The sequence below is a fragment of the Kitasatospora sp. NPDC018058 genome (assembly GCF_044327205.1).
Lineage (GTDB): Bacteria > Actinomycetota > Actinomycetes > Streptomycetales > Streptomycetaceae > Kitasatospora.
The window spans coordinates 1-92,851 of record NZ_JBIRFA010000032.1; the positions used below are offsets into that span (position 1 = coordinate 1).

General features: G+C 72.7%; 81 protein-coding genes and 5 pseudogenes. 57 read left to right on the top strand and 29 right to left on the bottom strand.

All coding sequences use genetic code 11. The annotated features are described in order from the left end of the window. The 3 genes and pseudogenes from ACH4E7_RS33145 to ACH4E7_RS33155 form a co-directional block, all read right to left on the bottom strand. Positions 1-93: pseudogene (locus ACH4E7_RS33145) on the bottom strand (transcriptional regulator); the annotation flags it as partial. Between the two features lie 468 nt (positions 94-561). Then, positions 562-1,086 carry a MepB family protein gene (locus ACH4E7_RS33150; RefSeq protein ID WP_396252857.1) on the bottom strand — a complete coding sequence of 175 codons (525 nt, stop codon included), beginning with the start codon at positions 1,084-1,086 and terminating at the stop codon, positions 562-564. Positions 1,087-1,193: 107 nt separating this feature from the next. After that, positions 1,194-2,744, bottom strand: coding sequence for an MFS transporter (locus ACH4E7_RS33155; RefSeq protein ID WP_396252858.1), 1,551 nt, complete (start codon positions 2,742-2,744; stop codon positions 1,194-1,196). A 323-nt stretch (positions 2,745-3,067) separates the two neighbouring features. Between ACH4E7_RS33155 and sigK the strand changes: the two genes are divergently transcribed. The 6 genes and pseudogenes from sigK (at position 3,068) to ACH4E7_RS33185 (ending at position 8,878) form a co-directional block, all read left to right on the top strand. Next, complete coding sequence (gene sigK, locus ACH4E7_RS33160) at positions 3,068-3,661, top strand: ECF RNA polymerase sigma factor SigK (protein ID WP_396252930.1); 594 nt, start codon at positions 3,068-3,070, stop codon at positions 3,659-3,661. Next, a complete protein-coding gene (locus ACH4E7_RS33165) occupies positions 3,658-4,629 on the top strand; it encodes a MerR family transcriptional regulator (RefSeq protein WP_396252859.1) in 972 nt (323 codons plus the stop codon). Before sigK ends, ACH4E7_RS33165 begins: the two co-directional genes overlap by 4 nt. Positions 4,630-4,717: 88 nt before the next feature. Then, a pseudogene (locus ACH4E7_RS33170) lies at positions 4,718-5,169 on the top strand (NAD(P)H-binding protein); the annotation flags it as partial. A gap of 119 nt (positions 5,170-5,288) precedes the next feature. Continuing rightward, a complete protein-coding gene (locus ACH4E7_RS33175; RefSeq protein ID WP_396252860.1) occupies positions 5,289-6,608 on the top strand; it encodes a cryptochrome/photolyase family protein in 1,320 nt (439 codons plus the stop codon). A 405-nt stretch (positions 6,609-7,013) separates the two neighbouring features. Beyond that, entirely contained in the window at positions 7,014-8,279 is a 1,266-nt protein-coding gene (locus ACH4E7_RS33180; RefSeq protein WP_396252861.1) for a molybdopterin-dependent oxidoreductase, read from the top strand. Positions 8,280-8,281: 2 nt separating this feature from the next. After that, entirely contained in the window at positions 8,282-8,878 is a 597-nt protein-coding gene (locus ACH4E7_RS33185) for a hypothetical protein (RefSeq protein WP_396252862.1), read from the top strand. Positions 8,879-8,985: 107 nt separating this feature from the next. On the opposite strand, the gene ACH4E7_RS33190 is transcribed toward ACH4E7_RS33185, so the two are convergent. From ACH4E7_RS33190 to ACH4E7_RS33210, 5 genes are all read right to left on the bottom strand, one after another. Then, entirely contained in the window at positions 8,986-9,822 is an 837-nt protein-coding gene (locus ACH4E7_RS33190) for an anti-sigma factor family protein (protein WP_396252863.1), read from the bottom strand. After that, the gene (locus tag ACH4E7_RS33195) at positions 9,819-10,379 is read right to left on the bottom strand and encodes a sigma-70 family RNA polymerase sigma factor (RefSeq protein WP_396252864.1); all 561 of its coding nucleotides are present in this window, start codon (positions 10,377-10,379) and stop codon (positions 9,819-9,821) included. Before ACH4E7_RS33195 ends, ACH4E7_RS33190 begins: the two co-directional genes overlap by 4 nt. 57 nt (positions 10,380-10,436) lie before the next feature. After that, positions 10,437-11,447, bottom strand: a complete 1,011-nt coding sequence (locus ACH4E7_RS33200; RefSeq protein WP_396252865.1) for a DUF1996 domain-containing protein — start codon at positions 11,445-11,447, stop codon at positions 10,437-10,439. Positions 11,448-11,519: 72 nt separating this feature from the next. Beyond that, the gene (locus tag ACH4E7_RS33205) at positions 11,520-12,146 is read right to left on the bottom strand and encodes a hypothetical protein (protein WP_396252866.1); all 627 of its coding nucleotides are present in this window, start codon (positions 12,144-12,146) and stop codon (positions 11,520-11,522) included. Between the two features lie 211 nt (positions 12,147-12,357). Beyond that, positions 12,358-12,975: a TetR/AcrR family transcriptional regulator gene (locus ACH4E7_RS33210; RefSeq protein ID WP_396252931.1), complete on the bottom strand. Its 618-nt coding sequence runs from the start codon at positions 12,973-12,975 to the stop codon at positions 12,358-12,360. A gap of 67 nt (positions 12,976-13,042) precedes the next feature. On the opposite strand from ACH4E7_RS33210, the gene ACH4E7_RS33215 reads away from it, so the two are divergent. Further along, complete coding sequence (locus ACH4E7_RS33215; RefSeq protein ID WP_396252867.1) at positions 13,043-14,377, top strand: alpha/beta hydrolase; 1,335 nt, start codon at positions 13,043-13,045, stop codon at positions 14,375-14,377. 402 nt (positions 14,378-14,779) lie between these two features. Here the strand turns inward: ACH4E7_RS33215 and ACH4E7_RS33220 are convergent, their stop codons facing one another. Next, positions 14,780-15,343, bottom strand: coding sequence for an EF-Tu/IF-2/RF-3 family GTPase (locus ACH4E7_RS33220; protein WP_396252868.1), 564 nt, complete (start codon positions 15,341-15,343; stop codon positions 14,780-14,782). Between the two features lie 211 nt (positions 15,344-15,554). Here ACH4E7_RS33220 and ACH4E7_RS33225 point away from each other — a divergent pair, with 211 nt between their 5' ends. Then, on the top strand, positions 15,555-15,854 hold the full coding sequence (locus ACH4E7_RS33225; protein ID WP_396252869.1) for a DUF4193 domain-containing protein: 300 nt from the start codon (positions 15,555-15,557) through the stop codon (positions 15,852-15,854). Positions 15,855-16,115: 261 nt separating this feature from the next. Continuing rightward, positions 16,116-16,543, top strand: a pseudogene (locus ACH4E7_RS33230) (VOC family protein). A 247-nt stretch (positions 16,544-16,790) separates the two neighbouring features. Here the strand turns inward: ACH4E7_RS33230 and ACH4E7_RS33235 are convergent. After that, positions 16,791-17,744 carry a trypsin-like serine peptidase gene (locus tag ACH4E7_RS33235; RefSeq protein ID WP_396252870.1) on the bottom strand — a complete coding sequence of 318 codons (954 nt, stop codon included), beginning with the start codon at positions 17,742-17,744 and terminating at the stop codon, positions 16,791-16,793. Between the two features lie 485 nt (positions 17,745-18,229). Then, the gene (locus ACH4E7_RS33240) at positions 18,230-18,694 is read right to left on the bottom strand and encodes a hypothetical protein (protein ID WP_396252871.1); all 465 of its coding nucleotides are present in this window, start codon (positions 18,692-18,694) and stop codon (positions 18,230-18,232) included. Positions 18,695-18,946: 252 nt separating this feature from the next. Here ACH4E7_RS33240 and ACH4E7_RS33245 point away from each other — a divergent pair, with 252 nt between their 5' ends. Continuing rightward, positions 18,947-19,435, top strand: coding sequence for a GNAT family N-acetyltransferase (locus ACH4E7_RS33245; protein ID WP_396252872.1), 489 nt, complete (start codon positions 18,947-18,949; stop codon positions 19,433-19,435). After that, entirely contained in the window at positions 19,432-20,175 is a 744-nt protein-coding gene (locus tag ACH4E7_RS33250; RefSeq protein ID WP_396252873.1) for a hypothetical protein, read from the top strand. The genes ACH4E7_RS33245 and ACH4E7_RS33250 overlap by 4 nt, the downstream gene beginning before the upstream one ends. A gap of 104 nt (positions 20,176-20,279) precedes the next feature. Here ACH4E7_RS33250 and ACH4E7_RS33255 read toward each other — a convergent pair whose 3' ends face one another. The 5 genes from ACH4E7_RS33255 to ACH4E7_RS33275 form a co-directional block, all read right to left on the bottom strand. Next, positions 20,280-21,485, bottom strand: coding sequence for a sensor histidine kinase (locus tag ACH4E7_RS33255; RefSeq protein WP_396252874.1), 1,206 nt, complete (start codon positions 21,483-21,485; stop codon positions 20,280-20,282). Continuing rightward, positions 21,482-22,243, bottom strand: coding sequence for a two-component system response regulator CseB (gene cseB / locus ACH4E7_RS33260; RefSeq protein WP_396252875.1), 762 nt, complete (start codon positions 22,241-22,243; stop codon positions 21,482-21,484). Before cseB ends, ACH4E7_RS33255 begins: the two co-directional genes overlap by 4 nt. Continuing rightward, a complete protein-coding gene (locus ACH4E7_RS33265) occupies positions 22,240-23,082 on the bottom strand; it encodes a hypothetical protein (protein ID WP_396252876.1) in 843 nt (280 codons plus the stop codon). Before ACH4E7_RS33265 ends, cseB begins: the two co-directional genes overlap by 4 nt. Before the next feature lie 160 nt (positions 23,083-23,242). Continuing rightward, positions 23,243-23,989 carry a class F sortase gene (locus ACH4E7_RS33270; protein WP_396252877.1) on the bottom strand — a complete coding sequence of 249 codons (747 nt, stop codon included), beginning with the start codon at positions 23,987-23,989 and terminating at the stop codon, positions 23,243-23,245. Positions 23,990-24,062: 73 nt separating this feature from the next. Then, positions 24,063-24,536: a hypothetical protein gene (locus ACH4E7_RS33275; protein ID WP_396252878.1), complete on the bottom strand. Its 474-nt coding sequence runs from the start codon at positions 24,534-24,536 to the stop codon at positions 24,063-24,065. A 307-nt stretch (positions 24,537-24,843) separates the two neighbouring features. Between ACH4E7_RS33275 and ACH4E7_RS33280 the strand changes: the two genes are divergently transcribed. Further along, the gene (locus tag ACH4E7_RS33280) at positions 24,844-25,149 is read left to right on the top strand and encodes a hypothetical protein (protein ID WP_396252879.1); all 306 of its coding nucleotides are present in this window, start codon (positions 24,844-24,846) and stop codon (positions 25,147-25,149) included. Between the two features lie 54 nt (positions 25,150-25,203). Here ACH4E7_RS33280 and ACH4E7_RS33285 read toward each other — a convergent pair whose 3' ends face one another. Further along, a complete protein-coding gene (locus tag ACH4E7_RS33285; protein ID WP_396252880.1) occupies positions 25,204-25,848 on the bottom strand; it encodes a hypothetical protein in 645 nt (214 codons plus the stop codon). A gap of 186 nt (positions 25,849-26,034) precedes the next feature. On the opposite strand from ACH4E7_RS33285, the gene ACH4E7_RS33290 reads away from it, so the two are divergent. Next, positions 26,035-26,325 carry a TetR-like C-terminal domain-containing protein gene (locus ACH4E7_RS33290; protein WP_396252932.1) on the top strand — a complete coding sequence of 97 codons (291 nt, stop codon included), beginning with the start codon at positions 26,035-26,037 and terminating at the stop codon, positions 26,323-26,325. Between the two features lie 105 nt (positions 26,326-26,430). Here the strand turns inward: ACH4E7_RS33290 and ACH4E7_RS33295 are convergent. Further along, positions 26,431-26,973: pseudogene (locus tag ACH4E7_RS33295) on the bottom strand (NAD(P)/FAD-dependent oxidoreductase); the annotation flags it as partial. A gap of 241 nt (positions 26,974-27,214) precedes the next feature. Here ACH4E7_RS33295 and ACH4E7_RS33300 point away from each other — a divergent pair. From ACH4E7_RS33300 to ACH4E7_RS33315, 4 genes are read left to right on the top strand one after another with little or no spacing between them, the layout of a single operon-like run. Next, positions 27,215-28,120: an ABC transporter ATP-binding protein gene (locus ACH4E7_RS33300; protein WP_396252881.1), complete on the top strand. Its 906-nt coding sequence runs from the start codon at positions 27,215-27,217 to the stop codon at positions 28,118-28,120. A gap of 5 nt (positions 28,121-28,125) precedes the next feature. Then, the gene (locus ACH4E7_RS33305) at positions 28,126-28,863 is read left to right on the top strand and encodes an ABC transporter permease (RefSeq protein ID WP_396252882.1); all 738 of its coding nucleotides are present in this window, start codon (positions 28,126-28,128) and stop codon (positions 28,861-28,863) included. Next, complete coding sequence (locus ACH4E7_RS33310; protein WP_396252883.1) at positions 28,860-29,969, top strand: sensor histidine kinase; 1,110 nt, start codon at positions 28,860-28,862, stop codon at positions 29,967-29,969. Before ACH4E7_RS33305 ends, ACH4E7_RS33310 begins: the two co-directional genes overlap by 4 nt. Then, positions 29,966-30,568: a response regulator gene (locus ACH4E7_RS33315; protein ID WP_396252884.1), complete on the top strand. Its 603-nt coding sequence runs from the start codon at positions 29,966-29,968 to the stop codon at positions 30,566-30,568. Before ACH4E7_RS33310 ends, ACH4E7_RS33315 begins: the two co-directional genes overlap by 4 nt. Positions 30,569-30,601: 33 nt before the next feature. Here the strand turns inward: ACH4E7_RS33315 and ACH4E7_RS33320 are convergent, their stop codons facing one another. Beyond that, entirely contained in the window at positions 30,602-32,623 is a 2,022-nt protein-coding gene (locus ACH4E7_RS33320; protein WP_396252885.1) for a radical SAM protein, read from the bottom strand. Positions 32,624-32,927: 304 nt separating this feature from the next. Here ACH4E7_RS33320 and ACH4E7_RS33325 point away from each other — a divergent pair, with 304 nt between their 5' ends. From ACH4E7_RS33325 to ACH4E7_RS33430, 22 genes are all read left to right on the top strand, one after another. Further along, a complete protein-coding gene (locus ACH4E7_RS33325) occupies positions 32,928-33,992 on the top strand; it encodes an LLM class flavin-dependent oxidoreductase (protein ID WP_396252886.1) in 1,065 nt (354 codons plus the stop codon). 38 nt (positions 33,993-34,030) lie between these two features. Next, the gene (locus tag ACH4E7_RS33330; protein ID WP_157597197.1) at positions 34,031-34,198 is read left to right on the top strand and encodes a thiomuracin/GE37468 family thiazolyl RiPP peptide; all 168 of its coding nucleotides are present in this window, start codon (positions 34,031-34,033) and stop codon (positions 34,196-34,198) included. Between the two features lie 60 nt (positions 34,199-34,258). Next, positions 34,259-34,426 carry a thiomuracin/GE37468 family thiazolyl RiPP peptide gene (locus ACH4E7_RS33335; RefSeq protein ID WP_153464076.1) on the top strand — a complete coding sequence of 56 codons (168 nt, stop codon included), beginning with the start codon at positions 34,259-34,261 and terminating at the stop codon, positions 34,424-34,426. A gap of 121 nt (positions 34,427-34,547) precedes the next feature. After that, a complete protein-coding gene (locus ACH4E7_RS33340; protein ID WP_396252887.1) occupies positions 34,548-36,530 on the top strand; it encodes a hypothetical protein in 1,983 nt (660 codons plus the stop codon). Further along, positions 36,523-38,172, top strand: coding sequence for a TOMM precursor leader peptide-binding protein (locus tag ACH4E7_RS33345; RefSeq protein WP_396252888.1), 1,650 nt, complete (start codon positions 36,523-36,525; stop codon positions 38,170-38,172). The genes ACH4E7_RS33340 and ACH4E7_RS33345 overlap by 8 nt, the downstream gene beginning before the upstream one ends. After that, positions 38,169-39,782 (top strand): SagB family peptide dehydrogenase, encoded by a 1,614-nt coding sequence (locus ACH4E7_RS33350; protein ID WP_396252889.1) that lies wholly within the window; start codon positions 38,169-38,171, stop codon positions 39,780-39,782. The genes ACH4E7_RS33345 and ACH4E7_RS33350 overlap by 4 nt, the downstream gene beginning before the upstream one ends. After that, the gene (locus ACH4E7_RS33355; RefSeq protein ID WP_396252890.1) at positions 39,782-42,409 is read left to right on the top strand and encodes a lantibiotic dehydratase; all 2,628 of its coding nucleotides are present in this window, start codon (positions 39,782-39,784) and stop codon (positions 42,407-42,409) included. The genes ACH4E7_RS33350 and ACH4E7_RS33355 overlap by 1 nt, the downstream gene beginning before the upstream one ends. After that, positions 42,402-43,442, top strand: a complete 1,041-nt coding sequence (locus ACH4E7_RS33360; RefSeq protein WP_396252891.1) for a lantibiotic dehydratase C-terminal domain-containing protein — start codon at positions 42,402-42,404, stop codon at positions 43,440-43,442. The genes ACH4E7_RS33355 and ACH4E7_RS33360 overlap by 8 nt, the downstream gene beginning before the upstream one ends. Before the next feature lie 3 nt (positions 43,443-43,445). Further along, positions 43,446-44,861 (top strand): nitroreductase family protein, encoded by a 1,416-nt coding sequence (locus ACH4E7_RS33365; RefSeq protein ID WP_396252892.1) that lies wholly within the window; start codon positions 43,446-43,448, stop codon positions 44,859-44,861. A gap of 145 nt (positions 44,862-45,006) precedes the next feature. Then, on the top strand, positions 45,007-46,860 hold the full coding sequence (locus ACH4E7_RS33370) for a TOMM precursor leader peptide-binding protein (RefSeq protein WP_396252893.1): 1,854 nt from the start codon (positions 45,007-45,009) through the stop codon (positions 46,858-46,860). Next, positions 46,857-49,283, top strand: coding sequence for a lantibiotic dehydratase (locus tag ACH4E7_RS33375; RefSeq protein ID WP_396252894.1), 2,427 nt, complete (start codon positions 46,857-46,859; stop codon positions 49,281-49,283). The genes ACH4E7_RS33370 and ACH4E7_RS33375 overlap by 4 nt, the downstream gene beginning before the upstream one ends. Then, a complete protein-coding gene (locus ACH4E7_RS33380; RefSeq protein WP_396252895.1) occupies positions 49,280-50,386 on the top strand; it encodes a thiopeptide maturation pyridine synthase in 1,107 nt (368 codons plus the stop codon). The genes ACH4E7_RS33375 and ACH4E7_RS33380 overlap by 4 nt, the downstream gene beginning before the upstream one ends. Before the next feature lie 27 nt (positions 50,387-50,413). Beyond that, complete coding sequence (locus tag ACH4E7_RS33385; RefSeq protein WP_396252896.1) at positions 50,414-50,851, top strand: ATP-binding cassette domain-containing protein; 438 nt, start codon at positions 50,414-50,416, stop codon at positions 50,849-50,851. 89 nt (positions 50,852-50,940) lie between these two features. Next, positions 50,941-51,402: a winged helix-turn-helix transcriptional regulator gene (locus tag ACH4E7_RS33390; RefSeq protein WP_396252897.1), complete on the top strand. Its 462-nt coding sequence runs from the start codon at positions 50,941-50,943 to the stop codon at positions 51,400-51,402. Between the two features lie 112 nt (positions 51,403-51,514). After that, positions 51,515-54,094, top strand: a complete 2,580-nt coding sequence (gene valS, locus ACH4E7_RS33395; RefSeq protein ID WP_396252898.1) for a valine--tRNA ligase — start codon at positions 51,515-51,517, stop codon at positions 54,092-54,094. A gap of 538 nt (positions 54,095-54,632) precedes the next feature. Next, on the top strand, positions 54,633-55,457 hold the full coding sequence (locus tag ACH4E7_RS33400) for a hypothetical protein (protein WP_396252899.1): 825 nt from the start codon (positions 54,633-54,635) through the stop codon (positions 55,455-55,457). Between the two features lie 5 nt (positions 55,458-55,462). Then, positions 55,463-56,938 (top strand): NADH-ubiquinone oxidoreductase-F iron-sulfur binding region domain-containing protein, encoded by a 1,476-nt coding sequence (locus tag ACH4E7_RS33405; protein ID WP_396252900.1) that lies wholly within the window; start codon positions 55,463-55,465, stop codon positions 56,936-56,938. 101 nt (positions 56,939-57,039) lie between these two features. Further along, on the top strand, positions 57,040-58,140 hold the full coding sequence (locus ACH4E7_RS33410) for an alanine racemase (RefSeq protein WP_396252901.1): 1,101 nt from the start codon (positions 57,040-57,042) through the stop codon (positions 58,138-58,140). Positions 58,141-58,403: 263 nt separating this feature from the next. Next, entirely contained in the window at positions 58,404-58,616 is a 213-nt protein-coding gene (locus ACH4E7_RS33415; RefSeq protein WP_396252902.1) for a hypothetical protein, read from the top strand. Between the two features lie 25 nt (positions 58,617-58,641). Beyond that, positions 58,642-58,998 carry a UBP-type zinc finger domain-containing protein gene (locus tag ACH4E7_RS33420; RefSeq protein WP_396252903.1) on the top strand — a complete coding sequence of 119 codons (357 nt, stop codon included), beginning with the start codon at positions 58,642-58,644 and terminating at the stop codon, positions 58,996-58,998. A gap of 320 nt (positions 58,999-59,318) precedes the next feature. After that, positions 59,319-60,383, top strand: a complete 1,065-nt coding sequence (locus tag ACH4E7_RS33425) for an NAD(+)/NADH kinase (RefSeq protein WP_396252904.1) — start codon at positions 59,319-59,321, stop codon at positions 60,381-60,383. Between the two features lie 115 nt (positions 60,384-60,498). Then, the gene (locus ACH4E7_RS33430; protein ID WP_396252905.1) at positions 60,499-61,620 is read left to right on the top strand and encodes a DUF485 domain-containing protein; all 1,122 of its coding nucleotides are present in this window, start codon (positions 60,499-60,501) and stop codon (positions 61,618-61,620) included. Between the two features lie 88 nt (positions 61,621-61,708). Here ACH4E7_RS33430 and ACH4E7_RS33435 read toward each other — a convergent pair whose 3' ends face one another. Continuing rightward, positions 61,709-62,740, bottom strand: a complete 1,032-nt coding sequence (locus ACH4E7_RS33435; protein ID WP_396252906.1) for a LysR family transcriptional regulator — start codon at positions 62,738-62,740, stop codon at positions 61,709-61,711. A 332-nt stretch (positions 62,741-63,072) separates the two neighbouring features. Here ACH4E7_RS33435 and ACH4E7_RS33440 point away from each other — a divergent pair, with 332 nt between their 5' ends. The 10 genes from ACH4E7_RS33440 to ACH4E7_RS33485 all read left to right on the top strand — a co-directional run bounded on the left by ACH4E7_RS33440 (position 63,073) and on the right by ACH4E7_RS33485 (position 73,631). Then, positions 63,073-63,702, top strand: coding sequence for a DUF4142 domain-containing protein (locus ACH4E7_RS33440; RefSeq protein ID WP_396252933.1), 630 nt, complete (start codon positions 63,073-63,075; stop codon positions 63,700-63,702). A gap of 80 nt (positions 63,703-63,782) precedes the next feature. Further along, positions 63,783-65,192, top strand: coding sequence for a DUF1996 domain-containing protein (locus tag ACH4E7_RS33445; protein ID WP_396252907.1), 1,410 nt, complete (start codon positions 63,783-63,785; stop codon positions 65,190-65,192). A gap of 152 nt (positions 65,193-65,344) precedes the next feature. Then, entirely contained in the window at positions 65,345-66,070 is a 726-nt protein-coding gene (locus tag ACH4E7_RS33450; protein WP_396252908.1) for a hypothetical protein, read from the top strand. After that, positions 66,067-67,503, top strand: coding sequence for an NADH-ubiquinone oxidoreductase-F iron-sulfur binding region domain-containing protein (locus ACH4E7_RS33455; protein WP_396252909.1), 1,437 nt, complete (start codon positions 66,067-66,069; stop codon positions 67,501-67,503). Before ACH4E7_RS33450 ends, ACH4E7_RS33455 begins: the two co-directional genes overlap by 4 nt. A 118-nt stretch (positions 67,504-67,621) precedes the next feature. Then, positions 67,622-68,665, top strand: coding sequence for an SCO0930 family lipoprotein (locus ACH4E7_RS33460; protein WP_396252910.1), 1,044 nt, complete (start codon positions 67,622-67,624; stop codon positions 68,663-68,665). Further along, positions 68,662-69,138: a hypothetical protein gene (locus ACH4E7_RS33465; protein ID WP_396252911.1), complete on the top strand. Its 477-nt coding sequence runs from the start codon at positions 68,662-68,664 to the stop codon at positions 69,136-69,138. Before ACH4E7_RS33460 ends, ACH4E7_RS33465 begins: the two co-directional genes overlap by 4 nt. A gap of 538 nt (positions 69,139-69,676) precedes the next feature. Beyond that, positions 69,677-70,498, top strand: coding sequence for an RNA polymerase sigma factor (locus ACH4E7_RS33470; protein WP_396252912.1), 822 nt, complete (start codon positions 69,677-69,679; stop codon positions 70,496-70,498). Positions 70,499-70,793: 295 nt separating this feature from the next. Next, entirely contained in the window at positions 70,794-71,324 is a 531-nt protein-coding gene (locus tag ACH4E7_RS33475) for a hypothetical protein (protein ID WP_396252913.1), read from the top strand. Positions 71,325-71,839: 515 nt separating this feature from the next. Then, positions 71,840-72,520: a GPP34 family phosphoprotein gene (locus tag ACH4E7_RS33480; protein ID WP_396252914.1), complete on the top strand. Its 681-nt coding sequence runs from the start codon at positions 71,840-71,842 to the stop codon at positions 72,518-72,520. Between the two features lie 199 nt (positions 72,521-72,719). Beyond that, a complete protein-coding gene (locus ACH4E7_RS33485) occupies positions 72,720-73,631 on the top strand; it encodes a hypothetical protein (protein WP_396252915.1) in 912 nt (303 codons plus the stop codon). Positions 73,632-74,089: 458 nt separating this feature from the next. Here the strand turns inward: ACH4E7_RS33485 and ACH4E7_RS33490 are convergent, their stop codons facing one another. From ACH4E7_RS33490 to ACH4E7_RS33505, 4 genes are all read right to left on the bottom strand, one after another. Beyond that, a complete protein-coding gene (locus ACH4E7_RS33490) occupies positions 74,090-75,553 on the bottom strand; it encodes a lyase family protein (RefSeq protein ID WP_396252916.1) in 1,464 nt (487 codons plus the stop codon). Further along, the gene (locus ACH4E7_RS33495) at positions 75,546-76,733 is read right to left on the bottom strand and encodes an MFS transporter (RefSeq protein WP_396252917.1); all 1,188 of its coding nucleotides are present in this window, start codon (positions 76,731-76,733) and stop codon (positions 75,546-75,548) included. Before ACH4E7_RS33495 ends, ACH4E7_RS33490 begins: the two co-directional genes overlap by 8 nt. 32 nt (positions 76,734-76,765) lie before the next feature. Further along, on the bottom strand, positions 76,766-77,425 hold the full coding sequence (locus ACH4E7_RS33500) for a GNAT family N-acetyltransferase (protein WP_396252918.1): 660 nt from the start codon (positions 77,423-77,425) through the stop codon (positions 76,766-76,768). An 84-nt stretch (positions 77,426-77,509) separates the two neighbouring features. Then, complete coding sequence (locus tag ACH4E7_RS33505; RefSeq protein ID WP_396252919.1) at positions 77,510-79,291, bottom strand: FAD/NAD(P)-binding protein; 1,782 nt, start codon at positions 79,289-79,291, stop codon at positions 77,510-77,512. 550 nt (positions 79,292-79,841) lie between these two features. On the opposite strand from ACH4E7_RS33505, the gene ACH4E7_RS33510 reads away from it, so the two are divergent. Further along, positions 79,842-81,368, top strand: a complete 1,527-nt coding sequence (locus tag ACH4E7_RS33510) for an FMN-binding glutamate synthase family protein (protein ID WP_396252920.1) — start codon at positions 79,842-79,844, stop codon at positions 81,366-81,368. A gap of 48 nt (positions 81,369-81,416) precedes the next feature. On the opposite strand, the gene ACH4E7_RS33515 is transcribed toward ACH4E7_RS33510, so the two are convergent. Continuing rightward, on the bottom strand, positions 81,417-82,628 hold the full coding sequence (locus ACH4E7_RS33515; protein ID WP_396252921.1) for a citrate synthase: 1,212 nt from the start codon (positions 82,626-82,628) through the stop codon (positions 81,417-81,419). A gap of 139 nt (positions 82,629-82,767) precedes the next feature. Here ACH4E7_RS33515 and ACH4E7_RS33520 point away from each other — a divergent pair, with 139 nt between their 5' ends. Next, positions 82,768-83,919 (top strand): citrate synthase/methylcitrate synthase, encoded by a 1,152-nt coding sequence (locus ACH4E7_RS33520; protein ID WP_396252922.1) that lies wholly within the window; start codon positions 82,768-82,770, stop codon positions 83,917-83,919. A gap of 276 nt (positions 83,920-84,195) precedes the next feature. Here the strand turns inward: ACH4E7_RS33520 and ACH4E7_RS33525 are convergent, their stop codons facing one another. Both ACH4E7_RS33525 and ACH4E7_RS33530 read right to left on the bottom strand, forming a co-directional pair. Continuing rightward, positions 84,196-85,770 carry a sialidase family protein gene (locus ACH4E7_RS33525; RefSeq protein ID WP_396252923.1) on the bottom strand — a complete coding sequence of 525 codons (1,575 nt, stop codon included), beginning with the start codon at positions 85,768-85,770 and terminating at the stop codon, positions 84,196-84,198. Positions 85,771-85,928: 158 nt separating this feature from the next. After that, complete coding sequence (locus ACH4E7_RS33530) at positions 85,929-86,375, bottom strand: DUF4231 domain-containing protein (RefSeq protein WP_396252924.1); 447 nt, start codon at positions 86,373-86,375, stop codon at positions 85,929-85,931. 170 nt (positions 86,376-86,545) lie between these two features. Here ACH4E7_RS33530 and ACH4E7_RS33535 point away from each other — a divergent pair, with 170 nt between their 5' ends. The 6 genes and pseudogenes from ACH4E7_RS33535 to ACH4E7_RS33560 form a co-directional block, all read left to right on the top strand. Continuing rightward, complete coding sequence (locus tag ACH4E7_RS33535; protein ID WP_396252925.1) at positions 86,546-86,722, top strand: protoglobin domain-containing protein; 177 nt, start codon at positions 86,546-86,548, stop codon at positions 86,720-86,722. Between the two features lie 370 nt (positions 86,723-87,092). Beyond that, positions 87,093-87,512: a TOBE domain-containing protein gene (locus ACH4E7_RS33540; protein WP_355671621.1), complete on the top strand. Its 420-nt coding sequence runs from the start codon at positions 87,093-87,095 to the stop codon at positions 87,510-87,512. Positions 87,513-87,608: 96 nt separating this feature from the next. Beyond that, positions 87,609-88,592: an aldo/keto reductase gene (locus tag ACH4E7_RS33545; RefSeq protein WP_396252926.1), complete on the top strand. Its 984-nt coding sequence runs from the start codon at positions 87,609-87,611 to the stop codon at positions 88,590-88,592. A 243-nt stretch (positions 88,593-88,835) separates the two neighbouring features. Beyond that, on the top strand, positions 88,836-90,161 hold the full coding sequence (locus ACH4E7_RS33550) for a peptide ligase PGM1-related protein (RefSeq protein ID WP_396252927.1): 1,326 nt from the start codon (positions 88,836-88,838) through the stop codon (positions 90,159-90,161). Positions 90,162-90,184: 23 nt separating this feature from the next. After that, a complete protein-coding gene (locus ACH4E7_RS33555; protein ID WP_396252934.1) occupies positions 90,185-91,129 on the top strand; it encodes a zinc-binding alcohol dehydrogenase family protein in 945 nt (314 codons plus the stop codon). A gap of 145 nt (positions 91,130-91,274) precedes the next feature. Beyond that, a pseudogene (locus ACH4E7_RS33560) lies at positions 91,275-91,528 on the top strand (helix-turn-helix domain-containing protein); the annotation flags it as partial. A 145-nt stretch (positions 91,529-91,673) separates the two neighbouring features. On the opposite strand, the gene ACH4E7_RS33565 reads toward ACH4E7_RS33560, so the two are convergent. Both ACH4E7_RS33565 and ACH4E7_RS33570 read right to left on the bottom strand, forming a co-directional pair. Continuing rightward, on the bottom strand, positions 91,674-92,027 hold the full coding sequence (locus ACH4E7_RS33565; RefSeq protein WP_396252928.1) for a hypothetical protein: 354 nt from the start codon (positions 92,025-92,027) through the stop codon (positions 91,674-91,676). A 120-nt stretch (positions 92,028-92,147) separates the two neighbouring features. Further along, complete coding sequence (locus tag ACH4E7_RS33570) at positions 92,148-92,348, bottom strand: hypothetical protein (protein ID WP_396252929.1); 201 nt, start codon at positions 92,346-92,348, stop codon at positions 92,148-92,150. Positions 92,349-92,851 lie beyond the last annotated feature (503 nt).

The following is a 92,851-nucleotide window of genomic DNA, read 5'->3' on the forward strand; positions in this document are numbered from 1 at the left end:
CAGCAGCCGGTACAGCTGCATCCGCAGCGGGTTCATGAACGCCCTCAACCGTGACAGGTCGGTGATCTGCTCAGGCTTGTGCTTCGGTCGCATGCGCTCACCGTAGATGTGAAGCGAAAATTTCGCAATAGTCGCTTCGGAGTTGCCTGCCCGAGCAGCCCGACTCGGGGTGCCGCCGACGACCGTGTCGCCGGCCTCACATGCGGGTGATCTTTGGCCGTTCGTCCGCGTTGACCCGGGGTTGTCCGGCATGACGCGGGGTCATGGGGCGGCAGCCGGTGGGCATGGGCGAGCTGGTGGAGCGCTGGGCGGTGCTCGGTGACGAGGCGGGCCAGGTCGCGGGGAAGCCTGGCGGGACGCGCGTGGGTTTCCGTTGCTACTGAAGCTCGGACGCGCAGACGTGCCGCAGGACGTGCGGCGTCAACTTCTCGGCTCAGGAGGGAAGATGAGCTTCAACGGCCGTGCTCGGGCCGTTCCGAGGTGCGTCGTCGCCGACCCGTCGAGAGGCCCCGCCGGCGCTTCTGCGTTCGGGCGGGAACAGCAGGGCGCCGGAGCGGGTACCTACGGCCGGTAGAGGGCGTGGGCGTGCGTCAGGTCGGCGGGCCCGTCCGGGCCGATGTGAAGGAAGTAGTTCACCTGCCATGCCTGTGTGCTGCGGGCCTGCCGGTTGGTCGTGGTCACCCACGGCGGGTAGACACGGAATCCCCGCTTCCCGCCGGAGCCGTTGCGGGACACGATGTCGTGCCCGCACAGCACCTCGCGGGGGAACACGAACTGTCCGAAGCCGTTCTCGTCGTGGCTGCTGATGACGAAGAGGTCCACCCCGTCGGCGGCGTCGAAGGGCCGGATCGGCCCCTCCTGGGACCGCTGCCACACGGTGACGAACTGGCCCGCCTTCGTCGGGGTGGTCCTGGCGACGCGGAACCGGACCGAACGGCCGTCGATTGTGAACCCGCAAGCCGCGTATTCGGCGCTCTCCGGTTCGGGCACCGGCGGCGAGCAGGTGAAACCGCTCGGGTCGTACACCCGTGCCTTCGCCGCCAACAGGTCATCGTGGAACCCCGCCCACGGCTGATTCGTCACCATGCCGTCATCCTGCCACCGCGGCCGCCCGCGCTCCGGCGGCCCACTGCACGTCTGCATCGCGGGTGCGGCTGTGCGGTTGAGATCCGGACGGAGGGCGGAACACTGGACTACGCGTCTCCTTCCGCATCTCGCTCTGACGGGCCGATGGGAGCCGACGACGGTCGGACTTTGATCACGAACATCGTGATGACGGCAGCCAGTGCCGCGAAGACGAGGCCCATCTGGAAGGCGCGGAAGATGCCGTGCACCAGCACCTCAGAGGAGTACGGTGCGGGCAGCTTGCCGGTCGCCTTGAACTGGAGGGCCTGCTGCGGGGTGGCCTGCTGGAGGAACTTCCCGACCTGCTGGCGGGCCTCGTTGCGGCTGGCCGTGCCGTACACCGTGACCAGGATCGACAGGCCCAGTGAACCGCCCACCTGCTGGGTGGTGTTGAGCATGCCGGTGGCCGCGCCGGTCTCGTGCGGGGCGACCTGGGAGACGACGGTGAGGATCGTCGGTACGAAGATCGAGCCCATCCCGAAGCCGAACAGCAGCGTCGGCCCGAGGATGCCGGGCGCGTAGGTGGTGTCGATGTCGATCCGGGTCGCCCAGGCGACTCCGGCGAGGACCAGGACCGAGCCGGTGACCAGGAACGGCTTCGGGCCCCAACGGATCTGGTTGCGGGCGGCGAACTGGGCGGTGGCGATGGTGGCCACGCTGATCGGGAGGAAGGCGAAGCCGGCCCGCAGTGGGCTGAAGCCGAGGACCTCCTGCACGAACAGGGTGATGAAGAAGAAGATGCTGAACATCGTCGCGGCCACGCAGAGCATCAGCCCGTACGCGCCGGAGCGGTTGCGGTCGCGCAGGAGGTGGAGGGGCGTGATCGGCTGTCGCGCGCGCTGCTCGTTCGCCACGAACGCCGCCAGCAGCACCACCGCGAGGCTGAAGGCGGACAGGGTGACGGCGTCGGTCCAGCCGTGGTCGGAGGTGCGGATGAACCCGTACACCAGCGAGACCATGCCCGCCGTGGCGGTGATCGCGCCGGTCAGGTCGAAGTGCCCGGGGTGGCGCTCGGATTCGTCGATGTACAGCGGCGCCAGCAGGGCGATCGCGATGCCGATCGGCACATTGACGAAGAACACCCAGCGCCAGGACAGCCAGGAGGTCAGCATGCCGCCGAGCAGCACGCCGATCGCGCCGCCCGCGCCCGCGACGGCGGAGAAGACCCCGAAGGCCCGGTTGCGTTCGGGGCCCTCCTCGAAGTTGGTGGCGATCAGTGCCAGCGCGGTCGGCGAGGCGATCGCTCCGCCGACTCCCTGCAGGGCCCGCGCGGCCAGCAGCCAGGCGGAGTTCTGCGCGACCCCGCCGAGCAGCGACGCGAAGGCGAAGACCAGGACGCCGACGATGAACACCCGCCGGCGGCCGAGGATGTCGCCCGCCCGCCCTCCGAGCAGCAGCAGGCCGCCGAAGGTCAGCGTGTAGGCGTTGATGACCCAGGACAGGTCGGTGGTGCTGAACTTCAGCGCCTGCTGAATGTGGGGCAGCGCGATGTTCACGATCGTGATGTCGAGAACGACCATGAGCTGGGTGGCCGCGATGACGGTGAGGGCTATCCCTGGGCGCCGGCCCCGACGTGCGGTCGCGGGCGGAGGCGTGGCCAGGGCACGCGAGGTGGCCATGGCGGGTTCCCCAATGGCTCGGGAGCGAACGATGGGCAAGGCACGGATCGGTACACCACTACTGACGGTAGTCCTGGGAGATAGGGAACACAACCGTTCATTACGGACAAGCGGCGATTTCCGGACAATCGCTCCACGGTGCGGGCCGCGGCGACCTCGTCACGGTGCCCACCGGCTGGGGAAACGCTGCGAAAACGATGCGAGTGTCCTCCGGGCCGCGGCTGCGCGACGGTCGAACCGTGCAGGCAACCACCGACCGGCCGCTCGCCCGGCCCACCGTCCCCGAGAACGCCGACGACGGACGGGCCCGGCTGCGTGCGCTGATGGCCCGTATCGCCCGCGCCGACGAACCGGCCTTCGAGGACCTCTACAGCGCCACCGCCGGCGCCGTCCTGGGGCTGATCCTGCGGGTGCTGCGCGACCACGCGCAGGCCGAGGAGGTCGTCCAGGAGACGTTCTGGCAGGTGTGGCGGGAAGCCCCGCGCTACCGCCCCGAGCGCGGCGAAGTCCTGCCCTGGATGCTCACCCTGGCCCACCGGCGCGCCGTCGACCGCGTCCGCTCCGCCCAGGCCGCGGCCGACCGCGACCGCACCGTCGCCGTGCGCGCCTACACCCCGGAATTCGACGAGGTCGCCGACCGGGTCGAGGGCAGCCTCGACCGCGACCGGGTCCGGCGGGCCCTGGCCGCGCTGACCGACGTCCAGCGCGAATGCCTGCTGCTGGTCTACTTCGAGGGCTGCACCCAGGCCCAGGCGGCCGCGGTGATCGGAGCACCCCTGGGCACCGTCAAGACCCGCATCCGCGACGGCCTGGTGCGCCTACGCGACCAACTCGGCGACGTCCCCGTGGCGCCGGCCCGCCCGTACGCGCGTCAGCGGACCGGGCCCCGCCGCCAGGTCGTAGGCTCGCGGCCGTGACCGCCCCGAACAGTCCGACCGGCCCGAACGCTCCGACCGCCCCCGCTCAGCCCGGACTGACCACCGGGGCCCTGGCCCGCCGGCTCGGGGTCTCGCCCACCACCATCCGTTCCTGGGAACGCCGTTACGGCATCGGCCCGGCCCACCACGCCCCCGGACGGCACCGTCGGTGGGAGCCGCACGACGTGGCCGTCCTGGAGGAGATGTGCCGCCTCACCGCCCGCGGGGTGGCGCCGGCCGAAGCCGCCCGCAGCGCCCTGGCCGCCTCCCCGGACACGCCCCCGACCGGTGGCGGGGCGGCGCCCGGTCCCGGTGGCCGCACCCTCGCCGTGGGCACCGTCCGCCCTGAGTGCCGGGGACTGGCCCGGGCCGCCGTACGCCTCGACGCCCCCGAAGTCGCACGCATCCTGCGCCGCAGCGTCGAGGACCTCGGCCCGGTCATCGCCTGGACGGAGGTCATGACCCCGGCGCTGCGGGCGGCCGGGCGCACATGGGCGGCCGAGGGCGAACGCTACGTCGAGGTGGAGCACCTGCTGTCCTGGCACGTCGCCGCCGTCCTGCGCCGGGCCGCCGACCGGCCGGACCCGGCGCCCGGTCCGGCCGCGCTGCTCGCCGGCATGCCCACCGAACTGCACGCCCTCCCACTGGAGGCGGTCGCCGCGGGGCTCGCCGACCGCGGCCTGCCGTTCCGCATGTTCGGCCCCGCCCTGCCGCCAGAAGCGCTCGTCGAGGCGGTCCGCCGCACCGGACCGCCCGCCGTCCTGCTCTGGTCCCAGGTCGCCCGCACCGCCGACCGGGCCCTGGCCGCACGCGTCGCCCACCTCACCTGGGGCCCGCACGGCGCGCGCACCCGCCCCGTCGTCCTGGCCGCCGGACCGGGGTGGTCCGGCACCCGCCGCCCGCCCGGCGCCCTGCGGCCCCGCGACCTCGCCACCGCCCTCGACCAGCTGGAGGACCTGCTCCGCTGAACCCGATCCGGCCCCCGCCCGCTCCGCATACGAGGCGCCCCGCCCGGCGGAGCGCGGGGACACCCCCACCGCACGGAAGGAGCGGACGGTGGACGATCGAACCCGTACCGGGCAGCGCTGCCTGGTCACCGGAGCCACCGGCTACATCGGTGGCCGACTGGTATCCGAACTGCTCTCCGCCGGACACCGGGTGCGCTGTCCGGCCCGCGACCCCGGGCGGCTGCGCGACCAGCCGTGGCGCGCCGAGGCGGAGGCGGCCACCGGCGACGTCACCCGGCCCGCGACCCTGGACGGCGCCTTCGAGGGCGTCGACATCGCCTACTACCTGGTCCACTCCCTCGGCACCGGGCCCGGCTTCGAGGACACCGACAGACGCGCCGCGCGGGCGGCCGCGCAGGCCGGGTGAGCCGGATCGTCTACCTCAGCGGGCTGGTGCCCGCCGGAGTGGCCGAAACCGCGCTGTCGCCGCACCTGCGCTCGCGGGCGGAGGTCGGCCGCGTCCTGGCCGCGGACGTCCTTCCTGCACGCGTTCTCGCCGCACGTGCTTGCTGCGCGGCCCTGCCCGTACCCGGACCAATCCGCGGTGCGATCGGCTCCGAAGGCTCGGTGCAGAGCAGCGCGGGCCGCCGGTGCGGCCCGCACCAGCGAAGGGCCCGCCCATGACCGTCTCGATCGCCTTGTTCACCCAGGACCTGCGCCTGCACGACAACCCCGTGCTGCACGCCGCGCACACCGCGTCCGACCAGGTGGTGCCCCTGTTCGTCCTCGATCCCGGCGTCGAGGCGGCGGGCTTCGCCACCCCCAACCGGCAGGCCTTCCTGGCCGACTGCCTCGCCGACCTGGACGCCTCGCTGCGCCGCACCGGCTCCCGGCTGACCGTACGCCGCGGCGGAACCGCCGAGCAGACCGCCCGAGTGGCCGCCGAGACCGGGGCCGCGACGGTGCACGTCGCCGCCGGCGTGAGCGGCTTCGCCCGGCGGCGCGAGGAACGGCTGCTCGCCCTGTTCGGCGACCGCCTACACGTCCACGACGCCTCCGTGACGGTGGTCCCACCGGGCCGGATCACCCCGGTCGGCCGCGACCACTACGCGATCTTCACCCCCTACCACCGCGCCTGGCTGCAGACTCCCCACCGGACGGTGCTGGACGCGCCCCGGGTCATCCGCACGCCGAGCGGCATCGGCAGCGAGAACCTGGTCGTCAACGGCCCCTTCTCGCCGGCCCTGCCCCCCGGCGGCGAGGTCGCGGCCCGGGCACGGTGGCGCCGCTGGGACGTCGACGAGTACGCCGAGGCGCACGACGACCTCGCCGCCGACTCGACCTCCCGGCTCTCCCCGTACCTGCACTTCGGGTGCCTGTCGCCCACGGAGCTGACCGCCCGTGCCCTCCGACGCGGCAGCACCGGGGCGCAGGCGTTCGCGCGGCAGCTCGCCTGGCGCGACTTCCACCACCAGGTCCTCGCCGCCCGCCCCGACGCCGCACACCGCGACTACCGCACCAGGGACGACCACTGGCACCACGACGAGCACGAGGCCGAAGCCTGGCGCCAGGGCCGTACCGGCTACCCGATCATCGACGCCGGGATGCGTCAACTCGCCCACGAGGGTTGGATGCACAACCGGGCCCGCCTCCTCACGGCGAGCTTCCTCGCCAAGACCCTCTACCTGGACTGGCGGATCGGCGCCGCCCACTTCCTGTCCCTCCTGGTCGACGGCGACGTCGCCAACAACCAGCTCAACTGGCAGTGGGTCGCCGGCACCGGCACCGACACCAGGCCCAACCGGATCCTCAATCCGCTGCGCCAGGCCGACCGTTACGACCCCGACGGGTCCTACGTGCGCCGGTGGCTGCCCGAACTCGCCCACCTGCCCGGACCGGCTGTCCACCGTCCCTGGCTGCTCGCCCCCGACTACCCGGACCCGATCATCGCCCCGGACGCCCTGACAGTCCGGCTGCGTCGCGCCCGGGAGCTGGACTGAGCCCTCGCCGGACGTCGTCCGGCAGAGCAACGTCGAGTGGCGCGGGCCTCGGCCCCCTGACCGAGGCCTCGGCCCGCCGACCGAGCGAGCTGCGGGCCGGCCCGCTCACCGAGGACGGTCGTACGGCGCTCACCTGAGGCGACGTCGGCGCCAGGCCGCGCACGCGAGGCGCACCCGTCCGGGTGATGCTGGCCCCGCCCTGTGCGGCCTCGCCGGGGCCGCCGCGCCGCGGGTGGTTGGCTGTCCGGCGAGCCTCGGCCAACCGGCTTGTCCCAGGGCTTGAACGCGGTGCCCCCCTGCCCGGCAGGGGCCGGTGAGCCGCGCTCCGAGGTTCTCCCGTGCGGCTGGAGGTGGTCCGTGGTCACGGCTCGGCACCGTGGTAGATCGCGCGGGCGGCGCGGACCGGTGTCCGCGCCGCCCGGTCCGTTCCGACCCGGGTTCTGGCGCAGCCCGATCCGCGGGCCGTGGCTGACCTCGGTGTTCGGGCTGGTGCTGCTCGTCGGGATCCCGGTCCTCTTCGTGACCGGGGCGCTGTCCTACGCCGCCTACAACCCCGACCTCGGCCCGCTCAACGACCAGACCCCGGACAAGGGCCTGTTGGGCTTCTACCTGTTCGACTGGCCCACCCGCCCGGTCTGGCTCTACCGGCTCACCCAGGGCGTCCATGTCACCCTCGGCATCGTCCTGGTGCCGGTCGTCCTGGCCAAGCTGTGGTCGGTGATCCCGAAACTGTTCGAGTGGCCGCCCCTGCGCAGCCCCGCCCACGCCCTGGAACGGCTGTCGCTGCTGATGCTGGTCGGCGGTGCCGTCTTCGAATTCGCGACCGGCATCCTCAACATCCAACTCCACTACGTCTTCCCGGGGTCCTTCTACACCCTGCACTTCTACGGGGCGTGGGTGTTCATCGCCGCGTTCGCCGTTCACGTCGCCCTCAGACTCGGCCGGATGCTCAGCGCCCTGAAGTCCCGTTCCCTGCTGACGGAACTGCGCACCGGCCCCGCCGACACCCGGCCCGAGCCACCCGATCCCGACGGCCTCGTCGCGGCCGCCCCCGCCCCGCCGACGATCGCCCGACGCGGCGCGCTCGCGCTGGTGGGCGCGGGATCCCTGGCCCTGTTCCTGGTCACCGCCGGGCAGAGCATCGGCGGCCGCCTTCGCGCCACCGCACTGCTGGCACCGCACAACCGGAACCCGGAGGACGGACCGAACGGCTTCCAGGTCAACAAGACGGCCGCCTCCGTCGGCATCTCCGCGGAGATGGTCGGCCCGGACTGGCGGCTGGAACTGCACGGCCCCGGCCCGGTGCAGGTGCTCACCCGGGACCAACTGCTCGCGCTGCCCCAGCAGTCGGCCTGGCTGCCGATCGCCTGCGTGGAAGGCTGGTCCACCGAGAACCAGCACTGGAGCGGACTGCGGCTCGCCGACCTCGCCACCCTGGCCGGCCGGCCCGACGCCGCGGACGTCCTCGTGGAGTCGGTCCAACCACCCGGCCCCTACACCTCCGTGGTGCTGCGCGGCAACCAGATCCGCGACCCCCGTTCGCTGCTCGCCCTGCGCGTCAACGGAGCCGACCTCTCACTCGACCACGGCTACCCCGCCCGCGTCATCGTCCCCGCCAACCCCGGGGTGAACAACACCAAGTGGGTCCACCGACTCACCTTCAGGACGTGATCGTGCGCCACCCCGCACCCTTTGCCCGCTGGCCCGGCTGGCCGCGCTGGCCCGGCTGGCCCCGCTGGCCCGGCTGGTACGGCGCAGGACCGATGCACCTGCTCGCGCTCCTCGCCTCCCTCGCCCTCACCGGCTACGCCGTCGAGCGCCTGGTGGCCGTACGGCCCCTCGCGGTGGCCCTCTGGTTCGTCGGCGCGGCCGTCGTCCACGACCTCATCCTGTTCCCGCTCTACTCGCTCGCCGATCTCTCCGCCCGGTCCGTGCTCCGCCACCGCCCGGAGCCCGCGCCGACCGTCACCTGGATCAACTACCTACGGGTGCCCGCATTCCTGTCCGGCCTCCTGTTGCTCGTCTGGTTCCCCCTCATCCTCGACCTGTCCGCGCCCTACCCCGGCGCCACCGGACTGTCCGAGGACGTCTACCTCGGCCGATGGCTCGCCATCACCGGCATCCTCTTCGCCACGTCCGCCGCCGGCCTCGCGCTCAAGCTCCGTGGCACCCGCCGCACCCGCCGCACCCGGCGGCCCGGCCCCGACAAGCGGAAGCCACCACCTCCCCCCGCCCGAACCCGGCCGAACGACACGAACGGAGGCACATGACGCCGCCCTCCCCCCCGCCCACGGCCTCCGCCCGGGGGCCCCCGGCCCGGGGGGGGCCGCCGACCCTGGGGGGGGCGGACGCACCGGGACGACCCGGAGCGTCCGCCCTACACCGGGACCGTCACGAAGGTCTGCCCGGACTCGTTCACGACCGATACCGAGGCCACGTCCTCCGGCGCAACGATGGCCGAACCATCCAACGTGGTACCGGACTTGGCGCCGACGGCGGAGACCAGCCAGCTGCCCGCGTCCACCGTGGCCCCGCCCCTGCCGTTGACCACCAGATGGCAGCGCTGGCCGGCCGGGATGCCGGTGACCGCCGCGTTCACCCGCACCCAGCCCATCGCCGGGGTCACCGTCAGCGTCATCCGGGTGCCGGTGGCCGGATCCGTCACGGAGCCGGTCCTGGTCCCGGCGGGGGGCGGGGTGGCGGCGGCGCTGCTCGGGGCCGGGCCGACGGCCACCGGCGGTGCGGAGTCGGCGCTGCGGCCCAGCGCGATCCCGAGGACCAGCGCCGCGACCACCGCGGCGGCCGCGGTCGCGCCGATCCGGGCCCGGCGCCGACGCAGCGCCGAGCCGCGTTCCGTCCGGGCCTGCCGCAGGGTGCGCTGCAGCAGCAGGTCGCCGCCCTCGGGCGGACCGTCGACGAGCAGTTCGGGCGGCACCTCGCCCAGGACGGCCTCCAGCTCCCTCAACTCGGTCACCTCCTGACGGCAGGTCGGGCAGTGGGCCAGGTGCCGTTCGAGCGAGGCCGCCTCGGCCGGATCGAGCGCGCCCAGCACGTAGGCGCCCACGAGCTCCGCGCTCCGGTCGTGCGGCGTCGTGTTCCCGTCGTCCGTGGTCTCCCTGGTGGCGCGCCCCGGGTACGTGCCGTTCGCGCTGGTGTCGTTCGTGTCCATGCCGTTCGTGTTCGCGTCGTCCGTGTTCGCGTCGTCCGTCGTCACACCGACACCTCCTGCCACGTCCCCGTCCTGCCGGTGTACGAGCGTTTGAGTGCCCGGAGCGCGTAGTGCGCGCGGGACTTGACCGTTCCGGCCGGAACCCCCAGCTGCTCCGCGGCCTCGGTGACCGACAGGCGCTGGAAGTAGATCGAGCGCAGCACCTCGCGGTGCTCGGGCGAGAGCCGCTCCAGTGCCTGCGACATCACCAGCGTCTCCACCACGCCCTCGGCGTGGTCGTGTTCGACCGGCACGGTGGCCGTCTCCTCGGAGACCTCCGCCACCTCGGCCGGGCGGGCGGCCCGGGCCCGGAACCGGTCGGTGATCAGGTTGCGCTCCACGGTCAGCAGCCAGCCGCGCACCGACCCGCGGGCCTCGGTCAGCGCCTCCGGGTTGCGCCAGGCCCGGATCAGGGTCTCCTGGACGGCGTCCTCGGCCGCCGCGCGGTCGCCGGTGAGCCGGATGGCGTAGGCGAGCAGTGCGCCGCCGTGCTGCTCGTAGAGCGTCCGGATCAGTGCCTCGTCGGCGGCGTCCTGCCGCGCGCTTGGTCGTGTCCTCGCCATCCGCCATTCCTCCGTCGTCGGGTGCCACGTTCAGCACGTACGCGGGGGCCGTCCGGTTCAACCGGATTCCCGGCAGCTGCGGTCCTCGTTCAGACAGGCCACCACGTCGGCCATCTGCCGGTCGGTCATCAAGTCGATGAATACTGCGTGGTCGGTGAGCGGGCTGTGGTGCTGCTCGGGGAAGGCGTCCAGGGCGAAGGCTCGGGGCGGCGGCGGGCGGTAGCCGACGGTCACCCGCAGGTGCGGGATCGGGAAGGTGTCGTGCGGGCAGACGCCGGCGGCGGAGGGGAACCGTACGTGGGAGCGGTGGCCCGGGCTGTCCGTGCCGCGCCCGTCCCAGCAGCTGGGGAAGTCCAGGGTGCGGGTGAGGAGGCTCCCGGCGGGGCAGAGCGGGTAGCGGTCGGTGGTCGTGCGGTCGGCGAAGCCCGTGCAGCCCCAGCGGGCGCCGGCCTCCGCGCCGCCGTCGGTGGCGGCGGTCGGGTCGCCCTCCAGGAGCCGGAGGAAGCGCGGCATCGGCACGACCTTGCTCCACGGGTTGCCGAGGTACTCGACGGTCACCGTCTCGGGGACGAGGATCTCGCCGGTGCCGCCGTGCGGGTCCTCGGACGCCCCGGCGTCGGTGTGCTGCGCCGCGCCGTCGTGGTCGGTGCGGCGCAGCACCGGCCAGTAGTACGTCGAGCGGTCGCCGTCGGTGCAGGTGGTCGCGGCGGCGGCGAGGCTGTCGTCGGTGGAGTCCGCGTCCGTGGAGAGGTTGCCGACGTAGTCGTGCACGTGGTGGGCGCCGCCCGCCGTCCCGGGCGAGACCACCACGTTGTCCGCGTTGCGGTGTCCCTCCTGGTTGCGCCCGCAGTCCTGTGCGTACGAGCCGGTGGAGGCGTCCGGGCCGGCGGACTGCGGGGCGGGCGCGGCGGAGGCCACCGCGGTGATGTCGACGAATCCGGCCGCCGGTTCAGGCCCGCCCGACTGGAACCGGAGCACCAGCAGCGACAGCCCCAGGGTGAGACAGAGCAGGACGCCGACCGGTAGCGCGGCGCCTCCCGGGCGGTGGTGATCGCGGTCCTGGTGCACCGCGACAGTCTGGGCGAGGGACCGCTGCGCGGGCAAGGCGGCCCCGGCCGCCCCGCCGCCACGCGGGGAGGGTCAGTAGCCCCCGGAGTAGCCGCTGCCCTGGGACGAGGCCGACGACGGGGCCTGAGAGGGCGTCTGGGCGGGCGCCTGGCCGGCCGCGCCCGGCGCCTTCTTCCCCTCGGGCGTGCTCGCGAACCAGGTGCCGCCGACACCCTGCCCGTTGGTCTGCCCCGCCGCGGTGTCCCCGGCGAAGCGGTAGAGCGGCCAGCCGTTGAGGGTGACCTGCTTCGTGCCGTCCGGCCTGGTCACGCTGCCGACCAGGGTGGAGTCGACCCCGGTGACCTGCACCGCGTCCTGGGCGGTGACCGGCGGCCACTTCGCAGCGCAGGCGTCGGTGCAGGTGCTCGCGGACGGCTTGGCGGTGTCCTTGTCGAAGCGGTACAGGGTCCGGCCGGCGGAGTCGGTGACGATCGGTCCGAGCGCGGCCGACTTCACGGCGACGATCCGGACCCCGGAGGAGTCGCCGGCGGCCGGGGCGGACGTCGTGGCGGCCGGGGCGGCGGCGGTCGACGCGGCCTTCCCGCCGTACCCGTCGCCCGAGTCGGGCCCACAGGCGGTGGCGGCGAGCGCGAGCACGGCGACGCCGGAGACGGCGAGCAGGCGGCGCGCGGCGAAGGTGGCACCGGTGAACGTAGGCATGGCGAACTCCCCCTGTGGGATCGGCGGTTGACGATTCGGGCTGCGCTGGCCCGTGCATCCTCCACACGGATCCGCACCGGGAACGGTTCAACGCCGCCGGAAATATTTCTCGACTCCGGCCCGATCCCCGGTCGGCTCCCGCCCCGGCCGCCTTCGGTATCCCCGCGGCGTCGGAGCGCGGGGGCGTCCGGGCAGCGCCGCCCTGATCCTGTCAAGGGGCGGGTTCGGCCTGGCGAAGGCTGTGGAACACCGCCGGGGTCGTCCATCCGCGCAACGTGGCGTGGATCGTCGGTCGGAATGCGGCCTCGGCGGTGGCGGCGTCGAGTGCCCCGGCCAGTTCGAGAGTCACGAGCCCGTGCAGGGTCCCCCAGATCGACAGGGCGATCGACGTCGCTTCGCCGGCGAGGACGGACGCCGCCAAGGCGCGATCGATCGCCGCGAGGAGTGGACGGATCGGGTCGCCGGCACCGGCTTCCCCCGACGGGTCGAAGGACTGCACGCCGCCGAACAGCACCGTGTACAGGTGGCGGTGTCCGCGCCCCCAGCGACGGTAGGCGACGGCCAGCGCGTAGAGGTCGGCGAGAGGGTCCGCGGAGGTCCGCACCGCCGACATGTCCTGGAACAGGCCGGCGACGGCTCTGTCGCGCACCGCGCCGATCAGCCCGTCCTTGCCACCGAACAAGGAATACACCGCCGTTGTCGACGTCTCGGCGGCAGCGGCCACGGCGCGGACCGTGACCGACTCCCGCGGGCCGGTGGCGAGCAACTCGGTCGCGCACACCACGAGCCGCTCTTTGACGGCCTCGTCGTTCGTTCTGGGCCTACCCATGACCAGCAGCCTACCCTCTCTGATAACGTCGTTTTGAAACAGTGTTCTGAAACTTTGGGGGTTCGCCGTGCCCACGTTCGCCCTACGCCTCGCCCGCTTCATCGGACGCTTACTGCCGCCCCTGGCCGCCGTCGCGACGATGGTCGTCGTCTTCCTCGTCCTGATCGTCCTCACGGACGGAGCGGGATCGGGGCTCGGCGCATGGTTGACGACCCTTGGAGTCGGGACCGCCGCCGCACTGTGGCGGGGCCGGCGCCGTACCCGGGCGGCGCGGCTCATGCCGTTCCTGCCGGTCCTCGTCGCGGCCGCGCTGGTGGGGTCGGCCTGCGTCCCGACCGTGCCCACGGCCCGGCGGTACCCGCCCGACCTGCCCTTCGTGGCCACGCAACACTGGAGCCTGGCCACCGGCAGTCGGGTCGCGGTGTACCACTACCCGCCCGAGAACCCCGGCGCCCGGCATCCCGTCCCGTTCGTGTACCTCAACGGCGGACCGGTCCGTGGGATCTCGCTGCTCGACCACCGGTTCCTGCAACTCCTGGCACACCGGGGCTACGACGTCTACGCCTACGAGCAGGCGGGCGGCGGGCGGAGCGACGTGCTTCCCATGGACCAGTACACGATCTCCAGGTCGGTCGGCGACCTCGCGGCCTTCATCGACCGCCTGGACCAGGGCCGGGTCGACATCCTCGGTTTCTCCTCGGGCGCGGTCGTGCTCACGCGAGCCCTGGCCGATCCGAGCGTCGCCGCGCGCCTGCACCGTGCGATCATCGCCGAACCCGGCCCGATGGACGGTCCCACCGCGCAGATCACCGGACACAAGGGCCGACCATCCGCGCGCGGACTCGCACCGGCCATGACCGGACCGCGGTCGACACGCGTCCCCCGGTACGCCACCGCGTTCGGCCTCATGCGGCTCGGACTCCTCACCCCTGACACCGGGCTGATCGGACAGGCCGAAGGCGACAACGCGTACACCGCCGCCGACCTCGGCAGCGACACCGCAGCCGCCTACTGTGCGCGCGACGCGCACCGCATCCCGGTCGAGGACACCGCACAGAACTTCTCCTTCAGCCCCGCCGCCAGCCTCCGCATCCAGCAGACGGTGAAGGACTCACCCTCCATCGCCCCGCAACTGAGGCTCTCCCAGACCCCCGCGATGCTGATGATCGCCGAGTGCTCCACCCAGGTCCGTCAATGGGCGACCGCCGTCCTCGCCGACGACCCCGCCATCCAGCGCACGCAGTACATGCCCGGAGTCGGACACCACATGTGGAACGGCCTGGACGACGACAACGACCGGGCCGCCGCCGTCATCACCGCATTCCTCCAGGGTGAGCCGGCCCCCGTGCCGAACCACCCGACCCGCGACGAGATCCCCGCCTTCCTCCGCGACCACGAATGAAGGCGTCCCAGCCCGTCACCCGGACCGGGGCGCAGCACTTCCGCGCCGCCTCGGGCAAGCCCGGTGCGCCAGGCGCTTCGCTCGGGGGTGTGGGAGGACGCCGAAGGCGCCGACTGCTCGGTGGTGGCCGGCGCCTTCGCGGCCGCGGTGGCCTCGGCCGGCTGCGGGCGGCGCCGTGGTCCCCGCCCGCCGACGCGGCCGGATCCCGGCGTCACGCGGCGGCGGGCCTCACACGGCATCGTCTCCGTGGCGCACTTGCGCTGAGCCGCCGGGCACGGGGTGGTTTCAGTCGTCGCGTCCGGTACCGCGGTCGGGTGCGCCGGAAAACTCATCGCCACGACGGAATCGGGCTTGCCCCGGCGGGCGGAGCGACGACCCGGCTGTGGAGCCGCTCACGGGGACTCAGGGCAGGAGCCGGGTCACAGCTCCCGAGCCGACAGCGCGACCGTGGCGACGGACGGCGAACGACCGGCCTTCCTCCAGAGCGACGGGCCGCTCGAGCGTGATGGTCGCCGTACCGATGTGGAGCGGTCGTAGCGCGCCCGTCTCACGAGGCAGCGTCACCACGCCCCGCACTGCGGCGGCGAGGACGTGGACGTGGAGACCCTCACCGGTGAGCACGTCCGTTCCGCCTTGTTCCTTCGGCAGCATCGTGATGTCCGCCGTGAAAGCGGTGTGTGCGCCGATCGAGCCGGGTGCCGCGAGGACCTGCCCCCGCTCCACCGCTCCCGCCACCGCACCGGGCAGCAGCAGTCCGATGTTCGTGCCCGCACCCGCCTCGTCGACTCGCAGCCCGCCCACGTCGATGTCCGTGACATGGGCGAGCGCATCGCTGCCGAAGCCGATGAGCTCCACCCTGTCACCCTTGCGAACCAGCCCGCGCTCGATGCGGCCTGTCGCCATGACGAGCCCGCCCCGGCTGAGGTGGAATACATCCTCGACGAGCATCAGGAACGGCTTCTCCACGGCACTCACCGATACCCCCGAGGGCCTTGTGCGGTCGTTGCGAACAGGTGTCCGAGAGTAGCAATGATCACCACCCGGCCATCCCGTGCTGTATGGAATCCCCGCCACGGGCGTGATCGGCCACGAACACACTCCCCGCCAGGCCGGCGGGCGGCACGACCCGCCCGCCGGAAACGATCCTTGAAACGACCCTTGAGGAGAAGACACCACCTTGGCAACCGACTACGACGCTCCACGCGACACCGGCGACGAGAGCAGCGACGACAGCATCGAGGCACTGAAGAGCCGGCGCGACGACAAGCAGAGCTCCACCGTCGACGTGGAGCCCGAGGCCGCCGAAGGGCTCGAGCTTCCGGGCGCCGACCTGTCCGGTGAGGAGCTCACCGTCCGGGTCGTGCCCCTCCAGGAGGACGAGTTCATGTGCATGACCTGCTTCCTGGTCCACCACCGCGCCCAACTCGCCGGTGAGGACAAGAACGGTCAGCCCATCTGCCGCGACTGCGCGTCCTGACCGTCGCGGCCTTGGTTGCGGACAGGCGCCGAGGCTTACGGCGGGGGCGTCCCCGAACTTCCGTCCCGTCGGTGACCACCCCGCCCGCAGCTCTCCAAGCCCTCAAGGCCCGGGTCATCAACGAAAGCCGCTACCCCAACAGCAAGATCAAGACGACGTGTTGATGATCTGCAAGTCCCAAGGGCCGTCCCGTAAATGATCTTTGGCATGAGGGTGGGGAAATGAGCGGAGCGCAGAGTCCCGCCCTGGTAGGGTGCGCCGATGTCAGCGATGAAGAAGTTCCAAGTCACCTTTGACTGCGCAGAACCTGAGCGCCTCGCTCGCTTCTGGTGCGAGGTGTTGGGGTACGTCATACCGCCGCCACCGGAGGGGTTCGCCACTTGGGACGTTTCAAGCGCTCGCAGCCACCTGAGCAACGGGACTCGTGGTTCGCCTGCATCGATCCCTCAGGTGTGGGTCCGCGACTGTACTTCCAGCGCGTCCCCGAAGGGAAGGCCGCCAAGAACCGGCTGCACCTCGATGTGCGGGTCGGCACCGGACTCGTGGGTGAAGAGCGCCTCGCCGCACTCGAGGCCGAATGTGCGCGACTGGTCCCGCTCGGCGCGGTACACGTGCAGACGCTGTATGACGGCAACGATGCGTGCATCCCGATGCAGGACATCGAGGGCAACGAGTTCTGTCTCGACTGAGCACCCTCCCTCCGAGCCGGAGAGGTGGGGAGCCGCCTCCCTCGGACCTCTCCGGTCTCGTGCGGGTCGGGAGTCTTCCCGTGAGGGCGAGGTCGTGCGGCCGGGCGATGCCGAGCATCGCCGGACCCGGCTGGTTCAACCCCGGTTGTCAGGTCGCGGGAGGGATGTAGCGATGCAGCCCCCGCGGGGCACCCGGACGGTGCCGCTGACCGACGTCGACGCCCCGGACCCGCACGACCCGCAGGGCTCAGGAGGCCGGGCCCGCTGGCGGTGCGCCGGTGGTTGCGGCGTCGTACAGGGCCTGGGTGGCGGAACCGAAGTAGGCGCTGTAGGAGATCTGAGGGGTGTTGCCGCCGGTGTGGTAGCCGCCGATGAGTCCGATCACCGCCCAGCCGCCCGGCCGCGGCACCAGCATGGGCCCGCCCGAAGTCCCGCCCACGAAGCCGTCGCACGCGATGCGTTCGAAGGTCCCCGGATCCGCGGGATCGTCGCTGACCCACCTGGTGGTCCAGCTCAAGCACTCCAGCGGCTTCTGCGCGCTGCCCGGGTACCCGATCATCCGTACCGGGACGTGGGCGTACCCGGTGCCGGTGAGCAGCTGGACCGCGCCCGCCGCGTCCTCCAGCTGCCGGCCGTCCTGGTCGGGCTCGGTCACGGCGAACCCGAAGTCGTACGCGGCACCGGCGTGCTCTCCCAGGTCGTAGTACTCCTGGGCGACGTAGACGCCGTTGGCCTTGACGGGGAAGATGCCGAGAGGCTTGAGTCCGTCGTGGTACTGCGGAACGAACCCCAGGTGCCGCTTGGGGGAGCTGCCGGAGTACCCCTTGAGACAGTGCCCCGCGCTCAGCACCAGGTTGTGGTCGGGACTGTGCACTACGGAGGCGCTGCACGTGCGGCCCGTGCCGTTGGCATCGGTCCAGAAGAACGCGCCCGCCTGCGGGATGCCGTCGAAGCTCCTGCTCGGAGGGATGAGCTCGCCGGACTGGGGCCCGTCCGTCGCGGCCGGTGCGGCGGGTTCGGTGTCGCCGGGCAGCGCGGCCGCCATACGGGCCGCGGTCCAATACGCGCTGAGCTGCTCCGCGGTCGGATTGCCCGCGTCCGGCGTTGCGGCGGAGGCGACCGGGGCAAGCCCGGCGCCCAGCAGCAGCGCGGCTGTGGCCGCTGCGACATTCCTGAGGGCTGTGGTCCTACGTAACATCATCTGCCCCTTCGTCCATGATTGATGCGCATATCATCGTTGCGGCTGTGAGGTGCATTCGATCAAGTTCAACCCCACCCGGCGCCCAACTCCTGCCGGACACGCCGCACGCGCGCCCACGCGCCCACACGGGACCGTCCGGTCGTCTGTGGGGAAGGGGCGGACTTCACACCGCGACGCTTGCGTGACCCGCCTCGGCGTCCGGGCTCGCCTGCTCCCACAGGCGGGCACAGGCCGCCAGCTGCGCCGCGGTGGGTGGGCGATCATCATGGTTGTGCTTGACCGACCGTCGTGGTGGCGATGACCCGGCGGATCCCGGTGAGGCCGCGTTCGCGCGAGGAGCGCAGGAGGTCGGCCCGGAACGCCTCGGTCCCGCTGCCGCCGACCATCCGGCCGAGAACCCGGTCAACGCCTACGCTGCCGCGACCGTCGTGCTCCCCGGCCGGGCCGGGGAGACTCGTCGGCGTGGTCTCGCTCGGCGCGCCTCATCAGCCCCGGGTGAACACCCGGCCGTTGAGATCGTAGAGCCGCTCGGCTTCGGCCGGGTCGGTGTGGTGCCAGAGGCGGTCCCAGCCCGAGCCCCGGTCGTCCTCGGAAGGTATCGACCAGTCGATGAGGCCGGGCGCGTCGTCGACCTCTGCCAGCGCCGCCCACAACTCGTGGTCCCGGCAGACGAATCCGTGCTGGAGGGCTTCACCGATCGGGTCGAGTGTCCCGGCCCGGAAGAGGACGCCGCTGTCCCCGCGGTAGAACTGCCACCACTCGGCCAGCACGTGTCCGTCCTCGTCGCGGACCTCGAAGCACTGCAGTACCGTGCCCTCCTCGGTCAGGGCCTCGAACGTCGGGTACTCGTCCAGGTTGTAGCTGGCCGCGTAGTAGATCGCCTGAGCGCGCCTGTGTCCCGCCGGTAGATCGATCGACGGAAGGCCAGCGGCGACGAATTGAAGCTGCATGATCGGGGTGCTAACGCTCGTCGCTGACACCCTCGGGTCCGCACACCCGATGAGGCGGGGCCCTTGGTGCCGCAGCAGGCGCTCGTGCCGACGATCCGGCCGTAGGTGCGGGCGCCCGGTCTTCACCGCCCACCTGCCGCACGGCCTCGACCACACCGTCGCCCGCACCGAACTCCGAAACCCCTTGGACGGCACGGGGACCGGCTTGCTGAAATGGGAGACGGCCGCTGTCGGAGTCGAAGGGATGCGGCGATGACCGAGATCAGGCTGCACCTGTCGGTGCGCGGCCTCACCGACGCGGACCTGCCGTCCTGCAGCTGGGCCGGATCCCCCAAGCACGTGCGCGAGCTCGTCCACCAGATCCGCCGCGCCGAGGCGGGCGAGATCGACTACCTGGCAGTCTGCACGCCGGTCGGGCTCCCGGTGGCGGTCGGCGGTATCGACTACACGGCCAAGCCCGGCGTCGGCACGCTCTGGCAGCTCAGCGTCCACCCGGCCCTGCAGTCCTGCGGGATCGGCACGCTGCTGATCCGCTCCGCGGAGCAGCGGATCGGCGCCCGGGGCCTGACCCGCGCCGAACTCGGCGTCGAGGAGGGCAACCCGCGCGCTCGCGCCCTCTACGAACGCCTGGGCTACCGGGCCTTCGGCCGCGAGCTCGATGCCTGGGACGTGGAGGCCGAGGACGGCTCGCTCCAGCGGTACGAGACGATGTGCACGCTGATGCGCAAGGACCTGGCATGACGCTGGACTTCGCGGCGTTCGTCGCCGATGCGACGGCCGACCCGGCCGTGGTCGGGCTCGTGCTCAAGGGCTCCCGGGCCCACGACGGCATGACCACCTGTCACTCCGACCACGACCTCTACGTCATCCTCGCCGACGACGCGGCGAGCGAGCCGGCTGCGCTCGACGGCCACCGATCCGCGCGGCTCGATGTGGTCGTCACCACCCTCGAACGGTTCCGCCGACCCGCCGACTGGGAGCGGTACGCCATCGCCCGCTCCCGGGTGCTGGTCGACCGCCGCGACGGGGAGGTCACCCGGATCGTCGCCGCGATGGGGCGGCTCGGCGCCGAGGAGGCCTTCCGGTCCGGCGCCGCCCTGCTGGACGCCTACGCCAACTCGCTCTACCGCTCGGTCAAGAACCACCGCGATGACAACCCGCTCGCCGGCCACCTCGACGCGGCCGCCAGTGTCGGATTCCTGCTCGACCTGCTCTTCGCTCTGGACCGCCGACCGCGCCCCTACAACAAGTACCTGGCCTGGGAGCTGGACCGGTTCCCGTTGCCCGGCTGGGAGAGCGCCGCGCTGCTGGACACCGTCGCCCGGATCACCGCGACCGGCGAAGTGGCGCCGCAGCAGCGGCTCTTCGCCCGGGTCGAGGCGGCTGCCCGGGCCGCCGGCCACGCGGCGGTGCTGGACGCCTGGGGTGAGGACCTGCTACTGATGCGGCCCCCGGATTCCCCGGCCCACCAGCCCCGCTGACCGGCCAACAGCCGCATCAGGCGAAGCGGCTCAGACCGTCCTCTGATGCCGGGCGCTCGATGACCCGCGAGAGTGGGCGCTGGCGCTCGGTGGCACGCATGGTGTCAGTCCGGCGGGAGGGTGAGGGTGGCGAGGGCGCCGCCGTCGGGGTGGTTGGTGAAGGTGAGGGTGGCGCCGATGACGCGGGTGTGGCCGGTGGCGATGGTGAGGCCGAGGCCGTGACCGCGGCCGCGCTCGGGGGCGTTGGTGCGGAAGCGCTGGGGGCCGCGCTGGAGCAGGTCGTCGGGGTAGCCGGGGCCGTGGTCGCGGACGGTGATGCGGTGGCCGTCGACGTGGAGCCGGACCGGGCCGGCGCCGTGGCGGTGGGCGTTGAGGATCAGGTTGCCGAGGATGCGGTCCAGGCGGCGCAGGTCGGTGCGGACCTCCTGGTCGGCGGTGATCTCGATGTCGACGTCGAGGCCGGTGAGGGTGACGGTGCGGCGCACCGCGCGTTCCAGGGGGACGGCGGAGAGGTCGGGGGACTCGGCGTCCGCGTCCAGGCGGGAGACCTCCAGGAGGTCCTCGACCAGGCCGCGCAGGGCCTGGACCCGGTTCTGCACCAGCTGGGTGGGGCGGCCGGGCGGCAGCAGCTCGGCGGCGGTGACCAGGCCGGTGAGCGGGGTGCGCAGTTCGTGGGCGACGTCGGCGGTGAAGCGCTGTTCGTCCTCCAGCCGGCGGTGCAGGGTGCGGGACATCAGGTCGACGGCGGCGGCGAGGTCGGCCACTTCGTCCCGGCCGTCGACGAGTTCGCCGATCCGGGTGTCGGTGCCGCCGGCCGCGATGCCCCGGGCGGCGGTGGCCGCGGTGCGCAGCCGGCGGCTGATCCGGTCGGCGACCAGCACGCCGGCCAGCACGGTGGTGAAGACCGCGGCGACGACGGTGATCAGGATGATCCGGTCCAGGTCGGCGATCGCCCGGCGGTCCTGGGTGAAGTCCACCCGGGCGGAGAGCACCCCGTTCTGGACCGGGCCGGCCGCCCACATCGACTCGCCGTGCTGGTCGGTGGCGAGCAGTGAGCCCTGTCGGCCGCCGGCGGCGAGGTCGCGCAGCCGGGTGGGCAGGGCCGGGTCGTCCAGGGCGACGCCGCGGCCGGCGACCTCGCCGTTGCGGCCGTAGCCGGCCAGGGCCGAGTCGAGGGCGGTGAGCGCGGAGGATCGGGCCTGGTCGACGTGCTGACGGATCATCGCCTGGTGGACCAGCAGGCCGACGGCCACCGCGACCAGGACGGAGATGGCGGCGACGGCGGTGGCGATCTGGCGGCGCAGGGTCATGCCGGGCGCCGCAGCTTGTAGCCGAACCCGCGGACGGTCTCGATCCGGCCGGAGCCGATCTTGGCGCGCAGCCGCTGCACGTGGACGTCCACCACCCGGGTGTCGGCGCCCCACTCGTAGTCCCAGACGCGTTCGAGCAGGGTGGTGCGCTCCAGCACGATGCCGGGCGCGGCGGTGAACTCCAGCAGCAGCCGCAGTTCGGTGGGGGTGAGCGGGACGAGCCGGCCGTCCACCCGCACCTCCATGCTGTCGGTGTCCACCTGGAGGCCGTCGAAGCTGCGGAGCGTGGCGGGGGTGGTGGGAGCGGTGGCGGGCACGTCGACGGCAGGGGCGTCAACCGGGGCGTCGGCGGAGGCGGCGGCCGTCGGCACCACCCGGATCCGGCGCAGCACCGTACGGATCCGGGCGACCAGGACGGCGCTCTCGAAGGGCTTGACCACGTAGTCGTCCGCGCCCGCCTCCAGCCCGGACACCACGTCCACCGGGTCGGTGCGGGCCGACATCATCAGGATCGGCAGCTGGCTCTCCTCGCGGACCCGCCGGCAGAGGCCGACCCCGTCGAGCAGCGGGAGCATGACGTCCAGCAGGAGCAGGTCGGGGCGGACGGCGTGGAAGGCCTCCAGCCCCTCCAGGCCGTCGGCGGCGGTGGTGACCGGGAAGCCGTAGCGCTCCAGGGCCATCCGGGTGGCCTCCCGGATCACCTCGTCGTCCTCGACGATCAGGATGTGCGGCTGGGCGGGGGTGGCTGAGGGGGTCATCGCTTCGCTTCCGGGAACACGGCGGGGGCGGAGGCCTGGGGGGTCGGTCGGACGGGCCGCGGGGACGGGACGGTCGCTCCCGCGCCGGGCGGCAGTTTGGGGACGGGGTTGGCCGGGGCGGGGGTGGTGGGAGCGGCGGTCGGTGGGCCGTTGCCCGCGTCGCCCGGCAGCAGGCCGATGCCGTCCACCCGCCGCTCCTTCAGGGCGAGCCTGACGCCGTCCCACTGGTAGTGGCTGCTGGTCCGGGTGAAGGCGGTGGTCGGCTCGTACAACCACAGGTCGGAGCCGACGGTCGCGGCGCTGAACCCGCTCTGGACCTCCACCCGTAGGATCGGCAGGACACGGTCGTCGGCGAGGGTGTAGACGTGCACCACGACCAGTCCGGGGGTCGCGACGGCGGTGATCAGCGAGCGCCGTCCGTCGCCGGTGAGCTCGCGGAACTCGGGCGCGCGCACCTCGCACCCGGTGCAGGAGTCGAGCGCGCGGTGCTCCTCCGCGGTCAGCCCCGGGTCCTTGGTGAGGACGCTGCGGACGTCGACCGCGGTGAGGTCGTGCCCGGGGACGGTCAGGTCGGGCAGTGGCTGCGGCGGCGCCTGGGTGGCGGAGCCGGCCGCGGGCGTGGTCGGCGGCGGCGAGGCGGCCAGGGCGGGCCAGAGCGGCTCGGCCACCGCCGTCGGGGTGACGGGCTTGAGGGGGCCGTTGTCCCGCAGGCCGCCGGGGTCGGACCGGTCGAGGGCCAGGGCGGCGAGGGCGATCAGGACGGCCAGGACGGAGACGGCGGCCAGCGGTACGGCGCGGCGGCGCAGCGCGGCCGGGCGCAGCGGGGTCGGTGGTGTCACGGTCGGTGCTCGTCCTCCTGGTCTGCGGCTGGGTACCGGTTCGTCGCCCCGTGGCGGTCCTGGTCGCTTCGTGGCCTCGTCGTCCGGTGGTAGGTCGTGCGGACGGCGTTCGGCGGTTCCGCCCGGGCGCGGCCCGGACCGGGCCCAAGCATGGACCGGGTCAGGCCGGATCCGCCAGGACGATGATGTTGTCCGTCCAGTGGCCGTCCGAGCCGATCCGCCCGCCGCAGGTGATCAGCCGGAGCGCGGGCGCTGGGGTGTCGCCGTAGACGGTCTCCGTGGGGAAGTGGTCCTTGGCGGCCTGGAGCAGGGTGCGGACCTTGAAGTCCACGGTGCCGCCGTCCGCGCGTCGGATGTGGATCAGCTCGCCCGGGCGCAGTTCCGGCAGCCGTTGGAAGACCGCCGGGCCGTGCTTGGTGTCGAGGTGCCCGATCAGGACGGCGGGGCCGGTCTCGCCCGGGGTCGGGCCGTTGCGGTACCAGCCGACCTCGTCGGCCCGGTCGGCCGACGGCACCTGGACCGTGCCGTCGGTGTTCAGGCCGAGGCCGGTCACCGGGGCGTCCACGCCGACCGACGGGATCAGCAGCCGGGTGGGCGGCGAGGAGGCCGGCGGCCGGGAGGCGGTGACGGGCGCGCCGCCGGACGTGGCGGAAGCGGCGGGCGCGGTGGGCGTCGTCGGGGCGGGTGCCGTGTCGTGGGCGGAGGCCTCGATCCGTACCACCGGGGTGTCCCGGCTGGACAGCGCGAGCGAGGCGCCGAGCACCAGGCAGAGCAGGCCGGCGGTGCCGAAGACCGTACGGCCCAGGACGCTCGGGTCGGGCCGGGCGGCGCGCCGCCGCCGGCGACGGCCGGTGCCCCGGCCGTGACCGCCCGCGCGCCCTCGGTCGGTCCCTGCCGCCGGGGGCACCCCGGCGCCGCTTCCCCGCCCGGCCGGATGCGGAGGAAGGGCGCCGGGGTGCCCGGCGGACTCGGGACCGGTGTCAGTCGCGCGCACCGGAGCGGCGGCGCAGGACGGCGAAGCCCAGCGCGGCGGCGCCGACGGCCGCCACGGCGCCGCCGCCCGCCAGCATCAGACCGTTGCCGTCGGTCGCGGCGGAGCCGTCCCCGGCTTGGGCGGCGCCCTTCGGCACCTCGCGGACCTGCGGCTGGGCGTTGCCGGGGGAGCGCTCCGGGGCGGGCGGCGCGGAGGTGACCTCCGCGGTCGCGGCCTTCGGCGCCGGCTGGGCCGGGGAGGCGGTCGCGGCGGGGCCCGAGCCGGGCTTGGCGGGGGCGACGGCGGCCGCGGCCCCGTTCGCCGGGGCGGGCGCGGCGCTCGGCGTGGCGGGGGCCGACTTCGGGCTTCCGTCGGCCCAGGCCTGTCCACCGGTGACGGCGGACAGCAGTGCGGCCCCGGTCAGCGCGCAGGCCGCCAGCATGCGATGGGCGGGCGAGCGGTCGGTGCGGGTCCTGCTCATACGGTGGGTCTCCTTCGGTCTCTCTCGCGGGCGCCCCGGCCGGTGCGGCCGGTGCGTCGTCAGCGACGGTAGGAGTGCCGTGTCGCGGTCCCCGCCCGACCGCGTCACGGCTGCCCATCGGCTGTGTAACGGTCCCCGGGACACCCGTAGTACGCGCCGAAGCACGCGCTGGAACACGTGCCGAAGCACACGCCGGGACAGCGCCGGAGCACGCGCCGGAATCTTCGCCGAGCCCCCCGGCCCGCCCTTCTGACTGACCGGATTCCTGCGCTCAGGGCAGGGGCGGGCGTGGGGTTAGCATCGCTCCGTGGAGGAAGAGCGGGAGTGGCCGGAGTGGCCCGAGGACGAGTACGCGCAGTACTTGCAGGGTGAACGGACCAGGTACGCCTGGGTCATGCGCACCTACGGTGCCATGACGTGGGCGCAGGCCGACGAAGTAGCTGCACAGCACTATCCCTACGAGCCGCCCGGCACACCGTTCCGTGGCCTGGTCTTCCATGACGAGGCATGGCACTGGGCGATGCTTGCGCTCAAGGGCGATCGGTACATGGTGTGTCATCCTGAGCTCGCCGAACCCCCAGCAGCGTACAGAGCCCTCGATGAGCAGGGCTGAAGCGGTCTCGGGCGGCGGCGCTCGAGCCGGATCGGCGCCCTGTGTGGCTGGGCGTCAGTGGGGGAGTGCCTGGTAGAGGCCGCGGCCGGTGCGCTGTGCCTGGGATGCTTTCACGGCCCGTTCGAGGCTGGTGCGTACGGCGTTGACACTGGAGGGGGTGGTCTCGCGGCCCAGGGCCTGGGCGACCTGCGCGGCCCGGACCGGTTCCTTCACCTCGGCCAGGTACGCCAGGACACCGGCGGTCAGCCCGGGGGTGCGCTTGCGCGCCGGCGCCGGCTCGGATGCGGCGGTCGTGGTCGTCGCGGTGGCGGCGCTCTTGCGCGCCTTCGTCAGGGCCGTTTTCCCTGAGGCCTTGCGGCGTGCCGTAGTCCGCGGCTCGGCCGGGGAAGCGGCCTTCCTGCGGGCGGCGGCTGACCTGCGCCCGGACGCCGCCGTCGCGCCCGCGGTGGCCTGCTCGCTGTCCGGCTCCGCCGCCGGTGCCGCCGATGGCGGGGCCTGGCCGGCAGCCTCTTTGGGCAGTGGGGCGGCGGAGAGCGACTGCAGGGCGCGCAGGGCGTCCCGTGCTGCATCCAGCCGACCGGTGACGGCGGCCAGTTCCGCTTCCAACCTCTGCTGGTGCCGCTCGAGTTCGGGGAGCTCGGAACGCAGGGCGGCGATGGTGGACGTCATGCTGAGATGGGTGTCTGCGTTGTGTGCCAAGGGTGATCCTCATGATGGTCCGGACGCGGCCAGCCGCGCGAGTGATGGTCAAACTGTACGGCGACACGGGCGGGTTAGGCTCTGTGAAGCTCGAACGCACGCCCCCGGGGGCGCTGTCGCGTTGATGTGCGCGTGTCTGGTAGGGGGTGTGCCGGGTGCGGTGTGGGGTGCCTGGGTCAGGCCGCGATGGTCAGGCCGCTGCTCTCGGCCCGGTCGTTCGCTCCCTTGTGCGCGCGGTGCTTCTTCGCCGAGCGGCTCGCCCGCGAGCAGCCGATCTTCGAGCGTGCCGTGTCCCGCGGCGAACTCCTGCCGGACACGGACCCGATGCTCCTGGTGGACCTGCTGGCCGGAGCCGCCTGGCTCCGGATCGTCTTCCGTCAACTCCCGCTCGACGAGCACTTCGTGACGCGTGCCGTCGACACCGTCCTGACCGGAGCCGCCCCGGCGGTCCGGACCGGAGGCCCGTCCGCGTCCTGAACGGTTCGCCGAAGCCCGCGGGAGCGGGCAGGCGGACCGACGGGGAGGAAGCGTCACCGTCGTTGCCCCCGAGGCGCCACCGTCGTGGCGGACGATGGTGAGGTCGAAGAAGGCGCTGAACCGGGTGCAGGTGTCGTTCGCGCCGCCCCAGGCGTGGCTGAACCGCACACCCTCCAACTGGGGGAAGGTCTGGAAGAAGTGCCGGGCGAGGGTGGCGAAGGTCTCCGGACGCTGGTCACGCTCCGCCCGTACCCGGCTGCGGTACTGGTGGACGACGTCGTAGCCGCCGAAGAGGATGCGGTTGTCGGCGGAGAGCCGGACGTAGTGGAAGTGGTTGGCGCTGTCGGCGAAGCCCTGGCGGTTGCGCCAGCCGACGGAGGCGAGCTGTTCCTCCGTCAGCGGTTCGGTCATCAGCGCGTAGTCGTAGACCGGCACGGTGTAGGGGCGGTGGCGGCGCAGCAGGGAGGGGAAGGCGTTGGTGGCGAGCGCGACCCGGCGGGCGCCGATCCGGCCGTACGGGGTGCGGACGGTGATGCCGCGGGGGGATTCGGTCAGGCCGGTTGCCCGGGTGTGCTCGTGGATCCGCACGCCCTGGGCGAGGCAGGCCCGCTTGAGTCCCCAGGCGAGGCGGACGGGGTCGGCCATGGCGGGTGGCTCTCCTTGGGCGCATGGCGGGTCGGGGCCTCCGGATGCCCCATCCGACCGCAGGCCCGGCAGCAACGTCAATGGTGTTGACATAAGCCTCGGACGGGCGCGATCTCGATCCCCCGGCCGACCGGGGGCAGCCGGGCTCGGGCCGCCAGATGACCTCCCCGTTGACAATTGTCATTCGGGGCCAGTGACAGAGCATCACTACCGGCGTGGGGCGTCCGGCGCGAGGCTGGTGACCATGGGGACGACACAGGCGGTGATGACGGCCGAAGGGCTGCGGTACCGGTACGGCGAGACCCTCGCGCTGGACGGTGTGGACCTGCGGGTCGACCCCGGGGAGTGCGTCGCACTGCTCGGGCCGAACGGCGCCGGGAAATCGACGCTGGTGGCACTCACGGTCGGGCTGCTCGCTCCGCAGCGGGGGTCGGTGCGGGTGCTCGGCGGTGATCCGCGTCGTGCGGCGACCCGGCGGCGGCTCGGGGTGGCGCAGCAGACGCTCGGCTTTCCGAACACGCTGACCGTCAACGAGCTGGTGACCGGCGCCGCCGTCCGCGGCGGGCTGAGGCCTTCAGCCGCCGCTCCGGTGCTGGCGGAGCTCGGACTGGCCGAGCTGCGGCGCAGGCGGGTGCCCAAGCTGTCGGGCGGTCAGAAGCAGCGGGTGCAGCTGGCGATGGCACTGGTCACCGAGCCGGCCCTGCTGGTGCTCGACGAGCCGACCGTGGGCCTGGACACCTCGGCCAGGCGGCACTTCTGGCAGATCCTGGCGCGGCGCCGGGCCCAGGGCACCGCGGTGCTGGTGACCACGCACCTGATCGAGGAGTCGGCCGCGGTCGCGGACCGCGTGGTGGTGCTCGACCGGGGCCGGATCCTGGCCGACGCGCCGCCGGAGGAGCTGGTGGCCCGGCTGCCGGACCGCACCGTGACCGTCAGCACCCGCCTCGACCGGCGGGAACTCGAGCAACTGCCGGGAGTGCTCTCGGTCACCCCGGAACATGACCTGATGCGGATCCAGACGCGCTCGCCCGAGAACCTGCTGCGGGCGCTGCTGGAGCGCGACGAGCAGCTGTCGGAGCTGCGGGTGCAGGACGCGGGCTTGGAGGAAGCCGTGCTCGCGCTGACGGACAGGGCGGAGGCGGCACGGTGAGCGCGATGACGGCACGGGTCTTCGGAGTGGAGCTGCGGGACGAGCTGCGGGCGATCGTGCGCGAGCCCACCTCGCTGTTCTTCAGCATCCTCATGCCGGTCGGGTTCTTCGTGCTGTTCAACCTGCTCTACGGCCACGAGGTCACCCAGGGGATCTCGGCCGGGACGGCGATGGTGGCCACCTTCGGCACCTACGGAGTGATCACAGTGGCCGCGCTGCAACCGGGGATCGGTGTCGCGCAGGACCGTGACCTCGGCTGGCTGCGGATGAAGCGGGTCTCCGCCGTGCCGATCGGGATCAGCCTCGCCGCGAAGGCCACGGCCGCGCTGCTGTACGGGGTGGGGGTGCTAGCGCTGATGGGAGTGACGGCCGCGGCCTTCGGCACCCTGCACGCCTCGGCCTGGCAGCTGGTGCGGGTGGCGGTGGTCCTGCTGCTGGGCACCGTGCCGTTCACGCTGACCAGCGTGGCGGTCGGGCTGCGGTTCCGGACCAACGCGACGATCGCGCTGCTCAATGCGCTGCTCTTCCCACTGGCGGTACTGTCGGGGCTGTGGATCCCGATCCAGTTCCTCCCCAAGGTGGTGCGTCAGATCGCCAGCTTCCTGCCCACCTACCACCTCGCCCAACTCGGGCTCTCCCAACTGAGCCAGGGCAGCGTGCTGATCCACGTCCTCGCCCTGCTGGTGACGACGGCGGCGGCGTTCGGACTGGCGACGCTGGCCTACCGCCATGCCCGGATATGACCGTCCCGCGGGCCGCCGTGCTCACCGCCAGGCTGCGGACCTGGGACTGGGTCTACCTCGGCTATCTGCTGTTCGTGCCCGCGCAGCCGTACTTCTCACCCCGTCCGGCGTGGTGGGAGTGGCCGCTGGCGATGGCGGTGTGCGCCGCCACGGCCGCGCTGTACGCGGCGAAGCTGCTGCGCGGTCCGGCCGCACGTCACGTCTGGACGGCGATCGTGCCGATGGCCGCGATCGGCATGCTGACCGCCCCGTTCAACACCAACGCGAGCGTGGTCTTCGTCTACGCGGCAGCCGTCGTGGGCGACACCCTGTCCTGGCGTGAGGCGCGGCTGTGGTTCGCGGCCCTGACCGTGCTGGACGCCGCCGCCGCCGTGGTGTCGCGGGTGCCGATGCCCTACCGGCTGTGGGGTTTCGTGTCGGCGTCCGTGCTGATCTGGGTGATCGGTCTGCTCGAACTGAGGCAGCGCGACCGGCGGCAGGAGTGGGAGAACCAGCGGCTGCGCACCTCCCAGGTCGAGCTGCTGGCGACCCTCGCCGAGCGCGAGCGGATCGCGCGTGACCTGCACGACCTGCTCGGGCACTCCCTGACCGCCGTGGTGATGCGCGCGCAGCTGACCAAGGAGCTGGTGCCCGTCGATCCGGAACGGGCGCGCGCCGAGGCCGAGGAGATCGAACGCAATGCCCGCGAAGCGCTGGCCGCGGTGCGCAGCACCGTCACCGGCTGGCGGCGGACCACGGTGCGCAGCGAACTGGAGGCGGCGCGGCGGGCGTTGGCCGGGACCGGGGTGAGCCTCGGCGTGGACTACGACGACGGGCTGCTGCTGGTCGCGGCGGTCGAGCACGAACTGGGGCTGGCGCTGCGCGAGGCGGTGACCAACGTGGCCCGCCACGCGCGGGCCTCGCACTGCCGGATCGGACTGGACGCGGACGAGGAGAGGGTGCAGTTGGTGATCGCGGACGACGGGATCGGCGGCTCGGCTCCGGAGGGCACCGGGCTGACCGGGCTGCGGGAGCGGATCGCGAAGCTCGGCGGTGTGGTGCAGCGCACCGGCTCGGCCGGAACGACGCTGACCATCACCGTTCCGCTCGAGGCGGCGGCCCGGTGATCCGGGTGGTACTGGCCGAGGACCAGGGAATGGTGCTGGGCGCCTTCGCCTCCCTGCTGGACCTGCAGCCCGACATCACGGTGGTGGCGACCGCGACCAACGGCGACGACGCGCTGGCCGCCGTGCGCGAGCACCGCCCCGACGTGCTGGTGACCGACATCGAGATGCCCGGCCGCACCGGCCTCGAACTGGCCGCGGAGCTGTACCGGATGGGCGATCCGACCCGGGTGCTGATCGTGACCACCTTCGCCCGCAGCGGCTACCTGCGCCGCGCGGTCGATGCCGGGGTGGCCGGCTACGTGCTCAAGGACGCGCCGATCGGGGAGCTCGCGGCGGCCCTGCGCCGCGTGCACGCGGGGGAGCGCGTGGTCGCGCCGGAGCTCGCGGTCGCCGCGTGGGACGCGGCCGATCCGCTGACCGACCGGGAGCGCGAACTGCTGCGCGCGGTCGCGGACGGGGCGAGCAACGGGGAGATCGCGGCGCGGCTGTTCCTGGCCGAGGGCACCGTGCGCAACTACCTGTCCACCGCGATGGCCAAGCTGGGCGCGCGCAACCGCACGGAGGCGGCCAGGACGGCGATGTCGCGCGGCTGGTTGTAGCGGGGAACGCCGCGCTGCGGGCCCCGCCCCGGCTCAGACGAGGACCAGCGGCCCCGGGCCCGGTCCGGCGGTCAGGGCGAACAGAAGGTCGTGCAGCGGTCGGCCGGTGCCGTGCCAGATGGAGAGCGCGTAGACGCTGATCGGGTAGTGGATCCAGCGCGGCGGCGCCCACACCGTGCCTCGCACAGTGGCGCCCTGGCCGCCGGTGTCCAGGCCGGAGGGCACGTCCCCGGCCTCCAGCAGCAGCTCCCAGGCCTTGCGCGGCACCGCGAACTCCGCCTCGTCCAGCTCGGCGCGCATGCTCGCACGCAGGATCGTCGTCGCCGCGATGTCCAGCGTCAGCGCGCCGTCGACCAGTATGCGGTCGATCTCGTGCCCGGAAGCGGCCAGCCGGTCGCACAGCCAGTCGACCGCGGCCGTGAGCAGGTCCTTCGTGGCGCGTTCGGTGCCGACGGCGCGGCACAGCAGGGCCTGGAAGTGCACCTCCTCGGGCACCACGATCCGGTCGCCGATCACCGTCCGCAGCAGCGCCATGTCCAGGTCGGTCGGCTCCCGGTGGGCGACGGCGACGTTGCGGGCGACGGCGCGCAGGAACGGGTCGGCGCAGTCCTCCAACAGGAACGACCACAGCTGCTCGCACAGTTCGACCATGCGCACGCCGGTCGTGGCGTGGACGACGCGCAGCGCGCAGCGCAGCAGGATCTTCTGGAAGAGCGTCATGGAGACACGGAACGCCATGCCGCGCGCCCACTCCTCGGCCGTCATGTCGTCGTGCGCGACGACGACCTCGGCGACGAGTTCGGGGTTGGTGACGTCGGCCGGCATCCGTCGCGTCGTCAGCTTGTGCTTGTCCTGGAAGGACTCCCGCGAGTACTCGGTGTTGTTGAGCAGCAGCAGCGGATAGATCACCGGCGAGCCGCCCGCGGTCAGCACCTCCTCGACCCCGGCCAGGTAGGAGTCGTAGGTCTCTCCCGGCAGGCCCCAGATCAGGTCGGTGTAGGTGGGCACGTCCAGCGCGCGGAACCGGGACAGCAGCCGGCGGTAGTGGTCGGTGCGGATGTTGGCGCGGTTGGCGATCTTCAGCACGTCGGGGTCGAAGGACTGCGCGGACAGTGTGATCGCGCCGGTGAGTTCGGCGGCATGGAGCATGCCGGCGATCTCCACGATGCGGTCGTTGCCGTTCTTGGCCCAGTTGGTGCTGATGATCAGCCGCTTGTCGTAGCGCCGGGTGAGCTCCACGATGTGTTCGGCGATCTGCCGGTCCCGGGCGATGATGCCGAAGTTGGCGTCCGCGATGAACAGGGTGGCGTCCGTCGGCATCAGCCGGATGAGCCGGTCCAATTCGTCGAAGATCCGGTCCAGTTCGAACTGGCGCACCTTGGCGTTGGTGGCGCCGCCCCAGTAACAGAAGGCGCACTTGTAGGGGCAGCCGCGGTTGGTCTCGTAGACGATCATCGACGAGCCGGCGATCTCCTCGTCGGAGTAGACCGGGGTCAGGATCGGCGAGACGACCTGCTCGAGATCGGTGATCCGGTCCGCGTCCGCGGTGGTGACGACGGCGCCGTCGGACCAGTAGCTGATGCCGGGGATGGCAGCGAGGTCGCCCTCGGCCAGGAAGCAGCGGATCAGGTCGCGGAACCGCAGCTCGCCCTCGCCGTGGACCAGCACGTCCACCCAGGGCGCCTCGGCGAACAGCGGGTCCTGCTGGTGGCTGACGTCGTTTCCGCCGAGGACGACGCGGCAGTTCGGCCAGCGCTCCTTCACCCGGCGGGCCAGCTCCAGGGATTGGGCGCGGTTCCAGAAGAACACGGTCAACGCGACGGCGAACGGCTCGTCCCAGGAGTCCAGCAGCTCGGTCATGGCTCGCTCGCCGCCGCTCTGCTCGCGCACGTTGATCCGGAACTCGCAGGCGTCCTCGAGCACCGGGTCGGCGACCGAGGTGGCCTTCAAATAGCCGAGGGTGACGCTGTACCGGACGCCGTGCATCGCGGTGAACTCAATGAGCTGGACGGTCTTCTTCTTTGCGGCCGCCCCGGCCGGCCAGGTGAAGGTCATGGCTACCAATCCGTGCAGTCGGCAACGGATACACACGGTCGCAGCGCCGGGTGGCGCAGTCAATAACGCACGCTTTGTATCGTAAGTATCCCGGAGGATACCGGCCCCGACCTGAAGTCCTTTCCTGTGCGGCCGATCTGGATGTTGGATATTGACGACTTCGGTGGCTCGATGTAGCGTCGGCCCGGAAAAACCCCCGGCTCCGCGCCAACTGGCCTCGGACCGTGGTGGATGACCACCGCAGACGTCGATCTCGCGGATATCTCCGAATATCCCAGGATATCCGGTTCAAGGAGTGGTATCGGTGCACTTCGGGCTTTCCTTTCTCCCTGACTGCACGCCCGAGACGAAACTTCCGCAGACCTATTTCAGTGATGCGCTGGAATTATCGGTCCAAGCGGAGCTCGGTGGCCTGGATTCCATCAAGATGACGGAGCACTATCTCCACTACTACGGCGGGTACTGCCCGAGCCCGCTGGGCTTTCTCTCCGCGGTGGCCGCCCGGACGAGTTCGGTCAGGCTGATGACCGGCTGCGTCCTGCCGGTGTTCCACCACCCGATCCAGCTGGCCGCGGAGGCCGCGCAGGTGGACGCGATCAGCGGCGGCCGACTGGACGTGGGGTTCGCCCGGGCCTATCTGCCCGACGAGTTCGATGCGTTGGGCCTGGCCATGGAGGAGAGCACCGACCGGTTCCGGGAGACCATTCGGGCGGTGCTGCGCATCTGGACCGAGGAGAAGGTGAGCGAGGACACCCCGTTCTTCTCCTATCGCGACGTGACCGGTCTGCCGCGGCCCACCCAGCAGCCGCACCCGCCGGTCTGGGGTGCGGCGGTGCGCACGCCGGAGAGCTTCACCTGGCTGGGTACGGAGGGGCTGGGGCTGCTGATCACCCCGCTGATCTCGCCGCACGAGTTCCGCGACCACCTGACGCTCTACCGCGACGCGTTCCACGCCGCGCACGCCGGCGCCGGGCTCCGCCCCCGGGTCGCGGCCAGCCTGCCGCTGGTGGTCGCCGACACCGACGAGCGCGCGGAGCAGATCGCCGAGACCTACCTGCGGCGCTACCTGGACGTGTGGGCCCTGGCCGTGAACGCCTGGGACCGCAGGGAGTCCACGGCCTACCGCGGCTACTCCGGGTTCGGCTGGATGCTGCGCGGCCTCAAGCCCGCCAAGCTCTTCACCGAGGGCGGTGCGATCGTCGGTTCCCCGTCCACGGTCATCGACCGGATCCGCGCCTTCAACGACCACATCGGCGGCGTCGACCAGATCCTGTGGCAGATCGACTTCGGTGCGATGCCGCTCGCCGAGGCTGGGCAGACCTTGGAGCTCTTCTGCACCAAGGTGCTGCCCGAAGTGAAATCACTGTGACGACCCGTCACCCGGATCGCGAAGGGGGGTGTGAAGACATGGAGGGATTCGAGGACCTGGTGCTGGATGACGGCGCCTTCGAGCTCGTCGACCTGGGTGAGGTGGTGCCCGCGTCGGTGACGGCCGGCTACGGCCTGACCGAGCTGTCCGCTTCCGGCGGCCAGAGCAGCTGTTGCTGCTGCTGCCCGTGCTGCTCCTGCACCTGATCCAGGTGCCGGTGTTCCCGTCCTGTGTTCGGCATCGAGAGTGAAAGGAGGTGTGAAGACATGGAGGGATTCGAGGACCTGGTGCTGGATGACGGCGCCTTCGAGCTCGTCGACCTGGGTGAGGTGGTGCCCGCGTCGGTGACGGCCGGCTACGGCCTGACCGAGCTGTCCGCTTCCGGCGGCGCGAGCAGCTGCTGCTGCTGTTGCCCGTGCTGCTCCTGCACCTGATCCAGGGTGTGGAGCTTTCCGGCACTTGTGCTCTAGCCAGTGCGTGTTCGTGAACGAGGATCGGGTGGCTCTCGGTCCTCCTCCTGACCTGTCATCAGTTGTGCCTGAAGAAGCGGTGGTCATGGAAGTCAATGTCGAGCGGATCCGGCCGCGCCTGCGTGGGGACGTCTACGTCATGCGCGTGCCCGAGGGTGCCTACATCCGCAGCAACCTGGGCGGGTCGATGCTCAAGGGCGCGTCGACCTACGAGTGGATCCAGCGGATCGCACCGTTGCTGGACGGCACCAGGACCCTCGGCGAGCTGTGCGCGGCCGTCCCGGAGCAGAGCCGCGCCGCGCTGGCCAAGCTGACACTGCTGCTGCTGGGCAAGGGCTACGTCAAGAACGTCCTGGACGACCGCCCGCACACCCTCACCGCCGACCTGGCCAGGACCTACGCCGCCAACATCGCCTTCATCGAGTACTTCGTGGACTCGCCGGAACTGCGCTTCGAGCGCTACCGCGACGGCGCCGTCGTGCTGGCCGGCGCGGGCCCGTTGCTGCAGGCACTGGCCAACTCGCAGCTGCGCTCCGGCGTGCGCACCGTTTCGGTCGCACCGTTCGCCGAGTCCCCGTTCGACCGCGACCGCGTCGCCGAGCATCTGGCCGCGGCCCGGGCGCTCGACCCGGACCAGCAGGTGGCCTACCTCGGGGCCGACGCGGACGACCGGCTGGTGGCCGGCGCCGCCATGGTGCTGCACGTCGCCGACCGGCCCATGATCGAGCGCGCCCTGCGACTGCCGAGGGCCGCCCGCGCCGCGGACGCCGCGTTCGTCCAGGCGGTCGCGGTCGGTGACGAGGCATGGATCGGCCCGGTGATCGGCAAGGACGGCGACGCCACGGCCTGGGAGTCGGCCTGGCGGCGGCTGCGCGCGCTCGCGCCGGACCTCGCGGGCGCGGATCTGCGCGACCACCCGGAGCTCGCGCCGAGCGAGTTCCTGCGCGGCCCGACCGTCGCCCTGGTCGCCAACCAGCTCTGCTTCGCGGCGTTCCGCCACCTGACCGGCATCGACCAGGGCCAGGCGGCCGACCAGCTGGTCCGGTTCGACCTGGAGACGTTGGAGACCGCGACCCACGCCTTCCTGCCGCACCCGCTGGCGCTCCCCGCCGTTCCCGACGACCCGGCCCGACTGGCCGTCCTGTGCACCGCCCCGCCCGTCGACGACGAGGAGCTGGGCCGGCGCGCGGTGGACTGCGTCGACGCCCGGACCGGCGTGTTCGCGGAGATCACCGAGCGGGACTACGAACAACTGCCGCTGTTCGTCAGTGAAGTGGTGGTCTCCGACCCGGTCGGCCTGGTCGGCGGCCCGTTCCCGGTGCACGGCTACGGCGAGAGCGTCGTCGAATCGCGCCAACGGGCGGTGCGGCGCGCGTTCGAGCGCTACGCGGCCGTGATGACCGACTCCCGCAAGGGCGACCGCCTGCACGGCGTGGACGTGCTGACGGGTGAGCCGGTCGAGGTCGAGGCCGCGGCGGTCTTCCCGGCGCGCACCGCGGTGTCCGGGGCCGACTGGTCCGAGGCCGTGCGCGCCGCGGTGGTCGCGGCGGCCGGCGCGGGCGTCGGCGCGGCGCTCGCGACCGCGACCGCGCCGCTGCCCCGGCTGGATCTGGACGGCGGCGAGCTGACCGCTCGCGCCGCGCGCTACCGCAAGCTGCTGGACATCGTCGACCAGCCGTTCGAGATCTACGACCTGTCCGCACTGCTCGGCCTGCCCACCTTCGCGTTCACCACCCCGGAGGCCACCGTCGCCTGCGTCAGCGGGTTGGAGGCCGGCGCCGCGCTGGAACAGGGGCTGGAACTGACCCTGCTCGCCTACCAGTCCCAGGCCGCGAAGCAGCCCGGCTACGCGCCGCAGCCCGTGCCCGACCTGCCTGCGGCACTGCGCGGGGAGCCGCGTCCGGACCCCGGGCGGAGCGGGGTGTGGCCGAGCCCGGTGACCCTGGACGAGGTCGTGGCGCGGCTGACGCGCGAGGGCGGCCGCGTGGTGGCGGTGCCGCTGGACCACGATCCCCGTGTCGCCCGGCTGTGTCCGTTCGTGGCACAGGCCGTGGTCGTCCATGGCTGACCGGCCCCAGGTGCTGCTCGAACCCCACCAGGTGATCGTCGGACCGTGGCCGCCGGGCTGCCCGGAGTGCCTGCGCACCCGGCGCACCGCGGCGTCCCGCGACGACCGCACCGCCGAGCCTGCCACCGGGACGCCGAGCCGGGAGCTGCCGACGTTCCTCGCGGACACCGTCGACGGGCTGAGCGAGGCCGGGCCGCAGGAACAGCGCTACTGGATCGTCGACGCGGCCACGCTCGCGCTGTCCCGGCACGGGTTCCTGGCCGACCCGCACTGCCCGGCCTGCTCGACCGTCACCCCCGACACCGAGCAGGGCGCGCGGATCACCCGGCAGGCGCGGCCCAAGCTCTCCTCCCGGTCGAGCCGGGTCCGCCCGCTGGACCGGGCCGGGCTGGAGGCGGTCTACGTGGACGGGCGGAGCGGCCTGATCCCCTCCGTCACCTCCTACACGCACCACGCGTTCCCCTTCACCGAAGCCGTGCTGGCCGTGCCCGGCGTCGCCACCGAGGCGTCCGGCTACGGCCGCACCCGCGACTTCGCGTCCGCGCGGGCCGTCGCGGTCGCCGAGTCGCTGGAACGACTCGCGGCCTACGCGCCGGCCAAGCGCACCGGCGTCAGGGCCTGCTGGGCGGAGGTGGCCGCCGACGCGGTCGACCCTCGCACACTCGGGCTGTATCCCGCCGACCGGTACCGCGCGCCGGGCTTCCCCTACCGGGAGTTCACCGAGGACGCGGTGGCGAACTGGGTGTGGGGCTGGTCGTTCGGCCGGGCCCGTCCGGTGCTGGTCCCGGAGAGCTTCGTCTACTACCGGCTGCCGAGGAACGGCGGTGAGGCCTCCTTCGCCTGCGAGATCTCCAGCGGCTGCGCGCTGGGGGGCTGCTACGAGGAGGCGGTGCTGCACGGTGTCCTCGAAGTCGCCGAGCGCGACGCGTTCCTGACGGCCTGGTACGGCCGCATCCCGCTGCCCGAGCTCGACCCGGCCGCCGTGCCCGACCGCCGGATCCCGCTGGTGGCCGAGCGGATCGAGCGACAGGGCTACCGGGTGCGGGTCTTCGACAGCACGCGGGAGCACGGGATCCCCTCGTTCTGGACCTTCGCCGAGGACGTCACCGGCGACGGACGGCCGAGAGCCGTCTCGACCGGCGGCAGCGGGCTGCAACCGGCCGAGGCGATCCTGGCCGCGCTGCACGAGCTCAGCCAGACCGTCGAGTACGTGAGCCTGCTGGCGCTGGACCCCGGGTGGCGCGGCCGCGCCCGGCATCTGGCCGGGCATCCGGACGAGGTCGTCTCGATGGCCGACCACCTGCTCTGCGCGGCCGATCCGGACAGCTTCGACCGGTACGCGTTCCTGCTGGACGACCCACCGGCCTCGACCTGGCAACAGGGGCTCGAACGCTGGCGGTGGCCGCACAACGTCGAGATCGGCGCGGACCTGGACGAGGCCGTGCGGCGCTTCGCGGCCGCCGGCATGGACGTCATCGCCGTCGACACCACCTCAACGGAACAGGCATCGGGAGGCTTCACATGCGTCAAGGTGATAGCACCGGGCTCGGTGCCGATGACCTTCGGCCACACGGCCCGGCGGGTGACCGGACTGCCCCGGCTGGGGCAGGTGCGCAATCCGCATCCGCACCCGTTCCCGTGACGGGGCGCGAGGACGGCGTCGGCCGGGAGTTCTGGCGGGTCAGCCTGGAGGACCTGGCCGAGGCGATGGAGACCCGGCAGTCGGAGTACGGCAACCCGGACGAGCCGCTGAAGTTCAAGATCTACCGGGGCCTGCCGCGCCGCCCGCTGACCACCAGGCTGCCCGCCGAACTGAGCCCGGTGGACGCCTTCGACGAGTCGGCCCTGTCCACGCTGCTGCACTACGGATACGGCATCTCCCGGCAGGAGTTCGACACCAACGGGACCTGGCCCTACCACCGGATGGTCGCCTCGGCGCGCTGCCTGTTCGGCGTCCAGCTGTACGTGTGCCTGGCCGACGGCGCCTACCACTACGACGCCCCGCACCACGCGCTGGTGCGACTGCGCGAGGGCGACCACCGGGGGTTGCTCACCCGGGCGACGGGAACCGGCGGCCCGGTGCCGCAGGCCGTGTTCGTGCTCTCCGGACTGTTCTCCAAGACCGCCTACATCTACCGGGACTACGCCTACCGCCTGTGCACGCAGGAAGCCGGTCTGGTCGCCGGGAACCTCGACCTGGTCGCCCGGGCCATGGGCCTGCGGGCACATGTGCACCACCAGTTCCTGGACGAGCCGGTCGACAAGCTGCTCGGGCTCGACGGCGACGAGGAACCGGCCTTGCTGGTGCTGCCGCTCCACCTCGCCGAGGCCGGCACCGACACCGGTATCGGCAACGGCACCGGCACCGGTCCGACGGGCCGGCCGGTCGCGGAGACGGCCGCGGCGCTGGCCGCGACCATCGAGGCGATCGAGCCGCCGGTGGTCCCGAGCGGCCTGCGCATCCCCCAGGCCTGCCCCATGCTGACCAAGGTCAACCGCGCGTCGCTGCGCACCGACACCACGAGTTTCACGACGGCCGTACCGGTCGCGCCCGCCGTCTCCGACGCCGAGCCGCGGCCGTTGCCCACGACCGAGGTCCCCGAGCCGGGCCTGGCCGCGGTGCTGCGCGCGCGTGACTCGGGCCCGGGCATCTTCCGGCCGGTCGCCTCGCGGGGCGACGGAGTCGAGCTGTGGGCGCGACTGGCCCGGATCCGCACCGGGATCGTCAGCGACGCCGTCCCGGCCGGAGCACCGGCCCCGCTGGAGATCTACCTGACCGTCGGCGACCTCACCGGCATACCGGCCGGGGCCTACCGGCTCGCCCCGGAGACCGGCGCGCTGCACCCGGTCGCCCGCGCGCGGACCCGCGTCCACGCCACCGCCGCCGCGGACGACGCCGGCCTGGACGCCGTCACCGCGATCGAGCGCGTCACCATCCCCGGACCGGTCTTCACGCACATGAACGCCATCGTGCATCTGGTCGGCGACCGCGACTGGGCCTTCGACACCTTCGGCGACCGCGGCTACCGCGTGATCAACCAGGAGGCCGGGCTGCTCGCCCATCGCGTCTGCGTGGCCGCGGCCGCGCAGGGCATGTCCGGCCGCGTCGTCAACGCCTACCACGCCGAGGGGGTCCGCGCGGCCCTCGGCCTGACCGAGCAGCGCCACACCCCGGTCTTCCAGATCCTGCTGGCCAGGACGGGGCCGGGCGGCCGCGTGATCGTACCCGTCGAGCCCGAGGCGGTGGAGTGATGGAGAGCCTGCGAGGAGCCGGGCCGGGAACGGCGCAGTACGGGCTCGGCCCGGCCGCCGTGGTCCGGCTCGCCGGAAGCCCGGTCGTCGCGCTGGAGGGGCTGCGCTGCGTGCGGAGCTGGGGCACCGCCCGGGAGCTGGTGCGCCTGCGCGCCGAGATCTCCGAGGCGGCGGGCGAGCTCTCGGAGCTGCTGCACACGGCGATCGGCGCCGTCGGCGACGGCGAGGCGAAGGCCAGCCTGGTCGCGGTGCGCCGGGCCGTGCACCGCGGCCGCCGCGTCGATCCCGCCCGACTGGCCGACGTGCCCGCCGACCTCACCGCCCCGCTGCGGCAGTGGTCCGCGCTGCTCACCGAACGCGACCGGTTGCAGGCTGAGTTGCCGCAGCAGCTGGAACAGGACTGGGCGGCGAGCTGCCAGGCGCTGCGCGAGGCGAGCCGACTGCCGGCCTTCCAACTGGGGCTGGTGCACGCCAACCCGGACATGTTCCTGGCCCTGCACAAGTGGCTGACCACCGGGCGCGCGCCACAGCGCCAGAGCATCCTGCGGCTGGCCCAGTACCTGGCCCGCTCCGCCGCCAAGACCAGCCCCTACTCCACCTTCACCAGCAGCGGACTGGCCGCCTGGAGCCGGTCCGACGACATGGTCGAGCTGTCCGGGCGGCTGGCGGAGGGCCAGTTCGCCGTGCCGACCGGCACCGAGGTCAGCATCGGCACGCTGCACCGGATCGCCCGCGCCGTCAGCGAGCACCCGGAGGTCGTCGGCGGCTGCCGGATCCGGATCAACCCGAGCGCCACGGTCGTCGACGACACACTGGTCTTCCTCGGCCGCCGTCCGGTCGAGCACGTGCACAGCCTGGCGCTCACTCCGACGCTGCGCCGGGTGCTCGAAGTGCCCACGCACGAGACCACCCTGGACGACCTGCGCGGCGCGCTGCTGGCACAGGCGACCGACGGACACCAGGTCGACGTGTTCCTGCGCCGCCTGGTCACCCTGGGCGTGCTGGAACTGGTCCCGCCGCTCGCCGACCAGACCCCGGACCCGGTCGCCGAACTGCGCGCCTGGCTGCACCGGTTGCGGCAGCCCGGTCTGCGGAAGCTGGACTGGACCCTGCAGGGAGTGCAGGAGGCGTTGTCGAGCTACCCGACCATCGCCTCCCCCGGCGCCCGGGTCGCCGTCCGTGACGCCGTGGTCCGCGGCCTGGACACGGCCCTGCGCGAGGCGGGCGACCACGCCCATCTGCACAACCCCAAGCTGGCCAAGGAGTTCGCCCGGTACAGCTTCTACGAGAACGCCGTCCATCCGGGCACCGCCGCCGTGCTGGACGCGGAGCGGTGGCAGCCCCTGCTGGACGACCTGGACGCCGTGCGCACCCTGCTCGGCCTGATCGGGCCGGACCTGCCCACCAAGCTGACCCTGAGCCGGCTGTTCCAGGGCCGGTATCCGGCCGGGGCCGAGGTCCCGCTGCTGGTGTTCTACCGGGACGTGCTGGCCCAGCAGCAGACCGGCGCCCTCGCGGCCCGCGACCAGGACGGCGCGGAGGACGACACCGAGGACGCGCTGCGCGAGCTGCAGCGGCTGCGCGCCAGCGGCAAGCGGCTGCTGGGCGAGCGGGTGCCCGACCCGGACGGCGTGGTCCGCGTCGACCCGGAGGAGGTGCGCACACTGGCCAAGGAGTGGCCGAGCTGGGTGCGCACCCCCACGTCCGTCGCGGCCTACTGCCAGCTCGCCGACGCCGCGCAGGGCCCGGAGCTGGTGGTCAACACCATCAGCTGCGGCTTCGGCCGCGGCCGAAACCGGGTGCGGCAGATCCTGGACGGGCTCGACCTGCGCGCCGGCGCACCGGCCGAACAGGGGCTGGCCGCCGGCCACGGCGACGTGCTCTTCGCCGAGTTCGAGGCCGTGGCCAGGTCCGCGGTCAACGTCAGGAAGCCGGGGGTGCGGCTGGTCGTCGACTATCCCGGAGTGCGCAGCGTGCGCGACCCGGACGACCTGCTGCCCGTCAACGACCTGTCGGTACGGCTCGGCGGCGACGGGCTGCTCCAGCTGGTGTCACGGCGGCTGGGCCGACGGATCTGCCCCGTCCACCCGGGTCTCGGCGACCGGCTGCTGCCGCCCACCGCGCGGTTCATGGTCGAGGCCTTCGGCGAGTCCAACACCTGGTTCGGCGCGCACACCGAACTACGGATGACCTCGGACCCGCGCGCCGACAGCGAGGTGCGCCACCTGCCGCGGCTGATGGTGGGCAAGGTGGTACTGCGCCGCGCCATGTGGATGACCCGCGCGGACCGGCTGCCGCGGCGCGCCGAGGCCGCCACCGACGCGGCGTGGATGCTGCGCACGGCCGCGTGGCTGGCCGAACACGGCATCCCCGAGCGGTGCTTCGTGACCGTGCTCGACCCGGCCACCCTGGCCCAGGGCGGCGGCCAGGGCACGGGCAATGACACCAAACCCACCTACGTGGACTTCGCGAGCATGCTGCTGCTGCTCGGGTTGGAACGCCGGCTCACCGAGCCGAACGCGATCGTGCAGATCAGCGAGATGCTGCCGGACCCCGGCCGGATCCGCGGCGAGCGCGTCGCCGAGTACATCGTGGAACTCAACGAGCCCGGAGTCACCTATGTCTGACACGCCCGTCACGCCTGCCACGTCCGCCATGGCCGACATGCCGGAGCTGCCCGAGACAGCCGCCCGCACCTGGGTCAGCGCCCACCTCTTCTACCACGGTGACCAGGACGCCGTGGTCGTCGGCGCCGTCCGGCCCGCCGTCGAACGGCTGCGCCTGGCCGGGCAGGCCGAGGGCTTCTTCTTCCTGCGCTACTGGGAGGGCGGTCCGCACGTCCGGCTGCGGGTGCTCACCAGCCCCGAACACGCGGCGCAGGTCCGGTCCGTGATCGAGGAGACGGCCGCGGAGTTCTACCGGGCCTCGCCGTCGGAGTCCTCGATGACCCCCCAGGAGTACGCCGACTCCGCGCCGAGCCTGGCCGCGCTGGAGCGGATGGCCGACTACGACACGGTGCTCCACCCGGACAACTCGGTGGCGTTCGTCGACTACGTGCCGGAGACGGACGTGTTCGGCACCGGCCGCTCGCTGGAGGCGGTCGAGCGGCAGCTCATGGCGGCCAGCGCACTGGCGGTGGAACTGATCGCCCGCGGCCGCAAGCCGGGGCAGCGTGCCATGGACGCCTTCGCCATGCTGGCCGCCAACCGCACCCTGTTCACCGGCATCCTGCCCGAACTCGCCTACCAGGCCCGGTTCATGGTCGAGAGCGGCGGTCAGGCGGCGCAGCTGATCGGCACGCCGGAGTTCGAGCGGTACTTCGAGGCCAACAAGGCCCAGCTGCGCTCCACCCTGGAGGCGGTGTGGGCGGTCACGCGGGGCGTGGCGCTGCCCGACGGCTCGGTGGCGAACGGCTGGCTGGCGAGCACCCGGGACCTGAACGACACCCTGGTCCAACTGGAGCTGCTGGGCCGGCTCGACGCCTATCCGGGCTTCGAGGCGCCCGCCGAGGTGCTGGACCACATCAACCACCTGGCGCCGCAGCTGATCGTGGAGCGGTGCGCGCACCTGATGTGCAACCGGCTCGGCATCAGCCTGGCCCAGGAGTCCCACCTGCGGCTGCTGCTGACCCGGACCGCGTTCGACCTGTGTGCGGTGTGACCCATGAGTGACCAGGTCACGCGTTACCAGGAGGACGTGCACACGCCGACCGAGGTGGCCGATCCGCAGGCGTTCCCGCCCCGGGTGGTCAAGAGCTACCCGGGCGCGCCGCGGCATCCGCTGCCCTGGCCGCCGGAGCGCGCCGGGCACCGGCTCGGCCGGCTGCTCGCCGACCTCGGCGGCATCACCCGCGCGCAGTGGCTGACGCCGCTGGACATGCTGCCCTTCACCGACGGTTTCGAGGCCATCCCCGACGACGACCCGTTGCAGTGGCTGGTGACCAGGCGTCCGACACCGTCGGGCGGCGCCCGCTACAGCGCCGAGTGGTACGTGATCGCGGGCCCCGACTCCGAGGTGCCGACCGGCGTCCACTACTACGATCCGGCCCGCCACGACCTGGTGCGTCTGCGCGCGGGCGACTACCGCGCCCAGGTCGCCTCCCGGCCGGCCGCGACGGTGCTCGTGCAGACCAACGTGTTCTGGCGGCTGGCCGCCAAGTACGGCGAGATGTACTACCGGCTCGCCTGTCTGGAGGCCGGCATCCAGGTGGCGCAGGCGCTGGCGGTCACCGGCGAGCAGGAGGCCACGGCCCGGCTCTGCTTCCCCGACGCCGACCTCACTGAACTTCTGGGCCTCGACCCACGTGAAGAGGGAGTGCACGCACTCGTCGAACTGCTCCCGCCGACGCCGCCCGCCGTGCGCGGCCCCTCGCTCGCCGCCTTCCCACGCGCCCACGGCGCGCACGCCGCCGTCCTCGCACAGAGCCGTCCCGGCCCCGAGCCGCTGCCGGCCTCCCCGGTGGGGGACGGCAAACGGGTCAGCCTGCCGCTGGCCGCACCCGACCTGCGGGCCGGCACCCTGACCCGGCACGCGGCCATGCGCGGCTTCAACGGCGACCCGATGTCGCCCGGCGCGCTGGCCACCGTCCTCGCCGCCTACGGACAGCAGGCGCGCTGGGACCTGCCGGCCGGTCTGGTCGAGTTCTACTGCGTCGTCGCCGACGTGACCGGCGTCCCGTCCGGGGCCTACCGCTACCTCCCCGACGAGCACCAGCTGGAGCTGGTCGCCGAGGGCGACCCCCGGCAGCGGCTGCGCGAGGCCGCACTGGCCGCACTGACCCAACAGGGCGCGCGAACCGCGAACCTGTGGCTGCTGCCGGTGGGCGACGCGGAGGCCGCCGAGGCGCGGTTCGGTGCCCGCTGGTACCGGGTGCAGCAGGCCGCCGCCGGCGCCGCGCTGCACCGGGCCTGCCTGGCCGCCGCTTCGATCGACGTGGCGAGCCGGATCCAGAACGACGTGCTCACGCACCTGTTGGACCAGTGGTTCGGCCTGGAGGGGCGCAAGCGGAGCCTGCTGATGGCCCAGCTGGGCACCGAGCACCCGGCCGGGCTGCGCCCCGAGTTCCGGCTGACGTGGTGAGGGAGGGGCGCGTGAGCGAGCGGAGGGAGTCAACCATCAAGAGGTGCGCGTTTCGCGAAGCGACCGCCGAGCGGTGGGGGTACCCGCCCCCGGCCTGGCGGCCGGGAGGTGCCCCCAGGCCGCGGGCCGGGGGAGAGGTGGGCGCGTGAGTGAGACGGTACTCGGCGACGGCCTGCTGGCCGACGCCATCGCCAGGCGTCCGCCGTCGCTTCTGGTGGTGGCGCACGACGGGTGGGACACCGGCGACTGGGCCGCAGCCCACGACCGGGGCGAGCCCTGGCTGCCGGTGTGGACCGAGCTCGACCGGGTCGTGATCGGCCCGATCGTCCGGCCCGGCGAGCCCGGCTGCGCGTGGTGCGTGCAGACCTGGCGGTCCGCCGCGCCCCGCCGCGACCAGTGGACCGCCGAACTGCGCAAGGACGAGCGGATCGCGCAGCGGCCCTCGCTCTGGCTGTCCTCCTTCGCCGCCGAGACCGTGCGCGAACTGCTGGACACCGGCGCGGCCGCGGACTGCTGCTGGTACCTGGGCCTGCGGGACCTCTCCCTCGCCCGGCACTCGTTCCTGCCCGACCCGCTGTGCCGGGTCTGCGGGGCGCTGCCGGAGGACACCGCCGCCCTGGCCACGATCACCCCGCGGTCGCGGCCCAAGCCGCGGCGCGGGGCCACCAGGGTCCGCGACCTGTCCGAGTCCGAGCTGACCGGCCGGTACGTGGATGCCGAGACCGGCGTGGTCGCCCCGCCGACCGGCATGCGGGACGCACGGTTCCCGCTGGCCGAGGCGGTTCTGGCCGAGTACGGCTACCGCGGCGAGGCGGGCTGGGGGCGCGGCCGCGACTACTCCTCCTGCCGGGTCACCGCGGTCGCCGAGGCGATGGAACGCCTGGGCGGCCAGTGGCCCTGGGGCAAGCGCACCACGGTGCGCGGCAGCTACGCCGAGCTCGCGGACGACGCCCTCGACCCGCGCACGCTCGGCCTGTTCCCGCCGGAGCGCCACCCGGACCCGGACCGCCGCTACCAGCCGTTCACCGAGGACGCGGTGGTGTCCTGGGTGTGGGGGTACTCGTTCGGCCTCGGCCGGCCGGTGCTCGTCCCGGAGAGCCACGCCTACTATCGGACGACCTGGCAGCCGGGGGCCGAGGCGGACAAGCCCTTCACCTTCGAGATCTCCAACGGCTGCGCGCTCGGCGGCTGCCTGGAGGAGGCGATCCTGCACGGCATCCTGGAGGTCGTCGAGCGCGACGCCTTCCTGATGACCTGGTACGCCAGGATGCCCGTGCCCGAGGTCGACCTGGCCCGCGCGCCCGACCCGCGCATCGGGCTGGTCGTCGAACGCCTGGAACGGACCGGCTACCGGGTGCGGGTCTTCGACACGACCCTGGCCGAGGCGATCCCGGCGTTCTGGGTGCTGGCACAGGACACCAGCGGCGACGCCGCGCGGCCCCAGGTCGTCTGCACCAGCGGATCGGCCCTGGAGCCGGTCGCCGCCGTGCTCAGCGCCCTCGGCGAGCTCGCGCCCATCGTCGAACAGGAGCTGCGCCGCTACCCCGACGAGGCCGAGCGGGCCCGGCGGATGGCGGCCGATCCCGAGCTGGTGCGCGTGATGACCGACCATGCGCTGTGCAGCGCGACCCCGGAGGCCTTCGACCGCTTCTCCTTCCTGCTCTCCGGCCCCGACCGCACCATCGGATGGGACCGCCTGGGCCGCGGCCCCTGGCCGCACCACGCCGACCTGCGGGACGACCTGACCGAGGCCGTCGGCCGGATGCTGGCGGGCGGCATGGACGTGGTGGTCGTCGACCAGACCTCGCCGCTGCACCGGGCCACCGGCCTGCACTGCGTGAAGGTCATCGCGCCCGGCGCGCTGCCGATGACCTTCGGTCACCGCAACCGGCGGATCACCGGCCTGCCCCGGCTGCGAGAGGTGCCGTACCGACTCGGCCACGCGCCGTACCCGCTCACCGACGCCGACCTCAACCCCCACCCCCACCCGTTCCCATGAGCAACCATCACCCCACCACCGTCGCCCCGACCTTCGGGGTCCGGGTCGCGGGCCTGCCGGCGAACGTGACCGAGCGACTGGTCGACAAGCGGCTGCGCCACGCGCTGCTGGCGACGGCGCGCACGGCCACCGAACTCAACACCCGCGCGGCCGCGCTGTCCGACCGCTGCCACGCGGTGATCGGAGCGCTCCCGGACCAGGCCGCCAAGCCGAAGCTGGTCGCGCTGCGGCGCAGCGTGCACCAGCTGCGGGACACCTCTCGGCTGCTGGCCGATCCGCTGGTCGCCGCCGCCCTCGGCGACGAACTGGCCGCCGATGTCGCCAAGTTCGGGCACAGCGTGGGCCGGTACCGGGCCGAGCGCGCGGAGCTGCCGACGCTGCTGGCCGAGGCGGAGCGGACCGTGGCCGCCGCCCTGCGGGAGATCGGCGCCGATCCCCGCTTCGACCAGGGCCTCGCCCATGCCAGCCCCACCCTGCGCGAGGTGCTGCGGCGCAGGCCGGGCCGGGGGGAGCTGATCCGGCTGGCCGTCTACGTCGCCCGGGCCGCCGTGAAGACCAGCCCGTTCAGCACCTTCACCGCGAGCGGCCTGGGCCGCTTCGTCCCGGACGGTCCGGCGCTGCGCTGGACCGCGACCGCGCCGGCCCGGTCGGTCGTCGAGCTCGACCTCGCGGCGCTGGTCCCGCTGGCCGCGGAACGGACCGGGGCGGCCAGGACACGGGTCGGCGTCAATCCGAGCGCGCGGGTGGTGTCGGGCGCCGTCCAGTTCCTCGGCCCGGCGCCGCGGGAGGAACTGCTCAGTCTGCCGCTGACCGCGTCGTTGCGGCACTGCCTGCGGGCCGCCGCCGCCCGGCCGACCCTCGCCGAGCTGACCGCCGGACTTCCCGCGCCGCCGGAACAGGCCGCCGGGTATCTGCGCTCGCTGCTGGCAGCCGGACTGCTGTCGGCCCGGCCCGATCTCGACGAGCACGGCCCGGACCCGCTCGGCCAGTTGACGCGGCGCGCGCCCGAGCTGGCTCCGGTCCGGGAGGCGCTGCGCGCCTACGCGCACGCCGACGGATCCGAGCGGGCGGCGCTCGGGGCGACGCTGTCCGAACGCCTCGTGCCGCTCGGCGTCGCCGGCAGGCTGCGGGACGTGGTGACCGAGCAGTCGGTCATCCCCGGCGTGGTGGTCGAGGCGGGTCTGCCGTCGTGGCGAGCGGCCCTCGACGATCTGTCCCTCGCCTGCCGGCTGCTGGCCGTCTTCGACCACACGCTGCCGTTCAAGCTGGCCGTCGCCTCGTTCATCAGGGAGCGGTTCGGAACGCGGACGCCGGTGCCGTTCGACCGGTTCTATGCCGAGCTGGTGCGGGGCGGCCGTGAGGCGATGCGCCTGCACCCGGCCGCCGTCGCCTTCGCCGCGACCGGGCTGACCGAGACCCTGGCCGCCAGCCCAATCACGGAGGTGCGCCGACTGGTCGGCCTGATCGGCGAGGTCCGGCGTTCGCTGCCGGACCGGCGGCGGATCGCCCAGGTGCTGGACGCGCTACCGGCCTGGGTGCGCCCGGTGGGGTCGGTCGCGGTCTACGCCCAGTACGACGGCGGGCAGTTGGTCGTCAACGCGGTCAACTCCGGCTTCGGCCGCGGCCGGTCCCAGCTGCGCCGGTTGCTGAGCGCCGTCGGCGAGGATCCGCTCCCGGTCGCGGCGGTGTATCCGGGTGGGGCGAGGTACGCCGAGTTCGCGCAGACCCTGGCCACTTCGCTCAACCAGCGCGAGTTCGCCCTGCCGGAGCGCCTCGACTACCCGCCGCCCGCCCGGCTGACCGTCGGCGTGGGAGCGGATGGTCTGCCGGTCCTGCTCGACGACGGAACGGCCGTCCGCCCCGTCCACGGCGGGCTCTCCTACGAGCGACAGCTCCCCCCGGTGATGGCCCTGCTGGTGGAGGCGTTCGGTGAGAACCCGATCCTGCTGCGGCCCGACCAGCCGTTGCAGCACGACGCGGCCGCGGGGACCGCGACGGGCCGGGTCCTGCACGCGCCGCGGCTCGACGTCGGGCGCGTGGTGCTCAGGCGGGCCGCCTGGGTGGCCCAGCCGGGGACCCTGCCGCGCCGTGCGGCCGGCCAGTCCGACGCGGACTTCCTGCTCCTGCTGGCGGCCTGGCTGACCGAACACGGCATCCCACCCCGGTTCTTCGCCTCCGTGCTGCGGCTCGGCGACGGCTCGGCGGGCTCACTCGCCCGCGACCGGGCCCGAAAACCGCTGCTGGTCGACATCGGCTCGCCGCCGCTGGTGCTGGCCTTCGAGAGGCTGGCCGCCGATCCTGCCGCAGCGGCGGTCCTCTCCGAGGTCGTGCCGGAGCCGGAGACGGCGCTCACCGACCAGGCGGGCCTGCCGCGGGTGACCGAATTCCTGATCGAGCTGAACTGTCAAGGAGAGGGACGATGACGCAGTCCTCCTGGCGCACCGTGAACGTCTACCATCACGACGGCGACCGGACCGACCTGCTGCTCGACGCGGTGCGCCCGTTCCTTCGCGCCGTGGCCCCCGCGGCCTCCCGGGTCTGGTTCCAGCCGCACTGGCGGCGCGGGCCGCACGTGCGCATCCCGATCCAGGCGAGCGCCGAGACCTTCGACACCGTGGTCGCTCCGGCCGTGGTGGACATCCTCGGCGCGTATCTGCGGGCGCACCCGTCCACGGCGGTGCTCGACGAGCAGGCCGCGCTGGAGCAGCATCGGCGGCTCGCCCGGTACGAGCGCGAACAGGGGCCGTTGACCCCGTGGGCGGCCAACAACTCCGTCGAGGTCGAGCCCTTCGACCGGCGGCTGTCCGTCCTCGGCGGGCAGGCCGCGGCCGACCTGCTCGCCGACTACTACGTGGACACCAACGACGCCGTCTTCGCCGTCCTGGACCGGGTCCGCGGCGGCGGCTCGAGGATGGCGCTCGCGGTCGACCTGTTCATCGCGGCGGCGCACCGGTTCCTGCCGCCGGTGACCTACGGCTACCTCTCCTACCGCGGACACGCCGACGCCTTCCTGGCCAAACACCCCGACGGTCTGCGCGAGCGGTTCGACCGGGTCTACGAGGCCAACGCGGAGCGCTTCAGGCAACGGGTCGTCACCATCACCGCGACGGCCGACTACCACGAGGTGCTGCCGTTCGGCAGTCTGCTCGACACCCTGCTGCGCTACCGCAACCAGGCCGACGAGCTGATCCGGGCCGGGGAGCTGGCGCTCGACACCGACGCGAACGGCCGACCGGAGGAGTGGGGTTCGAGCTGGAGCGCCTGGTCCGAGCGCAGCCCGTTCCACCGGACGCTCGGCGGCCACCGGGGGGCGGCCGACCAACTCGGCGGCTGGAACACCTTCCAGCAGTACCGGGTCGTCCTCAACTGGCTGTATCTGAACATGTACCGGATCGGCATCGGCGAGCTGGAGCGCAACCTGGTCTGCCACGTGGTCTCCCGGGCCGTCGAGGACGTGAACGGGGTGACCGCGATGGACAGGATCCAGGACCTGATCGGCTTCGTCGACAGCGGCGGTCGTTTGTAGCCGGACCGCAGGGGAGGGGAGCGCGAGATGAACCACGCCGTCACCGTCACCGACCTGGTCAAGCGCTACCATCCGCAGGCGCCGCCCGTTGTCGACGGTCTGAGCTTCACCGTCGTGAAGGGTGAGGTCTTCGGCCTGCTCGGCCCGAACGGGGCGGGAAAGTCCACCACCGTCGGCGTGCTGACCACGCGGATCCTGCCGACCTCGGGACGCTGCCTGGTCCTCGGCACGGATGTGGTGGCCCACCCCGGCGCGGCGAAACGCCTGCTGGCCGTGGTGCCGCAGCGTCAGAACCTCGACCGCTCACCGGATGTGCGACAGAACCTGCTCTTCCACTGCCCTGCGGACCGATGTCCTGGTGCTGCTCCTCGCGCTGCTGGTCGCCGCAGCAGTCGGCATCAGGGGGTTCATGTCCCGCGCGATCGGCTGAGAAGCCTTGCAACACAGCAATGTTGTTCAATATGACCATATATAACTGAATACCGGCCAGATGTGGCATGCTCATGTTTCCGGCACACTTCCTGCTGTGTGCCGCGCATGTGAGGGGGAGCACCATGGCCACTTCCGAGGCCGGCGCCGCCGTCAACGGCGCCCGTCGACCCAATGACGACCCGAGCCGCCCGATCCTCGAGCAGATCGCCGACAAGTGGTCGATGACCGTACTGACGGTCCTCAACGAGCCCAAGCGGTTCAACGAAATCAAGCGTCAGCTGGAGGGGGTGACCCAGCGGGTGCTGACCCAGACTCTGCGCCGCTTGGAGCGCAACGGGATGATCAGGCGTCGGGTGCTGCCGACCTCGCCGGTCGGGGTCGAGTACTCGCTGACCCGGCTCGGCGAATCCCTGCGGGAGCCGTTCAGCCGGCTGCACACCTGGGCCGTCGACAACACGGACGAGATCCGGGCGCACCAGAGGGAGTACGACCGGCGGACGCTCGACTACGGAACCCCCCTGTCCCCGGCGGCCGCCTCGGCTCCCCCGGGCGGGTCCCCCAAGGGGCAGCCCTCAAGGCTATGACTGCCGCGTGGCGCAGGGGGCGTCGGCGCCGTCCGCGCCTTCGGCCGAGAATGACGGACGCACCGTCAAAAAATCAGGACAGCAGGGATGGCGGGTGCGCGTAGCATCGGGCATGGACACCACGCAGTCGCCCCCGTCACCCTCTTCCGGCGTTCCCGGGAAGCCCACCCTCGCCGGTCTCGAAGCGGCCTGGGCAGCCCGATGGCAGGCCGCCGGGACGTACGCGTTCGACCGGACCAGGACGCGCGAGCAGGTCTTCTCCATCGACACCCCGCCGCCCACCGTGAGCGGCTCCCTCCACGTCGGCCACGTCTTCTCGTACACCCATCCCGACATCATCGCCCGCTACCAGCGCATGCGCGGCAAAGAGGTCTTCTACCCCATGGGCTGGGACGACAACGGCCTGCCCACCGAGCGCCGCGTCCAGAACCACTACGGCGTCCGCTGCGACCCCACCCTGCCCTACGACCCCGACTTCACCCCGCCCGAGCACCCCGGCAAGGACCAGATCCCCATCCCGCGCGGGAACTTCATCGAACTGTGCGAACGGCTGACCGCAGAGGACGAGAAGGCCTTCGAGGACCTCTGGCGGATGCTCGGCCTCTCGGTCGACTGGACGATGACGTACCAGACCATCGACCACCACGCCCGCGCCGCCTCCCAGCGGGCGTTCCTGCGCAACCTCGAACGCGGCGAGGCCTACCTCGCCGAAGCCCCGACACTCTGGGACACCACCTTCCGCACGGCCGTCGCGCAGGCCGAACTCGAAGACCGCGAACGACCCGGCGCCTACCACCACCTGCTGTTCACCAAGCCCGACGGCGAACACCTGACCATCGCCACCACCCGACCCGAGCTGCTCCCGGCGTGCGTGGCCCTGGTCGCGCACCCCGAGGACGAGCGGTACGTCCCGCTGTTCGGCACGAACGTCCGCACGCCGGTCTTCGGCGTCGAGGTCCCCGTCGTCGCGCACCGCCTGGCCGATCCGGAGAAGGGCACCGGCATCGCCATGGTGTGCACGTTCGGCGACACCACCGACGTCACCTGGTGGCGCGAGCTGCAGCTCGACACCCGGCCGGTCATCGGCCGCGACGGCAGGTTCCTCACCGACCCGCCCCACGGCGTCGACTCCGACCAGGCCCGCCGGGCGTACGCCCAACTCGCCGGAGCCACCCCGCACACCGCCCGCCAGCGACTGGTCGAGATGCTCCGCGAACGCGGCGAGATGCACGGCGAGCCGGTCCACATCTCCCACCCCGTGAAGTTCTACGAGAAGGGCGACAAGCCCCTCGAGATCGTCACGACCCGGCAGTGGTACCTCCGCAACGGCGGCCGGGACGAGCGGCTCCGCAACGAGCTGTTGGCGCGCGGGAAGGAACTCGCCTGGCACCCCGAGTGGATGCAGGCCCGGTACGACGACTGGGTCTCCGGCCTCAACGGTGACTGGCTGATCAGCCGGCAGCGGTTCTTCGGCGTCCCCCTGCCGCTCTGGTACCCGCTGGACCACGACGGACAGCCGGTCCACGGCACCCCGATCACCCCGCCCGAGTCGGCCCTGCCGGTCGACCCCGCCGTCGACACCGCCCCCGGCTACGCCGAGGAACAGCGGGGCGTCGCCGGCGGATTCACGGCGGACCCCGACGTCATGGACACCTGGGCGACATCCTCCCTCACCCCGCAGATCGCCGGACGCTGGGGCCGTGACGACGACCTGTTCGCCCGCGTCTTCCCCATGGACCTCCGCCCGCAGGCCCACGAGATCATCCGTACCTGGCTGTTCTCCACCGTCGTCCGCGCGCACTCCGAGCACCACACGCTGCCGTTCCGGGGCGCGCTGCTCTCCGGGTGGATCCTCGACCCGGACCGCAAGAAGATGTCCAAGTCCAAGGGCAACGTCGTCACCCCGGCCGGACTGCTGACCGAGCACGGCAGCGACGCGGTCCGGTACTGGGCCGCGCGCGGACGCCCGGGTACGGACACGGCCTTCGACGTCACGCAGATGAAGATCGGCCGCCGCCTCGCGACGAAGATCCTCAACGCATCCCGGTTCGTCGCGGGGATCCCCGCTCCCGCCGCCGGCGCCGCCCCGACCGAGCCCGTCGACAAGGCGCTGATCGCCGAACTCGCCCACGTCACCCGACAGGTCACCGCCGCACTCGACGAGCTCGAGTACACCCGCGCGCTCGAAGGTGCCGAGCGGTTCTTCTGGCGGCTCTGCGACGACTACCTGGAACTCGTCAAGTCCCGCGCCTACGCCGAAGCGGGCCACAGCCAGGAGGCCGCGGACTCCGCGCGAGCGACCCTCGCTCTCGCCGTGAGCACCGTGCTGCGCCTCTTCGCACCGTTCCTTCCGTTCGTCACGGAGGAAGTCTGGTCGTGGCACAACGACGGCTCCGTCCACCGCGCCGAGTGGCCGGACGCCGACGCGCTCGACAGGACCGCCGAAGGCGGGACCCGGACGCTGCTGGACACCGCGGGCGACGTCCTCACCGCCATTCGAAAGGCCAAGTCCGAGGCACAGCTCTCGATGCGTGCTGACGTCCGGGCCGTCACCGTCACCGGCACAGCCGCCGCGGTCGCCGCGCTCGCCCTGATCGCCGACGACATCCGCGCGGCCGGACACATCGGCGACCTGCACACCACAGTCGGCTCGGACGCCGCAGCCGAGCTGCAGATCGACGTGAAGATCTGATCCGTCCGACGCCCGCAGTCCGCGTGCTGACACGGGCCCGCTGTGGCCCCTCACCGGGGCCGCAGCGGCGGCTCTCCGTCCGGGGTGCGGCGACCCACGGGCGAGGCGTCCACGCGACAGACGGCCCGCGCTCCGCCCGCCTGCCCCGTTCCGGTCGCGGTAGGCCGGCGGTGCGGTTCCGCCCGCCCCTGCGGCGTGGTGCCGTGACGGCGGAGCCGGGCAGCCTGAAACGGCGCCGCGCCCGGCTTCCGCACGTGAGGCCGGTAACACCGGCCGGACCGTCTCCTACGGCCAGTCGTAGTCACGACCTCCCTGGTCGGGGCGTTGCTGGGACGCTCACGCGGCGGCCCCCTACGGTGCGTGGTCGTACCGAGGGGCCTTGGGTCCTGGTGCGGGCCCCGCTAAGAATGAGTCCGTCCTACCTTGCCGCCCGCGCCACCAGCAGGCGGTATCCCCCATGTGGGCCCGGGGTCCGCTTTGCCGCGATCCCGGCTCCGGCCCGGGCCGCGCGATCCCAGCCCGCGGAAGAAGGTGCCTGATGCCCAGCCACGTGCTGCCCGCCGTGCCGGCGCTCCACCCGTTGCTTCTGGTGGTCGGCCACGTCCAGGCCTTCCTGGACTACTTCGCGGGCGTCTTCACGCTGCTGTCGCTGACCGTGGTGGTGGTGTGCGGCCTGGTTGCCACCGACCGGCTGCTGCTGACGCCGCGGCTGCGGGTGGCCGTGCAGTCGGCGCACCGGGCGACGGCCGTCGCGGCCCTCGGATTCCTGGGCGTCCACATCGCGGTCAAGGTCGCCGAGCGGCACGCCGGCCCGTGGGCCGTGGCGGTCCCCTTCACCGGCGGTACCGGCGTCGAGGTCGCCCTGGGCACCGTGGCTGCGGACCTGATGGTGCTGGTGGCGGCCACCGGCGCGATGCGCGGACGGTTCGCGGGCAGTCGCCACGCCTGGCTGTGGCGGGTTCTGCATTCCACCGCGTACGCCTGCTGGCCGGTCGCCCTGGCCCACGGGCTGACCGCGGGGAGACCGGCACACGCCTGGGTGTGGTGGGGCTACGGGCTGTGCGCGGCGGTGGTGGCCCTCGCGCTGCTGGTACGCACCCTCGCCGCCGTGAGCCGGCGACGAGCGGTCGGCCTGCACCGGCGCGGCGCGCGCGCCCGTCGTCCCGCCACCCCGCGCGCGACCACCCTCGCCGAGGTTGCCGCACGGTCCTCCCAGGCGGACACCGGTGCCCGTCCCCTGGCCCGACCGGGCCTGTCCGCGGCCGGTTCCTCCGCCGTGAGCCGACTGCCGCGCCAGCCCAGGCACGCCGGACCGCCCGCGGCCGGCTTGCTGCGCCTGGCCCGGCCGGGCGGTGGCCGATGAGCCCGGTGCCCGCTCTGCCCGAGGTGCGCTGGCTGGCCCCCGCCCGGCTCACGGCCGGCCTGGACCGCAGACGGCGACTGGACCTCGCGGCGCACAGGTCCGTCCACCCGCTGCCGCCGTACCCGTCCCGGGACGACCTGCTCGCGCTGGCCGAGAGCGTGGACCTGCGGGGCCGCGGCGGCGCCGGATTCCCGTTCGCGCGCAAGGCCCGCGCCACGGTCGCGGCGTCCGACCGCTCCGGCGTGCGCCCCGTCGTCGTGGTCAACGGCGCCGAGGGCGAGCCGCCCAGCGCCAAGGACGCGATGCTGCTCGCCCGTGTGCCGCATCTCGTCCTGGACGGCGCGTGCGTGGCGGCGGCCGCGTTCGGCGCGGAGGAGCTCGTGATCGGCGTCGCGGCGGGCGGCCCCGGCGAGGGCTCCGTCACCGCCGCGCTCGCCGAACGCGAGAACGACCTGCCGTGCCCGGCCCGCCTGGTGTGCCTGCCCGAGCGGTTCGTCTCCGGCGAATCCAGTGCGCTGATCCGCGGTGTGAACGGCCTTGCGGTCTCGCCGGGCACGGTGAGGGCCCGCGCTGCCGAGGGCGGGCCGGGCGGTGTCCGGCGGCGTCCCACGCTGCTGTCCAACGCCGAGACGTGGGCCCAGCTCGCGCTGGTCGCCCGGCTCGGCGCCGCCGGGTACGCGGCGGTCGGCAGTGCCGCGGAACCCGGCACCGTGCTGCTCACGGTCAACCGACCAGCGGCCGGCCCCTTGGTGGTCGAGGTCCCGGCCGGGACGGCCATGGGACCGGTGCTGGACGCCTGCGGTACCCCCGTAGGCGAGGGCGTGCTCGTCGGCGGTTACCACGGGGCGTGGCTGCCCGGGCGGGACGCCGTCGGCGCCCCGCTGTCCCGGGCCGGTTTGGCGGGGCTCGGCGGCACCTTCGGCGCCGGGGCGGTCGTCGCACTTCCCGGGGACACCTGTCCGCTCGGCGAGATCGCCCGGGTCGCGGCCTGGCTGGCGGGTGAGTCCGCCGGACAGTGCGGACCCTGCCAGCGGGGACTGCCCGACGCCGCCGACGCGCTGGCGGCCCTGGCCGCCGGCGCCGCCGGGCCCGCCGCCCTGGCGCAGGTCCGCAGCGCCCTCGGGGCGGCGCAGGGCGGTGGCGCCTGCTCGCACCCGGACGGTACGGCCCGCTTCGTCCTGACCGCGCTCGACGTCTTCGCGGAGGATGTGGCCGCCCACGTCTCCGGGCCCGGGTGTCGCCGGCCGACGCTCGGGGTGCTGCCGCTCCCCGGCGAGAGCGGGCCGCGACTGGAGGTGGACTGGTCCCGGTGCACAGGGCACGGCCTGTGTGCCGTCGTGGCGCCCGGGCTGGTCCGACTCGGCCCGCACGGCTACCCCGCGTCGACCTCGATGCCCGTCGCGCCATGGCAGCGGCACGCCGCGCGCCGGGCGGTGAGCCAGTGCCCCGCTCTGGCGCTGCGGCTGGACCGGCGGGGCTGACGGGTCCGTCCGGCCATGCGTCGCGGCAGCCCCGTGCGGGTTTCTCGAACCGATCTTGGTGGGGCGAGAATGGGGGCGCGATTCGAGTCGAAAGGAAGCAGATGCCCAGAATCCCGGTGGAGGTCGACACCCCGGACATCATGGTCGATCTGGACGTGCTGGAGCGGAACATCGAGCGCATGGCGGCCGCGCTGCGGGCCAAGGGCCTGGGGCTGCGCCCGCACGCCAAGACCCACAAGATGCCGGAGGTCGCCGCGCGGCAGCTCGCGGCGGGGGCAGCCGGGCTGACGGTGGCGACCATCGGGGAGGCCGAGGTCTTCGTCGAGCACGGCGCCACCGACCTCTTCATCGCCTATCCGCTCTGGATCGGGCCCCGGCAGGCGGAACGGCTGCGCCGAATCGTCACCAGGGCCAGGATCGCGATCGGGACGGACTCCGTCGAAGCGGCCGAGGCGGCGGGCCGCCACCTCGGGGACGCGGCCGGCGAGATCGAGGTCCTGGTGGAGATCGACAGTGGCCACCACCGCAGCGGTGTCAGCCCGGCGCAGGCCGTGGAGGTGGCCCGGGCGGCGGCCCGTGCCGGGCTCCGGGTCGGGGGAGTGTTCACCTTCCCGGGCCACGGCTACGCGCCGCAGATGCCCGCGAAGGCGGCCGCGGAGGAGGAGCAGGCGCTCGGGGAGGCCGTCGACGTGCTGGCCGCCGCGGGCTTCGAGGTCACGCGGGTGAGCGGCGGCTCCACGCCCACCGCGGAGCTGACCGGAACCTCGGCGATCACCGAGGCACGGCCGGGCGTCTACGTCTTCGGCGACGCCCAACAGTTCGAACTCGGCCGGTGCTCCATCGAGGACATCGCGCTGACGGTCGCGGCGACCGTCGTCAGCCGGCACGAAGGGGACGGCGCCACACCCCGACGGGTGATCCTGGACGCGGGCAGCAAGGTCCTCGGCGGCGACCGGCCCGCATGGGCGACGGGCTTCGGCCGGCTCATGGACCACCCCGAAGCCCGCATCACGGCGCTGTCCGAGCACCACGCCACCGTGGTCTGGCCCGCCGATGGCGACCTTCCCGCGCTCGGCGCGCGGCTGCGCGTGATTCCCAACCACGTCTGCGTCGCGGTGAACCTCGTCGACGACGTCGCCGTGGTCAGCGGCGGCAAGCTCGTGGACCGCTGGCGGGTGGCCGCACGCGGCAGGAACGCCTGACCGAGGCCCCGTCCGCGGTGCGGATCGATCGATCCCACGGGATCGGACGTCCGGCCCGGGACGAGGGTATCGGCCTTCGCCGCTCGACCGGCCGGTGCGTCGTGGGGGGGGGCTCGCACCGCCACGCTGCTGCTGAACGCGGTCACCGCGCGGCTGTCCCTCGACGCACTCGCCCTGGCCCCGGGCGGGCAACTCGTCGTCGTGGGGCCGCCGGAGCGGTCGGCGGCTTCGCCGTCGAACTGGCCAGGACCGACGGGCTCACCGTGGTCGCCCACGCCGCCGTCGACTTCGTCCGCGTCGAGGACGGCCTCCTGGCGGAGCACCGGGACGTGATCGAAGACGAGGCCACCCGTGAGCAGTCCGCCAGCGGCCTGCCGATGTACGGCGCTTCCCCGAGGACCGCTGACCTCCACCCCCACCGGGCGCGGACCGCGAGCCGCCGTTCGCGCGAACCGGGCAGATGGTGGCTACCGTGAAGGCACGACCACAAGAGGAAATCCCATGATCCCTGAGAGCGCCTTCAGCCCGCTCGTACCGCCCAGTGGCACGGGCTGCGTCGAGTGCGACGCAGCCGGTGGCTGGTGGGTCCATCTACGACGGTGCGTCCTGTGCGGCCACATCGGTTGCTGCGACGACTCCCTCGCGAAGCACGCCACCGCCCACGCCAAGGCGGCAGGCCACCCGGTCATCCGCAGCTTCGAACCGGACGAGACGTGGTTCTGGAACTACGACACATCCGAGTACTTCGAGACCGGGCCCGAGCTGGCGCCACCGCAGAGTCATCCGGTCGACCAGTCCGTTCCCGGTCCCGCCAGCCGGGTCCCTGCCGACTGGGAGGACCTGCTCGGCGCCCCCTGACCGGCATGCACCTGGAGGCCCGGTCCGGCTCCACCCGTCCGGCGACACGTCGGAGACCCGGCTGGACAACCTCGGACGCGGGATCGGCCTCATTCGGGCCCTCGGCCCCCGTTGAAGCAATGGACCGCTGATGCAATGCACCGCCCGAGGAGCTCCTGCCCCGGGCAACGGACGGCTCGCAGGCCCGGCCGGCCGCTGACGGGCCCGTTTCGGCGAGCCGATCGCCCGCCGAGGCTCCACCATGGATCGGGTAGGAGCGCGCGGCCACCGCACCCCAGCGGGCAGAGCCGTGGCAATGCGGCAACAAGACAAGGTCCTCCATGCCCGTGCACCGCGTCGGACTGGTCGTCCATCAGGGCCGCAGCGCCGCCCGCGACGCCGCGGGCGCCGTGCGCGCCTGGTGTGAGGCGCACGACGTCCCCTGCACCGAGATCGACGTCTGGTCACAGGACCGACGGCGCCGCTCCGGTCGCGAGGAGGCCCACGCCGCCGGGGACCCGGACCTGGTCGTCACCCTCGGTGGGGACGGGACCTTCCTGCGCGGCGCCCGGATCGCCGTGAAGACCGGAGCCAGCGTGCTCGGCGTCGACCTGGGGAAGGTCGGTTTCCTCACCGAGGTGCCGGCCTGCGACATCACCACCGCCCTCGACGCCGTCCACGCCGGCCACGCCCCGGTCGAGGAGCGGATGACGCTGACCATGCGCGCCTCCAGGCCGCCGGAGGTGCCCGCGGAGATGGAGGCCTTCCTCTGCTACGGACGCGGCCCCGCCCTGCCGCCACCGCAGGTGCGGCCCGAGCACACCGCGGGCGACGGCTGGGGTGTGGCCTTGGACGTCAACGCCCTCAACGACGTGGTGGTGGAGAAGCTCGCCCGGGACCGCCAGCTCAGCGCGGGCGTCTACATCTCCGGCAGGCTGCTGGCCGCCTACTCGGCCGACGCCCTCGTGGTCGCCACGCCCACCGGCTCGACCGCCTACAGCTTCGCGGCCGGCGGCCCCGTGCTCTCCCCGCACATGGACGCGGTGGTGTTCACCCCGATCGCCGCCCACATGACCTTCAACCGCACCGTCGTCGCAGCCCCCGACGAACCGATCGCGCTGCGCATCCTGCCGCACTCCGGCCGCGCCGCGGTCAGCATCGACGGCCAGCTGCGGGGAGTCATCGACCCGGGCGACTGGATCGGCGTCTACCGCGCCCCGCAACGCGTGCGGCTCATCCGCCTCCACCCCACCGACTTCTACGGCCGGCTGCGGGACCGGTTCCGACTCACCGACGCACCCGCCACCGCGACTGACGGGGAGTTCGCCCCGTTCTTCCGCCCCGACTCCGCGGTACCCCCGGACCTGGCGGACCTGCGCCTGCCACCTCCCACCGCGGCCCGCTGAACGCTTCCGGGCCGCGCGGGCCGGGACCGTCGCCGACCGCGCGTTGATCGCTTGTCTACCACGGACTCCTACGGTCGGGCCTTCGGCACGTTCCGCACCGCTCAGAAGGATTCCCATGATCGACCCGGCCGCGTCCTCGCGCGGTGACACACCCTGGATCGGCGACGATCCGCGGTTCACCGAGTTGCGCGCCACCTGCCGCAGGTTCGTGTTCCCGGTGACGGCGGCGTTCCTGCTCCGGTTCCTGGCGTACGTACTCTGCTCGGCCTATCCCCGCGGCTTCATGGCGGCCAAGGTCGTCGGGAACGTCAACGTGGCCCTGGTCTTCGGACTGCTGCAGTTCGTCTCGACCTTCGGCATCGCCCTGGTCCACGGCCGGTTCGCCGCTCGGCGGCTGGACCCGCCGGCCGCGGCCCTGCGGAGCGTGGCGGGGGGAGGGCGGTCTGGGGAGGGCGGTCGTCGTCGCTGCCCGCGCCTGGTGCATGATGGCCGCGATCACTTGGGGGGTGTCATGGCGCTGTTCTCGCCGAAGTGCCCGGTCGGGCCGGACGAACGGGTCTGGATAGAGGAGTCCATGGCCTGGCTGACAGCCGAGTTCGGCCGTGACGTGCTGAACCGCGCTCCGGTCCTGCCGACCGCCGAGTTCTTCCCGGGACGGTACGAGGGCTCCGACGAGGACATCCGGAGCGTGATCGCCCAGCTCTGCGGATACCTGGACGTGGCGCCCAACCGCCTGACGATCGAGATCGAGCCGGACGACGGCGAGCGGGCCATGGTGGCCGACCTCCACCTTGCCTACAAGTCCCGCTCCGCCGCCGGGCACTACCGGCGCGAGAACGGGCGCCCCGTGATCGCCATCGACCAGCGTCAAGCCGCCCGTCCGGTCGCCCTGGTCGCCACCATCGCCCACGAGCTCGGCCATGTCCGCCTCCTCGACGAGCAGCGCATCTCCACGGACCGGCGCGACCACGAACCACTCACCGACCTGCTGACGGTCCATTTCGGCCTCGGCATCTTCACCGCCAACTCCGCCTTCAACTTCAGCCAGAGCAACAAGGGCTGGTCGTACTCACGGTTCGGCTACCTGACCGAGCAGATGCTCGGCTACGCGCTGGCCTGCTACGCCCACCAGCGTGGCGAGACCAAGCCCGGCTGGGCCCGCCATCTGGCCACCAACCCACGGGCCTACCTCAAGCAGGGCCTTCGCTACCTGGGCGAGAACCCGCCGAGCATGTGACGGAGCGGGAGCCCGTCGGACGCCTTGATCCACCTCGGCGCCGATGAGCCTGTGCCGTCGCAGCGTGCCCAGGTGGACCGGTGGGAGATCACGCCCCCACGGCCACCCGGGCGACCTCCCGCAGGACCAGGAGCAGCAGTTGCTCGTACGCCGTCAGCGGGCGGGCCAGGGTCGAGCCGGCCGTCACGGTTCGGCGCTCGGGTGCTGGGTGGATCCGCAGCTCGGCCAGTACGCCGTGCCGGAGCTCGAGTCGCACGGATCGGCGCGCCACCAGCCCCACCCCCAGGCCGATCCGCACCGCCTCCTTGATGCCTTCGGTGCCCCACAGGTCGAGCGTCCGGGCGCCGGACAGCTCCCAGCCGTGCAGGAGGTCCGTCAGCTGACGGCGCGTCTGTGATCCCGTCTCGCGCAGCAGGAAGGTTTCGTCCGACAGATCGGCGGGGGCGATCTCCCGCCCCGCCAGTGGATGGTCGGCCGGGCAGATGAGCAGCATGTCGTCGCCGGCGAGGCGTTCCGACCGGTAGCGCCCGGGAGGCAAGGGGCTGCCGCTCAGCGCGACGCCGATCCGACCCTCCTCCAGCGCCTGTGCCAGCTGGTCGGCGCTGCTGACGACGAGGCTGAACCGGACACCGGGTGCCCGTTGCCGTAGTTCGAGCAGGACGGACGGCAGCAGGTGTCCGCTGATCGTGCTCGTGCTGCCGATCACCAGCGGGTCCTCGAGCAGGAGAGCTGCGGCCTGGACGGCCGCGACGGCCTGGTCGGCCAGGGCGAGCACCTCCTTGGACTGCGCGAGCAGGACCTCGCCGGCCAGGGTCGGGCGGATCTTCGGGCCCGAGCGGTCGACCAACTGGGTCCGCAAGGCTATTTCCAGGTTCTGCACCTGTTTCGATACGGACGACTGGCTCAGGAACAGGACCTGGCCCGCTGCCGAGAAGCCGCCGCATTCGATGACCTTGGCGAATATCGCCAGTTGATTGAGGTTCAGTCGCACATGGCCTCGCTCGCGTCCGGACGGTAGGGACACCTGGGCCGGCGCGGTGCCTTGCGGTACCGACCGGTAGGGCAATCTACCGCCTGTCGGGCTTCGCGCCACAGTGGCCTTCCGCATGGCCTCGCACATGCTGACGAATTGTCGAACAAGTGTCGGGAAAGGGGCTCTGGCGAGGCGTTGCCGCTTGCGCACGGTAAAGGATGGGCAAAGTCGCGGGACGAAACCCCGGGCTCGGCCTCTTTTCACGGTGACCGGCCCACCAGTGGCCGGCGGTTCCCGGGAGGTTCTGTGGTGCGCTGGCCGCCGAACTGTTCCGCCCGGTGGCGGTGAATCCCGGCGTGATGAGGAAGCCGATGTCATCTTCGAGGAAGAAACGCGAACCCGGAAAGGCCGTCTACGGAATTCCCCGGGCGAACAGACTTCCGCGATGGTTCGCCACCCTTCTCGTGATCGTGGCCGTGATGTTCACGGCGACGGCCCTGGCGATCCCCATCGTGCGTTCGGCGGGCTCGTACCGCACTGCGCGGGCGGACGAGTCGCCGGGGACGGTGCAGACGCCGTCCGGCCCGCTGACGCCGCTCGACCGGGACTTCGTCAAACGGGTCCGGTTGGCCGGGCTGTGGGAGATCCCCGCAGGCCGGATGGCCGTCGTCAAGGGCGGCACTCCCGAGGTCAGGACCGCCGGTCAGCACCTGATCGACGGACACACGGAACTCGACCGGGCCGTGCTGGACACGGCCAGGACCCTGGGCCTGGGCGTCCCCGACGAGCCCTCCGCCCAGCAGAAGGCGTGGCTGAAACAGCTGGACGACGCTCAGGGTCCCGAGTTCGACCGGCTTTTCGCGAATATCGTGCGCAATGCCCACGGCCAGGTGTTCGCAGTGGTCGCCCAAGTGCGCGCCGGTACTCAGAATTCCACGGTCCGCGATCTCGCGACCGCGGCCAACTCCACCGTGCTGGACCACATGACGGTCCTGGAGGAAACCGGGTTGGTGAAATTCGGTGACCTCTCCGGACCGCCGGCCGGCACGTCCTCTCCGAGCTCGGTCCCAAGCCCGGGGCAGGGGTCGGGGCCGGTGACGCAGCGCTAGACGCCTGCCCGGACACCCGCGGCAGAAGAGGCTTTCCACGGCCTGTCCGACAGGCCCGATCCCGTTTCGAGGGTGCCAACATGAGGATTCACAAACGTGACACGGCCAAGCGGAAGGTGCTCGCCCTTCTGCTGGCCGGGATAGTGGCGGTCAGCGGCGCCTCGGTGCTCGCCGCGGCCGCGTTCGCCGGGCAGCGCCCGTCGCGGTCCCAGCCGGCCGCTTCCCAGCCGGGCACGGTCGCCTGCGCGGACGTCGGTGCGGCCCTGGCCGCGGTGCCGGAAGCCGCCCAGCCGGACGTCGACCAGGACCTCGCCGACCTCGACGTCCAGGTGGCGGACGCGTACCGCAGCCTCTCGGAGCCGGGCTCCGGTGGTGGTGAGCAGCGCGTCATGGGCGAGCTGGCCGAGAAGCGGTCGGCGACCCTGCGGAAGCTCGCGGCGAGTGCCGGACCTGACTCCGGTCTGCCCGAGGACGTCTCCGGACTGGCGCAGTGCGCGATCCGGCGCGACCTGGTGGTCGACGCGTCCGCCCGGGACTACGCCCCCGAGGACGGGAACGGCGCCGCCGAGCGGAACCGCGCGGCCGAGCGGAGCGGGGCGTCGACCGGCGGACGGTCCGGCCCGGGACGCGGCTTCGTCGACATCACGACCGTCACCCCGAACACCGCCAAGCCCGCCCGCACCGGGCCGGCCACCGGCACCTTCACCTCGCGGTGCGGACGCAACGAGAACCGCCATCTCAACCCCGACAACGTGATCGTGGCGCCCGGGGTGAGCAACGGCGCCCACCACATGCACGACTATGTCGGGAATCTCGTCACCGACGCGTTCTCCGCCAACGGCAAGCTCGCCGACGCCGGCACCACCTGCTCCAACGGGGACCAGTCGGCCTACTACTGGCCGGTGCTGCGGCTCCTCGACGGTGCCGCCGAGAAGGACGCCAAGGCACCGGGCGGTGGGAAGGACCGCAACGTGGGACGCATCCTGCAGCCGGCCGAGGTCGGGATCACGTACGGTTCCGTCGCGGGGAACAGGGTCCAGCCGATGACCCGCTTCCTGCGGATCATCACCGGCGACGCCAAGGCGCTGACCAACGGTCCGGCCAACGCCCACGCCTCGTGGAGCTGCACCGGGTTCGAGGACCGCCAGCTCGCCGACAAGTACCCGATCTGCCCGAACGGCAGCCGGGTCGTGCGGACCCTGAAGTTCCCGGACTGCTGGGACGGCAGGAACATCGACAGCGCCAACCACCGTACCCACACCGCCTTCTCCCGGGCGGACGGCAGCTGCCCCAAGAACTTCCGGGCGATCCCCCAGCTGGTGGAGCGCATCGCCTACGACGTGCCGTCCGGCGTGCGCTTCGCCGTCGACACCTTCCCCGAGCAGCTCCACAACCCGATCACCGACCACGGGGACTTCATCAACGTGATGAACCGGAACCTGCTGGACCAGATGGTGAGCTGCATCAACGAGGGGCGTCGCTGCGGATGACCCCCACAAGCCCGGAGGGCTCAGCGATGTTGACGGAGGACGGATGCCTGTCCTGGCACTCGGCCGCCGGGCCGGCACGGGTGGGCCGGGCGCGTCGGGCGGGCCGAGGGCGCCAGGTGCGCCGGGTCACCGGCGGGGAGCATACGCGGGGCGTGGCCACCGGAGACCGGCCCGAGCCCGGTGGCCGGGTCGTGCGCAGGGCGTGGTCGTTCCTCCCGCTGCTGGCGGTGGGGCTCGGTCTGACGGCTGTGATCGTGAACGGCGCGTTGCAGTCGTTCCTCGGGGTGGCCGCCGGGGTCATCACCCTGGTGTCCTTCTCCTCCGCCGTTCTGTGGGGACTCGCGGCGACCGACCGGCTGCTGCTGTACCCGGTCCACCGTCTGGCCGCCCAGACGATCCACCGGGCGATGGGTGTCGTCGGCGTGGTCTTCCTCATCCTGCACGTGTGGATGAACCTGATCCAGGACCGGATCGGCGCGCTCCCGGCCTTCGTGCCGTTCGCCGACCGGCATCGGCCGGTGGTCCTGGGCCTGGGGGTCCTGGCCGGCTACGTGCTGCTGGCCGTGGCGCTGGCCGGGGCGGCCCGCGGGCTGCTGGCCCGGACCGGTGCGGCGCGCCGGTGGCGGATCGTCCACATCTGCGCCTACCCGGCGTGGGGCGCCGCGCTGATCCACGGACTGCACGCGGGCCGGGTGCCCGCCCCCTGGATCTCCGTCCTCTACGGAGTGGCCGTGGTGGGCGTGATCATCGCGCTCGGGCTGCGGCTGGCCTTCCGGGACGGCGGCAACAAGCGCGGTCCCGGCGCCCCCGTCCGTCCCGACGCGGCCGGCGGACCGCGGGTCGGCGTCGGCACCGGACGGCGGCGGCGGGACGGATGAGCGGCGCACCGATCGCATGGCTCGGCCGGCCGGTGCTGTTCGCGGGCCTGGAACACGGCGAGCGCCTGGACCACCGCGCACACCTGGTCGTTCACGGCGGGATGCCGGCGTTGCCGGCCGACGAGCTGGCCGACCTCGCCGAGAACGTCGACCTGCGGGGGCGGGGCGGGGCCGGCTTCCCGTTCGCCCGGAAGCTCCGGGCCGTCGTCAAGGCGGCCGCCCGACGCCGGACCCGCCCGGTCGTGGTGGTCAACGGTACGGAAGGAGAACCGAGTTGTCTGAAGGACGCCGCACTTCTGCTGCGCACCCCCCACCTCGTCCTGGACGGCGCCCTGCTGGCGGCCGACGCCCTGGATGCCGAGCAGGTGACGCTCGGTGTCACCCGGGCCGACACCGAGCGGTCCCTGCGCAGGGCGTTGGCCGAGCGGAGGACCACCCGGGTGCCGGTCTCCGTCGTCCGGCTCCCCGAGCGGTTCGTCTCGGGCGAGGGCAGTGCGCTGGCCCGCGGAATCACCAGCGGGATCGCCCTCCCGCGCGGCGGCGGCGTGCGGACCAGCGACAGCGGGGTCCGGGGAGTGCCGACCCTGCTGTCCAACGCCGAGACCTATGCGCAGCTCGCGGTCGCGGCCCGCCTCGGGGCGCTGCCGTACCGCGAGGTCGGCACTCCGTCGGAGCCCGGGACGGTCCTGCTGACCCTCGCCGGCTCCCGGGTGGTGGAAACGCCCACCGGCGTTCCGCTCGGCGACCTGCTCGCGATGTTCGGCCTGGACATCGGGCAGGGCGTCCTGACCGGCGGCTACCACGGCACGTGGCTGACACCGGCGGCCGCTGCCACGGCCGAGGTGTCGCGCCAGTCCTTCCGGAGTCTCGGCGGGGCCCTGGGCGCCGGCGCGATCCTGCCGCTGCCGCACACGACCTGTCCGTTGGGCGAGGCGCTTCGGGTCGCCCGCTGGCTGGCCGATGAGACGGCGGGCCAGTGCGGGCCGTGCTACCTCGGGCTGCCCGCCCTGGTCAAAGCACTGGAGGAGGTGGTGCGGGGCGGCGGCCGGGCCGCCCTGGACGTCGTCGAGACCCGGATGCGGGCGGTCACCGGACGGGGTGCGTGCAGCCACCCCGACGCCGCCTCCCGGTTCGTGGCCTCGGCCCTGGAGGTCTTCGACGAGGACCTCCGACTGCACACGCACCGGCACGGCTGCGGCCGTCCCGTGCAGGGCGTGCTCCCGATGCCGGCCGTGGAGAGCGCCGGAAGCATCGTCGTGGACTGGACGCTCTGCGAGGCCCACGGGCTGTGCACGAGCGTCCTGCCCGAGGTCATCAGCCTGGAGGCGGACGGATTCCCCGCCGCCGGCGTGATGCCCGTCCCGCCGCAGCTGCTCCAGCAGGCGGCCCGGGCGGTCGACCGGTGTCCCGCAATGGCGCTGCGGATCCAGTGACCCGCCGACGCGGAGCCCCGCGCGCGACACCGATCACCCCCGGACCTCACCCGATTCGGGCTCGCAATCCCTCGAAAGCCCAGGCACCACCGATGGAAAGGCAAGGAAGACCTTGACGATGACGAAACGATACGGCCTGGTGGCGCTCTGCCTCCTGCTGGCCGGCCTCGTGCTCATGGCGGCCTTCGGGAACGGCAGCAGCAGCGCCGACCCGTCCAAGGGGGCCACCGACCCCGGCCAGTTGGCCGGTGCGACGGCGGCGGCCCCGGCGGGTGGCTACGGATCCTACGGCGACTACGGATCGTCGGCCTCGGCCTCCGCCTCGCCCTCGTCGGCGGCCGGCGGCGGCCGGCCCGGCGGGCAGTTGGCCGTCCGGGTGGACGAGAAGCTCGGCTCCGTCCTGACGGACGGCCAGGGATTCACGCTCTACCGGTTCGACAAGGACACGGCGAAGCCGCCGGCGTCCAACTGCTCCGGCGCCTGTGCCACCACCTGGCCGCCCGTCATCAAGGACGGCGGCACCATGGCGGGCGCCGGCATCGACCCGGGCAAGCTCGGCGAGATCGTCCGGGCCGACGGCACGCACCAGCTGACGGTGGGCGGCTGGCCCGCCTACCGCTACGTGCAGGACGCCGCGCCCGGTGACACCAAGGGCGAGGGCGTGGGCGGCACCTGGCACGCCCTGGCGCCGGACGGATCGAAGGCCACGGGCGCCGGTGCCGGTGCTCAGGCGTCCCCGTCCCCGTCGGCGACGGACACGGCCACCCCGATGCCGCAGTCGTCCCAGCAGCCCCCGGCCGGGGTGCAGATCTCGATCTTCGTCCACCCCCAGCTCGGCCCGATCATGGTGGACGCCCACGGCCGGACCCTGTACCACTACGGGAAGGACACCGCCTGGCCCATGCGCTCCAACTGTGAGGGGGAGTGCCTCAAGACGTGGATGCCCGCGCCGCCCGTGGACCCGGGCAAGATCAAGGGCGTGGACCCGAAGCTCATCGGCAAGATGCAGCGACCGGACGGCACCTGGCAGTTGAGCATCAACTGCACGCCCGTGTACGTCTACTCGGGCGACAAGGGCTACGGCGACGCCCTCGGCAACGGAATGGCCGGAAACCAGTGGACGGCCATCAGCCCGCAGGGCAAGCCGGCGACGGGCAAGTGAGGATTCCGGGTGTCGCCCTCGCGCCGGCCGGGAGCGGCCGGCGCGTCCGCGCCGGGCTCTCGTGGGCCGCGCTGATGGTCCTGCTCGCCCTCGGGTCCGCCGAACTCCTCTGGGGCACCGGCGGGTTGGCCGGAACCTCGCAGGCTGCGCAGAGCCCCGGCGGAAGCTCTGTGGAGGAGCTGGCCCGGCGGATCGGCTGTACGGCCGAGATCACCACCGACGCGGCGGACCTCAGGCAGGGCATGTGCACCTCCGGCGGCGAGGAGATCTGGATCGCCACCTTCCCGACACCGCGCGCCCAGGAGGCCTGGATCGAGGAGGCCCGGGCCTACGGGGGGTCGTACCTGGTAGGTGACGCGTGGGTGGTCGTGCTGTCCGACGCCACCGCGGACCTCCTGCACGGGCTGCTCGGCGGAACGATCGTCGGCGGCGCCGACCACACCGGCGAGCACACGCACGCCGAAAGCGGGTGACCGGCGACAACAGTGACGACAGGGCGAGGGTTCCCACCGGCGTCGGGCCGGCGGGAGCCCTCGCCCTGTTGTCCACCGACGTTTCTCCTGCCTCAAGTCGGATGCGCCAAGAGGTAATTGGCACGGTGTCACGACTTCGCCGGAGCAGCGGCGTGCAATCATGCGAATGCCGTATGAGCTTTTCTGTTATCCGTGGGCCCGCCGCGCTTGACGAGGTCCCGCCACGGAGCCGGCGGGTGCCGCGGCCCGCCACCGGGGCCCGTCCGACGCCGTCCCGGGCCCGTCCGCCGCCCCGCACACGGATTTCGCACATTCGGATCCGGAATCACCGGGCGTGCGGCTGTTTTCGGACGGTTGCCCCGAAACCCGTGGGACTGGTGTGCTGTGGCCCTTCCCGCCACACCGTCCCGACGGCCCCAGCAGCAGACCGCCGTCGCGCCCTTCGTCGGGGCAGTTCCCGTTCCGGTCCCTGCGGCCGCCACACCGGCCGGGCCCGCGAACTCCCCGCCGGACGAAGGCCATAGCCGAGGAGGACAAGGTGACTCTTCTGATCAGCACCCGCGAATCGGGACTGAGCGCCCTGAGCGACGCCGAACTCGCGGAGGTGCTCGCCACATCGACCCCGACCGGCGGCTCCCGCGTCCGGGAGGTCATGGCCGAGGTGTTCACCCGGCACCACGGCGCCGTGCTCGCCTATGCCCGCCGCTTCTGCCGTGACCAGCAGACGGCTCAGGACCTCGCCGCCGAGGCCTACGCCAGCACCTACCAGTCCGTGGCCCGCGGCCGCGGCCCGCGACACGCCTGGCGCCCCTACCTGAAGGCGTGCGTCCGCCGGACCGCCATGGAGTGGAGCGCTCAGACCAGGGACCGCGTCGTACTGGCGGCGGACTTCCACACGTGGGCGGAGTGCCTGGCCGACGAGGCCGAGACCGAGGACGCGCTGCTGGCGGCCGAGGAGACGGCGCTGATAGCCGGCGCCTACCGCGCCCTCCCCGAGCGGTGGCAGGTGCTGCTGTGGTTCTTCGTGGTGGAGGGCGAGTCGGCCGCCACCGTCGCCCAGCGGATGAGCATGACCCCGAGCGGGGTGCGCTCCCTCGCGGCCCGCGCCCGCGCGGGGCTGCGCGAGGCGTACCTGAGCGCGCACCTGGACGGGGGCACCGGACAGGAGTGCCGGTACTTCACATCGGTGCTGACCGGCGCCGCGCGCCGACCGGGCCGGCGGCGGGGTCGGGAGCTGGCCCGGCACCTGAGGGAGTGCCCCGGCTGCGGACGGGTCGCGGAACAGTTCCGCCGCGCCGACTGCGGCAGCGGGACGTCGGCCCCTGTACCTCTGCGGCCTGTGGCAGCGCGGTCGTGGTGAGTCCGGGGCCGGCGCGCCCTCGCCCGGGCACCCGAGGACGCCGACGGCATCCGCGGCCGCCCGCTCCCGAGCCACGTGTCCCGGTCGGGGCAGCCCGTCGGCGACGGTGGGCGCAGTGCGGGCTCCATGGAGGCGATGACGCCGCGGGTGCCCACCCGCGCCTGGTACCGGTGGAGCCTCCCGGTGCCGAACGGCTGCTCCTGGTCAGGTGCACCAGAGGAGGAAACCGGTACAGCTCGGTGTGGCTGCCGGGGCGGTCGGGTGCCGGGTGGCGGAGGGCGGCGGAACGGGACCGGTGTTCGGATCGGTCGTGCTCGGGGAGGGCTTCGCGGGCGCGGCCGCCGGAGGAGGGGAGGCGGAGGACGCGGGTGGGCCCGAGGCGGACGCCGCGGCCGAGGCGGTGCTGCTGGACGGCTTGGGCCGGGTGGTGACGGCCGACGGCTGCGGGCGGGCCGTGGCGGTGGCCGTGGTGGTGGCCGGTGCCGGTGAGGCCGGGGCGCCGGGGGTGGCCGCGGCGTTCTGCGAGGGCGACTCGGCGCCCGTGGAGGCCGGGGCCACCGCGCCGTCCGAGCTGCCGCTGACCAGCAGGACGGTGGCCAGCCCGCAGACCACCACCCCCGCCGCCGACACGGCCACGACCGTGCCCCGCGGCCGGCCACCCCGCCGCCGAGCCGAGCGGCGCGACGGTGCGGACGCGGTGGATGAGACCTCGCTCGGCCGCGTGGGTCGATGGCGCGCCGCATCCCCGGGCGCGGACTCGGCGGCCCGGCCGCAGCCGGGGCAGGAGAGCGCGCCGTTGAGGTGGCGTTGGCAGGGCGTGCAGTAACTCATGGGATCTTTTCCGTAGGTGCGGCATGGCCGGGATCCCGGCGGTGACTGCCACGCCGCCCGGAGGCCGGGCCGGATCGGATGCGAGCGTACGCAGATCGGGCCGGTTCGCGACACCCGGCAGGCGCGAGACTTCTGCGCGGGTCGGGTGTCGTTCGTGTGACGGCTCGTGATGGCCGCGAGGCGAGTGATGCGGGCGCAGCGCCCGAGAGGTTCGTGTGCTGCCCGCGCCGCCACCACGCGGAGTCGGCGAACCGGTGCGAGAGCAGCCCCTCTTCCCCGTGCGGATCCTGACGGGTGACGGCGCGGTCGGGCCGTCCGTAGCGGAGCGACGGCGGGCCTCGGCGCTCGCCGCTCGTGGCAGGTCCGAGGTCGGTCCCGGCGAACCCGTCCGGGCGCGGAGGCGGCCGGGGAACCGGGCCGGGCGGGCGGGCGTTGCTGGCTGAGGACACCCGGGCGCGGCGATTGGTAGGCGCGCCGGGTGGCCGGTCCGAACAGGGAAAGGAATGGCACATGCACGTCACCCTCGCCGAGGAGCTGATGCTGCTCTCACTGGACGACGAGTCCGGTGTGGCGAAGGACGGTTCGAACGCCGGATGGGCGGTGGCGGGAGGCCTCCTCGCCGACCTCGCGCTGGCCGGCCGGGTTGCGCTCGACGAAGGCCGAGTCAGCGTCACCGACCACACCCCGACCGGCGACCCGCTGCTCGACGAGCGCCTGGAGCGGCTCGCCGAGTGGGTCGGGCGCAAGGCTCCCGGCAAGGCGAAGGCGGCGGACTGGCTGACCAAGGACCACCCCACGGCGGTCCGTGCCACCGTGCGGCGGCTGTGCGAGCGCGGCCTGGTGGTCGAGGAGCGCCACCGGCTCCTCGGTCTCTTCCCGGTCCGACGCTATCCGGAGGCGGACGGCTCCGTCGAGCGTGAACTGCGCGGGCGACTGGCCTCCGTGATCCGGCATCACAAGGCGCCCGACGTCCGCACCGCGACCCTGATAGCCCTTCTGCACGCCGCCCGGCTGCACGGTCTGGCCTTCCCCGACCTCCCCCGTGCGCGGGTCGAGCTGCGCTTCGCGGAGATCGCCGCGGGCGACTGGGCGGGCGAGTCCGTCGGTCAGGCGATCCGGAACATGCGCGTCGCCGTCGCGGCCATCACTGCGGTGACCGTCGCCACGGCCGCCACGGCGGCCGTCAGCTGACGGCCGACAGCCCCGGGCCTGCCTCAGGGCGGGCGGGCCCGGCCGGCTCAGCGGGTGGTGCAGCCCGCGATCGCGACGCGGCGGCTTCCCTTTCCGTTGTCGATTTTCCGTTATCGACGCCGGGCCTTTCGGATCTCCTGGGCATCGCGGCCTGATCGGCCGAAGGACGCAGGAAGGGCTCGCAGTGAGCAATCGTTGGATGGGACACCGTTTCCTCTGGGCCTGTTCCCTCGTGCTGGCGGTCGGTGCGATCGCCCTGCTCGTGCTGCCCGCGCGAAGCTCGTCCGCGCACTCGGAGCGCTCCGCCATGCCGGGTATGGACCACGGCATGGCGGGGATGCCCGGCGCGGTGTCATCCGGCGTGACCGGCATGGCGGGGATGCCCGGCATGACGACCGGAGAGGGGCTCGCCGCCGAACACGACGGCTACCGCCTGGACTCGCGGGCCACCGGCCTCCCGGTCGGCCAGGCGGTGAGCTATCCGTTCACCGTCATGGGGCCGGACGGGAAGCCGGTCACCGACTTCGCCGAAGTCCAGAGCGAACGACTGCACTTCTACGCGATCCGCTCAGACCTCACCGGCTATCAGCACCTGCACCCCACGATGGCCGCCGACGGCACCTGGACCGCCGACCTGGCCGCCCTCGAACCGGGCGACTGGCGGCTGTACGCCTCCTTCACGCCGAACACCGGCCCCCGCAAGGGCGGCGAATTCGTCCTCAGCCGCACCGTGACGGTGCCCGGCGACGCCAACCCGGCGCCACTGCCCGCCGCCACCGACAGCACCACGGTCGACGGGTACACGGTCGCCGTCCGGGGCGACCTGACGGCCGGCACGGCAGGCCCGCTCACCGCCACCATCAGCGAGAACGGCCGGCCGGTCACCGACCTCCAGCCGTACCTCGACAGCTACGCCCACCTCAGCGCCTTCCACGAAGGGGACCAGGCACTGGCCCACCTCCACCCCATCACCCGCGTCGACGGCGACCACGGTGGGCCGACGCTGAGCTTCTACGCCCTGCTCGGCAAACCCGGGAACTGGCGGGTCTACCTGCAGTTCCAGACTGACGGGCGAGTGCACACCGCGGTCCTCACGCTGCGCGTCGGCTGACGCGCGCCAGGGTCGTCGATCTCCCGGACGGCGACTCGGGGGGCGCGTCGGGGGGCACCCGCGAATCGCCGGGACCCCCGGGTCGGGTGGGCGGGTTCCCGCCGGGTCGCCAGGTGTCCGGTGCCGCGCGGTAGCGTTACGTGGATATGACATGTACGCTGCGTGTCGCTGGTAGAACAGAGGCGGGCCTGGCCGTCACTCCGTGGGGGGAGTCACGCCCAGGCCCGGTCGCCGGCCAAGGGCCCGGTTGTGCTCGTGGGGGAGCTTCAGCCGGGCCCGTCGGTGGGCTATCGATGGTATGCCCGGGCGAATGCTGTTTCAGTCATGACAATTGGTCGGCGTCGGCCTGTCCGCACTGTGGCTCGGGCGAGCCCTGTCGTGGAGAGCACGAGTGGCCCTGATCCACGACCGGTGACGGTGGTGGATCAAGGCCGGCCGGACGTCCGCCCGCGCGGAACTCACCCGGCCAGTTCGCCGAAGCTCGCCTCCATCGCGGCCTCCGCCGCACTCAGGCCCCCTGCCACCGAGTCGATCCACGACCTGTCGGCCCGGACCGCCTCCCGCGCCGCCGCGAGCATCCGCTGGAACTCGGCAGGCTGCGGGCCGCCGAGTCCGCGGTAGGAGGCGACCATGGCCACCGGGTCCAGTGCGCCACGGAACTGCGCCTCGGTCATCGGGAGTTCATCGCCGACGATGCTGAACCCGACCGCGATCTCGCGGTAGAGCCGCTTGGCCTCGGCGAAGTCGAGCCGCTCCACCGTCAGTCCACCGCCGCGCCCGTACGTGACCAGAGCGGAGGCGAACCGATGGCCGACGTGGAAGGGGATGTCGAAGTCGCGTTGCAGGACGTTGGCCAACTCCGAGGTCGTCGAGTAGTCGGACCGCACCTCGTCGAGCGCGGCCTCCTCGTTCAATCGCAGCCCGCCCACGATGGCGTTCACCTCCCCGAGCAGCGCGATGGTGCGGTCGAGGGTTCGCTGCGCTTCGGCCCGCTTGTAGTCGGTCAGCCCCGAGCACACGTTGTGCGCGGCGAGCGCCGTCGAGACCCCGTCGCCGATCACCTCGCTGGCCAGCAACCGAGCCCGGTTCAGCGCGACCGGGTTGCGCTTCTGCGGCATCAAGGTGCTCGGGCTCAGCAGGTCGGTGTTGTCCAGGGTGATCCACGGCCGCGCGTGGTGGTACTGCGCGTGCACGTCCTGGATGAACGTCCCGATCGACAACGCCAGTGTCATCGCACCCGCCGCCACCTCGAACCCGACGTCGATCGGGGAGAGTTGGGCCGCGTCGAAGGAGTTCTGCACCGGCGCGTCGAAGCCGAGCAGCTCGGCCAGCCGTACCCGGTCGACCGGGAAGCTCGAGGTCGCCAGGGCGGCCGCCCCGAGCGGGCACAGATTGACGCGCGGATAGGCCTCGGCCAGGCGCAGGGCCGAGCGCCGAAGGGTCGCCTCGTAACCGAGAAGGAGGTGCCCGAAGGTGGTGGGTTGGGCCTGGACGCCGTTCGTGTAGGCGGGCACGATCGCCGACCCGTACCGCTCGGCGAGGGTGAGCAGGCCGGCGCGCAGCTCACCGAGCCCGCGATGGACCAGGACGAGGCGGTCTCGCAGCAGCAGCCGGTAGACGGTGGGCAGCATGTCTTGACGGCTTCGCCCCGAGTGGATGCGGGAGCTGTCCGGTCCCACCAGCCGCCGTACCAGTGGCTCGACGTGCAGGTAGTCGGTCGGCCGGTCGGCCCCGGGCGCTTCGGCGTCGGAGGCGACCTTGGCGATCGCGGCGGCCGTCCGGGCACCGACGTCCCGCGGCGCGATCCCCTCCTCGACGGTCATGACCGTCGAGGCCTTGTCCAGCTGGCAGAGCCAGTAGAACGTGTCCCGTCCGTTCAGGTCGGCCGGACGCAGGTCAGGCCGGGCGGTCGGATCAGTCATAAGCGGGCTCCTCGATTCGATGGGGTCGGCCGGTGCCGGCCGACCAGGCGGCGAGCGCCACCAGGGCACCGGCGCCGACCACAGCGGCCAGCAGGCCGACGCACGCGCTCCACCCGGCGGCGGTGTAGAGGGGGGACGGTGCGACGGCGCCGATGCTGCCGCCGGCGTAGTAGGAGGTCAGGTACAGCCCGACCGCGCTGGACTTGGCGGGCCCGCCGGCTTCGGCGGCATAGCCGATGGCGCAGGCCTGGCCGGAGAACACTCCGGTCGACGAGGCCGCCAAGCCGACGATCACGGCTGGGGTGGACGGGATGAGGGTGAGGCCGAGACCGGCCAGGGACACCAGGCTGACCAGGACGAACGTTCTGAGCCGACCGATGCGGCTGATCAGGCGGCCGGTGAGCGGCGTGACGACCACCGCGACCAGGAAGACGGCGAACACCGCGCCGATCTCGAAGCTGCTCAGTCCGAACGGCGGGTCTGCGAGGAACATCCCCGCGTAGGTGAACGACCCGACCTGAAGGAACAGGATCGACGCCCCGATGAAGCAGGTGCCGAGCAGCCGGGTGTTGCCGAAGTGCCGGCCGATGCCCTGCACGCTCGCCAGCAGCGAGTCCGAACGCTGGAACCGCCGTTCCCGGGGCAACCAGGCCGCGGTCACCGCCAGTGTCACGAGCAGCACGAGAGCCATCCCGATGAACGAGGACCGCCAACCGAAGTGCGCGGTCACCGCGCCCGAGAGGAATCGCCCGCAGAACCCGCCGAACGCCGTGCCGGAGACGTAGAGGGCGTTCGCCCCCTGCGCCGCCGGACCGGTGCACTCCTCCGCGACGTAGGAGACCGCGACCGCGAAGACGAACGGGATGAACAGGCCCTGAGCGAACCGGCACACCAGCATGGCGGCGAAGCTCCAGGCCACCGCGCAGGCGAGGGTGGCGGCCAGCGACGCGGCGATCGCCGTCACCATCACCCGCTTGCGGCCCAGGTAGTCCGAGACCGAGCCGGCGAACGGCGCCATCACCGCGACGCCCAGTGTCGTCGCGGTGATGGTCCAGGTGCTCTGTTCGACGGGTACGTGCAGGTCCCGGGCGAGATCGGGCAACAACGGCTGGGTGGAGTAGATGTTGAGCAGTGCGCACAGGCCGAGCAGGAAGACGGCGGTCTCGGCCCTCAGTGACATCGACCCGGGGGCGGCGTCAGGATCACGCGACACTATGCCGACTCGGCCGGCGAACCGGACGCCGGCTCGGCTGCCGGCGACGTGCCGGCGCGGTCGAGCATCCAGGTCAAGTGCCGCCTCACCGCAGGCCATTCGCTGGTGATGACGCTGTAGTAGCAGGTGTCCCGCAGGGTCCCGTCCGGCAGGATGAGATGGTTGCGCCAGATGCCCTCGAGCTTCGCCCCGAGTCGTTCGATCGCGCGCCGGCTCGGAGCGTTGAAGAAGGCGGTCCGGAAGCCGACCGCGATGCAGTCCTGCTGCTCGAAGGCGTGCCCGAGCAGCAGCAGTTTCGCCTCGGTGTTGAGCGAGGTGCGCTGCACGCTCCTGCGGTACCAGGTGTGCCCGATCTCCAACCGGCGGTTGCCGGCGTCGACGTTCATGTAACTGGTCATGCCCGCGATCCGACCGTGGGCGTCGAGTACCGTGAAGGGCACCATCCGTCCCTCCTCGGCGAGTCCGAGACGCCATTCGATCTCCTGCCGCATGCCGTCGGGGGAGGGCACCGCGGCGAACCAGGTGTCCCAGACCTTTCCGTCCTCGACGGCCTCGATGAGCTGGGCCTCGTGCTCGGTTTCGAGCGGGATCAGCGTGACGTGGTCGCCCGTTGCCGTGAAGGGCTCGATCCATCGGACACCCTGCTGGGTGGTGGTCATGGTTGTCTCCAAGGGAATCCCGGCCTTCAGGCCGGGGAGATGAGGGCCCCGGCCGAGGGCGGGGGAGGATCATCGGGGCGGACGTCAGGCCTGCCGCTCCGTCAGGGCCGACGGGCCCGCTGCGGTGGTCGAGTGCTGCGGGGGCCGCTGCGGCCTGAGCAGGTGGTCGACCATGGCCTGGACGGCCGCGGCGGCATCCGCGGTGATCCGGGAGTCGATCCCGGGAGCCGGCAGCATGTTGGTGAAGTAGTGCGGGCCTTCGGTGATGTGGCCGAGCGCGCAGATGTTGGGCACGACGGAGCCGTTCGCGTCGATCAGCCGTCCGGCGGTGTCGATGTCGAAACCACCGGGCCGGAACCAGCCGTTCGCGAAGGGGCGGGCGTGTCCGGCGGACAGGAGTGACCGCGTCAGCGGCGAGGTGTCCTGCTCCGGTAGGAACGGATCGACACTCGCTCCGACGAGCACGTCACAGCGGGTCGACGGCGAAGACTGCAGAGCGCTCTCGAGGACGAACTCGGCGCTGTCCGGGTCCAGTCGGGCCGTTGCCCCCGGTCCCGCCCCGAGGCGCAGGATCCCGCTGCCGAACAGCGCGCGCCACTCGAGCGATCGGGAGGCGGGTGGTCCGGCCGCCACCGCGTTCATCATTGGGGCGTACACCTGGCAGAACCTCTGGTGCGAGGCCGGTGTCAGGCCTCGGTGCTCGACGGCCCGCCGGAGCTCGTCCCGCAGGTCGCGCAGGGCGTCGGCGGCCGCCTTGACCGGGTTCCGCAGATTTCCCTCGGCGGCGCGACGCTCGTCCGTCCCGAGGAAATCGACGAGTGCCGACTGGTATTCCCCGAGCATCCTGGGCCGGCCCGGCTCGGGGCGGCGGAGTACGGACTCGACTTCTCGAAGGTCCGATATTCCTCCGACCGATTCGGCGGCCGTTCGCAGATCGGCCCGCAGCAGGGGAAGCAGGTGGCTCTCGAAGTCGAGCCGGCCGTTGGTCAGACGCAGGTTCCGCAGCTCGTCCGCCGTCAGGAACGAGGGCCGGTACACGTCTGCCGGCGTCTTCTGGTTCACTGCCCGGGGAGAGAAGATTCGGCCACTGCGCGAGTAGACGTGAATCCGCGGCTCGTCCCCACTGGGACGGTAGGTCAGCTCCCCGTCCGATCCCGGCACGAACCGTCCGCCGCGTCCGACGGTCAGACTGGCGACCGCGTCGATCGCCGACAGCCCCATACCGCGTACGGCGACGCGCGCGCCGGGCTCGATGGTGTCGAGTTTCTGCAGCGGATAGCAGTTTCGGATGTAGCGCAGCCGGGGGTTGGCCCGGTGATGGTCGGCGACGAACTGCTGGACCGACTGGTCTTCCGTCGTCGGGTGGTTCGTCCCGTGCCCGGTGGTGAGGAAGACGAAGTCCGCGGCGACGATCGCGCCGTCCGACAGGTTGAGGACCCAGGATCGGTCCCTCAGTGCCCGCAGCGTCTGGGCGGTCGCCCGGTGCTCATGGATCCTGATCGTGTCAGGGGCCTGCCTGCGCAGGATCCGGTAGGAGTGGGCCAGGTAGCGGCCGAGGACGCTGCGCGGCAGGTAGGTGTTCTCGGGCACGCCGGCCCACTCGGCCAGGCTGGGGCCGGAGATCGGCTGCCCGGCGGCCTTCGAGTCGCCGGTGCGGAACATCGTGACCTGACCGGCGACGGTGTTCATGAGCAGATGGCTCGGCTGGCTCGGGTGATGGGCCCCCGGGCCCGGATGATTCGGGTCGATCAGGTGAATCGACAGGCTGTCCCAGTGGATCGGTGATAACCCACAGATTCGTTCCAGAACACTGAGGCCGCGTGGGCCTCCGCCAACGATGGCAATGGAGACGTGCTTTGAAGTCACAGTAACCCCGAGGGTAAGTAGGTTGACCGAACGGCGAATGACTGACGTGCTCTGAGCGTTCTCATGGCGAACTCCAAGTCGTCTGCAGCGACATCCGTGTCGACGTCTGCGTGAGTAGTACGGGCACGTTCAGTCCGGCCTCGAAGGGCCGGTGGGCCTGGGTCGCGCCCTCTCCCTACCGTAAACGGGTAGCGCACGAATTCTGGTTCAACCTCGGAAATCAGCCAGAACGCGGCTCTGACGGTGAGTTGGGAAAGGTGCCCCTGGAACCGCTGGGACGCGAGTGGGGCGATGAGGCTGTCGGGGCGTGGCCTCCTCACGGAGCGGCGCCTGAGCATCCGGTGCCGGAGACCATCCCCTCGCCCCGGCCGGGGCGAGGACGGGCCCCGGAGCAGCCCCCTGGCCGCAGGCCTCTCGGCGAGGCCTCTTACCATCATTTCGCACCATCGACGGACGCTGCCGCCCGGCCGTGTGCCCGCCGTCCAACAGTCAAGACGACCCAACGGCTCCACCGCACGGCGATGGCGCCGTGCATCGAGGAGGAACGTCCATGCAAGCCCGGAAGATCGGCGCGGCCGCCGCGACAGCGGTGGCGCTTCTGGCTGCCCGCGACCTCATCCAGAAGAGGCACGCACTGCTCCGGAACTTCCCGGTGATCGGGCACGCCCGGTACCTGTTGGAGACGATCGGGCCGGAGCTGCGGCAGTACATCGTGACCTCCAACGAGGAGGAGCGCCCGTTCAGTCGTGACCAGCGCACCTGGATCTACGCGTCGGCGAAGGAGGAGAACAACTACTTCGGTTTCGGCACCGAAGTCGACGTCGAGCACGTACAGGGGCACGCCTACCTGAAGCAGCGCACGTTCGCCGGCTCGCTGCCCGACGCGCACGACCCGCTCGCTCCACTGCCCTCGGCCAAGGTGCTGGGCGGGCCGCGCGGGCGCGCGAAGGCGTTCCGGCCGACGAGCGTGGTGAACATCTCGGCGATGAGCTTCGGATCGCTCTCCGGCGCGGCCATCACGGCGCTCAACAAGGGGGCGGCGCTGGCGGGCGCGATGCACAACACGGGCGAGGGTGGCCTCTCGCCGTACCACCGCAACGGCGGTGACCTCGTCCTTCAGCTCGGCACGGCGTACTTCGGCTGCCGCAACGAGGACGGCAGCTTCAACCTGGACAAGCTCAAGGACGTGGTCGCCGGCGCCCCGGTCAAGGCGATAGAGATCAAGCTCTCCCAGGGCGCCAAGCCGGGGCTGGGCGGGATGCTGCCGGGCGCGAAGGTGACCCCGGAGATCGCCGGGATCCGCGGCATCCCGGTCGGCGAGGACTGCGCCTCCCCGTCGCGGCACACCGCGTTCAGCGACGTCGACTCGATGCTCGACTTCGTCGAGTTGCTCGCCACCGAGACCGGTGTGCCGGTCGGGGTCAAGAGCGCGGTGGGGGAGATGGGCTTCTGGCGGGAGCTGGCCACGCTGATGGCGCGTGGTGACCGTGGGGTCGACTTCGTGACCGTCGACGGCGGCGAGGGCGGTACCGGGGCGGCGCCGCGGATCTTCGCCGACTCGGTGTCGCTGCCGTTCCGGATGGGCTTCTCCCGGGTCTACGGCACCTTCGCCGAGCTGGGTCTGACCGACGATCTGACCTTCATCGGCTCCGGCAAGCTCGGTCTGCCCGAGAACGCCGCGGTCGCCTTCGCCCTGGGCGCCGACATGATCAACGTGGCCCGTGAGGCGATGCTGTCGATCGGCTGCATCCAGGCGCAGAAGTGCCACACCGACAAGTGCCCCACCGGCATCGCGACCCAGAACCCGTGGCTGGCCCGCGGGCTCGACCCGGCTTCGAAGGCCGACCGGGCCGCCGCCTACCTGCGCACCCTGCGCAAGGAGTTGATGAAGGTCTCGGCGGCCGTCGGCGTCGCCCACCCGGCACTCATCACCGCCGACGACATCGAGATCATGAACGGCGACTACGAGGCCCGGACCCTGGCCGGCGTCTACGGCTACAAGGACGGCTGGGGCGAGCTCGGCCCGCACCTCGCCGACGAGATCACGGCACTTCTCGCCACCGGGCCGACAGCATGACCTAGGGCCGTCCTCAGACTCCCGCCTGCGGGAGTCTGAAGACAGGCCTCAGGGGCGCGGCCCGGTGTAGCCGCCGCGGGCCCGCATCCGCAGCGGCTCCTCGCGGTACTCCTCCACCGCGTGGGCCAGCCAGCCCGGAGTGCGGGCCACCGCGAAGACCACCTCGCCGGCCTCCGCCGGCAGCCCGGTGGCCAGCGCCATGGCGGCCAGTGCCAGGTCGATGTTGGCTCGAAGCGCCGGTCGCCCGGCCGGGCCCGCCGCCGCCTCCACCTCGGCGACCGCCGCCACCACGGCCGCACCGCCGTCGAGCCGGCCCACCGCGTCGAGCAGCGCCACTGCCCGGGGGTCGCCCTCCGGGTAGAGCCGGTGGCCGAGCCCCGGGATCGGTCGGCCGGTGCGCAGATAGTCGGAGACCACCGGCACGGCGCCGCCGGCCAGCACCTCGCCGAGCATCCGGTGCGCCAGCGGGCTGGCCGCGCCGTGCAGCGGGCCGTCGGTGGCGCCGAGCCCGGCGGAGACCACCGCGTACGGATGGGCCCGCGCCGAGGCCGCCACCCGGGCCGCCACCGTGGAGACCGCCAGCTCGTGGTCGATGAGCAGCACCAGGGCGCGGTCCAGGCAGGCCAGTGCCTCGGGCGTGGGCGCGGCGGTGGCCAGTCGGCTCCACAACCGCGCCGCCAGCGAGGCGTCGGGCCCGGGGTCGGGCGCGGTGCGCGGCAGCGCCTCCACCATCCCGGCGATCAGTGCCGCCCCGGCCGCGTGCACGGTCTGCTCGCGCAGGTCGAAGCGGAGCGGGTCGAGCGCGGCGGCGACGGTGGCCGAGATCCGCAGCCGGTCGGGCAGCCGGATCCCGTCGGGCAGCGCGGCGGCGGCCCGGGCCAGCGCCTCGGCGGTGGCGGGCGGCACCCGCAGCACCACCGGGGCGTCGGTGCCCAGCCCCCAGAGCCAGCCGATCGCGGCCTCGAACCCGTGCCGGGCGGCGAGCTCGGTGGCGTCCCGGCCGCGGTAGTAGAGCCGGCCGTTCTCGATCAGGGTCAGCCCGGTCCGCACCGTGACGGGTTCGCCGGCGGCGGCCGGGCGCACCGCGGTGCGGCGGCCGCGGGCGGCCAGCTCGGCCACCTCGCGGGCGTCGAAGGTGCTGCCCTTGCCGCCCGGCGCCCGCTCGCTGCTGAGCTGGCCGCGGCTGGCATAGGCGTACACCGTCTCCACCTTGACCCCGAGCTGCTCGGCGACCTGCTGGGTGGTCAAGCGTTCGGCCATGGTCTGCCCTCGTCCTCGTACCGCGCCTCGATGATGATCCATAGTATTCCACATTGATTTCAATCAACGTTGACAATGTGGATCAATGATCGGAGAGTACAGAACGTCACCCGAAGCACCCATCAGAAGGGCTGCCGCCATGCCGAGCACCACCGAAATCGAGGTCCCGCGCGGCCTCAAGGGCGTCGTGGTCACCGAGACCGAACTCAGCGACGTCCGCGGGCTGGAGGGCTTCTACCGCTACCGCGAGTACTCGGCGATCGAGCTCGCCGAGCAGCGCACCCTGGAGGACGTCTGGCAGCTGATGCTGCTCGGCGAGCTGCCCGGGGCGTCCGACCGCGCCGCCTTCCTGGCCCGCACCGCACCGCTGCGCCGACTGCCCGACGCGCTACGCCCGGTGCTGCCCGCGCTGGCGGCGAGCACCGCGCACGGCGGCCCGCTCACCGCCCTGGGCGCCGCGCTCTCGATCGCCGCCGCCGACCGCGGCATCCGGCCGCTCTACGACACCGCGCCCGACCGGCGGGTCGAGGACGCGCTGTTCGCCACCGCGCTGGTGCCCACCATCCTGACCGCCCTGCACCGGCTGCAGCGGGGCGAGCAGCCGGTGGAACCGCGCGACGACCTCGGCTACGCGGCCAACTACCTCTACATGTTGACCGGCGAGGAGCCCGAGCCGGCCAAGGCCAGGGCGATCGAGCAGTACCTGATCTCGACGGTGGACCACGGCTTCAACGCCTCCACCTTCACCGCCCGGGTGATCGCCTCCACCGGGGCCGACCTGGTGGCCTGCCTGGTCGGCGGGCTGGGCGCGCTCTCCGGGCCGCTGCACGGTGGCGCGCCGAGCCGGGCGCTGGACACCCTGGACGCGATCGGCACCCCGGAGCGGATCGACGGCTGGATCCGCGAGCACGTCCTGGCCGGCGACCGGATCATGGGCTTCGGTCACGCGGTCTACCGCACCGAGGACCCGCGCTCCCGGATGCTGCGCGGGGTCGCCGAGTCCTTCGGCGGCGAGCTGGTCGACCTCGCCGTCCAGGTGGAGGCCCAGGTCGAGGCGATCCTGGCCGAGCTGAAGCCGGGCCGCGAACTCCACACCAACGTGGAGTTCTACGCCGGTGTGGTGATGCACCTGTGCGGTCTGCCCAGGGAGATGTTCACCCCCACCTTCGCCGCGGCCCGCGCGATCGGCTGGAGCGCCAACATCCTGGAACAGGCCGCCGATCCCAAGATCATCCGCCCGTCCGCCCGCTACACCGGCCCGACGGCCCCGCAGCCACTGCCGGCGGCCTGATCGGCCCGGCCCGACCGGCGCCGTCCGTCCCCACCGTCGAGCCCGCATCGCCCGGCGGTGGCGGGACCCCACCCAACCGGCGCACGACCTGACGCGGTGAGGATCCCGTCGGGTGCGCGGAACGACCCGGGAAACGTGGCGTCCTGCGGCTCCGGGCTCAGGAGCCGCAGGACGCGGGGTGTTCCACTGCCGTGGAACCGAGGAGGGGTCAGCCACCGATCACGAGGTCGAAGGCACTGGCCGTGACGACCGTCCCCACGGGCGGACCGAAACGGCTCAGCGCCGCAGGTGCTGGACGGTGCGCGGGCCGGCGGCGTGGGCGGTCCGCGCGGCCGGCGAACCGGCGGCGGGGTTGCGCAGGGTGCCGGGCTTGAAGCGACCGCTGTACACGTCGGTGGAGTTCAACGGGTCGGTGCCGGCGGTCACCATCACCGGGCGGATCTGGTGGCCGTCGTTGATCAGGGCCTGGTAGTCGCCGAGGAAGTGGCCCCCGGCGTAGGGCGCCTGGAGCCAGTCGAAGACCGGCGAGATCTGCCGCTCGACCGGGCTGTTCTCGCCGCCGCGCGGGAAGCTGAGCAGCCAGGCGGCGGTGGGCAGGGTGGTGGTGTTGCCCGGGGTGAGGTAGCGCAGGTCGTAGTAGCTGACGGCGACCGTGCCGCCGGCGGTCACGGTGATGGACGGGGTGAACGCCGGGGCACCCGGCGCCTGGTTGAGCCGGGTCGGGCCGCTCCAGGTCCGGCCGCCGTCCGTGGAGTGCACCAGCTGGATCGCGTCGTACTGGCCGCCGGTGAACTCCGAGCCCTCGTAGGCGAGATAGAGCTCACCTGTCTGCGGGTCGATGGCCACGCTGGGCAGCCCGGCGCCGGCCCGGAGGGACTTGGTGGCGTCGGTGGGCGCGTTCGGGTGGACCTCGGGGACGGAGGTGTCGGCGGTGACCCGGACCGGCTGGCTCCAGGTGCGGCCCTGGTCGGTGGAGCTGACCATGCCGTAGTGCACGTCGCTGACCGTGTTGGCGGTCGCGTCGGTGAAGGTGATCGAGTCGAAGAAGTCGTAGAGCGTGTCGGTCCGGGGATCGACGACGATCTGGTTGCCGATGGTCTGGGTGTTCGGCGTGGTGCCGGTGACCACGAAGGGCTTCGCCTGGGACCAGGTGCGACCGTGGTCGCGGGTGATGGAGATGTAGCCCGGTCCGTCGAAGACCGGCGTGGGCTCGGTGGCCTGGTCGATCCGGTCCCAGACCTGGTAGGCGACGCCCGGGTGCACCGGGTCGGCGGTGACCGCGTTCTTGTCGTCGGTGATCGCCGGGTCGTTGTCACTGATCAGCTCGGTGACGTGCTGCCAGCTGCGCCCGCCGTCGGTCGAGGTGGCGGCGGCCACCGCGCTGCGCGCCGTGGTGGCGTCGAAGATCAGGGCGCTGGCGTAGGCGGTGCCGTCCGGACCGAAGCTCACCCAGCCGTCGGAGGCCCGCTGGTAGGGCAGTCCGCCCGGCGCGCAGTGGGTGAAGGGCAGAGCGGTCTGGGTGAAGTGGACGCCGTCCGTGCTGTAGCTCGAACTCAGGCCCCGGGCACCGCCGTTGGACCAGCGGTCCTGCTGGTAGATGGTGATCGTGTTGGCCGGGTCGCGGGGGTTGGCGGCCGCGTACGGTTCGTCCTCCGCGGACGGGTGGTTGGTGCCGGGGCCGTCCGCGCTGATGTCGCAGGCGGCGTACGGATCGCCGGGCGAGATCAGGGCGAGCGGCGCACCGCCCGTACTCGCGCCGGCCGGGGTGCCGCCCGCGACGACGGCGAGGACGAGTACGGCGGTCGCGGTGGCGAGCGGCGCTCTGGCGCGGAACTGCATGGAGACCCCCATGGTCGTCGGCGGATCGTGCCTGGTGTCCTGGGTGGTGCCGCGATGCTGCGATGTTCCTGCCCGAACGGAAGCTGATGTTCGGTCAGCCGGGGGAGTCTATACAGCCACGGGGGCCGCGCCAACGATCCGGACAGGTCGGATCCCGGGGAGCCGACGGCTCATTGGCTCCCGGACGAGGCGGCGAGCGTGCGGCGCTCCTGCAGCCAACCCTCGCTCAGCTGCGCCCACACGCTCTGGTACTCGTCGAAGAGCGGCTGGATCCGATCGTGGGTGAGATCGGCGGCGGGCGTCGAGGCGATGAGGTACTCGAGCTCGTCGGCGAGACGCTGGAACCGGTACTGGGTCTCCTCCATCAACACCCAGCGCGACCGCCAGTTGAAGAACGACTCGACGGCCCCCAGCAGGGTGACCACTGCCACCAGGGCGAAGGCCAGGCCGGCCCAGAAGTTCAGGCTCTGCAAGCCGAGGATGATCGTTGAGGCGGCGGAGAGCGAGAGCGTCAGCACCTTCAACGCCGAGGAGGCCAGCCGGAAACGCTTCTTCCTCCCTCGGGCGTACTCGTTGCCCTGCCGGATCTTCTCCAGGAGGTGACCGGCGGTCTCCAACGGAGCCAGCCCCGCCCCCACAGGCCCGCTCGATCCCATTGCGCCCCCATCGCTTTCCGTGTCCGACGCCCCCGGCGACTACCGACCGTAGGTTCTCACACCGCAGGACCGTTCGGTCAGCCACGGCGGCGAAGAAGAACGTCACCGACGGCGCGCGGTCCGTCCCACACGTGCCGCTGCGCTACCCGATCGCGTTCATCCACCCGATCACGGCGACCATGCGGCCGTTCCTCGCGGCCAAGGGACACGCGGAGGAGGAGGTCGAGGCGATGCACCAGGCGTGGTTCAAGGCCGTCACGCTCCCGGTGTCGCTGTGGTCCCGCCCGTACGCCGGAGCCGCCTGGTAGGCCGGGCGGGCCTGACGGCCGGCCGGGGCGACCTGCGTGTGGGATCGTGCGGCCGACCCGGCCGGTTCACGTGAGAACTCAAGTGATGCCCCTGCGGATCGGTGTCCCTTGTTCGGTCATGTCGTCCGCAGGGTGAGGCCGATACCGCCGTCGATGGACCCGGCGCGCACCACGACGCCGCCGCCACCAAACTGTTCGAAGAGCGGGAGGCCTGGTCGGCCGCGGATGCGTGCCCTCCGATCTGCGGGCGGATCCGGTGTCGCTCACTCGCACGCGCGACCAGGCCTCTGCAGGCTTCCGACCAGGTGATTACGGTGGTCAACGCAAGGCAGGCAGAGTTCCTGCTCGCCCTCTCGTGAGGTCGGTTCCCATGAGCCTGAGCATCCGCAACCAGTTCCCCGGCACCGTCACCTCGGTCACCACGGGTGAGGCGATGGCGACGGTGAAGGCCCGCCTGGACGGCGGTCAGGAGATCACGGCCGCCGTCACCGCGGACGCGGTGAAGGACCTCGGCCTCGCCGAGGGTGCTGCCGTACGTGCCATGGTGAAGTCCACGGAGGTCTCGCTCGCGACCGGACCGGTGGCCGGTCTGAGCATCCGCAACCAGATCCCCGGCACGGTGGTCGATGTGGCGGCGGGGGCGGCCATGGCGACGGTGAAGGTGTCCGTCGAAGGCGGTGAGCTGACCGCGGCCATCACCAAGGACGCCGCGACGGAGCTCGGCCTGTCGGCCGGCTCGTCGGTCGTCGCGCTCATCAAGTCCACCGAGGTCTCGCTCGCCACGGCGTGACCCACCTCGATGCGGGCGGCCGGGAGCCCTCGCCGGTTCCCGCCCGCTCCGCGTGGTCGGTTCATCGCGTCCCGCGCGGCGTGAGAGGCTCGCCCCATGGAACAGCGCGTACTCGGCCGCACCGGCCGTCCCGTCTCGGTCGTCGGACTCGGCACCTGGCAGCTCGGTGCGGACTGGGGGGACGTCCGGGAGGAGGACGCCCTGGCCGTGCTGGACGCCTCCGTGGAGGCGGGCGTCACCCTCTTCGACACCGCCGACGTCTACGGTGACGGTCGCAGCGAGCGGCTGATCGGCCGCTACCTGAAGGACCGCCCGGACGCGGAGGTGTTCGTCGCCACCAAGTTCGGGCGCCGGGTCGAGCAGCGGCCCGAGCACTACCACCTCGCCAACTTCCGTGCCTGGGCCGACCGTTCGCGATCCAACCTGGGCGTGGACCGGCTCGACCTGGTGCAGCTGCACTGCCCGCCGACACCGGTCTACTCCTCGGACGAGGTGTTCGACGCCCTGGACACCCTGGTCACCGAGGAGCGGATCGCCGCGTACGGGGTGAGCGTGGAGACCTGCGCGGAGGCGCTGACCGCGATCGCGCGGCCGGGAGTGGCGAGCGTGCAGATCATCCTCAACGCGTTCCGGCTCAAGCCGCTGGAGCAGGTGCTGCCGGTCGCCGAGGCGGCGGGGGTGGGGATCCTGGCGCGGGTGCCACTGGCCTCGGGCCTGCTCTCGGGCCGCTACAGCGAACGCACCGTCTTCGCCCCGGACGACCACCGCACCTACAACCGCCACGGCGAGGCCTTCGACCAGGGCGAGACCTTCTCCGGTGTGGACTTCGCGGCCGGCGTCGAGGCGGCGGCGGAGTTCGCCGCGCTCGCGCCCGAGGGTGCGACGGCCGCGCAGACGGCGCTGCGCTGGATCATCCAGCAGCCCGGGGTGACGACGGTGATCCCCGGTGCCCGCAATGTGGCGCAGGCCCGGGCGAACGCGGCCGCCGCCACGCTGGCGCCGCTGTCGTCGGCCACCCTGGACGCCGTCCGGGAGCTGTACGACCGCCGGATCCGCCCGCAGGTGCACGACCGCTGGTGACGGCGACACCGGGCGAGGCGGCTGCGCCGTAGTGGGGGGAGGCCGAACGCCCCGCACATCGGCGCAGGTCAGGGCCCGGTCACCGGGGGAGTACGGCGGGCCGCCGGTTGTTCGGCGTTTTGTTCAATGACCGAGGGCCGAACCAGAACAATCCCGGTGCGCTACACCGGTAGCGCACGCCACATCCGTGTCGTGCGTCGGACCAGGGCCGCAACAGCGCCGAACACCGGGAGAGTCCACCAGATGACGACGCTCTGCATCGCGAACAACCGCACCGAGGAGATGGTCGGGGACCTCACCGGGATGACGCCGCTGGAGCAGCGGTTCGCCGGGTGTGGGGCGCAGCGGATGCTGTGGTGGGCCGAGGACGGTGACGTCCTGGTGCTGCCCTGGGGCCCTGACCCGGAGTACCTGGCGTACGTCACCGGGCTCACCGGCGTGCGGGCCGACAGCCTGACCTTCGTGGTGCCGCCGCCGGGCGAGCAGGGCGACCAGATGCTCACCACCGACCGCCTGGCCGACCCGGGCTTCCGCGCGGAGTTGCGGCGCGCCCTGGACGGTCGCGCCGTCGACGAGGTGCTGGCCATCTCGCCGAACGGCGCGGTGGCCGAGCTGGCGGCCGCGCTCGGTATGGCGCACGCCATGCCCGGCCACCCCTTCGCCGCGCAGGGCGGCAACGCCCTGGTCAACAGCAAGGCGGGGTTCCGGGCGCTGGCCGCCGGCGCCGGGGTGCCGATCCCGCCCGGGACGGTGGCCGGCTCGCCCGCGGAGGTCGAGGCCGCCATCGAGCACCTGCTGGTGCAGGGGCACAGCGTGATGGTGAAGGTGGAGTACCAGGCGGGCGGCTTCGGCAACGAGATCCTCGCCCGGGACGAGCGGGTGGACGCGGCCGGCGCCGAGCGGGTGGTGCCGCTGCCGGACCGGGCGTCGGTGGCCGCGTACGTGGCCGAGCGGTGGACCTGGCTGACCGGCGGGCGCGGCCAACGGGTGGTGGTGGAGCGGTACTTCGCCGACTCCGCGCCGCTGTACGCACAGTTCATCATCGACGACACCGCCGTGGTGCTCTCCGGCTGCGGCGAGATGGTCATGCAACCGGTGGTGATCGGGGAGATCACCCCGCCGGTCACCCCGGACGCCGAGGTCACGGCCGAACTCGTCGACCAGGCCGCCCGGTTGTGCGAGTCGCTGCGGGTGATCGGCTACCGGGGCACGGTCAGCGCGGACGCCGTGCTGACCCCCAAGGGCGAGATCTACTTCCACGAGACCAACGGCCGGCTCACCGGCTCCAGCCACCTCCACGACGCCTACTTCGGCCGTCTGCTGCGCGAGGAGCACCGCGACGCGCGCTACATCCTGGAGCTCGCCGGCCTCAAGGTGCCGTCCTTCGCGCAGGCCGTGGCGGCGATCGACGCGGCCGGCCTGGCCTTCGACCCGGAGACCGGCACCGGCGTGGTGTACAGCTGCGACTTCGCGCCCGCCGACGGCTCGGTGATGTACTGCGTGATCGCCGAGAGCCCGGAAGCCACCCGCGCCCTGGAGACCGGGCTGCTCGCGCTCTTCGCCGGATGAGACCGCACACGGCCGTGAGCGGGATGCGCGCGGTGGTGATCCACCGCTACGGCGGGCCGGAGGAGTTTCGCACCGAGACGGTGCCGGAGCCGGTGGCCGGCCCGGGTCAGGTGCTGATCGACGTCACCCTGGCCGGGCTCAACTACGCGGACCTGAAGTGCCGCACCGGCGAGTACGCGCGCTACCCGCTGCCGGCGGTGCTCGGCGCCGACGTGGTCGGGCGGCGGCGCGGGGACGGGCGGCGGGTCGCCGCCCTGCTGCGCGCCGGCGGCGGGTACGCCCAGGTGGCCTGCGCCGAGACGGCGTACACGGTGGAGGTGCCGGACGCCGTGGGCGACGAGCAGGCGCTCGCGCTGCTGGAGCAGGGGGCGACGGCCTACGGCGCGCTGACCCTGGCGGGGCGGCTGCGGCCGGGCGAGACCGTCGCGGTGACCTCCGCCGCCGGTGGGGTCGGCCACCTTGCGGTCCAGCTGGCACGCGAGTTGGGCGCGGGCCGGGTGCTCGCCATGGCCTCCACCCCGGCGAAGCGGGAGTTCGCGCGGTCGTTGGGAGCCGATCGGGCCCTCGACCCCGAGGATCCCGACCTGGCCGGGCGGATCGCGGAGTCGGGTGGGGTGGACCTGTTCGTGGACCTGGTCGGCGGCCGGGTGCTGCGCGCCGGGCTGGCCGGACTGGCGCCGTTCGGGCGGCTGCTGTCGGTCGGGGCCCGCGGCGGACCGGAGGAGAGCTTCTCGGTGGACGAGCTGGCCGACCGCTCGGCGGGGCTGCTGGGCTTCTGGCTGCACCACGTCCTGGAGGACCGGGCGCTGTTCGCCGGCATCGCCGACCGCCTCTTCCGACTCGCGGCCGAGCGGCGGCTCGTGGCGAGGATCGACCGGACCGTACCGCTGTCCGGGGTGGCCGGGGCGCACCGGGCGCTGGCCGCGCGGGAGACCATGGGCAAGGTGCTGGTGGACGTCCGCCGTTAGGGAGTCGTGTGGATCTCGTCGGCCCTGGCAAAGCTCCGCGAGTCACTCCCTAGTGCTCTGACCGAGAAGGTTCACCGGGTTGGCGCTGGCAGGGCTTGAGCCGGTTGGATGTCGCGAGACGTCTCAACTCGGAGGAACGAGGCGAGTGGCAGAGCCGGTCAGGGTCCGAAGGCTCGCGGACCAGAAAGGCCGGCAGTTACAGCGGATCGTGCGTCGGGGCAGCACGAATACGGTGCGCCACCGGCGGGCGATGATGCTGCTGGCCTCGGCCGGCGGGAACCGGGTTCCGGTGATCGCCCAGCTGGTCCAGGCCGAGGAGGACACGGTGCGCGACGTGATCCACCGTTCGACGAGATCGGCCCGGCCTGCCTGGACCCTCGATGGGCGGGAGGCCGTCCTGCCGCCCACCGCCGGACAGCCGCCCCCCGGACGGCTGCCCCGGAGCCGCCGCGCGGCGGCTCCGGGTAGGGATCGACGCCGACGTCGCGCAGCGCGGACGGTTGCCGCCTTGACAGCGGTCTCCTCGGCGGTGGTCTGGTGGTGGTCAGCAGTGGGTGCGCGCCTGCTTGATGCCCGGTTCGGCACGGTGGATGTCGAAGGTGGTGGAGAACGTCTGCCGGGCGGTGGCGAGTGTGTCGGCGAGCGGCTGGTACTTCGTGTCCTCCAGGGCGGCCACCCGGGCCAGCTCTGCGGCCGTGTTCAGCCGGCCCACCGCGACGTCCCAGGAGTGGTCCGACGAGCCACCGGCCGGCTGGTCGGGCATCCGGTCGGGCAGCATCCGCACCAGCGTGCAGGCCAGCTCGCCGTCGCTGCTGACCTGTCGGCCGGCGGACCCGGCCGAGCTGCAGGCGGCGAGGGCCAACATCGCTGCGATCAATGGAACAAGACGTCTCATCATGTGCTGCTTCCTTCCCCCGGTTGAACGCACCCGATTACCTTAGGGGATGCGCCTCGATCCGGGGCAAGGGTGGCCGGCCGGGTGGTCGGACAGCCAGGTGCGGAGCCGGTCGGGCCGGGTTCAGGTCCACTGCTCCGCTGGCCTCACACCCGGGACCGGCTTGCCGATCAGGGCGAGCGGGACGAAGAAGTTCACCTGCCCGATCGCGATCGTCAGCGTCGCCAGGGCCTTCGGGTCGTAGTGCTCGGCGGCCCGGGCGTAGAGCTCGCCGGTGACCCGCTCGGTGCCGGCCGGGGGCGGGGTCAGGACGGCCTCGACCAACTCCAGGGCGACCCGCTCCGCGGGCGTGAAACAGGGGCGCTGATCCAGGTCGCCACGGCGTCGATCCGTGCCTCCGGCTCCCCCGCCTTCCGCAGCAGGCCCGGTCTGCAGCGCGACAACGGCTTTGGAGGCACGCCGGGCGGGCAAAGTGCGAACGTCCACGCGGCGGCCGAGAGCAGCGAGCCGGCGATGCGAGCCGGATCGGCCGGGCAGGAGCAGCGCGGGCAGCGGCGGGTGGGCGACTCCATCGATGGGGCGGTGTGCTCGGTGATGGTTGCCTGACGGCCGGCCGGATGCACCGACGGACCGTCACGAAGTCTCTAGTAGGGCTTTGTTAGGTACCCCGATTGATTGTCGTCCGGTAGGTTGTGATCTTCTGTCAGGTGTGACACCTGAGGAGATGGAGACGGTCCGCCCGCGCTTGGAGGCGTTCGCCGCGGAGATGCTCGGTTCGCTGGCGCGGCGGGACCAGCGGGCCAAGGGCGAGCTGTATCTGCGCGGGC

Excerpts from the sequence above, each read along its gene's own strand:
- ACH4E7_RS33150 (WP_396252857.1), bottom strand. The coding sequence starts at position 1,086 with ATGGTGACGAATCAGCCGTGGGCGGGGTTCCACGATGACCTGTTGGCG.
- ACH4E7_RS33155 (WP_396252858.1), bottom strand. The coding sequence starts at position 2,744 with ATGGCCACCTCGCGTGCCCTGGCCACGCCTCCGCCCGCGACCGCACGT.
- sigK (WP_396252930.1), top strand. The coding sequence starts at position 3,068 with ATGGCCCGTATCGCCCGCGCCGACGAACCGGCCTTCGAGGACCTCTAC.
- ACH4E7_RS33175 (WP_396252860.1), top strand. The coding sequence starts at position 5,289 with ATGACCGTCTCGATCGCCTTGTTCACCCAGGACCTGCGCCTGCACGAC.
- ACH4E7_RS33195 (WP_396252864.1), bottom strand. The coding sequence starts at position 10,379 with ATGGCGAGGACACGACCAAGCGCGCGGCAGGACGCCGCCGACGAGGCA.
- ACH4E7_RS33205 (WP_396252866.1), bottom strand. The coding sequence starts at position 12,146 with ATGCCTACGTTCACCGGTGCCACCTTCGCCGCGCGCCGCCTGCTCGCC.
- ACH4E7_RS33210 (WP_396252931.1), bottom strand. The coding sequence starts at position 12,975 with ATGGGTAGGCCCAGAACGAACGACGAGGCCGTCAAAGAGCGGCTCGTG.
- ACH4E7_RS33235 (WP_396252870.1), bottom strand. The coding sequence starts at position 17,744 with ATGATGTTACGTAGGACCACAGCCCTCAGGAATGTCGCAGCGGCCACA.
- ACH4E7_RS33240 (WP_396252871.1), bottom strand. The coding sequence starts at position 18,694 with ATGCAGCTTCAATTCGTCGCCGCTGGCCTTCCGTCGATCGATCTACCG.
- ACH4E7_RS33245 (WP_396252872.1), top strand. The coding sequence starts at position 18,947 with ATGACCGAGATCAGGCTGCACCTGTCGGTGCGCGGCCTCACCGACGCG.
- ACH4E7_RS33250 (WP_396252873.1), top strand. The coding sequence starts at position 19,432 with ATGACGCTGGACTTCGCGGCGTTCGTCGCCGATGCGACGGCCGACCCG.
- ACH4E7_RS33255 (WP_396252874.1), bottom strand. The coding sequence starts at position 21,485 with ATGACCCTGCGCCGCCAGATCGCCACCGCCGTCGCCGCCATCTCCGTC.
- cseB (WP_396252875.1), bottom strand. The coding sequence starts at position 22,243 with ATGACCCCCTCAGCCACCCCCGCCCAGCCGCACATCCTGATCGTCGAG.
- ACH4E7_RS33275 (WP_396252878.1), bottom strand. The coding sequence starts at position 24,536 with ATGAGCAGGACCCGCACCGACCGCTCGCCCGCCCATCGCATGCTGGCG.
- ACH4E7_RS33290 (WP_396252932.1), top strand. The coding sequence starts at position 26,035 with ATGGTCAGGCCGCTGCTCTCGGCCCGGTCGTTCGCTCCCTTGTGCGCG.
- ACH4E7_RS33300 (WP_396252881.1), top strand. The coding sequence starts at position 27,215 with ATGGGGACGACACAGGCGGTGATGACGGCCGAAGGGCTGCGGTACCGG.
- ACH4E7_RS33305 (WP_396252882.1), top strand. The coding sequence starts at position 28,126 with ATGACGGCACGGGTCTTCGGAGTGGAGCTGCGGGACGAGCTGCGGGCG.
- ACH4E7_RS33310 (WP_396252883.1), top strand. The coding sequence starts at position 28,860 with ATGACCGTCCCGCGGGCCGCCGTGCTCACCGCCAGGCTGCGGACCTGG.
- ACH4E7_RS33320 (WP_396252885.1), bottom strand. The coding sequence starts at position 32,623 with ATGACCTTCACCTGGCCGGCCGGGGCGGCCGCAAAGAAGAAGACCGTC.
- ACH4E7_RS33330 (WP_157597197.1), top strand. The coding sequence starts at position 34,031 with ATGGAGGGATTCGAGGACCTGGTGCTGGATGACGGCGCCTTCGAGCTC.
- ACH4E7_RS33335 (WP_153464076.1), top strand. The coding sequence starts at position 34,259 with ATGGAGGGATTCGAGGACCTGGTGCTGGATGACGGCGCCTTCGAGCTC.
- ACH4E7_RS33340 (WP_396252887.1), top strand. The coding sequence starts at position 34,548 with ATGGAAGTCAATGTCGAGCGGATCCGGCCGCGCCTGCGTGGGGACGTC.
- ACH4E7_RS33345 (WP_396252888.1), top strand. The coding sequence starts at position 36,523 with ATGGCTGACCGGCCCCAGGTGCTGCTCGAACCCCACCAGGTGATCGTC.
- ACH4E7_RS33355 (WP_396252890.1), top strand. The coding sequence starts at position 39,782 with ATGGAGAGCCTGCGAGGAGCCGGGCCGGGAACGGCGCAGTACGGGCTC.
- ACH4E7_RS33360 (WP_396252891.1), top strand. The coding sequence starts at position 42,402 with ATGTCTGACACGCCCGTCACGCCTGCCACGTCCGCCATGGCCGACATG.
- ACH4E7_RS33365 (WP_396252892.1), top strand. The coding sequence starts at position 43,446 with ATGAGTGACCAGGTCACGCGTTACCAGGAGGACGTGCACACGCCGACC.
- ACH4E7_RS33375 (WP_396252894.1), top strand. The coding sequence starts at position 46,857 with ATGAGCAACCATCACCCCACCACCGTCGCCCCGACCTTCGGGGTCCGG.
- ACH4E7_RS33380 (WP_396252895.1), top strand. The coding sequence starts at position 49,280 with ATGACGCAGTCCTCCTGGCGCACCGTGAACGTCTACCATCACGACGGC.
- ACH4E7_RS33385 (WP_396252896.1), top strand. The coding sequence starts at position 50,414 with ATGAACCACGCCGTCACCGTCACCGACCTGGTCAAGCGCTACCATCCG.
- ACH4E7_RS33390 (WP_396252897.1), top strand. The coding sequence starts at position 50,941 with ATGGCCACTTCCGAGGCCGGCGCCGCCGTCAACGGCGCCCGTCGACCC.
- valS (WP_396252898.1), top strand. The coding sequence starts at position 51,515 with ATGGACACCACGCAGTCGCCCCCGTCACCCTCTTCCGGCGTTCCCGGG.
- ACH4E7_RS33400 (WP_396252899.1), top strand. The coding sequence starts at position 54,633 with ATGCCCAGCCACGTGCTGCCCGCCGTGCCGGCGCTCCACCCGTTGCTT.
- ACH4E7_RS33410 (WP_396252901.1), top strand. The coding sequence starts at position 57,040 with ATGCCCAGAATCCCGGTGGAGGTCGACACCCCGGACATCATGGTCGAT.
- ACH4E7_RS33420 (WP_396252903.1), top strand. The coding sequence starts at position 58,642 with ATGATCCCTGAGAGCGCCTTCAGCCCGCTCGTACCGCCCAGTGGCACG.
- ACH4E7_RS33425 (WP_396252904.1), top strand. The coding sequence starts at position 59,319 with ATGCCCGTGCACCGCGTCGGACTGGTCGTCCATCAGGGCCGCAGCGCC.
- ACH4E7_RS33430 (WP_396252905.1), top strand. The coding sequence starts at position 60,499 with ATGATCGACCCGGCCGCGTCCTCGCGCGGTGACACACCCTGGATCGGC.
- ACH4E7_RS33435 (WP_396252906.1), bottom strand. The coding sequence starts at position 62,740 with ATGTGCGAGGCCATGCGGAAGGCCACTGTGGCGCGAAGCCCGACAGGC.
- ACH4E7_RS33440 (WP_396252933.1), top strand. The coding sequence starts at position 63,073 with ATGTTCACGGCGACGGCCCTGGCGATCCCCATCGTGCGTTCGGCGGGC.
- ACH4E7_RS33445 (WP_396252907.1), top strand. The coding sequence starts at position 63,783 with ATGAGGATTCACAAACGTGACACGGCCAAGCGGAAGGTGCTCGCCCTT.
- ACH4E7_RS33455 (WP_396252909.1), top strand. The coding sequence starts at position 66,067 with ATGAGCGGCGCACCGATCGCATGGCTCGGCCGGCCGGTGCTGTTCGCG.
- ACH4E7_RS33460 (WP_396252910.1), top strand. The coding sequence starts at position 67,622 with ATGACGAAACGATACGGCCTGGTGGCGCTCTGCCTCCTGCTGGCCGGC.
- ACH4E7_RS33480 (WP_396252914.1), top strand. The coding sequence starts at position 71,840 with ATGCACGTCACCCTCGCCGAGGAGCTGATGCTGCTCTCACTGGACGAC.
- ACH4E7_RS33485 (WP_396252915.1), top strand. The coding sequence starts at position 72,720 with ATGGGACACCGTTTCCTCTGGGCCTGTTCCCTCGTGCTGGCGGTCGGT.
- ACH4E7_RS33490 (WP_396252916.1), bottom strand. The coding sequence starts at position 75,553 with ATGACTGATCCGACCGCCCGGCCTGACCTGCGTCCGGCCGACCTGAAC.
- ACH4E7_RS33495 (WP_396252917.1), bottom strand. The coding sequence starts at position 76,733 with ATGTCACTGAGGGCCGAGACCGCCGTCTTCCTGCTCGGCCTGTGCGCA.
- ACH4E7_RS33500 (WP_396252918.1), bottom strand. The coding sequence starts at position 77,425 with ATGACCACCACCCAGCAGGGTGTCCGATGGATCGAGCCCTTCACGGCA.
- ACH4E7_RS33510 (WP_396252920.1), top strand. The coding sequence starts at position 79,842 with ATGCAAGCCCGGAAGATCGGCGCGGCCGCCGCGACAGCGGTGGCGCTT.
- ACH4E7_RS33515 (WP_396252921.1), bottom strand. The coding sequence starts at position 82,628 with ATGGCCGAACGCTTGACCACCCAGCAGGTCGCCGAGCAGCTCGGGGTC.
- ACH4E7_RS33520 (WP_396252922.1), top strand. The coding sequence starts at position 82,768 with ATGCCGAGCACCACCGAAATCGAGGTCCCGCGCGGCCTCAAGGGCGTC.
- ACH4E7_RS33525 (WP_396252923.1), bottom strand. The coding sequence starts at position 85,770 with ATGGGGGTCTCCATGCAGTTCCGCGCCAGAGCGCCGCTCGCCACCGCG.
- ACH4E7_RS33540 (WP_355671621.1), top strand. The coding sequence starts at position 87,093 with ATGAGCCTGAGCATCCGCAACCAGTTCCCCGGCACCGTCACCTCGGTC.
- ACH4E7_RS33545 (WP_396252926.1), top strand. The coding sequence starts at position 87,609 with ATGGAACAGCGCGTACTCGGCCGCACCGGCCGTCCCGTCTCGGTCGTC.
- ACH4E7_RS33550 (WP_396252927.1), top strand. The coding sequence starts at position 88,836 with ATGACGACGCTCTGCATCGCGAACAACCGCACCGAGGAGATGGTCGGG.
- ACH4E7_RS33555 (WP_396252934.1), top strand. The coding sequence starts at position 90,185 with ATGCGCGCGGTGGTGATCCACCGCTACGGCGGGCCGGAGGAGTTTCGC.
- ACH4E7_RS33565 (WP_396252928.1), bottom strand. The coding sequence starts at position 92,027 with ATGATGAGACGTCTTGTTCCATTGATCGCAGCGATGTTGGCCCTCGCC.